A 115,343-nucleotide genomic window follows, 5' to 3' on the forward strand; every position below is an offset into this window, starting at 1 on the left:
GGCCCGGCCCAATCCGCGTTCAAAGCCCTGCTGCACACGCTGACCACCATGGACGAAAAGCACGGGTTGGCCCGAGAACTCGACGATTTCGAAGAGCACTGGAACACCAACGACGTACCGGCCGCATTGACCGCGTTCCTGCAACGCCGATCGGCCTAGTGCATACCGAACCCGCTATCTCACTTTGGGAGTGCAATGAACCGCTACACCGATCAAGTGGTCCTCGTGACCGGCGGAGCCCAAGGGCTCGGCGCGGCCATGGCCGAACGATTCGCGGCCGAAGGCGCGATCGTGGCCATCGGCGATGTCAACGACGTCGCCGCCCACGACCTCGCCGACCGCCTGGAGAAAGAATTCGGGCGCGCCTGCCTGGCCCATCCGGTCGACGTCACCTCCTCCGAAGACGTCAACGCCTGGGTCGAAGCCGTCGCCGGCACGCACGGCCGCATCGACGTCCTGGTCAACAACGCCGGAATCATCCGTGACAACCGCATCGAGGATATCGACGACAAGGACTGGCACTCGGTCGTGGATGTCTCCCTGTCGGGAGCGTTCTTCTGCGCCCGTGCGGTATTGCCGCACATGCGATCACGCGGCTACGGCCGGATCGTCTCGTTCTCCTCGATGAGCTGGCGCGGCAACTTCGGCCAGGCCAACTACGTCGCCGCCAAGGCCGGCATCGTCGGCCTCACCCGCACCATCGCGCTGGAGACCGCCCGCCAAGGCATCACCGCCAACGCCATAGCGCCCGGCCTCATCGAAACACCCATGCTGGCCTCGATGAACGCCGCGGCCCGCGACAAGCTGATCGCCAAAGTGCCGCAACGCAAGACCGGCCAGCCGCAAGATATCGCCGAGGCCGCCGCGTACCTGTGTTCACCGGCCGCCGGATACGTCAGCGGCGTCGTCCTCGACGTGGATGGAGGCCTGGGTATCGGTTCATCGATCCGATAGCCGAGCCCGGCCCCAGTCTGCCTGGTCCGGATCGTGGCGGGGAGCCGTCGCCTGTCGTGGGTTCAGACGAGCGAGTGGTGAAGAAGCGCTCGATCGTTGGGAATCGGATCAGGCGTTCGGATCAGCACGTCGGTCGCGCGGCGTGGCTCGATGAACCCTGGGATTGCCTTGCCAGCCGCACGGCAGTCCGCAACTCGCCTGGACCACTGTCTCGACCCGGCCGCTGACCATTTCCCGATCGATCGCCGAGGCATGCGCGGGATAGCCACACTTCGGGCACTTCTCGAAGAAGTCGAGTACGTCGCGGATCCGCATGTGCAGGACGCGGTCCGGGGTCGATCGCGGCGGTGTCTGGGTACGCATTATCGGGCGCGTCTCGCTGCTGCGTGGGGCGCCGCGCCGATCCGAGCCGGTCTGGGTTCCGGCGGAGTCGCCGCACAGTAACTTCGCTATCGACCGAGCGGCGTCGCGGCGGGCACCGCCGGTCGCACGCCGACCTGCTTGGAGCGTGCGGGAATCGCGGCGTGCAGCACTGTCATCTGCCACTGGAGCGCGAATCGCGGCGGCGAGCGGGGTGGTCGGCTGTTCGCGCGGATCGAGGCAGGCGACCAGGTCGTTCGACGGGTCTGGCATACGCCGATTATACAGACAAATGATTGATATATTTTACTACTTGGAACCCTGTGGTGGCCCGCGCCGGTCGAGCTCGGATTGTGCTGCGGCGGCCCGGCGAAGCGCTGAGGTCAGGGCTTGTTCGCCGTGTCCGCTGGTGTGTAGCCCGCGCCGAAGAGGACGAACCGGGTCAGCGCCGCCTTGATGTCCCGGTCGCTGCCCGCGGTGGGGAAGAGGGTATCGCCGCCGAGGGCGGCGCCGAGGACTAGTGCCAAGGAGAGTCGGACAGCGTCTCGGATGTCGCTGGTCGCCGCGGTGCCGCTGGCGGCCATATAGCGGTGGACTCCGTCCATCAGCGCGTGTATGCACGGCGCGAGCGGCGAATGATCCGCAATCAGCTCGTTTTCGCCGGCTCCCGCGGCCAGCGAGGCGAGTATCTGGCGGTTGGTCGCGCAAAGGTCGTACAGCCCGGATACGAAGCGAAACGTGACGTCGGTGGGAGTCTGGCGGGTATCGGCGCCCAGCGTCGTCGCGAAATCGTTCATGAACTCCACCAGGGGAGCGGCTGCTGTCGCGCGGAACAGTTCGGCTTTGGACGTGAAGTGGCGGTACACCATCGACTCCGTGACACCTGCCCGCTGTGCGATCAATCTGATGCTGGTCCGCTCGAATCCACAGCCCATGAACTCGGCGGAAGCCGCGCCGGTGATGAGTTTCCTGACTTCGGCCGACGATCGACGTCTGCGGTCGGTGCTGGTTGCCACCCCGTCATGATCCCACGGGCACTTAGGGAGGCGGACTCCCTTGACGTGACTCGGATCATATCGTTAAATCATTCATGAGATGCCAATCACACGCCGCGGTGGTGAAGGCCCCGAGGTCTGATGGGCATCGCGACCACTGCCAATCACTATCCGTCCGGGTGCGGCGTTCGGCGGCCCCGACGGTTCATCGGATGAGTCGACCGGTCTCGCGGCGATCCATGTCGTGCCTGCGCTCATCCATTCCGTAACACCGTGAGGAGATCCACTACATGGCTGCGATCGAGGGTCGGCTGTTCATCGACGGCGAGTTTCGAGAAGCGCGGTCGGGACGCCGATACGACGTGATCAATCCAGCCGACGAATCCGTCGTCGCGACGGCGGCGGACGCGGGAGTCGAGGATGTCGACGACGCGATCACGGCGGCGCGCCGGTTCGCCGACACGTCGGATTGGGCCACCGATCACGAGTTCCGCAGGCACTGCCTCGTGCAGCTGCAAGGTGCGCTCCGAGAACGACTGGACGACATCAGGGCGCTGGTGACCGCGGAGGCGGGAATCTGCGCATCGGTGCTGCCGACGCATGTCGACCTGATGGTCGACGGGATGGACTTTTTCAACGACCTCATCACCTCCTTCCAGTGGGAGGAACAGTTGCCGGCGTACGAAGTCCTCGGCATGCGGAGCTTGCGCCGCATCCGGTATGAGCCCTACGGCGTCGTCGGTGCGATCACGCCGTGGAACGCGCCGTTCATGACCGCCATCTGGAAAATGCATCACGGCCTTGCCACGGGTAACGCGGTAGTGCTCAAGAGCGCTCCGGACACCCCGCTGACGGGCGCACTGCTCGCTCAGATCGTGAGTGAATCCACCGATATCCCCGCGGGTGCGTTCAACGCGATCAGTTCCGAGGACAAGTCCATTGCCGGCGATGCCATGACCGCTGACCAGCGAATCGATCTTTTTCATTTCACCGGTTCCCCCGGAGTCGGACAGCGGATCGCCGAACGCGCAGCCACTGGAATCCGGCACACGGTTCTCGAGTTGGGTGGAAAATCGGCGAATATTCTCCTGCCGGATGCCGATCTGGACCTAGCGTGTGGGCTCGGTGTGGCCATGTGCATGTCCAGCAGTGGGCAAGGATGCGCGCTGGCGACTCGTATGGTCGTGCACGCGGACATCTACGATGAGGTGCTCGCGAGGCTGGAGGCCATCGTCGGCAACCTGCCCTGGGGTGATCCGCGGGACCCTCGGAACGTCGTGGGGCCGATCATCCGTGAGGAGCAGTTGAAGCGCGTCGAGGGCTTGGTCGATCGGGCGCGTGCCGAGGGCGCCCGGGTGCTGTGCGGAGGGGCGCGTGGCGATCGGGGCGGTCGCGGATTCTGGTACCAGCCCACTGTTCTCGCCGATGTGGATGAGAACGCCGAGATTGCGCAGACCGAGGTGTTCGGCCCGGTGCTGTCGGTCATCCGTTACGACGGCGACGACGATGAGGCCGTCCGCGTCGCCAACAATTCCCGCTACGGGTTGTCCGGGTACGTGCTATCCGCGGACGAGGAACGTGCCTGGGCTGTCGCCCGCCGCCTCAAGGCCGGAACGGTGAATATCGGCGCCTCCTTCTACCTTTCACCCGATGCGCCGTTCGGCGGATACGGCATCAGCGGCGACGGCGTCGAACACGGCATCGAGGGCTTTCGGGAGTACCTGCGCATCAAGTCCATCGCCAGCCCCGAGCGCTGATCCGAGGAGTGACCATGAGGATGCAAGACAAGGTCGTGGCCATCACCGGCGCCGGTTCGGGGCTCGGCCGGGAGGGCGCGCTCCTGTTCGCCGACGAAGGGGCGAGTGTGGTGGTCAGCGATGTCGTACCCGGACGCGCGCAGAAGGTCGCGAAGGAAATCGAGCTGCGAGGCGGACACGCCACGGCGTTGGACGCGGATGTCCGGATCGAAGCCGACATGAAACGCTTGGTGGACGCGACGACCACCAGCTATGGCCGCATCGACGTCATGTGGGCGAATGCGGGCATTCCGGAACCGGGATTCGGCATGCAACCGCTGGCCGAATCGTCGCTGGAGGACTGGAACAACATCTTCGCGGTGAATACGACCGGCATCTACCTGGCGTGGAAATGCGCCGCGCAGTGGATGATCGGGAACAACGCCGGTGGTGCGCTGCTGGCGACATCGTCGGCCGCCTCGTTCACCGCGTACCCGGGGTTTCCCATGTACACAGCATCGAAGGCCGCTGTGAACGGCTTGGTGCGGGCGGCGGCACTCGAGTTCGGCAAGTACGGGATTCGCGCCAACGCGTTGTGCCCGACCCACGGGATGTCGGTGAATTTCGCGCTGCCGCCGAACGCCGAGGTTCTCGGTAAGTCGTACGAGGAGATGCAGCCATGGGACCCGGACAAGCGGGCGATGCCGCTGCGCCTCGATCGGCCGCCGACTCTTCGCGACAATGCCGATCTCGCGTTGTTCTTGGCATCCGACGAGTCGAGATACATGTCCGGGCAGACGATCCAATCGGCGGATGGCGGGCAGTTCGCTCGCACGTCGATCATCTTCCCGACCGATCTGGGCGTGACGGATGACATCACGTCGGGTTCGATCCCGGACGAGTTCCGCGATCAGATGGATCGGTGATCGCGGATGCAGTCGACCACCAGATTCGATCCCCGCATCTCGGGACTGTCACAGCAGGTGAAGACACTGGCCAGTCCGCAGGAGGTGTACTTCGAGAAGGCGCGGGACATCCGCGCGGAACATCTCGACGGAGCCCTGCATCTCTACCGCCACGACGATATTCTCGCCCTCAACAAACACCCCGACGTGCTGGGCAACGGTGGCAGAGGCGGGAGCTTCGGCCACGATGGAAGGCTGATCCCCCTCGAAATCGACGGACCCGACCACAAGAAGTGGCGGCGGCTGCTGGACCCGATGTTCGCCCCGAAACGGGTGCAGCGGCTCGAAAATCAGATACGCCGGCTGGCGGCCGACCTGATCGAAAACGTTCGAGCGGCCGGCGGAGCCGAGTTCAACAGTGGTTTTTGCACACCGCTGCCATGCCAGACGTTCCTCGGGCTCGTCGGCGCCCCCACTGCGGATCTCGATTTCTTCTTGGAGTTCAAGGAGGGAGTCATCCATCCGAAGGGCGATACCACCGAGGAGATCGAAGCGAATATGGCAGTGGCAGGGGGGAAGTTGCTGGAATATTTCGACGGGTTCCTGAAGGACAAACGCAAGCGCCTCGATGAGGATGATGATGTCATCGCGGAACTCTTGCGATCCGAGGTGGCCGGCGAGCCGCTGGCCGAGTTCGACCTGATCAACATCCTGTTCCTGTTGATGTTCGCGGGACTGGACACCGTAACGGCCTCGCTGTCGTGTTCGATCGCGTGGCTCGGAAGGAATCCGGAGCACCGACGGAGCCTGGTCGACTCTCCGGAGTTGCTGATGCCTGCCATCGAGGAACTGCTCCGGTACGAGTCGCCGGTGCCCTCGGGCATGCGGTATCCGGTTCGGGACATCGATCTCGGCGACGGACTGATCATCCAGGAAGGCGAACAGATCAACGCGTTCTGGGCTGCGGCGAACGTGGATCCGACCTATCACGAGGATCCGCTGCGTGTTGACTTCGGCCGGCCCCGGGTCGGTCACATGACGTTCGCGAGCGGAGTGCACCGGTGTCTCGGATCTCACCTCGCGCGCATGGAACTTCGGATCGCTCTGGAGCAAGTGCTCGCGGAAATTCCTCGATACGAAGTCGATATCGATGCCTTGGTATACGACAACGTGGCGGTTCGGACGGTCACTCATCTGCCGGTGGTGATCCCGTGATCGCGGCACGCCGGAGTGTGGTGCGATCTGTGGCGCGCTGGTCGACCGGAAAGGCGGTGTCGCGCCGATGAGACTGCGTCTGGAGACGGATAAATGTGTCGGACATGCGCTGTGTCATGCGATGGATGCCGATTTGTTTCCGCTCGACGACAACGGCTACTCCACGGTGCAATCCACGGAACTCTCGCCGGGGGACGTCGGGCGCGCACAAGACGGGGTGAACGCGTGTCCGGAGCGCGCCCTCCGGATTGATGAGTAAGTCGTCGGCGGCCTGACCATTCGAGTGAATTCGCCGGTGTCCTCAGCGGCGCCGGCGAACTCGAAGTGTCTCGAGGAGTTCGGCACGGGGTGGCGCCGATGGCCGCGGCAGGGACGGTAGCTGTCCTACGGCAGGACATCCACCAACGTCACGTCGGAGTTGCCGACCATGTATTTCGCGACGCCCTCGAGGTGCCGCCGCCAGTGCGCCTGCGCTCCGCCGACGTCGCCGTCGCGCAGCGATTTGACCAGCTTGGTCCACGCCCGCTGTGCAGCGCGTTGCGCCGGTCCCTCGTGGCCTTCTTCGTGGGCGGCGATGAATACGACGTTGTGCACTTCGATGATCTTGAACAGTATCTCGGCGAGGACACCCAGGGTGATGTTGCCCGCGAGGCCGACGAGCGCCTGGTGCAGCCGGACGTCGTGTTGCGCGAAAGCCTCGGCGTCATCGATCAGTTCAGCGCCCTTGTGCACCATCTGGTCGAGTTGGTCGAGGCCGGCCGCGGAAGCCCTGTTTCTGCCCCTGCTGTTGCCCAGCATTCCGACCGCGGCCACCTCGAGTTCCGTGCGAGCCCGATAGACGTCGACCAGGGGAGTTCCCTTGTACTGCAGGAGCAGACCGGTGTACCTAGCCGCTACGGCGTCGTCGAGTTTGAGCACGCGTGCGCCACCGTGCGCGCCCCGCAGCACCGTGATGATCGACTCCGACTCCAGGATGCGAAAGGCCTCGCGCAGCGTGGGTCGGGAAACCCCGAAGTGCTCCATGAGTTCCGCCTCGTTCGGCAGGGGGTCGCCCACGGACAACTCTCCGGTGATGACGCGTCGGCGAAGATCGGCCGCTACCAGTTCACCGGCCTTGGGTACCTTCACCACACTCGACCTGACCAACTTGGCCACCGACCCCTCGCTTTTCCTTGTTGCTGCCATGTCGAACCCACATCATGCCAGGTGTGTGCGGCGATGCGTTGCACCTTACGTATAATTAGTTAGACTGTTGTGCTCATAATACAGCCTTCAACTCATCCTCGCCGCAGATGAGCCCCAGCGTGCGACGCACCATTTTCGATTCCGAGCACGACCACTTTGGTGCCGCTGTCAGATCTCTCTTCGAAAAAGAGTGCGCACCCCGCGTCGGGAGTAGGAGGCGCGCGGTTATGTGGACCGGGGCGTGTGACTCGAGGTCGGCTGGGGTTGGTGTGGTCGTGACTTCGGCCTCGGCGCACCGCCGGAGGCGAAGTCGTCACTTCCTACGTGCGTTGAGCTTCCACCATCTCCTGCACCCGTGCGATGTGCTCCGGCGATGTGAGACTTTGCCGCTCGGCCGCGATCGCCTGCTCGAGCAGTGCTCCGAGAACTCGGGCGGAGCCTGCGTTCATCAAGCGTTTGGTGTCCTGTAGCGCCCGTCGTGGAATCGCGGCGAGGCGGTGCGCGAGGTCCAGCGCGGTCGACTGCACGTCTTCCGCCGGAACGACGCGGTTGACCAGGCCGTACTCGAGCGCTTTGCGGGCTGGGATCCGCTCGCCGAGTAGAACGAATTCCTTGGCCCGCATCAGTCCGGCCATCAGTGGCCAGAGCATGGCGGTGCCGTCCGCCGGCACCAAGCCGACCGCGAGGTGTGGATCGGCCAGAAAAGAAGTCTCGGATGCCACGGCGAGGTCGGACAACGCGACCAGGCTGGCCCCCAAGCCGACCGCGGGACCATTGATCGCCGCCACGATCGGCTGGGGAAGTCCGGCCATGCCGTGTGCGATCCGGCGCGCTTCATCGAACACCTCGTCCTGCACGTCGGCGTCTCGTTGCGTCTCCACCATCCGGGGAAGGTCGCCGCCGGCACTGAAGGCGCGACCCGCGCCGGTCAGGACAACGGCGCGCACCTCGCGATTCGCCGCCAGATCGGGCCAGACGTCGGCGAGTTCCCGGTGCATGACCGCATCGGCGGCGTTCCTCGCCTCCGGCCGGTTCATGGTCACCACGGCCACGTGGCCGGTGTACTCGATGGTCAGCGTGCGGTATCGGGTCACGTCACTCCCTCTCATAAATAGTTAACCAATTATACTTATTGGGCGTTATTGTGACCGTGCCCGTACCAGGTGGGGCTGCGGCGTGCCGGAAGCTCCTTCTCAGAACAGCGGCGGCCGTGACGGTCGCGGTGATCGAGGGCCCGCGGCCAGGCGACGGTGACCATGCGCGACACTCCCGCTCGGCTGTTGGGCGAGCCCGGCGCCGGATCGCCCGCCACCGCTACTTACCGATGCGGCGACCAGGGCTGCCGACGAATCGCCGAGGAGACCATGGCGGCGTAGCGGTCGGCGAGGGCCGCTACCTCTCGGCACAACACACGTACCCGCTCATCGGCGCCTCCGTGCTGCCGCAGCGATCGATGGAACTCGACCGAAGCCTGGGCGACCTGGTCCACGGTGCGGCAGATCTGGTCCCGGTCTTCGCTCGGCAGGTGGAGCAGAGCCGTGTTCAGCAGTGTCTCGATACCGAGCAGTAGTTGGGCACGCGCTGGTTTCGGGCCGCTGTCTTGCGACCCAGTCGGCTCGGCCGCATAGCAATCCGCGAGGTCCCGGGCGAGTCCGGTGATCACGCGGGCGAGGGGTCCCCCTTGCGCGTCGACGGAGTGTCCCCGCACAGCTCGCAAGAGCTCCAACGAGGTGGGCAGGACGGCGTCCACCTCGATATGGGCGTGCGAGCTGTCGTGTCGCGACGGCCGCGCCAGTTGGCTGTTGCTCGGGCGTGCCGACAATCGGATGCTCATGTCAGTCCGGTCACCAGATTCCACAATCCCGCACCCGACGCGCGTAGAGCCGCCTCGCCGAGCACGTGCTCCCAGTGCTGCGGTCCTCCGAATTCCGAACGCCATGCCAATGCCCGCAGAGTGAAGTGACGTAACCGATGATCGAGCGTGAACCCGATCGCTCCGTGCGCTTGATGAGCGTTGCGCGCCACGATCGGCGCTGACCGAGACGTCTGAGCCTTGGCCACCGCGATCGCCAATTCACTACGCTCGTCTTCGAAACCCGCTTCGGTGACGCGGGACACGGCGAATTCGGTTGCGGCGCGAGCCATGGCGACCGCGCCGGCCGACTCCGCGACCAGCGACTGGACAGCCTGGAACTTGCCCAGCGGTCTGCCGAACTGCTGGCGGGTGCCGACGTGTTCGATGGTGAGCTGGAGCGCCTGTTCTATCGCCCCGCAGATCTGGATCGAACGGGCGAGCGCACCACGCAGCATGAATTCACGCCCGATCCGGTGCGGTGCCGGGCCGATGGCGCTGGAGGGTAGTTCGACGTCGACAACGATTCGATCACGGGGGTCCCGCGCCAGACCGGTGCCGGGCTCGAGGCTCAGGTCGGCGGCGGACACCAGTGCGACCGAGTGGTCGTTGGCGAGCACGACCGCGTCCGCGGCACGCGCCCATGGCACGCGATCCAAAGATGCGGTCACACGGCGGTCGTCGATGACGAGCGACGGGTCGTACGCGGCGGTGAGCGGCGCGTCGGGTACCGGCAGCCCCGCCGCGCGCAGCAGCCAGGACGCCAGAAGATCGGTTTCGGCGAGCGGGACCGGCGCGGCGTGCGCGGCGGCACTCGCGATCACCACAGCGAGGTCGGCTTGCGTCGCGCCGCTGCCGCCGTCGGATTCGGGCGTCGTCAGAAGGGTGAGTCCGGACTCGGCGAGTGTCTTCCACAGCGTGGGGCTGAACGCGATCTCGGTGTCCGGTACGTCCAGGACGGCGCGTGCGGTGGCGGAGAAGATGTCGTCCGCCAGGCCCCTCAGTTCGGCCAGTTCCTCAGCGCGGCCGGGTGCATCGAATGTCATCGCAGTCCTAATCCTCGTGCCACCACGCCGCGCAGAATTTCGCTGGTTCCGCCGCGCAGGGTGAATCCGGGTGTGTGCAGCAGCCCTTCACCGAGCAGCCGGGTGAACTCGTCAGCGGAGCCGGGATCCGCGTCGGTAGCGACGGCGGTCGCGGCGACTTCGACCACGTCGCCTTCGTAGCGGGTGCCGAGGTCTTTCACGAGCGCTGCGGAGAGGTCCGCGGACTTCCCGTCCGAAAGGGCATTCGCCACTGCCGAGGACAGCTGCCGCAGCGTCGTCAGCCGCGCCACGAGCGCGCCGAGCGACGTGACCGATGCCGTGTCGGAATCGTCGCTGTCCGCCAATCTGGTGAGGAACGCCTCCAGCAGCGGTTGGGTCGACAGGATGCGTTCGGGGCCACTGCGCTCGAATCCGAGTTCGGAGGTCACCTGGCGCCATCCCTCGCCGGGAGTGCCGAGCACCATGTGGTCCGGGACGAAGACGTGATCCAGCACCACCTCGTTGAAGTGATGCTGTCCGGTGAGAAGCCGGATGGGGCGTATCTCGATGCCCGGCGCATCGAGCGTCACGATGAACTGGCTCAAGCCGTCGTGACGCCGTGCGGCATCGAGCGGGGCACTGCGAGCGAGAACGAAGAAGGCGTGTGCGTGGTGCGCGCCCGATGTCCAGACCTTGGTCCCGGTCAGCTCCCAGCCTCCGTCGACGCGCGTGGCCTTCGTCCGCACGCTGGCCAGGTCCGACCCGGACTCGGGCTCGCTCATGCCGATCGCAAAGAAGCACTTCCCTTCGGCGATCGCGGGAAGGTACTCGCGCCGCTGGCCGTCGGTGCCGTAGCTGAGCAACGCGGGGACGACCTGCCGGTCGGCGACCCAGTGCGCCGCCACCGGCGCGCCCGCGGCGAGCAGTTCCTCGGTGACGACGAACCGGTCGAGATGGGTGCGACCGTGGCCGCCGTACTCGGTCGGGACGGTCATTCCCAACCATCCGCGTCCGGCCAGACGCTCGCTGAATCCCGGATCCCACGACGAGATCCACGAGTCGACGTGTGGCTGCCAGCCGTGCGTCGCGCGATCCTGGATCAGGAACGCGCGCACTTCGGCGCGAAGCGCGTCCGCCTCCGGCGGGAAGGCGCGCAAAGGGGGGATCAGCGAAGTGTTCAATGTCGTCTTTCCAGTCGTCGGGTGTGGGTATGCGCGGTCACACGACCCCGCCCGCGGTGAGCTTCTCGATCTCCTCTTCCGACTTGTCCAGCACCTGACTGAGCACCTCATGGGTGTGCTGTCCCAGCTTCGGCGGCGCTTCGTAGCGGGCGAGCGGCGCGCCGGACATGCGGATCGGGTTGCGCAGGATATCGAGCGCGCCCGAATCCGGGTGTTCGACGGTCAGTTTGAGCTGCCGGTGACGCACCTGCGGGTTGGCGAAGACGCCGTCCATATCGTTGACCGGACTCACCGGAACGTCGGCGGCCTCGAGTTCACGGACCCACTCCTGCGCCGGGCGAAGGCGAAAGATCTCGCCGAGAGTGGAAAGGACCAAGTCGCGATTGGCGATGCGCGCCGACACCGTGGCGAAACGAGGGTCTGTGGCGAGATCGGGCATTCCCAGAACCTGTACCAGTCCAGACCATTGTTTGGGTGTGGATGCCACGACGAAGATCTCGTCGTCGGCGCATCGGAACGTCTGGGAGGGGATCCCGCCGAAACCTCCGTTCCCGCGCCGTGGCGCCGGAGTCCCGGAGACGAGGTAGTTCTGTGCGTAGTGGGAGAGCGCCGCTACCCCGCAGTCCAGCAGGGCCATGTCGATGTACTGTCCTGTCCCGGTCGCCGCCCGATGGTGCAGGGCGGCCAGAATCGCGTTACAGGCGTACAGCCCGGTGAGTATGTCGACCATCGAGACGCCGACCTTCATCGGGCCTGCGCCGGGTTCCCCGTCGGGATGGCCGGACACGCTCATCATTCCCGACATCGCCTGGAAGACGCCGTCGTAGCCGGGCCGGTCCGAATACGGACCCTCCTGCCCGAATCCAGTGATCGAGCAATAGATCAATCGGGGGTTGATCTTTTGGAGCGAGGCGTAGTCGAGTCCGTACTTGGCGAGCACGCCGACCCGGAAATTCTCCACGAGGATGTCCGAGCGTGCGGCGAGCTCGCGAATGAGCTGCGCGCCCTCCGGCTTGGAATGGTCCACGGTGATCGACCGTTTGTTGCGGTTGCAGCTGAGGTAGAACCCTGCCTCGGGTGTGACCTGGCCGTTCCGGTCGTGCAGGTACGGGGGCCCGTAGGTGCGCGCGTCGTCGCCGACGCGTGGGCGTTCCACCTTGACGACATCGGCACCGAGGTCACCCAGCAATTGGGTGGTGAACGGCCCCGCGAGAATGCGGCTCAGGTCCAACACCCGGATGCCGGACAAGGCAGCTGTGCTCATCTGTCAATCCTTCGGCTCGCGAGGCAGTCCGAGGACGCGCTCGGCGATGATGTTCTTCTGGATTTCGCTGGAACCGGCGTAGATCGTCTCCGCGCGGGCCCGGATGAAGGAGCGGCGCAGTGCCTCGGAGGGCCGGTCCGGACCGGAACCCCATTCCGTCGACAGCCACCCATCGGCGCCGAGTATGTCCATCGCGACCTCGGTGAACTCCTGATGCCAGCGTGACCAGTAGTACTTGCCGATCGACGACTCCGGTCCGAACTGTCCTTCGCGCAAGGCGGTCGACAGTGTGCGTAAGTTGTTGTAGCCCATGATGTCCAGCTGGATCATGCTGTCGATGAGCCGGTCGCGCAGCACCGGGTCGGCGGTGGCTCCTCGCTTCTTCGCCAGTTCACGGACCTCCGCCATTTCCCGGCGGAACGAGAACTGATAGCCGAGAACAGAGGTCGCGCGTTCGTGCCCGAGGGTGGTCATCGCGCACTGCCAACCCTGCCCCGGACGGCCCAGGACGTTGTCGATGCTCGTGCGGGCCTCGTCGAAGAAGACTTCGTTGAAGCCGCTGTCGCCGAGCATGGTGCGGATCGGGATCACTCGCACGCCGGGTTGGTCGAGCGGAATCAGCATGTAGGACAGTCCCGCGTGCCGACGCGAGTCCGGATCGGTGCGCACGATGGCGAAGATCCAATCGGCGTGCTGGGCGAAGGTCGTCCAGATCTTCTGTCCCGTGACGACCCACTCGTCGCCGTCGAGCCGCGCCCGGGTGGCGATACCGGCGAGGTCGGAGCCCGCGTTAGGTTCGGAATAACCTTGGCACCAGACGACTTCCGCACGGGCCATCGGTGGAAGCAGCCGTTGCCGCTGCTCCGGGGTCCCGTAGGTCAATGCGGTCGGCGCCATCAAAGTCTCGCCGTGGAATGCCGCGCGCGGCGGCGCACCAGCCTGTGCGAGTTCGGTGGCCAGAACGATCTCTTGGGACAGCGTGGCGTTCCGTCCGCCGTATTCGGACGGCCAGGAGATCCCGAGCCATCGCCCGTCGGCGAGTTCTCGCTCCCAGGTGCGCCGTAGCTCCCAGTTGTCGTCGTCGTCCGGTCCGCCGCGGTCGTGCTGATTCACGAAACGGTCGGTGAGGTGCTCGCGGAGCCACGTGCGCAGCTCGTCGCGGAACAGGATGTCCTCGGGTGTCAGAGGCAGGTCGCTGGTCGTGTCTCGCATGCCGTCGCCTCTAGGCCGGGGGCAGGTGGCCGCACATCGGCCATGTCGAGGTGACCAGATTCTGAATGGGATCTACGCAGTCGAATTCCATCCCTGTCCTTTCGATATCCGGCGGAAGCGGCTCGGCCGCCCGTGATGGTCAGCCGGCTTGGGTGTTCGGGGGCCGGTAGAAGACAGCGAGTTGCAGGGCCGCTGCGAGCAGGCCGCCGATCAGCGAGATCGCCAGGCCCGGCCAGCCGTCGATGCTCGGGGCGAGTCCGGCGAGGTGATCGAGTGACCATTCGCCCGGCCCAGCGGTCGCCACGAACACGCCGATCGTGGCGAGGACCAGGTTGTACTCCCAGCCGTTGGCATTGACGAAGAAACCCGACCCGCGATGCACGGTATAGGCCGCAACCGCCATCAAGGCCACGAACCCCGCTCCCGCGAAAGGGGTGAGCAAGCCCACGGCGAGCAGCACGCCCGCGGCCGTCTCGGTGCCGGCGGCCAGCAGTGCGTGCACCCGCCCGGGACGCATCCCGATACTGTCGAACCAGCGGCCGGTGCCCGGTATCCGCCCGCCGCCGAAGAACTTGTTGAGGCCGTGCGCGGCCATCGTCAGCCCGGCGATGACGCGCAGTGCGGCCACGGCGAAATCGACTTCGGTCCCGGTCATCGCGCACCCGCCGGAAGCGGTCGGCTCGATTCGCCCGCCTTGCTGCTCGCGCGGTCGCGCGGCGATTCGGCCATGTCCGGCTCGGGCACGTCACTCTCCTTCGGCTGTGCACTGGACTCTGCTGTAGCTTGGACTTCCAAGCGCTTTATAGTACAAATAATACACTAATTAAACCAGAGGAGGAGACGTGCCCGACCTGGAATGGCGCCTCGAACAGGGCGTCGGCACGATCACGCTCAACCGGCCACAGGCGCGCAACGCGTTCACCTTCGAGATGATTCGGGAGTGGGCGCGGCTGCTCGAGGCCGCGAAGCGTGATGACGAGGTCAAGGTCGTCGTGCTGACCGGTGCCGGTGAGCAGGCATTCTGTTCGGGCGTCGACCTCGGGAGCATCTCCAACGCGAACAAGGACCTGACGCCGCTGCAGCGCAAGTCGCAGTTGCACGACGAGATCCATCAGGTCGCCCTCGCGGTCGAGGCGCTGGACAAGCCGCTCATCGCCTCCATCAACGGCGTCGCCGTCGGCGCCGGGCTCGACATGGCGCTCATGTGCGACATGCGGGTGATGTCGCGCTCGGCGAAGGTGTCGGAGGGGTACGTGCGCGTCGGCCTCACTCCCGGAGACGGAGGCGCGTACTACCTGCCCCGGATCGTCGGCACCTCGAAGGCATTGGAACTGTTGCTGACCGGCGATTTCATCGACGCCGACGAGGCGCTGCGGATCGGCCTGGTCAACAGGCTCGCCGAGCCGGAGCGGCTGGCCGAGGTCACCGGGGCGCTGGCCGCGCAACTCGCCGCCGCGCCGCCGGTCACGGTGCGCATGATCAAACGCGTGACCTATCAGTCCGCGGGCACCGACCTGCGCACCGCGCTGGATCTCATCTCCTCGCACTTCGCGGTCGTGGCAGCCACCGAGGACGCCGCGGAGGCGCTCGCGGCGATGCGCGAGAAACGCGCACCGAACTACGTCGGCCGCTGAGAACAACACCGGAGAGAAGTGACGTGAGTACCGAACACAGCACCGCCCACCGAGCCGCCGAGGCGGCAACGCAAGAACCCCGCGTATTCGACGCGTGGATCAACCTGCCCTACGCACCGGGGGAGGTGACTCCCGATCCGTCCGTGGTGGCGCGGTTCAAGCGCGGCAACAGCGCGTACGAGGGCGGCCAGACGATGACGGATGTGGTCGCCGAGATGGACCGGCTCGGTATCTCCGGTGGCGTGCTGACCAAGGTTCCTCGCGATATCACCCCGCCCTACGTGCACGGCACCAAAACGGGTGAGGCCGTGCTGCGCGAGACGTGCGAGCGGCTGGCGAAGTTCCAGGCGGAGTACCCCGGCAGGTTCGTGACATCCGTGGGCATCGACCCGCGCCTGGGTTACGAGGCGGCCAAGCACGTGCGAATCGCGGTGCGCGAGTACGGCATCAAGTGCATCCGCGTGGTCCCGATGTTCACCGGCATCGCGATCGACGACAAGCTGGCCTTCCCGATGTACACCGCCGCCTGCGACGAAGGGGCGGTCGTCTCGATCAACGTCGGTGTGCCCGGCCCCATGAAACCGGCCAAGCTGCAGCGCACCATCCTGATCGACGAGGTGGCGCTCACCTTCCCGGAACTGAAGATCGTGATGTCGCACCTGGGCGACCCCTGGATCAGCGAGACCGTGTCGATGCTCGTAAAGCATCCGAACGTGTTCGCGATGACCGCCGGGTGGGCGCCGAAGTACGTGCCCGAGGACATCCTCGCTGTCGCGCGCAAACGCAACAAGACCAAGCTCATGTGGGCCTCTGACTACCCCATTCTTCCCTTCGATCGAACGATCACCGAGGGCAGGGCACTCGAGTTGCCCGACGATTCGCGCCGCAACTATCTCGGCGCCAACGCATTGGCCGTCTTCGGCGAACCCCCTGCGGGTACTGGAGCCGACACCGGAACAGGAGACTGAATATGGGACTGCACGATGGGCGCGTCGTGATCGTCACCGGCGCCGCGGGCGGCATCGGTCGCGAACACGCGCTGGAATTCGCACGGCAGGGCGCGCAGGTCGTCGTCAACGATCTCGGGCCGGCGGAGGATGTCGTCGCCGAGATCAAGGAGATGGGCGGGCTCGCGGTCGCCAACCACGACGACGTCTCCGACTGGGACGGTGCCGGATCGCTGGTGGAAACGGCGCTGCGCGAGTTCGGCGACCTGCATGTCCTGGTGAACAACGCCGGAATCCTGCGCGACAAGATGTTCGTCAACATGGACGTCGACATGTGGGACGCGGTGATGAAGGTCCATCTTCGCGGAACCTTCTGCCCGACGAAGCACGCGGTCGCGCACTGGCGGGCCAAGTCGAAGGCGGGCGAACCGGTGCATCATCCGCGGGTGATCAACACCTCGTCGCCGTCGGGCCTCTACGGCAACGTGGGGCAGTCGAACTACGGCGCCGCCAAGGCCGCCATCGCGGGATTCACCGTCATCCTCGCCGACGAACTCGCGCGGTTGGGCGTCACGGTCAACGCCATCGCGCCCAGCGCGCTGACGAATATGACCGCGGGTCTGCACGACTATGTGGCCAAGATGAACGAGATCAAGGAGACCACCGGGTTCGACGCGGGCTCGCCCGCCAATATCGCCCCGCTCGTGGTGTGGCTGGCCTCGGAAGAAGCCGCCGGGGTCACCGGCAGGGTGTTCAATGTCAAAGGCGGCGCGATCAGCGTCGCGGAGACCTGGGTCGCCGGGCCCGGCGTCGAGAAGGTGGGCCGCTGGGATCCGGCCGAGCTCGGGGAAGTCGTGCCGAAGCTGGTCGCCGAGGCACGCCCGAACTCCGACGGTGCGGGCAAACCCCGCGCCGCCGCAGAAGGTCGCTGACCCGATGACCGCTGTCGACGGCATCTCGGTCGAACGCGAGGGGCACGTGGCGACGATCTGGCTCGATCGGCCCGACCGAGGCAATGGCTTCATCTCGGCGATGCAGATCGAACTGCATCGGCAGCTCGCCGAACTCGACCAGGACGAGGATATCCGCGCGATCGTGGTCACGGGCCGAGGCCGGCACTTCTCGACCGGCGCCGATCTGGAACCCGGGGGCGCGAACTTCGCGTTCGGCGATGAGCAGACCCGTGCGGCGCGCGCCATGATGGGAACCCGGCCGCGGCCGTGGGAGATGCGCACGCCGATCATCGGCGCGCTCAACGGCTCGGCTGTCGGTCTCGGCCTCACTTTCGCGCTGCAGTGGGACATCCGGATCGTCAATGAGAGCGCCAAGTACGGCTTCGTGTTCGCCCGCCGTGGCCTGATCCCGGAGCAGAACTCGCTGTGGTTGCTTCCCCGGCTCGTCGGCGCCGCCACCGCGCTCGAGCTGTTGCTCACCGGGCGACTGTTCCGGGGAGCCGAGGCGAAAGAGCTGGGGTTGGCGACTCATGCTTTGCCGGCCGAGCAGGTTCTGCCCACCGCGCTGGAGATGGCCACGGAGATCGCCACCCAGTGCGCGCCTACGGCGGTCGGAGTGACGAAGCAACTCGTCTACCAGATGCTTCGCGAAACCGATCGTGAGGCGGCTTTCCACCGCGAGTGGGAAATCTTCCGCTGGATGGGCCGCCAAGCCGATTCGGGAGAAGGGGTAGCGGCGTTCCTGGAGAAGCGGGCACCGGACTTCTCGCTGGAGAAGCATGTGGAGGTGCCGATGGCCGACGGTTCCGATGAGACTCGGCGGGCCGCGACCTGGACGGTGCAGCGATGAGCGACGAGCAGGACGTGGTCCGGTACGAGGTCGGCGACGGGGTTGCCGTGATCACCCTCAACCGTCCGGAACGACGCAACATGTGGACCGCCCTCATGGAGCACGAGTTCTATGCGGCACTCGACCGGGCGACCGGCGACGCCGAGGTCCGGGCGATCGTGGTAACCGGTGCCGGGACCTCGTTCGTGCCCGGCCTCGACCCGGCTGTGCTCGATGAGGTGCGTGACGGGAAGCGTTATGCCACCAACCGGCGACCGCAGACCTACGCCACTACCGTGCCCAAGCCGATCATCGGTGCGATCAACGGTGCCTGCGCCGGTATCGGACTGGCACAGGCGCTCAACTTCGATCTGCGTTTCGCGGTACGAGGAGCGAAGTTCTCCACCGCGTTCGCCAAACGCGGATTGCCCGCCGAGGACGCCACGGCGTGGGTTCTTTCTCGTCTCGTCGGCCCTGCTCGGGCTTTCGACCTGCTCGTCTCGGGCCGAGTCTTTCTCGCAGAGGAGGCTTTCGAGATGGGCCTGGTGCAGAAGTTGTCCGAGCCAGGTGAGGTGGTGGCCGATGCGGTGGCCTACGCCCGAGAGCTGGCCTGCCACGTGTCCCCGGTGGCGATGGCGATGATGAAGAGCCAGGTATGGCGGGACAGCGAGGCGACTCTGGAACAGGCCCGGGTTCGTGCGCAGTACCTGCTGACCATCGCCAAAGCGCAGCCCGATTTCCAGGAAGGCGTGCGCAGCCTGGTGGAGAAGCGGCCGCCGCGATTCGCCCCGTACTCGCGGCTCGAGTTCTGAACTCGGGTCGACGGCAGAAGGAGACCACAGTGGTCGCAGAGATCGACATCGCGCCTGCGGATGCGGAGTTCAGGGACGAGGTGCGTACCTGGCTCGATGAGCATCTCGTCGGGGAATTCGCCCGGCACAAGGGCGTGGGCAGCCCCACCGACGACACAGCATGGGATGTTCGCGTCGCTTGGGAGAAAGAGCTTTCCGCGGGCGGCTGGCTCGGGCTGACGTGGCCGGTCGAGTACGGCGGACGCGGCGCGACCACCGCACAGGAGATCGTCTTCGAATACGAGTACGCCAAGGCGGCGGCGCCCGCGCGTGTCGGTACTCAGGCTCTCGAGCTGCTCGGGCCGAGCCTGCTGGCATACGGCACGGAAAAGCAGAAGGCCCGGTTCCTGCCGCCGATCCTGGCGGTGGATGAGATGTGGGGCCAAGGGTTCAGCGAGCCGGGAGCCGGCTCCGACCTCGCCGCGGTGAGCACGCGCGCGTCGCTGGAGGGTGACGAGTGGGTCATTCACGGTCAGAAGGTGTGGACCACGTTCGGCCACCACGCCGACTGGTTGTATGTGCTGTGCCGCACCGATCCCGATCGCAGCCTGCGGCACCGCGGGCTCACGTTGCTCCTGGTTCCCGTAGACCAGCCAGGGGTGCGGATCAGTCCTATCGAGAATATCGCGGGCTCAGCGGAATTCAGTGAATGCTTCTTCGACGGAGCTCGTACCGCCGCGGAGATGGTCGTCGGAGACGTCAACGGTGGCTGGTCGGTCGTCATGGGCACGCTGGCGATGGAGCGGGGTTCGGCTCTCATGCCGATGCAACTCGCCATGCAGCGTGAAGTCGCGGCGGTGCTGGAGAACGCCAAGCGCTCCGGCGCCTCCGGCGATCTTCGGGTGCGGCAGCGTCTGGCGGATGCCTACATCGCCACGCACGTGATGGGCGCGACGACCCTGCGAGTGGTGTCGTCGATCATCGAGGACAAGCAGCAGACGACTTCGAGCGCGGCCACGATCAGCAAGTTGTACGCGGCCACGGAGCACCAGCGGCTAGCCGAACTGGCGATCGATCTGCGGGGGGACGACGCGATGGTAACCGGAGGCCTCGGGCCTGATGGGCTGGATCCGGATCAGAAGTCTTTTCTGCTCTCCCGCGCGGAAACCATCTACGGCGGAACCGCCGAGATTCAGCGCAACATCATCGCGGAGCGGGTGCTCGGACTTCCGCGCTGACCGCGAACCCTGGCTCGGGCATGGCCGAACCTGTACTATAAAGCATAATTATCTAACTAAACTGGTTGCTGGTCGTGAGTCCGCGGTTTCGTGCGCGGGGTTGTCGGCGAGCACAGGCGAGAGGACATCAGATGCGTGACGCCGTGATCGTCGAGGCTCTGCGCACACCCGTGGGCAAGCGCGGCGGCGGACTTGCCGATGTGCACGCGGTCGAGTTGTCGGCCCTGGTACTGACCGCGATCGCCGAGCGAACCGGCATCGACCCCGCGGTCATCGATGACGTGCACTGGGGCAACGTGCTGAGCGTGGGCCAGCAGTCCGGGAACATCGGCCGCATGGCGGTGCTCGGTGCTGGATGGCCGGAGCATGTTCCCGGCTTCACCATCGACCGGCAGTGCGGCTCGTCGCAGCAGGCCATCTCCACCGCGGCCGCCGCGGTGGTCTCCGGTCAGGCCGATGTGGTGGTGGCCGGCGGCGTCGAGATGATGTCGGCCGTGCCGATGGGCGCGGCCCGCGTGCCGGGCACGGGTGAGATGGGCGGTCCCGCGGTCGACAGGTACGCGAGCGAATTGGACGAACCCGGCTTCAACGGCACCTTCAACCAGGGTTACGGGGCCGAGAAGATCGCGGCCGAATGGAACCTCTCGCGCACCAGGTTGGACGAGTACTCGATTCGCTCGCACGAGCTGGCGGCAGCGGCGCAGGACAGTGGCGCCTTCGACGCCGAAATCATCCCCGTTGTGACCGAGGGCGGGACGGTGGTCGCGGACGAAGGGATCCGGCGTGGATCGACGGTCGAGAAACTGGCCACTCTCAAGACGCCCTTCATGGAAGGCGGACGGATCAGCGCGGGCAACGCGTCGCAGATCTCCGACGGTGCGGCCGGAGTGCTCATCACCACCTCGGAGAACGCCGCGCGCCTCGGCCTCACTCCGCTCGCCCGCATCCACACGGCGGTCGTGACCGGTGACGACCCGGTCAAGATGCTCACCGGTCCGATCCCGGCAACAGCGCTGGCGCTGAAGAGGTCGGGACTGACGATCGATGACATCGACGCCTTCGAGGTGAACGAAGCGTTCGCGTCGGTGCCGCTGGCGTGGCTGCTGGAAACCGGTGCTGACGAAGCGAAGCTCAATCCGCTGGGCGGGGCGATCGCCCTGGGCCACCCACTCGGATGCTCCGGTGCGCGGCTTGCCACCACCCTCATCCACCACCTCGTGCGGACGGGTAAGCGCTACGGGCTCCAGACGATGTGCGAGGGCGGTGGCACCGCCAACGCGACCATCTACGAACGTCTCTGACCACGAGCACACCCTCACTGTTGCAGGAGTCCGAAATGCAAGTTCCCATCGCGACCGGCCTGTTCACATGGCCCGACGAGCGGCCGCGACTGATCGCCTCGCGGCGTGGCGCCGACGTGCCGCCGGAATTCCCGGCGGTGCCCGGCGACGATCAGGTGCTGCTGTCCAGGTCGGGAACGTTGTACACCTGGACGACTCAGCAGTTTCCACCGCCGTCACCGCCGTACCGGGGACCAGAAGAATTCGAGCCGTTCGCCGTCGGCTATGTCGAGTTCCCGGAGGGCGTCCTCGTGGAGGGCAGGATCACGACCACCGACATCGAACAGCTGTGGATCGGCCGGACGATGCACGTGGTCACCGTGCCGTTCCGTACCGACGAGGACGGCAACACCGTTGTGACGTTCGCGTTCGCGCCCGGACCGAGCGCGACCGAGAGCGAGGACGCCGCATGAGCAACGTATCGATCGTGGGTGTCGGGTTGCACCCGTTCGGTCGCTTCGGCGACAAGCAGGCGCTGGACATGGGTGCCGAGGCGGTGCGGGCGGCGCTCGCCGACGCGGGCATCGGCTGGGAAGACGTGCAGCGCGGGTTCGCGGGCAGCCTCGAAGTGTCCAATCCCGATGCCATCGTCGGCAAGCTCGGGTTGACCGGAATCCCGTTCTTCGGCGTGTTCAACGGCTGCGCGACGGCGAACACCTCGCTGCGTATGGCCGCTGAAGCGATCGAGCACGGCGAAGCGGACATCGCGATCGCGGTGGGTTTCGACAAGCACCCGAAGGGGGCTTTCGCGGCGGATCCGTCGGTCCTCGGACTGCCGTCCTGGTACGGCGAGACCGGCTTGTTCATGACCACGCACTTCTTCGGCATGAAGATCAACCGGTACATGTCGATGTACGGCATCACCACGCAGACCCTCGCCAAGGTGGCGGCGAAGAACTTCGCCAACGGCGCGCGCAATCCGAAAGCGTGGCGGCGGACAGCGATGACCGAAGAACAGATTCTCGCGGCCCAGTATGTCAACTACCCACTCACGCAGTACATGTACTGCGCCCCGGATGAGGGGGCCGCCGCCGTGGTGCTCGCGCGCCGCGACCTGGCGCGTCGATTCACCTCGACACCGATCCACCTGGCCGCTACGTCGCTGCGTACCCGCCGCTTCGGCGCGTTCGAGATGCAAAGCCCTTCGCTGCCCGCGAATTCGGTGCCGAGTCCGACGGTCGACGCGTCGCGCGAGGCGTTCGAGAAGGCCGGAATCGGCCCGGGCGACGTCCACGTGGCCCAGTTGCAGGACACCGACGCGGGCTCGGAGATCATCCACCTGGCCGAGAACGGCTTCTGCGCAGACGGTGAGCAAGAAAAACTCATCGCGGACGGCTACACGGAGATCACCGGCAAGCTTCCGGTCAACACCGACGGCGGCCTCATGGCCAACGGTGAGCCGATCGGCGCATCGGGCCTGCGCCAGATCCATGAACTCGTCCTGCAATTGCGCGGAACGGCGGGCGACCGGCAGATCGCGGGTCCGCACCAGGTCGGCTATGCCCACCTGTACGGCTCGCCCGGCACCGGTGCCGTGACCATTCTGACGACGTAGACCCCAGGCAGGAGCATCGGTGACGATCGATCTGGCGTATTCCGGCCAGGTGCAAGAGCTTGTCGAACGCACCCGCGCATTCGTGCGTGAGGTGGTTCTCCCCGTCGAGGACGAATACCGAGGCGACATCACCGCGGCGGGCGGCGACGCGATGCGGGTCCGGCTCCAAACCGCGGCGAAGGAAGCCGGCGTGTTCGCCCCGCACGCGCCGGTCGAATACGGCGGGCACGGACTCGGCATGTCGGACCGGGCCCCGGTGTTCGAAGAGGCCGGGTATTCGTTGTTCGGTCCGATCGCGTTGAACATCGCGGCCCCCGACGAGGGAAATGTGCACATGCTCACGCACATCGCCGACCCGGATCAGAAGTCCCGGTTCCTGGAGCCGCTCGCTCGGGGTGCGGTCCGTTCCGCGTTCGCGATGACCGAGCCCGCCCCCGGCGCGGGGTCCGATCCGTCGGCACTGCGCACTCGTGCGCACCGAGTCGACGGAGGCTGGCGTATCACCGGCCACAAGCACTTCATCACCGGCGCGGACGGCGCGGACTTCTTCATCGTGATGGCTCGGACGTCCGGGGAGCCGGGCCTGCGGGGTGGCGCAACGATGTTCCTGGCGTCTGCCGACAGCCCTGGCTTGCGGGTCGGCCGGCACATCGGCACGCTGGATCGGTCGATGGTCGGTGGTCATTGTGAAGTGTTCTTCGACGACATGTTCGTGCCCGACGACTCCGTTCTCGGCGCGGTCGACCGCGGATTCGAGTACGCACAGGTCCGTCTCGGGCCCGCCAGGATGACCCACGTGATGCGATGGCTCGGCGCCGCACGGCGCGGTCATGACATCGCCGTGGAACGAGTCGTACGACGCGAGGCGTTCGGAGCGCGTCTCGGCGATCTGGGTATGGCACAGAAGATGATCGCCGACAACGAGATCGATATCGCGGCGACCCGTGCGTTGCTGGTGCGGGCCTGCTGGGAACTGGACCGTGGCGAAACGGCGGCGAATGCCACATCGATCGCCAAAACCTTTGCCGCCGAAGCCATTTTCCGCATCGTCGACCGGAGCATCCAACTGTGCGGCGGGCTCGGCGTGTCCGACGACCTCCCGTTGGCGCGTCTGTCGCGCGAGGTCCGGCCGTTCCGCGTCTACGACGGCCCCTCCGAAGTACATCGGTGGGCGATCGCCAAACGCGCCGTCGGCGCCGCGAAGCGGGCCGCCGCTCGCCGGCCTGCGGTGGTCGGCGAATGACCGCCGACGTCGACATCGCGACTTTGCACAGGTATCTGACCGGTGCCGGGGTGCCGGTCGAAGGTGAGCTGCGCCTCGAGCTGATCAGCGGGGGACGCTCGAATCTGACCTACAAAGTCTCCGATGACACCAGTACGTGGGTGCTCAGGCGGCCACCGGTGAGCGGGGCGACACCGTCCGCGCATGATATGTCCCGTGAGTACACCGTCTGCCGTGCGTTGCAGGACACGGCAGTACCGGTGGCGCGCACAGTCGTGCTCGAGTCCACGGGCGCGGTTCTCGGCGCACCGTTCGGTGTCGTCGAGTACGTCGAAGGACAGGTGATCCGCGACCGAGATGACCTGGCGGTGATCTCGAAGGACACCGATGCTGTCTGTGCCGCGCTCGTCGGCGTGCTCGCCGAGTTGCACGCGATAGCACCCGAGGCGGTCGGTCTCGGCGAATTCGGTCGCCCCGACGGATTCCTCGCGCGGCAAGTCGCGCTGTGGGCGCGTCAGTGGGAGCGAGTGAAAACCAGAGAGCTGCCCGACGTGCGGACGCTGCACAGCGCCCTGGTCGACGGCATTCCCGCACTGTCGGGCAGCTCGATCCTGCACGGTGATTTCCGCATCGACAACACCATTCTCGATGCCGCTGATCCGACCATCGTCCGCGCGGTGGTGGACTGGGAGATGTCCACATTGGGTGATCCGCTGACCGATGTCGCGCTGATGTGCGTGTACCGGATGCAAGCTTTCGACACCGTGCTCGGTACCGGAGCCGCGTGGACGAGTGCCGCGCTGCCCGCACCGGAAACTTTGGCGCACGAGTATTCACGAATTTCCGGTCGAGACTTGGCGCACTGGAATTTCTATCTCGCCCTGGCGGCGTTCAAAGTGGCCGTGATCGCGGAGGGAATCACCTTCCGGGCGCAGCGGGGCTCCGACGCGGGCAACGATGCGGCGCACGCCGCGGAGGCCACGCCGGAGTTCCTGGCCGCCGGCCTGCGCGCTTTGCGGTCCGGGCAACTGTGAACCCCGGTGCCGCCCCTCATGTCGCCCGGCTCGTCCCCGTGCCGGCCCATTCATGGAGATTCCGATGACCACTTCGCTACCCGCGCTGCTCGAACTGTTCGACCTGACCGAAGTCGGCCCGGATCATTTCGTCGGTCGTTCTCCGCATACCTCGTTGATCCGTGTCTTCGGTGGTCAAGTTGCCGGGCAAGCGTTGGCCGCGGCGGCGCGCACGGTGGGGGAGGGGCGGCTGCCGCATTCGTTGCACGCCTACTTCCTGCGACCTGGGATCGTCGGGCGACCGATCGAGTTCCGGGTGGACCGGCTCCGCGCGGGCCGCGCGTTCGATACGCGCCGAGTCAGCGCGACACAGGACGGGCGGACCATCTTCGAGATGTCCGCGTCGTTCCATGTCCCGGAGGACGGCCCGCAACATCAATGGCCGTCACCTGTGGCACCGCCGCCGGACACGCTGCCGACTATCGAGGAGACGATCGCGTCGGATCCGGAACTCTGGCCGGAGTTCTACCTCGAATGGGGCTCGGTGGATATCCGGCATGTGCAAGCGGCCGAAAGCGGCGCTGCCGAGTCGGCCGACGACACAACCGGCAGTAGGCAGGTCTGGTTCAAGACCTCCGAGCCGCTGCCCGACGACCCGATCCTGCATTCATGCCTGCTCGCCTGCTTCACGGATCTGACTTTGTTGTCGGTGGCGCTCGTGCCGCACGGCGTCCCGCCTCGACACGACGGCTACCAAATGGCGTCGCTCGATCACTGTGTCTGGTTCCATCGGACGCCGCGGGTGGATGACTGGATGCTCTACGACCAGGTCTCGCCTTCGGCAGGGAGGGGTCGGGGCCTGGCCCAGGGAAACGTGTTCGCCGCAGACGGCACGCTGATCGCCACGGTCGTGCAAGAGGGCCTGCTTCGTCCGGTCCCGGCCGACCACTGACACCGGCCCTCGGCCGCGATGCGACCGACTCCGGCTGGTCGGGGTCCGGCCGCTGCGAGGGACCGGCTCGATGGAAGTGCGGATCTGTCCGTGGGCGTGCTGACCGGCATGGGTGTGGGTTAGTCGGGGAATTGATGGTCGGATAACACCGATCGACGCGGCCGGGTGCTTCGCGGTGCCGGTCCGATTACCGGCTCATTGCTGTCGCCGCAGCCAGGATCAGCGATGCACCTTTTCGGCGATAAGCTGGACCTCGGCGAAAGGTTAGACGCATGTGGCGTGATGACCGGAGAAAAATAATCGGTTCGGCCGACCGCGACCGATGACCGATGACGATCTACTGCGAACCCGCCGTGAGGTAACGACGCCCGTCACGGCGCAACTGGACGCGGCGGGTTTCGAGGACGCGCTAGAGGTCGGGCGCGGCGGTTTCAGCGTGGTGTACCGGTGCCGCCAGCCGGCACTGGACCGGACTGTCGCGGTGAAGGTTCTGACAACCGAGTTGGATGCGGACAATCAGGCTCGATTCCTGCGGGAGCAGCAGGCGATGGGCCGCTTGACCGGGCATCCGAACATCGTCACCGTCTTGGAAGCGGGCACCACCGCAACGGGGCGGCCTTACTTGGTGATGCCCTATTACCCACTGGACTCTCTGGACGCCTGGATCCGTCGTGACGGCCCGCTCTCGGTGGAGAACGCGGTGGCGATTGGGGTGAAAATCGCCGGGGCACTCGAAATCGCCCACAGTCTCGGTATCCTCCACCGCGACGTGAAGCCGGGGAACATTCTGCTCACCGACTACGGTGAGCCCGCCTTGACCGATTTCGGCATCGCGCACGTCACCGGCGGGTTCCGGACCGGCCCTGGCGTCCTGACCGGGTCGCCGGCGTTCACCGCACCGGAGGTTCTCGAAGGGGACGATCCGACTCCGGCCGCTGACGTCTACGGCTTGGGCGCCACCCTGTTCAGCGCGCTGACCGGACATGCTGCGTTCGAACGCCGCAGCGGAGAAAACCTGGTGGCGCAGTTCGTGCGGGTCACCACCGAGCCGGTCCCCGACCTGCGCGAGGGCGGAATCCCAGATGACGTGACGGCGGTGGTGGAATCCGCGATGAACCGGGACCCGCACCAGCGGCCCTCGGCGACAGCGTTCGGGGAGGCCCTCCGGCGTCTCCAGCAGCGTCGCGGACTCTCGATGGCCAAAACCGCACTGGCCAGCGGACCGCGCCTCGAAGACGAAGGTCGGAAGCCGCAGCTGCCGGGGCGTCGCCACCCGCTGACATCAGCTGGTCGGGGTACCGACGGCAATCTGCCGCTCGAACTGACCAGCTTCATCGGACGGCGTACCGAGCTGGCGGAGGTGAAGAGTCTGCTGTCGACTTCCCGGCTGCTGACGCTGACGGGAATCGGGGGCGTCGGTAAAACACGGCTGGCCTTGCGCGCGGCTTCAGGCGCGCGGTCGAACTTCAGCGATGGCGTGTGGCTGGTCGAACTGGCGGACATCACGGACTCCGCGCTGCTGGTCGATGTGGTTGCCATGACGCTCGGTGTGCGCGACGAGGTGACCAGGCCACTGCTCGATGTTCTCCTCGACTACCTGAGCGCACGGGAAGTGCTGCTCGTGTTCGACAACTGCGAGCAGGTGGTCGATGCCGTGGCGGAGCTGAGTGAAGCATTGCTGCACAGCTGCCCCGAGCTGCGTATCCTCGCTACCAGTCGGGAACCGATGAACATCCCGGGCGAGACAGTGCTGCGGGTGTCCCCGTTGTCCGCCCCGGATCCAGCGCAGCAGCCGACCCTCCTGGGGATGCCCCGTTTCGACGCGGTCACCTTGTTCGCCGACCGCGCCAACGTGGCGGAACCCGGCTTCGAGCTCGACGAGGAAAACAAGACCGACATCGCACAGATCTGTGCTCGGCTGGACGGGTTGCCGCTTGCGATCGAACTCGCCGCAGCCCGTATACGCGCCATGTCACCGCGCCAGATCCTGCAACGACTCGATGACCGCTACGCGCTGCTCAGTCGCGGCAGCCGAACTGCCCCCACACGGCAGCAAACCCTGCGATGGTCTATCGATTGGAGCTACGACCTGTGCACCCCGTCGGAACAGCGACTCTGGGCTCGTCTGGCGATCTTCACCGGCGGTTTCGAACTCGACGCCGCCGAACAGATATGCAGCGCCGACCTCGCCCCTGGCCACGCGATCGATGTCTTGGCCTCTTTGGTGGACAAGTCCATCTTGATTCGCGAGGAAACCGACACCGTGGTCTGGTTCCGACTGCTCGAGACGCTCCGAGACTACGGCAGAGAGAAACTTCGGGCGTCCGGCGAATATGAGGACATACGGCGACGCCACCGCGACTGGTACCGGCAGTTGGTTTCGAACGCTGAGGCCGATTGGATCAGTGACCGGCAACCGGAGTGGATCGCCCGATTCAAACGCGAACAACCGAACTTGCGCGACGCGCTCGAATTCTGCTTGTCCGAAGGCGCACCGGACAGTGCCGAGGCCGGGTTGTCTCTTGCCGCCGCATTGTTCAACTTCTGGAACTTCTATGGAATGTTCGGCGAAGGCCGTGCCTGGCTCGACCGCGTTCTCGCGCTGCCCAGCGAACGAGCGAAACCGGTTGTCCGCGCCAAGGCGCTGCGAGTCGGCACTCTGATGGCTTCCGCTCAAGGCGATTTTCCCTCGGCGGCAGCCTTCGTGCAGGCAGGGCAAGCGCTTGCCGCAGAGGATCCCACGCCGGCTACCCGGGCGCAGATCGCTTACGCCGACGGCATTCTCGCGCTTACCCGCGGCGATCCCGCCCAGGCCTTATCGTCTTTCGAAAATGCCGTCGAGCTACTCGGTTCGGGTGACTCCGAGGAATTTCGCGTGCATACGCGACTCCTGTTGGGCTGGGCGAACGAGGTAGGCGGACGCGATGCGGAGGCAGCTGAGCAGTATCGCCAGGTATTGTCGATCACCGATGCCCGCGGCGAACTGGTCAATCACTCGACAGCGCTGCGGGGTATGGGGGTTGCCGCATTGCGGCAAGGCGCCCGGAGTCAGGCGCGGCAGTTGATCGAGGAATCGCTCCGCTTGGATCGTCGCCTGACATCTCCGATCGCCGCCGCGTTCGGTCTCGAGGCTTTGGCCTGGACCATCGACGCTCCTGCCGATGCCGAGCGCGTCGCGGTGCTCATGGGCGCAGCAGGGGGGCTGTGGCCACTGGGAGGCGGTGTGGGAACGGTCTTTTCGAATTTATCCGCATTGCACGAGGACTGTGCGGAGAAGACGCGTCGCACTCTCGGCGCACGCCGCTTCGACACTGCTCTTCGGCGCGGACGCACGATGGGCGTGGACGCGGCCGTGGCATTCGCACTCGGGGAAGAACGCCGCGGCACTGCGCGGACGCAGGGCAATGGCCCCAGGTTGACCAAGCGCGAGCGGCAGGTCGCCGACCTCGTTTCACAGGGGCTCAGCAACAAGCAGATCGCTGCCAAACTCTTCATCTCCCAGCGGACGGCTCAGGGCCACATCGAGCACATTCTGTCCAAGCTCGGATTCTCCTCCCGTGCCCAGATCGCGGCGTGGGTGGTGACGGAAGCCGAACGAGGGAACGCGTGACCAGTGCAGTGTCTGGAGGCGCCATGCTGAACGTGGCCGAACCCGTTTTGAGCAGCTACGAAGGCATTTGTGCACTCTGGATAGGTGACGCGGCGGATCCGCTGGACGCAGTCAGGTAACTGCGGGCGATGAGGGCCGAGCGCAGGCGCCACAGGCCGTCCGACGCGGCAGTGTCGAGGCCGGTCAGGTGAGCGATGCGTTTCAGGCGTGAGTCGATGGTATTGGGGTGTAGATGCAGCATGCGGGCGGTGAGTCGCCTGTTCGAACCGTTGGCGACATGGCACGTCAGGGTGAGAAGCAGTTCTGGGTATTCGTCGATCGGATCGAGCAGCGATGACAAAACCGTGCGTCCCGGGCCCGGGCGCGTCAACTGGTATTCCAGTGCCAGATCCGGGAAGCGGTGCACTGTGCCGGTAACGCCCAGCCGGCGCACCATGTCGAGAAGATCTCTGGCATGCTCCGCGCAGGCGGGTATCTCGGACACCGGCGAGCGCATCACCGTTGTAGTGATTCGTACTCCGGCCGCCTGTGCCATGGCGTGGAACAACGAGTCCAGACGGTCGTCGGCAAAATTCGTCGGCAAGAGGGCGAGCCCACCCTCGATCGACAGCATCGGTAGCGCTCGATCGTCGGTGCGTCCCACGAGTTCGGCCTCGAGCCGCAGCAGTGCGCGGTGGGCGAGGGTGCGGCGGTCGGTGCCGCGGTGCATCTCGCTGGACAGCCGCGAGGTGGTCGATTCGATCCTCAGCGCGAGAACCCAATACTCCGCGGACAGTTCGAAGCCGCAGCGGCTCGCCAACTCCGGCGTGGCTTGTCCGTTGAGTAGTGCCGAGGTCAACGCACGCGCCGCCGTGCGGCGGGACGGGGGGTGTTCACCGAGTTCGCGGAGGTAGCCGCGGGAAATGGTGGAGGTGAGCAACTCGAGGAGATCGAGCATCGCGGTGGTGCCTCGGCGCAGGTCGGCTCGGTCCTGCCCGAATGGCTCGGAGGGGCCGTAACGGTGCGAACGCTCACGCTCGCCGGCCGATTCGATCCCGCCCCGCAGTGCTCGATGGATGATACGCAGCGCCGTGTCCAGCGGAATCCCTTTTCGGGCCCACCCCGCGGCCTGTTCCTCGAGTTGGTCTGCCTTGCCGTCCGTGAAGGGCCCATGTTCGCGACAACGCCGGGCCTTCCCATCGGCATCCGCGCGACCGTTGGGCAGCGCTACCTCAGCGGTGAAGCGGGCAACGAATTCGTGCGCGACGAGATCGATCTCGGCGATCACGCCCTCTGGATCCGTCGGCCACCGGACCGGGCCGTTACCCGACGCGTCGGCCTCGATCACGCTGCCGCGCAGAGCTTGCCTTTTCGACAACTATCGCTCCTCGGAATACAGCTGTAAAGCTGGAACTTTCGCTACAAAACCCTCTCGCCTGGATGCATGTCGCACTTGGCGATGGACTGTGAAATCGAACGGTCCCGCGGTGCACTTCTCGCGACGACTCCAGATGATTCCGAATTTGTATTTCGAAATAATCTGATATCGAATATGTCGATCCGCTCCAGGTGTTCGAGGCGATCGCTCGCCCTGAGTGGTCTGCTGGTCGAATCATATTGCGGGAGATATCGCGAGGTATCGCTGGCGAAATCACTGGGGCGGGCGCCCAGATCCGGGACTCCTCGGAGGAGCTTGGAACTGCTGTTCGCAACCCGGGTGAGATCCCGTGAACTCACGGCTGGGGGACCGCCTCGGAAGGCTCGCCATTCACCACTGCAACGAAAATCTGCCTTCGCTGTGACACCGATAATAGTCCAGTTGAAATGGCATGAGTCAAACCTCCGAAGGGCACCGATGGCCAGCGCAGAGCTGGGTTGCCGCTATGGCCAACGCTACCCACACCAGCGCGTTAACGCAATAATTTAACTGTATAGAGGTGTCCGCAGGCCAGGTCTGGTAGGCGGTGTGGCTCGCGGTCGGTGCCGGAGGACGGTGTGGAGGCTGTCGCCGTCGGGGCGGGTGAGCACCCATTCCCGAAGATCGGAGCGGAATCGCTCGCTGAGGTTCTGGCTCGAATGCGTCGGCGCCGACGCTGGGCCCCGTCAGCCTGCGCTGCGGGGATGGACGACCTCGCAACCACGGCGACTCGCCGTGCCGAAGGCGCCGGCGTCGTGCGCCGTATGTTCGGAGACGACTTCCTGGAGCGCGCCATGGGCGCGGCGTACCGTGGCGAAGGACCAGTCGCCACCGCGGCCGGATCGGCTCTCGCGCATTTTCGTCGGACTGACCGAGGGCTGGAACGTGCCGGGAACGCACGCGCCGACCGTGGAGGACGTCGCGAACATCTCGCGCAGATCGATGACCGTACACGGTTTCACGTCCCGCTCAGCGGTCGGGCGGAGATGGATACGGTCGTCAGGGTGGTCCGGAACGCTACTGAGCGCCCGGCTTGAACGGCCAACTGGCGTTCGTGGTCTCTTCGGGATTACTGTGCCCGCCCGCTACGGTCATGGGCGACACGTGTCGCATTGGTTTCCGCATTCGAGGAGGATCGTTGGCTGAAGCGTCGGAGCCTGTGGCCGAACGGGTGGACACCCGGATCCTGCGTACCCGGGAGAGTTTGCGTGCCGCGGTCCTGGAGCTCGCGGCGGACCGGGACTGGTCGGAGATCTCGATCACCGATCTGACACGCCACGCGCGGGTCAGTCGGCCCACGTTCTATCTGCATTACGCCTCGCTGGACGAACTCGCCGCGGACGCGCTGATCGAACGCATGCGGGAGTTGACAGGTAGTGAGCACGATGTCACGGCCGGCGCGGCAGGGGTGCCGGACTGGCTGGTGAATTTCCTGACCGAGCTCAATGCCGACCGCGCGGTGTACCGTCGGCTGCTCGGCGCGCGAAGTGTCGCGGGTATCGCTCGTGAGATGGTGGCCGAACGGCTGGTCGAACGAGTCTTACGGTCACGCGGCGAGGCGGTGACCGGCGCGGAGGAATTCGCTCAGTTCCTGGCGGGCGGGATCCTCGGCTTTCTCGCCTATTGGTTGAGGCCGGTTGAGGTCGAGTCGGCGGAAATGGTGCGCGAGGCGGCGGAGCGACTGTGGGAGCTGATCCGGCGCCTTTCCGCTTGATCCGAGAGCGGGTGCGGTGCGCAGTGGTGACCGATCCTGATGCACCGCAGCTCGATGAGGTCGGGATCGCGGTGATCGCCGACGGCGTGCTCGACTTCCTCTCGCGTCCGGTATCCATCGCTCACCGCGAGATTCCGGTATCGGCGAGATGGGGATGGTGGCCGATATATTGGGGGCCCGGTCGGAGACCCTGCTCGACGCCGCGGACCGCGAACCTGTACCGGGCGAAGAAGGCAGGTAAGGATCGGTGGGCGCTGTGCGTTCTCGATGCCCGAGCACTTGCCGGCGCCGACTATCTGGCGGACGCGGAATCATGATGTCAGGGAGGGCATGCGATGGTCGTTCGCGATCACGTTCTTCGCCCCGCGCCTGGCCGGGTCGGCGTCAGGACAGGACGTCGACGAGCGTGGCCGCGGAATCGCCCACCATGTACTTGGCGATACCTTCCAGATGCCGGCGCCAGTACTTCTGGACTGCTGGGACATCGTTGTCGCGAAGCAGCTTGGCCAGTCGCGTCCAAGCGCGCTGCGCCTGACGTGCTGCGGCCGCGCCTTCGTGACCGTCTTCATGCTCGGCGATGAAGACTGCGTTGTGAACTGCGATGATCTTGTACAGGATTTCGGCCATGACACTGAGTGTGGTGTTTTCGGCCAGGTCCACCAACGCCTGATGGAGCTCTACATCGTGCTGGGCGAAAGCTTCGTCGTCGTCCATGAGTTCGGCGCCTGCTCGAATCATCTTGTCGAGTCGATCGAGTCCTGCCGAGAGTGCTTTGGCCCGCTTGGTGGCCAGCATCCCGACCGCGGCGACTTCGAGCTCTGTGCGAGCGGAATACACGTCGGTCAGCGGTGTTCCCTTGTACTGCAACAGGAGTCCGGTGTAGCGGGCGGCGACGGCGTCGTCGAGCTCGAGGACTCGTGCTCCGCCGCGGGCTCCGCGCAGCACGGTGATCAGGGATTCCGATTCCAGGATGCGGAATCCTTCGCGCAGCGTGGGCCGCGAGACGCCGAAATGTTCCATAAGGGCGGTCTCGCTGGGCAGTGGTTCCCCCTTGGACAGCTCCCCGGTGATGATGCGGCGGCGAAGGTCGGCGGCGACCAATTCCCCCGCCTTCGGAACCTTCACTACATTCGACTTGGCCAGTTTCGCCACGTGGTCTCGCTCATCCTGTCGGTGCTGTGTAACGGGATCGCGTCCGCGGGGTGGCCGAAGCCATGAGACCTTTGGACTCAATCAGCCTAAGTGTTTCAATGATCGTACAGTAATGGCGTGCCGTCACTGCTGCGGCAGACCTGATCGTGCGCTGCGGGCCGATTGTTAGGGCCGCAGTCGAGGTGAAGAGCGTCGAGGCGAAGGAAGTTTCTGGGCGGACCGTCCTACTCGGATTCCGGGCCGGCGGGCGTGGCGAGTACGACGTCTGCGCTACGTGCGAACATTCGCCGGACCAGGGCGCTGAGCCCACTCGGGGACTTCGACTTGTCCCAGAACCGCAGAGCTGTGCTGAGGCAGGTGACGGCGAGGGAAGCGACGAGCACATCGTCGGAGGATGGTTCGCCGCGCCCCTGCTCGGCCGCGAGCACGCGCGCGATGTCGCGTTCCCAGCGCAGGCGCATTCGCAGGCTGCGCGGTTCGAGTTGCCGGTTCGTCATGACCAGATGGGTGAGGCGGAAGATCCGTTCATCCTCGAGATCGCCGGCGAAAGCCGCCACCGGCTCGGCGAGGGCCGCCACAGACACCGAGCGATCGGCTCGTTCGCGAACCCTGTCGACCATGGCGGCCGCGGATTGGTCCTCGTCCGCGAACAGCACGTCTTCCTTGCTCGGGAAGTGCCGGAAATAGGTCGCGATCGAGACGCCGGCCGCTTTCGCGATCTGCTCGGTTGTCGTGGTGTCGTAGCCCTGCTGTTCGAACAGCGTCATCGCGGCCGTGGCAATGTCCTCGCGGGTGCGCAGACGGTTTCGCTCTCGTAGGGTGCTCACGGCTGCTCCTCGTACTCGCGATAGTGACTCTCGAAATGAGAATCTTAGTCGAATTCGCGAGAGGGTGGGTTTTGTGATCGGGACAGCACGTCGACCACCGTCGCCGCCGAGTTGCCCACCATGTACGTCGCGACGCCATCCAGGTGGCGTCGCCAGTGGGCCTGCGCATCGGCGACGGCGGCATCCCTGAGTAGCTCCGCCAGCTTGGTCCAGGCCAGCTGTGCCATCCGGTTCGCGGGGACCTCGTGACCGGAGTCGCGCTCGGCGATGAAGACGACGTTGTGCACCGAGATGATCTTGAACAGCATCTCGGCGAGGACGTGGAGGGTCGTGTTGCCGGTGAGCTCGACCAGCGTTCGGTGCAGTCGGACGTCGTGTCGTGCGAAAACCTGGGCGTCATCGATGAGGTCCATGCCTTCGTGTACCAGGCGGTCGAGGCGATCGAGACCTGCCGTGAACGCGCGGCCTTTGCCGCTGCCGAGCAAGCCGACCGAGGCCACCTCCAGCTCGGTGCGGGCGCGATAGACATCGGCGAGAAGAGTTCCCCTGTACTGCAGAAGAAGCCCGGTGTAGCGCGCCGCGACCGCGTCGTCGGGCGCCAGCACCCTGGCGCCGCCGTGCGCGCCCCGCAATACCGTGATCAGCGACTCCGATTCGAGGATGCGAAAAGCCTCGCGAAGCGTCGGGCGTGAGACGCCGAAGTGCTCCATCAACGCCGCTTCGTTGGGCAACGGGTCTCCTGCGGACAACTGGCCGGTGATTATCCGGGAGCGCAGATCCGCCGCGACCAGTTCTCCGGCCTTCGGGACCTTGACAGTGTTCGGCTTGGCCATTCTGGTCACGAAGCCCTCGCTCGTCTCGTAGGTGTCATGCCGCCGACCGTCGTTGCTCGAGCTTAATGAGTTAGACTGTTGAACTAATATAACTGTTGAGTCTCACTCTTGCCCCATAGGAGTTGCAGCATGCGCCGGACCATCTTCGAACCTGAGCACGACCAGTTCCGCGCCACCGCCAGGTCGTTCTTCGAGAAGGAATGCGCGCCCCATACCGAGGAGTGGGAAGCGCGAGGTTACGTCGATCGCGACGTGTGGCTGAAGGCCGGCGAGCTCGGGCTGCTGGGTTGGGAGATGCCCGAGGAGTACGGCGGAGCGGATACCAAGGACTTCCGTTTCAACGCCATCCTGAACGAGGAATACCATGCCACCGGCACGGTGGGGGTCGGGCTCGGCGTCCAGAACGACATCTTGGCCGGATACTTCCGGGATCTGACCACTGAAGAGCAGAAGAAGCGCTGGCTGCCTCGATACGTTTCGGGCGAGTACATCACCGCGATCGCCATGTCCGAACCGGGCGCGGGCTCGGATCTGGCAAACATCAAGACCGCCGCGCGTAAGGACGGTGACTCCTACATTCTCAACGGCTCGAAGACCTTCATCTCCAATGGTCTGCTGGCCGACCTCGTCGTTGTGGTGTGCCGGACCGACTTCGACGCGGAAAAGCCGCACAAGGGGCTCAGCCTGCTGGTCGTCGAAACCGGAATGGAGGGGTTCAGCCGAGGCCGGAAGCTGGACAAGATCGGCCAGCGCGCCGCCGACACCGCCGAGCTGATCTTCGAGGACGTCAGGGTGCCCGCCGAGAATCTCATGGGCGAGGAGAACCGAGGCTTCTACCACCTCATGAACAATCTCCCCGCGGAACGACTCGGCATCGCCATCCACGCCGTGGCGCAGGCCCGACGTGCATTGGAACTGACCACCGGATACGCCCACGAGCGGGTGGCCTTCGGTACCCCGATCGGAAAATTCCAGGTCAACAAGCACGCCATCGCGCAGATGAAGACCGAGGTCGATGTCATGCAGACCTATATCGATCAGTGCATCCTCGCGGTCAACAGTGGCGAGTTGAGCGCTGACGAGGCGGCGGGCGCCAAATGGTGGGCGACCGAGACGCAGTGGAAGATCGTCGACCGGTGCCTGCAGTTGCACGGCGGATACGGTTACATGAACGAATACGAGATCGCCCGGCTGTGGCGAGATGCGCGGGTGCAGCGCATCTACGGCGGTACCAACGAGATCATGCTCGATATCGTGGGTAAGGGCTTGGGCTTCTGAGCGGACATCCGGGCGCGTCGACTCCGCCGTCGCGCCCGGATGGTGTTGGGTTCCGTCAGCCTGCCGGGCGTCCGTCGTCTTCCCGGGCGCATTCTTTGCTCCAGTCAAGTGGCGCTCCGACGCTCGGCTGCGATCGCTTGCTCGAGTGTGCGGTGGCGCCCGCACGCTGGACGCGTTCGGTGTCTTCCAGGGCCCGTCGGCGGCATCGTGAGTGGCCGGTCGATTCATGGTCTCCTCGGCGACCGAGTCGTCGCGGGCCACGTCCAGGGCGCTACCTCAGGTGCCGACGCATCTCTCGATCAATCAGTTAATCTATTATACTTATTTGCGGTATCAAGGTGGTGCTCCCACGCCCGAGGAGGCTCGATGGTTCTGTCGTTCACTGATGAGCAACTGGAGTTGCGCACGGTCGTACGAAAATTTCTGACGTCTCGGTCATCCGAGGCGCAGGTCCGGGCGCAGATGGAGACAGCAGAGGGCTTCGATCGTCAGGTGTGGCGCGAACTCGCCGAGCAGATCGGGGTTCAAGCGCTGGCGATCCCGGAGGAGTACGGAGGCGCCGGTTTCGGCTTCGGCGAACTCGCCGTGGTGCTCGAGGAGGCGGGTCGCTCGCTGCTGTGCGCTCCGCTGTTCTCCACGGTCGTCCTCGCCGCGAACACTCTGTTGCTGTCCGGCGACAAGGAGGCATGCTCGCGATACCTACCTGGCATCGCGGCCGGGGAGACGATCGCCACCGTCGCGGTCATCGAGGACAGCGGAGCATGGGACGAGGAGCGGATCTCGACCTCGGCCGTCGCGGCCGCCGAGGGCTGGCGCCTCGACGGCGTCAAACGCTACGTGCTCGACGGCGCCGCCGCCGATCTGGTGATCGTGGTGGCGCGCGGCCCCGAGGGAACGTCGCTGTTCCTGGTCGAGCCCGGTGCGCCGGGGCTGGACATCCAGGAGGTTGCCACGCTCGATCGCACGCGCAGGCAGGCGACGATCACCCTGCGCGATACCCCGGCCACGCTGCTCGGCGAGGCGGGTTCGGGATGGACTGTCGTGTCCGGCGTACTCGATATCGGCGCAGCCGCGCTGGCATGTGAACAGGTCGGCGGTGCCGGACAGGTGCTCGAGGCCACTGTCGACTACCTCAAGGTGCGTGAACAGTTCGGCAAGCCCATCGGGTCGTTCCAGGCCATCAAGCACCGTTGTGCCGACATGCTGGTGGAACTGGAATCCGCGCGCTCGGCCGCCTACTACGCCAGTTACGCGGCCGCGACCGGCGCGTCCGATCTGCCTGTCGCGGCCTCCACCGCGAAGGTCTACTGCTCGAAGGCGTTCTATCACATCGCCGCCGAGGGTATTCAGCTCCACGGCGGCATCGGTTTCACCTGGGAGCATCCGGCGCATCTGTACTTCAAGCGAGCGAAGGGTTCGGAGATTCTGCTCGGCACCCCGTCCCACCATCGCGAAGTCCTCGCGCGGCGCATCGGTTTGTGAACACGGAAAGGGAACGCAGATGACTCGTGCGGCAGTACTGGTGACGGGGGCCTCCCGCGGCATCGGACTAGGAATCGCCGAACGCCTGGCGGCGCAGGGAACGAGCCTGACCATCGCGGCCCGCCGCGCCGACGCACTGGAGGCGGTGGCCGTACGGTTACGCGAACTCGGCGCGCCGAGGGTGGTCGCGGTTGCCGCGGACATCGCCGAAGCGGAACAAGTGGAGAGTGTGGTCGCCGCTCACGAGCAGGCCTACGAGACCATGGGCGCGCTGATCCTCAACGCGGGAGTCGGCAGCGCGGGCCCGGTCGCGCAGTATCCGCTGCGGCGCTTCGACAAGACCGTCGCGATCAACCTGCGCGCGCCGCTGCAACTGCTGCAACTGGCTCTTCCCGCACTGCGCAAGGCCGCCGCACAGGATCCGGTGCGTGGGGCCAGGATCGTCGCGCTGGCCTCGCTCACCGGTGTTTTCGCCGAACCCGGTCTCGCGGTCTACGGCGCGACCAAGGCCGCCTTGATCTCGATGATTCGCACGCTCAACACCGAGGAGTCCGGAAACGGTATCGCCGCTACCACCATTTCCCCCGGCTACGTGGATACCGACATGAGCGCGTGGATCCGGGATCGGATCGCACCGGAAGAGATGATCTCGGTCGCCGATGTCGTCGAGTTGGTGGACGCGCTGCTGCGCATGTCCGCGCGCGCCGTAGTGCCCGACATCGTGGTCTCACGCGCGGGCACCTCGGGCTATACAGCCTGACCGGTGCAGTGCACGCTGCCGCACCGGCACTACGGGAGCGGCAGCGTGGCGGCCACAGACGGCTGCCTTACCCCGCACGCCTTCCGAGCAGGGCGAGTAGACGTTGTTGCGCTTCAGCGAATTCCGGCACGGAAACTGGTGGCGCGAACTTTCCGCTTGCAGCCATGGCGGGATGGAAACGCTCGACCATCGGCAGCAGATCGGCCACTACGTCGGGATCCAGTACCTCATCCGCACCCACTGCTCGCGCCAAATCCCATGTGTGCGTGATCAAATCGACTGTGAGGATCCGCGCTACATCGGCGACCGCCGCTTGGCCGCCGAAGGGAGACCGCCCCATTCGGTCCAGCGCTCCGGGTATCGACAGCCCCGAGCGCACAGCCGCATACGCCACCGACCACCTCTGGGCGGGATCGCTGCCACCACGGTCGTCGACCGCTTGGCCGTGCAGAAGCCAGGCCATCCGTTCGTGGTTGCCGGTCACATGCTCCACCAGCGCACGCACGTCCCATTCCGCACATGGTGCCGACAGCATCGCCGGCGTCGTCGACCCGGCAACTGCCTTCGCTGCGATCGCGGCCCAATCGAACCGATAGCCGGTCCCGCGTCGCCGCTGCCGAGATTCGACAGGCGCGTGGGTCGTAGCTTCACCAGCAATCGCCTGGTGGTGGAGGGATTCTGGATCGGCTGCGGCGTGTCGGGCTCTGCGGGAGATCTCGGACCATGGCAGACGCTGTGGGAGCACCGCCGCTATGCCGCCGACGGCGCCTGCGTCCGGGTGCTCACCGCATTGGTCGGCGCAACAACGCCGTTGTTCAGCTCGGTTCGTCGCTGATGAGGTGCTTTCGCAGTTTGCCGGTCGGGGTTCGGGGAAGCTGCTCGGTGAACCGAATCTCGCGTGGCATTTTGTACCGCGCCAATCGGGTACGACAGTGCTCGAGTAGCTCGTCGACTTCGACCGCCCCGCTCGCGGTCGGCTGGATCACCGCCACCACCCGGCGGCCGAGGTCCGGATCGGGCAATCCGATCACCGCCACATCCAGTACGGCGGGATGCAGGATCAGTACGTCCTCGATCTCCCGAGGATAGATGTTCACTCCGCCGCTGATGATCAGATCGGTTCTGCGGTCGGAAAGGAAGAGATAGCCGTCCTCGTCCAGATAACCCAGGTCGCCCACGGTGGCACGACCGCTGCTGTCCACCACCGCCGCGGACCGGCCGGGATCACCGCGATAGCGGAAGCTCGTTCCGCCGTCGAACCACACGGTGCCGATCTCGCCCGTGGGCAGTTCACGTCCGTCGTCGTCCAGGATCAGCGGGCGTCCGAGCAGGGGCCGTCCGACGGACCCCGGTTTGCGCAACCATTCCTCGGAGAAGATGGCCGTGGCGCCCATACCTTCTGTACTGGAATAGAACTCGAAAAGGATCGGACCCCACCAGTCGATCATCGCGCGTTTGACCTCGACCGGACACGGAGCGGCGGAGTGTATCGCCATCCGCAGCGAGGACATGTCATAACGATCGCGAATTTCCGGCGCCAATTTCAGCATCCGCACGAACATCGTCGGGACCCACTGCGCATGCGTGACGCGATGGCGCTGGATGACGTCCAGCGCGCGTTCGGCGTCGAACCGTTCCAGCACCACGACGGTGCCGCCGCTGCGATGCACGCCCATACTCCAGCCCAGGGGTGCGGCGTGATAAAGCGGCGCCGGACACAGGTACACGTCGCCGGCCTGGAAGCCGAGAAGTTCCCGTAGCCAGCGGCCAGGAGGGTCCGGATAGGACCCCAAGGGTCCCCCCGCTAATGGGCGCTGTATTCCTTTGGGACGACCTGTCGTTCCGGAGGAGTAGAGCAGGAAATCCCCCTCGCGCTGATCCGGTATCGGGTTCGTGGGGAACTCGCCGAGCACGGCATCGAGTTCCTCCCAGCCGCTACGCTCGCCGAAGGCGTCGACCACGAAGCGGTGTGGCACCTCGGGCGCGGCGGCGTCCGCGATATCGAGCAGGGCCGCGGAGGTGAACAGCGCCGACGCGCCGCTGTCGCGCAGGATGTATTCGGTTTCGGGTGCGGTGAGATGGGAATTGACGCCGACGTAGTAGAGGCCGGCGCGTTGTGCCGCCCAAGAGATGACCAGGAATTCCGCCCGGTTCTCCATCACCAGCGCGATCGTCGAGCCCGACATCAGGCCACGGGCGCGAAACAGGTGAGCGATCGCGTTCGACCTCGACTCGAGCTCACCGAAAGTCACTCGCACACCCGAGGGTTCGATGATCAGGGCGTCCCGATCCGCCCAATCCGGTGGGAACAGCGCGTCGTCGGTCACGGCTGATCCTTCCGGCTCGGCCTCGGCTTTCCCGCGGTTCGCCAGTCCTCCACGTCCTCACCGGGTTTGGCGGCCGGGAACTTGTCGTCATGCAGTGCCGACCAATGCGCGTGGTTGAGTTGGTGCAAGGTGAAGCCGTGCCGCAGCGAGTTGGTGAATCCCATGTGATCGGTCGCGTCGTTGACGAGATCCTTGACGACCAGATTCGACATGGTGGGCCTGGCGGCGATCCGCCGGGCGAAGGCGAGCGTCCGCTCGGCGAGTTCGGAGCGAGGGAACACCTTGTTCACCATGCCGAGCCGATAGCCTTCCTCGACATCGATCGAGTCGCCGGTCAGAAGCAGCTCTTTGGCTTTTCGCGGCCCGAACTCCCAGGGATGTGCCACATACTCCACACTGCCCATGCCCAGGCGAGTGCCGACGACGTCGGCGAAGATCGTGTCGTCGGCGGCCGCGACGAGGTCGCACGCCCACATCAACATCAAACCCGCGGAGATGACGTTGCCCTGTACCTGGGCGATGGTGATCTTACGTAGATTGCGCCAGCGCAAGGTGTTGTCGAAGTAGTAGTGCCATTCCTGGCGCATCCGCTGTTCGACCACGCCCGGCCGGGTGCCGCCGTGGATCCGCATGCTCGGATGCTGCTTCGGGCCCGGTTCGATCTCCTCCCCGGCGATCGCCGATCCCATGTCGTGGCCCGCGGAGAAACTACGTCCCGCCGCCGCGAGGATGATCACCCGGACGGTGTCGTCCGCCTCGGCCTCGAGGAACGCCGCGTCGAGTTCGATCAACATGCCGCGGTTCTGCGCGTTGTGGACCTCTGGTCGGTTCAACGTGATGCGCGCGATCGTTCCGTTGTCGAGCTTTTCGTAGTCGACGTAGTCGGCCATAGTTCCTCATCCGCGTCGTCGGGGTAAGTCGTGGTCGGTAGCGGCCGTCGGAGACGGCTGATAGGTTAAATAGCTATATAGTTATACTATACGGTCTAGTGGTGATCGTCTCACCGGTTCCCAACCAGGAAGGTCGTGTCGTGTCGGAGCAGTCCCCGCAGCCCGCTGTCATCGTTGAGCAGCGTGATCGTGTCCTCGTGGTCACGATCAACCGGCCCTCGGCCCGCAATGCGATCAACACGGAGGTCAGCCAGGGCTTGGCGGCAGCCATGGACCGGCTCGACAGTGATGCCGGCCTTTCGGTGGGGGTTCTCACCGGCGCCGGGGAGAACTTCTGCGCGGGTATGGACCTGAAGGCGTTCCTGGCGGGTGAGACCATCGCCGTCGAAGGACGCGGACTCGGCTTCACCGAGGCCCCGCCCCGGAAACCGGTCATCGCGGCAGTCGAGGGTTTCGCTCTGGCCGGCGGTACCGAGTTGGCGCTGGCGACCGATCTGATCGTCGCCTCGCGCACCGCGTCGTTCGGGCTGCCCGAGGTCAAGCGCGGCCTGGTGGCCGGTGGCGGCGGCCTGCTCAGACTGCCCCGGCGCATGCCGTACCAGATCGCCCTGGAGTTGGCGCTGACCGGCGAGAACTTCTCCGCCGAGCTCGGCTATCGGTATGGGCTGGTCAACCGCTTGGTGGAGCCGGGCGAAGCGCTCGACAGCGCGCTCGAACTGGCGGCGCTCATCTGCCGCAACGGACCACTCGCGGTCGCGGCGACCAAGCGGATCGTCGTGGAATCGAGCGGTTGGTCCGATGAAGAGGCCTTCGACCGGCAGCGAGAAGTGTTCGCGCCGGTCTTCGAATCCGCAGATGCCCGCGAAGGAGCCGAAGCTTTCGCGCAGAAGCGCGATCCGGTGTGGGCGGGCAAGTGAACCGCACTGGTTCATCGCGATGAATACGACAGTGAACGGAGAAGATATGACAATCCCGGCGAGCGATGTCGCGCTGGTGACCGGTGGGGCAGGAGGTCTCGGCGAGGCCGTGGTGCGCCGTCTGCACAAGGCAGGGGTCAAGGTGGTCGTCGCCGACCTCGCGGACGAACGCGCGCAGGCGCTGGTCGATGCTCTCGGTGAAGGCGCCGTGTACCAGCGCACCGATGTGACCTCCGAGGAGTCCGTGCTGGCGGCGCTAGAGGCTGCCGCTGCGCTCGGCACCCTGCGCCATGTCGCCATCGCCCACGGTGGCTGGGGCGTGGCCGAGCGAGTGGTCAACCGCGACGGCAGCCCGGCCACGCTGGCAGGCTTCACCAAGACCCTCGACCTCTATCTGGTCGGCACCTACAACGTGCTTCGGCTGGCCGCGGCGCGCATGGCGACGAACGAACCCACCGCGGCGGGTGAACGAGGATCTGTGGTGTTCACCGCGTCGATCGCGGCCTACGAGGGCCAGATCGGGCAGACCGCCTACGCGGCCGCCAAGGCGGGTGTGGTCGGCCTTACCCTGGCCGCCGCTCGTGACCTGAGCAGCGTCGGAATCCGGGTGAACACGATCGCGCCCGGCACCATGCGCACCGCGATCATGGAATCGGTCGGCGATGACGCGCTGGCCAAGTTCACGAGCAACGTCCCGTTCCCGAAACGGCTCGGCGAACCCGAGGAGTTCGCCGCTCTGGCCGAGCACCTGCTGACCAACGGCTACGTCAACGGTGAAGTGGTCCGGCTCGACGGCGCTCAGCGTTTCGGTCCGCGCTGATCATCCTGTGAGCGGCTGCTGCCCGGCGACAACACGTCGAGCAGCAGCCGTTTCGCTTGTCCGGGGTAGGGTGCCGCGAGATTCCGGTCCAGCGGCGTCGTCCCCGTCTCCTCGGCGCGCCTGTCGGCGTGCAGTGCGTCTGTGATCCGCGTGCCCGTGTCATCCCCATCCAGAGGGTGTCGACCTGGATGCCGCATGGGCCGCCTTCGTGTGCACAGCTTCGGGTGAGCACATTCAGATCATCTTTGGGCACACAGTGGATCCACCCGCCGGCGCACATCGTCTCTAGCCCGAATTGTTTGTCGCGAGCGACTACAGATTGCCGCACTTCGCACCTCTACTCGACCGCTCGCATCCGCGACCTTCGGTCCAATGTCTAGATGATCTCACTACATCGAAGCGATAGTGGTGGACGGGGCGAGAACACTGTTCCCTGGGTCGCACCGCGCGAGCCGCTTACGGTGGGATCTGGATCTGCTGTCGATCCACCTCACCGCGAAGGGGCAGACGTGGACACGACCTGGCTCGAAGCGTTGAAAGTCTTGGCTGCGGCCGACGTGGACCCGGCTTTCCACGCGAATCCACTGCGACTCGATTTTCGCCCGGAAGTCCACGGCGCATACGACTTTCGCCGACGGTGCGCACCGGCGCCTTCGCTCACGCCTGGCCCTATTGGAGCCGCGCATTCCCATCGGGGCGGCGCTTGTGTGAGTTCCTCTGTGCAACAGCAATATCGATGCGCTGACCTATGACCACGTGGCGGTGTGTGCAGTGACCGTTGTCCCGGTGGCGCTGCGATGAGGCTTCGCCTCGAAAACGGCATTGCGTGGAACACGCGCTGTGTCACGTGACCGGCTCCGAGCCTCCCGATTGCGGGGATGGCGGCTATTCGAGCCTGGGGTCGCGTCATTCGCCGAACAATTGCCACATGTGTTCGTAAGTAGTCGAACCTCTTGTGCGTGTGGTCTGCATCACGTACATTCATTTAAATCAACTATCTGATTGCGTAGGCGTTTTAGACGCGCAATCGAGGGATCGGAGTGGGATGGAGCATCTGACCTTTCTGCTCTTGGGCTTGGGAAGTGGTGCGGTCTTCGGAGCGCTGGCGCTCGCGGTCGTGCTGACCTATCGAAGCTCGGGAGTCGTCAACTTCGGGGCGGGTGCGATCGCGCTGCTCACGGCGTACTTCTACGCCTTTCTGCGGCAGGGGCAGCTGATGATTCCGCTACCGGGATTCCCCCAGACCATGGATATCGGCGCACCCTTGGGGCAGTGGCCCGCGATGGCGATCGCCACCGTGATCGCCGCCGCGATCGGCGCGCTGCTCTATTTCGCGGTGTTCCGTGCGCTGCGCACCGCGCCCGCGGTCGCGAAGGCGGTGGCCGCACTCGGGATCGCGCTGCTGGTCCCGGCGCTACTCGCGCAACGGCTGGGCACGGCGACGGTCGCGGTCGATCCGATCTTTCCCGACGACGTATGGGAGTTCGACGACTTCGTGCTCCCGCACGATCGAATCTATCTGGCGGTCACCCTCGTCGTACTCGCCGCGGCACTGGTGACCTGGTTGCGGTTGAGCCGGTTCGGTCTCATCACCAAGGCGGTCGCATCGTCCGAGCGTGGCGCGTATCTGAGTGGGATGTCCCCGGATCGGATAGCGGCCTACAACTGGATGCTGAGTTCGGCGGTGGCCGGTGTCGCGGGCATTCTCATCGCACCTATCGCGTCCCTGGCGCCGGTCTCCTACACGCTGTTCATCGTTCCCGCGCTGGCTGCGGCGGTGATCGCCCGGTTCGAGATGATGGTGGTCGCCGTGCTGGCCGGGATCGTCATCGGGATGGTTCAGTCGTGGCTGCAGTACCTGACAACGCTGTTCTCGGCGCTGCCCGCCACGGGACTGTCGGAGCTCGTACCGCTGACGCTGATCATCGTCGTCCTCGTGCTTCGGGCGCGACCACTACCCAACCGGGGCTCGGTAATCGTGCAAACTCTCGGGTCCGCACCGCGGCCGAGTCGGCCATTGGTCAGCACCGCGGTGGTCACAGTCGTTGCTCTGGGATTGCTGATTGTGTTGGACGACCGCTGGCGCAGCGGCCTCATCGTCTCCCTCATCATGACTGTGATCGGCTTGTCGATCGTCGTCGTGACCGGATACGCCGGTCAGATCTCGTTGGCGCAGTTGACGATAGCGGGCGTGGCGGCGTTTCTCGTCGGACCGCTGACGCGAGCGTGGAATCTTCCGTTCCCGATTTCACCGCTGCTGGCGGCCGTCATCGCGGCGATCGTCGGCGTGTTGGTCGGATTGCCGGCGTTGCGAATTCGTGGACTCGCGGTCGCGGTGGTCACGCTCGCGATGGCCTACGCGGTGGAGGCCGTGTGGTTCCGGAATACCGATTTCGTCAGTTCATCGGGTGTTACCACCGAGCCGCCGACATTGTTCGGCTTCGATATGGGCATCGGCGGTGGCGAGGACTATCCTCGCGTCGCATTCGGCGTACTGTGCCTCGTGGTGGCCGCCGCGGTCGGCGTGGCGGTGGCGATGCTGCGGCGCAGTCGGTTCGGGTCACAGATGCTGGCCGTGCGCGCCAACGAGAAGTCCGCGGCGGCGGCCGGTGTCAACGTGGTACTGGTAAAGGTGACCGCGTTCGCGATCGGTTCGTTCATCGCGGGACTCGGCGGGGCGTTGCTGGCATACCAGCAGCAGTCGGTGATCTACGAGCCGTTCTCGGCGATGAATTCGGTTGCCTTCTTCGCGGTCGTGTATCTGGCGGGCGCCACCTCACTGTCCGGCGGTGTGCTCGCGGGACTGATCGCCGCGGGCGGTCTGCTGTACATCGCCATCGACGAGGTCGTCGGCGCGGGCGCCTGGTATCCGAGCATCGCCGCACTCATGCTCATCGTCACGGTGATCGTGAATCCGGAGGGAATCGTCGGTCCCGCGCACAGTCTGATCGCTCGACGTCGGGCGAGTGGAACCGTCGCCTCGTTGACTCTGGACGACGACTTCGAACCCGAAGGCGTGGAGTCGGCTTCCGCCGCAGGTGGCGGCACCGCTCTGCGCGCCGACGGAATCTCGGTGCATTACGGCGGCGTCGTCGCGCTCGACGATGTGGTGCTGGAGATTCCGCAGGGCAAGCTGGTGGGCCTCATCGGCCCGAACGGCGCGGGCAAGACCACCTTCATCGACGCGCTGTGCGGATTCTCCGAATACACCGGCACGGTGGAATTGCAGGGTACGCGAATCGACACCCGATCCCCGTTTCAGCGCGTTCGTGACGGCCTCGGTCGGACCTTCCAAGCCTTGGAGCTGTACGACGACCTCTCGGTGCGGGAGAACGTCAAGGTCGCCGTGTGGACGGGGGACGGAGGCCGGAAGACCGGAGAGTCCGCTTCAGTGGATCGAGTGCTCGACCTCGTCGGTCTCGCCGGGGCCGGCGGTCGGCCGGTCAGCGAGTTGTCCCACGGGCAGCGTCAGTTGGTCTCCATCGCCCGTGCGCTCGCGGGTAAGCCGTCGGTGCTGCTGCTGGACGAACCCGCCGGCGGACTGGACAGCGAGGAAAGCCTTTGGCTGGGTAGACGTTTGAAGCGGATCGCCGCCTCGGGTATCGCGGTGCTGATGGTCGACCACGATATGGATCTGATCTTCGGGGCCTGCGATCTGGTCTATGTTCTCGACTTCGGAAAGGTCATCGCGGTGGGGGAGCCCGATGAGATTCGGACGAATGAGCGGGTAGCGGCCGCGTATCTGGGAAGTGAGGTCGCGGTCGATGCCTGAGCAACACAACACCGGGACGGGAATGCCCATCCTGTTCGAATGCGGCGGACTTGCTGTCGGCTACCACAACACCATCGTGGCGCGCGACATCGATATCGCTCTTCCGGCTGCCACGGTACTCGCGGTGCTCGGCCCCAACGGTGCGGGCAAGACCACATTGCTCAATACGATGGCGGGTTTCCTGAAGCGGCAGAGCGGGACGGTTTCGGTCGGGCGGACGACGCTGCGCAACGGTGACCCCCGGCATGCCAACCAGAACGGACTCGTGTTGGTTCCGGATGACCGGGCTCTGTTCACCGATCTGACGGTGTTGGAGAACCTCAAGGTCGCCCGCAACGACGGCAAAGCACACGAGGCGACGCTCGAACTGTTCCCCTCACTGCGTAAACGCTTGAAAGTGCGGGCGGGTGACCTGTCCGGCGGCGAACAGCAGATGCTGGCCGTGGCCCGTGCGATGGTGCAGCGGCCGACGGTCCTGCTCATCGATGAGATGAGCATGGGTTTGGCTCCCGTGATCGTCGAGGAGTTGTTGCCCGTCGTGCGGCGCATCGCCGATGACACCGGCGCGGTCGTCGTCCTGGTCGAACAGCACGTGCGGCTGGCATTGGAGATCGCCGACGAGGCCCTAATTCTCGTGCACGGCGAGGTCCGGTTGCGTGGCTCTGCCCAGGACCTGCGCTCGGATCCGCAGCGCCTACGCGATGTGTATCTGGGGATGGGCGCTGCGGCGCGAGCGGGCTGAGTTCCCGGTCCCCGAAGCCCCGAACGTAACCCCGCTGACCGTTCCCCGGTCCGCGTCACCACAAGGAGAGAAATGAAGGGTGAACTTCACCGTACCCGGCGCGCCGTCATAGGCGTCGCCGTTGCAGCACTCGCGATCGGGACCGCCGCCGCGTGCGGCAGCGACAGCGACACATCGGCGGGCGCGGGCACGGCCGACTCGGCGGTGCTCGGTCCGCCCAACGCCGCGACCGGAGATGTCGTCACCATTGGATTCATCAGCGAAGGCAAGTCGGCCGCCGTGGATGCCAGCGCCGAGTTGACCGCGGCGCAAGCCGCGGTGGCCTACATCAACGAACACCTCGGCGGCCTGCGCGGACACCGCGTACAGCTGAAGACCTGCGAAACGAAGAGCAATCCGGCCGCGGCCACCGACTGTGCCAACCAGATGATCGGCGCGGGCGCCGTCGCGGTCGTCGAAGGCGCACTCGGAAATGTCGACCAAACCATAGATGTGCTCGCGCCCGCGGGAGTCCCGCTCGTGTTGAACTATGCGACCTCGCAGAAATCTCTGTCTTCCCCGAACGTCTTGACCTTGATGAACGGTGTGTCGGCGATCTTCGGCACACCGGCGGCACTGGCCAAGGAGAAGAACGCCACCAAGTCCGCACTGGTGACCATCGACGTGCCCGCCGCTACCGGCGCCGCCAATCAGATGGGCAAACTGGCTTTCGGCAACGCCGGTTCCGCGTTGGAAGTGGTGACCATCCCGCCGGGAACTCCCGATGTGACCTCGCAGATCACCGCCGCCAACCGCAATGATCCCGGCCTGTGGACGGTGCTGGGAAGCACCAACTTCTGTGGCGGTGTTCTGAAAGCCATCAAGACCGTCGACCGTGGCGCGACCATCGTCGTGAACGATCGCTGTGTCGACACCACCATCAGTTCTTCCATCCCCGGCGGGTTCGACGGGGTCCAAGTGGGCACCACGGCGAACCTCGACCCGGCCACCGATGACATGAAATTGTTCCGAGCGGCGATCGATAAGTATCAACCCGGCCTGCGGATCGAGTTCAACGCCGCGGGTGGCTGGCAGCCGATCGTCGGGTTGGCGCGGGCGCTGAACGCGACACCGGGCCAGGAAATCACCCGGCAGACGGTGGCGGAAGGGCTTCGCTCGGCGCCCGCCCAACCGTACCCGTTGACCAACGGCATCCAATTCCAATGCAACGGGCAGGCATTCCCGCTCTCGCCGAACGTGTGCTCCTCCGACATCATCGTCGCCACCGCCGACAAGGGCGGCGTACTGCGCGACTACCGGGTCCTGCACACCGACGCCTCACTGTTCACTCCACCATCACGCTGACGGTATGTCATCGGCGTGTGGAGGCGGTCACCACCATCGGTTTGTGGCCGCCTCCACACGCGTGTCCAGGTTGTCGGATTGCGCGGGTGACGTCCTGCCGCAAGCGGGTCCGGGCTGGAACGAGAACGGCATTGCTTTCCGTGCGTCGGCGAATTACGGTAATGAGCGTGACCGAAACAGCCGGCGATCGGTTCGCGATCCGAGGTCCGCGTCCGCGCGGCGTCTAGCGGCGCGGGGCGTTCGGTTGTGTGCTGGAAGCTTCGATGATCGGTCGGCTGGGCGCGCCGCGATCCGCCCGTGCGCAACGCGTCGCGGTTCGTCGTCGGCGTTCCCGCGATGACCACACCCTCCGCGCATATGTCCGCTGACAATTCAGATAAGGAACGAACGTGACCACTACCCTGACCGATCTCGCTCCGACCGGATCGTTCAACCACGCGGCTCTCTGCTCGGCGCGCCGGTTCGAGCCCGCGGAGGTCCTCGCTGAGAACACCACCATTCACGGGTTGATTCCGGAAGCCGGGTACATCTGGGGCACCTTGCGCGACGACGAGGGCGGCCTGCATTCGATCATGCGTCGTGTTCCGGCGGTGCGGGACAACAAGAAGGCCGGTAGCGACATCCGCTCTCTGGGCGGCAAGCTGATCCTGCTGTCCAGCGCAGGGGGCGACGAGCAGTTGCGCCTACGCCGGGAACCGAAATACGCGCCCGAGAGCAATGATCTCTCGCGCCGAGTCCTCGACTCCGGCGCGCTGGAGTTGGCGGCCGCCGCGAACGAGCACGGCCCCTCCGTGGCGCTGACACTGTCCACCGACTCCATGCATTACCAGGAGACCGACGTCATCGAGGTGACCGGCACCCGGATCGCTCCGCCGTTGCAGTGGTTCCTCCCCGGCCAGGACTCGTCGCTGCTCTACCTCACTCAGACCTGGCTGGTCGAGGGGGACCTGGCAGGTAAGCACGTGCGCGGATTCCTGTTCTGGGAGGAGGCATGGATGCGCGAGGGTGGTCGCCTGTACGTGGAGAAGGATCCGCTGCACGACGCCGAGTACACGACCTGGTACTCCTGGGCCAACCACTACGACGACGGCAGCGCCGAGGTCGGGCACTTCCTCTTCGGTAACGGCGACTTCCATGTCGGTGTCATCGGCCGCAGCGACGGTACGGTGACCACGGCGCACGCCATGGAGGCGGTCATCCGGCGCGACGCCGACGGCTACTGGCACGACGGCATCGACTACACGATCAACGGCGAGGCCTGGATCTGCGAGCCGGATCCCAACGGCCGGATGGAAGGTCTCGGCGTTATCCCGAATCCGCAGCAGGAGGGCCGGATACACCGCGTCTCCGACACCAGGGTGCCGGACGTGTGGATGGCCTGGGGTGAGACGGTTCCGGGGAATGGTGACCGCCGCCGCTGGTGACACGGTCAGCAAAGCCCACATGGGGTATGAGGAGAAACGAGACGTGAGCGGGGCGGTCGAGTACGCGTCGTTGCCTGCCGCGGCCGCCCGCCGCAGTCCGGGCAGGGTCGCGCTGCGGTTCGAGGGGCAGGAGTGGACCTTTCGCGAGTTCGACCGAGCGGTTCGACGGGTGGCGGATCGACTCGCCCGCGCCGGGATCCGGCCGGGCACCCGCACACTGCTGCTCGTCGAGAATCGACCGGAGTACATCTTCGCGCAGTTCGCCCTCGCAAGCCTCGGCGCGGCCTTCGTGCTCCCGAACCCGTACTGGACCGACCACGAGGTCGGCCGGGTGATCTCGACAGCGGGCGCGCGTGCGGCGATCTACTCGGCGCGGCACCGCGTGAACGCCGGTAGGCTGCCGATCGCGGTGCCGATCGAGGATGTCGCCGACGCGGCGGCGGGTGGCGCGACGGTGCCGCGGCCCGCCGCGGCGGCACATCCCGGAGCCGAACTGTGTATCCCTTTCTCGTCGGGGACCACGGGCTTCCCGAAAGGGGTCGTGCACACCGTCGCGAGCCTGTCGGGCGGTATCGATCAACTGGTCACGCATCTGGGCTTGACCGATGCCGATCGGCTGCAGATCTCCCTGCCGTTGTGCCATATCTTCGGCACCTCGATGATGGGTGCGGCGCTCTCGGCGGGAGCCGAGGTGACGTTGTTCGAGCGGTTCGATTTCGACCGTTGCCTGGGCCAGATCAAACGGGATTCGGTCACGGTCTGGCCGTTGGCGGGGGCGGTGGCGCATCGACTGGCCACGCTGCCGGAGCTGAGCCGCGCCGACTTTCCCGGCCTTCGGTACTTCATGTGGGGCGGAAGCGCGGTTCCGGCGCATCTGGCGCAGACGATCACCTCCCGCACGGGCGTGGAATTCCTGTGCTCCTACGGCATGACCGAGGCGTTCGCGGTGGCCTTCAACCCGGTCGATCAGCCGCGGCGGTGGCGTCTGGATTCCCCGGGATTCGCCTGCGCCGGAAACGAGCTCCGAATAGGTGACGACGGCGAGATCGAGGTGCGTGGGCCGTGCGTGGCCGTGGGCTACACCGATCCGGCAGCGGACGACCCGTTCCTGGAAGACGGATGGTTTCGCACCGGTGATGCGGGACGCATCGACGAAGACGGACGTCTGTGGATTTCGGACCGGCTCAAGGACATGATCAAGGTATCCGGCTTCCAGGTCGCGCCCGCCGAAGTCGAGGCGGCATTGATGCGGCATCCAGGAGTGAGCGACGCGGCGGTCGTCGGCCGGCCCGACGAGCGCCGCGGTGAGCGCGTGGTCGCCTATGTCGTATGTTCGAAGCCCATGTCGGAGAACGAGTTACGGGCGATGGTCGGAGAACGGCTGGCCACTTACAAGGTGCCGGCCGAGATCGTGATCGTCGACGAGCTGCCACGGACCGCGGCGGGAAAACTCCAGCGGTCGCGCCTGCGGGAAGGGGGCGGTGACTGATATGCGTTCATTTCGGGCAGGCGATGTCCGGTCGTCCCGCCACCGCGCCGGTGATTCGTAGCCGAGTGCCCCTTACAGTCGAGAAATGAAGCACACGCAGTACTCGCCGCCGGATGCGGCGGACCGCAGGCGTACCGGGCGTCCGCTCGACGCTACAGTGGAGCAACGGGTGCTGCAGGAAGCCAGGGCCGAGCTGGCCTCGGCGGGGGTCGACGCATTCAGTCTCACGGCGGTCCTGCGACGGGCGAAGGTCGGCAACAGCGGCTTCTATCGCCGGTGGTCGAGCGCGCGGGAACTCATCATCGACGCGTTCGCCTCGATCGCCACCTGGCCGGAAGTGCCCGACCTGGGTGATCTGCGTAGTGAGCTACGCGTCCTCGTCGACGCCTTCGACCGGCCGGGAGCCTGGACCGGTCTCCAGATACTGTTCACCTTCACCGGTCAGGCGGCCCGGCATCCCGAGCTGTACGCACACGTCCAGCGCACCGTCATCCACCCCGGCAGTCGGCGAGTGGCCGCGGTGTTCGAACGCGCGCGCTCGCGGGGGGAATTCACGGCGGAGACCGATCCGAAAGCACTCGCCGCGGCCTTCATCGGCGCCTTGACCGTCGTCGAACAGTGGTCGGTCAGTACGAGCGACAGTTTCGGCACCGATCTCGAATCCGTGCTGGACACTTTCTGTGCCCTGGCCGCGCGACGCCGGCCGGAGTGATCGCCGTGACACGGCGGTTCAATCGCTCACGTCCCCAACGCGCTGATGCTCCGCGACACGGACGCGCAAACCGTCGATAAGGGTGTCGATGCCGAATTTGTAATAGTCGGCGCCGTGCAGTCCGTCCAGGTGCGGCAGCACTGTCGCGAGGGCGGGCGGCAGATCGGTTTCGTCCTGCGGCGTATCGGCCATCGGCACCTGGTATCGACCGAACAGATACGTGTGAATCAACGAGTAGGACAGCAGGACCTGGCGTTCCGGCAGGCCGGCGCAGAGGAGGATCGCCATGAAGGCGTCGACCAAGCGGCGATCGGCGTGCAGCATCCGTTGCAGTAGGAGTCCGGCGATGCTCGGCTGTCTGCGCAGTTGGGCGTCGATGCGATCGATGAGCAGCCGGAGCCGGATATCCCACGTACCGTCCTCGTCAGTGGGGATCGTCACGTCGGCGAGTGTGCGCCGCGCGACCAGGTCGAGCAATTCCCGTTTGTCCGCCACGTAGGAGTACGCGGCCATCTGGGAGCGACCGAGTCGTTGAGACAACCGCCGCATCGACAGTGCGTCGAGCCCATCGCCGCGGATGATCTCCAACGCGGCGTCGACGATCTGGTCTTCGGTCAGCGATGGCGGACGCCCCCTGGTCCGCCGGGACGCCTTCACGGAATCTTCGACGTCTGTCAGGCGGTCGTGCGGTCTCACGGGGGGAGTGTACTCACCCGCTCCCGTGGAGCGGGTGAGTGCGACCCTCGGCCTGCTGTCGCGCACGAGATCAGATTCCGAGGCGTTCCAGCAGCCGTTCGTGCGCCAGGGCCGGGCCGCCGAGCAGCAGATCGGTCTCGCGTGCGCGGGTCGAGATGGCGTCGACGTCCGAGGTGTCGAGGTCGTCGGCCACCGAAGTGAGCCGCGACGACACCTGTCGCACCGCCTGCGAGCATCCGATATGCGCCATCGCCGCGGCCGTGGCGCTCGCCTCGAGATCGTCCTGACTCTGGAGTTTGACCGCCCGGTACCACAGCGCGGTCGCGCCTGCCCGCAGCAATTCGAGTTCCGCGAGTTTCCTGGTGTATCCCCGCCAAGCCTCGCTGTCGGTAGCCGAGGGCAACACCTCGACCAGGCACTTGAGTGCCCGATCCACGATGCCCATCTGCTCGGCTGCGAGCACGGTGGTGGCCCGGTCGAGAGTGCGATTCATGATGCGGCCGCCCGCGCCCTCGCGTCCGATCAGAGCCGCGGGAGTGTTGTCGAAGCCTATGCGCGCGAGTGGACGCGATTCATCGAGCGAAGGCAAGGTCTCGACGGTCAGGCCCGGCGCGTCGTGGCGCACGAGGTAGAGCGAAGGACCGCCGATGTTGCGGGCGATGACGAAGATGTTGCCGGCCGCCGTGGCTCCCGGTACATACCACTTCTCGCCGGTGAGCTGCCAACCGTCGTCCGTCGCGGTCGCCCGTGTCCGCACCAGCGCCGGATCCCAGGATCCGGTCTTCTCGGCGGCCGCCAGTGTCGAGTGGCGGACGTCGACGCTGTCGTCGTTCGGTGCGGCCGCGACAGCGAACGCTTGTGCGCCGAGTCCGGCGGCGGGAAAGTAGTCGGTGCGAGAGAGCGTGTAGCCGGCCGAGTAGGCGACTCTGGCGAGGCCGGTCGACTGCGGCCCGAACGCCTTCTCCTCCCACGCGTCCTCGGGCAGGAGTGAGGTCAGCGCCTCATTGCGCTCGATCACATGGCCGGTGACGTCCACGGCGAGAGTGTCCAGCGCGCGGGCGGCCTCGGCTGTGAGCTCACCGGTTGCCCGGACCAGGGGCAGCAGCGGCTCACGGAAGGCGTTGCCCGCGTCGGCGAGCAGTCGCGGCCCGAGCACCTCGGCGATGAATTCGCCGGCCGCGGCCAGTACGCGGGCCTCGGCGGCGTCGATGACGGCCGCCGGAGACTCGACCTCGCCGACTCCGAGTTCGCGGACCGCGACCAGCCCGGTGAGCAGCTCGCTGAGTCTGCGTCGCAAGGCGCGGTCGTCCCAGGTCCAGGTCGAGCGCATCAAGGCGGACAGGGTCTCCTCGTTCAAGGTCGCGAGGTAGTGATCGCGTTGCTCGCGACTGAGTGTCGTGCTGCCCGTCGTCGGTTCCATGGCGCCTCCCGTGGTTTCGGTTGAAGTGTTCGGTTCACACGATTGCTTCTTTTCGTTACAGTGTAAAGTATTGGCGGGTGGTTCCGCGGACGCGGTACGGGCCCGCATGACGTTCGAACGAGGAGATACCTATGACAGAGGCGTTGCACGCGGTCGAGGAACAGCGTGAGGAGGACAAGATCTTGGCGCATTCGGGTGATTCCCACCTGATGGAGCCGGAGGATCTGTGGACCTCGCGCCTGCCGAAGCGGTTGGCGGATCGTGCGCCGCGTTCGGAGCGTGGTGAGAAGTACGAGATCGTCTATATCGACGGCACGCAGATCGATCGCCAGCTCAACGATTTCATGGACGCGATGCGCCCGCCGGGTTTCAAGGATCTCACCATCCGGCTGCAGGATCTGGACCAGGAGGGTGTGCGCAACCAGTTCGCTTTCCCGTCGATGGGTTTCTGGACCTGCAACATCCGTGATCCGGAGCTGGAGAACGCGGTGGCGCGTGCTTGGAACGACTGGGCGATGGAAGAGGTGATGGGCAAGCAGGATCGCATCTTCGCGCCCGCCATCGTTCCTCTGATGGATGTGAAGAACGCGGTGGCCGAGGCCGAGCGTGCCGCCGAGATGGGCTTCCAAGCGTTGTTCTTCCCGTGTGGCATCGATGACGATCGGGCCTGGGGTTTGGACTTGTGGGAACCGCTGTGGACGGCTGCCGAGGAATTGAAGCTTCCACTGACCTGGCATATCGGCACCGGTGCTTCCAATGTGGTCTATCGCGGCCCTGGCGGCGCGGTAGTGAACTACATGGAGACCGGCTATCCCGCCATGCGGGTGATCACCCACCTGGTCGCGGGTGGTGCGCTGGATCGGCACCCGGATCTGAAGGTGCTGGTGGCCGAATGCGGAGCGGGATGGGTGCCTGCTGTGGGTGACCGGATGGATGAGGCCTATCGGCAGCACGGCATGTTCGTGCGTCCCCGTCTGTCGCGCCTGCCGAGCGAGATCATTCGCCAGCAGGTGTACGCCTCGTTCCAGCACGACATCAGTTCGGTGCAGATCATCGAGGACACCGCGTACGACAACGTGCTGTGGGGCGACGACTACCCGCACCTGGAGGGCACGTACGGTCACACCCAGCAGACGCTGCACTCCATCTTCGACGGCGTCGACGATCGGATCCGTGATCGTGTGTTGCGTGGCGCCTTCGAGGAATTGTTCCCACGGGCTGCCGCCTGAGTGGCCATGCCGAACGCGGGCGCGCTCTCAGCGCGCCCGCTCTGCGTTGTAAGGCCGCTGCCGGCCGACTCAGTCCGCGCCCGGCGCTCTCGGCAACCCGAGTGTCGAAGTTCGTCGACGTCGAAAGGTACTTCCATGACCCAATCCGGAACGAACGACACGACGTCCTCCGCGGGTAGCGCCGCCGCCGCGGTCGCGGGCGACGATCCGTCATCCCCGTTGCATTCCCCCTGCTCACCCACGGGAGTGCGACTGTGTTACGGGTGCGCCCCGCTCAACGAGTGTCGCCTCGGGGTCGAGCGTGAACAACTGCACGACGACGGCGTCGTGATCAGCAACGTGGTGTGCTCGTCATCGCACGAGGGCGGTCCGGGGGTCGCACACGGCGGTTGGACCGCGGGTGTCATGGACGAACTCGTAGGGCACACGATGATGTTGAAGCACGAGTTCGCGGTCACCGGGACGCTCACCGTCAAGTTCGTGCGGCCGGTGCCGGTCGGCTGGCCGCTGATCGGGCGTGCGTGGACTGTGCGCACGGAGAACCGGAAGGTTTTCGTCCGAGCCACATTGCAGTTGGAGAGTTCGGGCGCGGTTCTGGCCGAAGCCGACGCGATCATGATCAAGCGGCCCGACACCCACTTCCAGCAGCACGAACGATGGCTTCAGTCGCAGCGCGGCGACCGTTGACGAAGATCCAACCCTCCTTCTATACAGGTATATATTTAAACTGTTAGGCTGTGTGCCGTATCACGCTTAGGGGAGTGGCCGAGTCGCTAGGGCCCCCGGCGCACGCGAGCGTGACGATGCCCCGGCAATGGAGGAGATTGTGACTATCAGTGGGCTGGAAGAGCCACGCAAGACTCTCGACGGCGAGGTCTACGAGTTCCTGGAACCGGAAATCGAGACCGCCTCGCGAGAGGAGATCAGGGCAGCCCAGGAGGCCGCGGTGCTCGAACTGGTTCGGTACGCGTGGGAGAACTCGCCCCTGTATCGAGAGCATTGGAGCGCCGCCGGTGTGTCACCGGACGACATCCGCAGCCTCGAAGACTTCACCACCAAGATCCCGACGATAACGAAAGACGAGATCAAATCCTTCCGGGCGCGTACCGGTGACCCCTACGGAGGGCTGCTGTGCGTGAACCCGAAGGACCTGACGTCGGTGACGACGACCTCGGGCACGACCTCGGCGCCCGAACTGCTTCCGGAGATCTGGTCCGAAGCGCCTCCATTGCCGGCCAGTTCGACCCGCGACCTCTACGTGCACGGCCTGCGAGCCGGTGACCGCGTTATCGTCCCCGTCGGGACGTTCCGCAACTATTGGGATGATTTCTACTCCGCGCTCGGCTTGGTGCCGGTGTTCGCGAACAGTTGGCTCGGCGAGGGCGAAGCGTTGCTCCGCGCCATCCGGAAGCATCAGGTGGCCTACATGCAGGTGCACCTGCCCGCCATCATGGAGTTCGAGAAGCTCGAGTCGAAGTACGACCTGCGCGAGGCATTGGCATCGGTGAAATTCTTCGCCTTCGCCGGTCAGCCTATGGGCGCCGCGCTCAAGCGGAAGGTCACCCAGGACTGGGGTGTCAAGATCGTTCAGTACACCAGTGCGGGCGATACCGGAACAGCATGGGAAGGGCCGGATTTCGACGGCTTCCAATTGTGGGAGGACACCATGCTCCCCGAGGTCCTCAACACGGTGACCGGCGAGCCGGTGCAGGACGCGGAGATCGGTGAACTGGTCGCCACCGACCTCGACAATCGGGTCGCGCCCTACATCAGATTCCGCTCCGGCGACCTCGTGCGCGTCACCCGTAAGCCATCTCCGACCGGACGGACACATGCGCGCATGTGGTTGTCGGGCCGCCGCGGCGACGAAACCGTCGTCGACGGCAAGGCGATCGTTGTCGGCGACGTCTGGCGGTTGGTGGAGTCGCTGCCCGAGTTGTCCGACGGCATGTTCCAGATCATCCGATCGAACGACGCCATGACCAGATTGCGGCTGCGGGTCGGTTACGCGCCCGAGCGGACCTCCGATGTCGCCGATGTCGAGCGCCGGTTGACCGAGGTCCTCGAATCCGAACTCGGCGTCGGCGTCGACCTCGTCATGTTCACGGTCGAGGAAATCCTGCAGTACAGCTCGAGCGTTGCCAAGTTCCCGAGGACGGTCAAGGAATGACACGGAAGACGATGCTGGAAGCCGCCGCGCGCGCGCCCAAGGCTCCGATCTACGGGATCGGTGTGTGCCCTTCGGGGGACGGCTTCATCGACTACGAGATCGGCTGGGACGATTTCGAGCGCGATGTCGCCTGGGCGCACGAGCAACTGCTCGCCGCGGGGGTGAACGGGGACGATCATGTGCTGATCACCATGACCAATCACGAAGGTCCCTGGTTGAGCCCCGTCGTGCGGGCGCTGCGGAAGATCGGTGCGACGTACACACCCGCCGAAACCTACAACTGGGATTCCGCGCGGTTCCTCTCGGTGCTGGACCGACTGCCGATCACGGTGGTCATCGGACTCGGCGGTGAGACGCTCGGTTCGCTCCAGGCACAGAACCCGGATCTCGGGGCGTTGTTCGAGAAGGTCCGCGTCATCTGGGCGCGGCCGGACGCGCACCGTGAGCTGGTCGCCGCGGGGGTGAACGCCACGCTGATGGCCCTGCTCGGGCCCGCGTTCGGGCTCGCCCAGCCCGGCGATCCGGGTGTACTGCGAGTCAATGGCGCCGAATGGGCGATCCGCGATTCGGGGGGCGAATTGGTGGTCTCCACCGCAGATGCCAGGACAGCCCGAATCGCCGACGCATTGACCGGCGTGCACGGCCGGGTGACCACCGACGGCGACACGCTCCTGATCGAGCTGTGAGCCCTGGGCGCTCGCCCTCCGGCGAGGGCGAGCGCCCGAACAATACTGGTGCCGACGAAAGGCTGCGGTGTGGAGTTCGGTGAGCGGAACGAAGACGAAGGCACGCCAGGGTTGCTGCGGGACGGTCGCTCGGTACTCGTTCGCCGATTGACAGCGGATGATCTCGAACTCATCGTCGATTTCAGCAAGCGGCTGTCGCGCCGTACGATCTCGATGCGCATGCTGGGGCCGGTGGTGACGCTGGACCGAGCGGGGTTGGCCCGGTTCATGCGTTTCGATCCCGCCGGACAGGTCGCACTGGTCGCCATCCACGAGAACCGCGCTGTGGGAGTCGCGGATTTCGCACGGGTCGAGGGCCATCCCGATCGCGCCGAGGTCACCTTCACCATCGTCGACGAGTTCCAGTCCGTCGGCCTTGGCGGGTTGCTGATGGAGCATATCGCCGCGGCGGCGCGGGACCACGGGATAGCGGTGCTGGAAGCGGATGTCCTCGCGGAGAATCTCGCGATGATCCGCACCCTCGAGAGCTCCGGATACGCGGTCGAGTTGGGGCCGCCGGGGGCCGTTCTGCACGCGGATATCGCGATCGCGCCCAGGGCGCAGGTACTGGCACGCTCGGATCGCAGGGAGCACCAGTCCGTTCGTTCGTCCATGCAACGGATCTTCGATTCCCGCACCGTGGCCGTTGTCGGCGCGGGCCGCGGCGAGGACAACCTGGGTCGCGCAGTCGTCAAAAACCTTCTCGTGCACGGGTTTCCGGGACGGGTCTATGCGGTGAACCCGAACAGTCCTGCCGTGATGGGATTGCCTACCCATCCCACTGTCAGCGCCATCGGAGAACCCATCGACCTGGTCGTGGTAGCGGTCGCGGCCGACCTGGTACCCGAAGTCATGCGGGGCTGCGCCGCTGCCTCGGTGGGGGCCGTGGTGGTGATGTCGGTCGGATTCGGCGAGCTGGGCGAGCGTGGTCGCAGCGCGGAGTTGGACATGGTCCGGTACGCACGCGGTCGGGGAATGCGGGTGATCGGCCCCGCGAGCATGGGAATCCTGGCCCAGGAAGGCGTGCGCCGACTGGCGGCGACCTTCTCGGTGTCACTGCCCGAGCCCGGCGTGGTGGCGATGGCCAGTCAGTCCGGAACGTTGGGGCTGTCGGTGCTGGAGCACGCCCGCCGCATCGGGCTCGGTATCTCCAGCTTCGCCTCGCTGGGACGCTCGGCCGACGTTTCCCCCAACGACCTGTTGCAGTGGTGGGAAGAGGATCCGACGACCTCGGTGATCCTGCTCGATCTCGAACGTTTCGGCAACGCGCGCAAATTCGCGCGTCTGGCCCGGCGCGTCAGCGCGCGCAAGCCGATCGTCGCCGTCACCAGCGCGGTACAGGCATCGCCGAGCGGCGCGGTCGGTCTCGATCTCGTCGACAGCGGTACGGCGACCGACACCCTCCTTTCCCAGACCGGCGTCGTCGCCACTCGCACACTTGCGGAGATGTTCGACGTAGCGAGGCTTTTCGCCCATCAACCGATACCACGCGGTGACCGGGTCGCGGTGGTCACCAACGCGAGCCAGCCCGGCGCGTTGACCGCTGCCGCGTGCCGGGCTGCGGGTCTGCGCACCGCGGTCGTCGAGGAATCGACCCTGGCCGCCCTGCGCGATCTCGGCGTGAGCGGCGTATCGGCCGACTTCTTCGACCTCACGCCCCGCGCGCAAGCACCACTTTACGAGGCGGCACTACGCGCGGTTCTCGCCGATGACGGCGTCGACTCGGTCGTCGCGCTCTTCACTCCACCGGTGGTGCAGAGCCCGGACGCGATCGCCGCGGCCATGGTGCGCGCCGCGGGATCGGCTCCGAACAAGCCCGTGGTGGCAAGTTTCGACGGCACCGAGGGAGTGCTGTCCTCTGCCGAGGAAAGCCGTACGCTACCCAGCTACACCTTCCCCGAGGCGGCCGCTGCCGCACTCGGCCGGGCGACCGCTTACGGCATATGGCGCCGACAGCCCGCCGGCGTGGTGCGAGAGCCCGCAGGAATCGCCACCGATCGGCTGCATGCCCTCATCGATCGCGCCGGGATCGGCGCCGTGGGGGCCGACGCGACCGCCGAAGTGCTGGCGGCTGTCGGTCTCACCGTGGCGCCGGAGTCAGAGCTTTCCGGGCCGCAGGTGTCGGTCTCGGTGGTGGCGGACCGGACTTTCGGACCGTTGCTCGCGTTCGGGGTCCTCGGCGATCCGATCACGTTGTATGCCGACATCGCATTGCGCATCACTCCCGTCAGCGACCTCGACGCCGCCCGCATGGTTCGTTCGGTGCGCGCGTTCCCGCTGCTGGCCGAAAGCGACGTGGACGGACTGGTCGATGCGATCCTGCGGGTAGCGTGGCTGGTCGAGGAGTTGCCGGAACTGGCCGAGTTGCGTCTGTCGCCGCTCGCCGTCGGCGCCCCCGGCCAAGGCGTGGCGGTGCGGGCGGCCCAGTTGATCCTGGAGCAGCCCACCCAGGAGCGTAGGCACCCCGAGGCGACGCTTCAGCGGCCGTGATCGGCTCCAGGATGAGTATCAGCACGCCGTCCGCCCTCGGCCGGCGTTCGACACGACATATGGCGGGCGCCGCCGGTCGGAACGGAATACACAGATGACATCTGACGAACAGACGAATCCTGCCGAATTCCTGGCTGCTTCGGTCGAGGTGTCGCACGACTCTGTCGGGACCGCGTTCGTCCGGACCGTGCGATCCGTGCCGGAGGCGCCCGCATTGCAGCATCTCACCCCCTCCGGTGTCGCCTCGCTCAGCTGGGCAGAGCTGTACCGGCGAGCGAGCGGGGCGGCGCTGCGGTTGCGGGAACTCGATCCCGAGCGTGGCAGGGTGGCGCTGATCGCCTACAACAGCGTCGACTGGATCGTCGCGATGTACGGGTGCGCGCTGGCCGGCCGACCCGTTGTGCCGATCAGCCCGGCGGTGACCGACGCCGAGGCCACCCACATGCTGACCTTGGCGCGGGTGACCACAGTCCTGGTCGTGGAGCGGGTCGGTCAGGACCACACCGTCGCCAGACTGGAAGGCGTGGCGCGGCGGCTGGCGCATCCACCCGAAGTGCACGATATTGCCGAATTCAACACTGCCTCCGATGTTCTCGTGGAACCCGCGCACGTCGAAGCGACAGACGAATTCCTGCTCCAATTCACCTCGGGCACCACCGGAGTGCCGAAGGCAGCTGTGCTGTCGCATCGCGCCGCGATCAACAGCGCGCGGTTCCACGCTCGCGGCTGCACCGCGCGCACGGGCGAAGTGTGGCTGAATCCGTTGCCGCTGTTCCACGTCGGCGGCTCGGTGGCGGGGCTGCTGGTGGCCATGGCGCACGGCGGGGCCTACATCGTGCTCGACCGGTTCTCCGAGGAAGTCGCGTTGCGGGCGTTGCGGGAAATCCGTCCGGCGCTCGTGGGCCTGGTGCCGACCATGATCATCGACCTACTCGCCATACCCGGTGTGTCGGCGTCGGACTTCGCGAGCGTGCGACTGGTGATCGCTGGAGCCACCTCGGTCGATCCGGGATTGATCGCGGAGATGGAGAACCGGCTCGGCATCACGTTCATGGTCGCCTACGGCCAGAGCGAGGCACCGATGATGGCGGTCAGTGCGCCCGACGATTCGGCACGGATCCGTACTCGGTCGCTGGGGCGCTGCCTACCCGGTCGGGACTACCGGATCCGCGACAACAACGGCAATACGGTCCCTTTCGGTGTGCTCGGCGAGTTGTGCGTGCGGGGACCGCTGACGATGAACGGGTATCTGCGGCCCGACGGCGGTGTGGACCGTGCTGCCGACGAGCAGGGCTGGCGGCGCAGCGGGGATCTGTGCTCGATGGACGGCGATGGGGTGCTGACCTTCTACGGGCGCATCCGCGAGATGATCATCCGCGGTGGGCTGAATATCTTCCCCGCGGAGGTCGAGCGCGCGCTGTCGGCGCACGAATCCGTCGCCGAAGCAGCTGTTTTCGGTGTCCCCGACATCAGGCTCGGCGAGCGCGTGGTCGCCGCCGTGCTGGCCGCCGGGGAAGACGAGGTCGACCTCGAGGGGGTGACGGCACTGCTGGAGGACCGGTTGAGCCGCTACAAGCGGCCCGCCGAATTGATCGTCGTGCGCTCGCTACCCCGGACCAGCACTGGCAAAGTCCGCAAACATCAGCTGCGGGAGTGGTACGAGGAGGGCACGCTCATCGATAGGTGCGGATAAGCGGCGGTGCCGCCGGCTGATCCGCGGGGAGATGATCTGCGGCGTGCTGGCCTGATACTTCGTGTGGTGTGACGTTCTCCACCTTAGCCGAGCACAGTTATTTTACAGATGTAGTGTAGTTTACATATGTAAAATAACGCTAGCTCGAGAAGGGAGATCGATGGCCGAGTCGCCAAGCGGCGGCACCCCCGCGAGTACTGGATCAACGGTGAAGATTCTGGCCGTAGCCATGCTTTTCCCGTTGTTCATGGCACTCGCGTTGCCCGGTGCCTATGTCTACGCGTTTCATGAACCCAAGCCCCGCGAGATGCCTGTCGAGATCATCGGCGTCGACCAGGATTCAGCACGCCTGGCGTCCGGCCTGGCGACGAAGATGGCGCCGTCGTTCCGGGTCACCGCCGTGGCCGACGCGGACACGGCCCGGCGGCATCTGGACGACCTGAGCAGTCGTGGCGCCTTCGAACCCACGACCGGCACACTCTACGTCGCGAGTGCGGGCAGTCCGCTCGCCAAGGCGACAGTGGAGACCGCCTTCGGCTCCGTCGCACAGCAGCTCGGGACCGAACTCACGGTCCGAGATGTGGCGCCACTGCCAGAATCCGACCGTCTCGGCATCAGCCTGCTGTTCATCGGCCTGGCGGCGATTCTCGCGGGCTTCGTCACCGCGACCGTGCTGAACGTCGCGGTGAAGGACTTGTCCATCAGGACGGAGATGATGATCCTCGGCTTGGTCGCGCTAATCGCCGCGGTGATCACCACCTTCATCGCCTATTCCGCGTACGGCGCGTTGTCCGGGCACCTACTCGGGGTCTCGGCGCTGGTGGCGTCGGGCACGGTCTGCGCGGGCCTGGTGCAATCCGGCGGCGTCAAGCTGATCGGACCCGGCATGACAGTCATCGGTGTGGCCGTGCTCGTGATACTCGGCATCCCCGCCTCGGGAATCGCGGTACCGGTGGAGATGGTCCCGTCCCTGTTCGCCCACCTGCATTCCTGGTTGCCGACGTCAGGGGTGCTGGACGGACTGCGGCGGACGCTGTATTTCGACGGTGGCGGCATCGAGTCGGACCTGCCGATCATCGGACTCTGGAGCGCCGTCGGCGCGGGCGCGATCTGGCTGTCCACCCTGCGGTCGAAGAACGAACCTGCGGCAGTCGCCGAACAGGAAGGTGCACGATGACACACGATCGCGTTGCCCGGCGCCGAACCGTTACGGGTGTGTTGGTGCTGCCGCTGTTCTTCCTGATCGCACTGCCCGGACTCTTTCTCGGCGCACTGCACTCACCCGCACCGCACGAGGTGAAGGTGGCCGTCATCGGTGACACCGCGCAGGCGCACGCCGTGGCCGAGCAACTTTCGGTGCACGCGGCGGGTTTCGAGATCCAGTCGGCTACGGACGCGGAATCCGGCCGAACCGCCGTGCGAGACCGTGAGATTCGCGCGGCCTACGATCCCGCGACCGGCGATCTGTTCGTAGCGTCGGCCGGCGGGGTACAGGCCACGGAGGCCGCCCGTGCGCTGTTCGCTGCCGTGGCGCAGTCCGGGGGTGCGCCGCTGCATGTGCGAGATGTGGTCGCGTTGCCGGACGCCGATCGTCTCGGCACGGGCACGCTCTATCTCGGGGTCGGCGCCATCGTCGGTGGATTCCTGTCCGGCTTGATCGTCGCGATGGTCGCGCCCGGTCTGCGGGCGCGCGCCCAGGTCTTCACCGTGGCAGTCATGTCCATTGTCGTCGCCGGTATCGAAACATGTTACGGCTGGGTTATTTTCGACATGTTCCCCGGCAACGCGGCGGCAGGCGCGGCGATCTTGGCCGGTATCGCGCTGGTCGCGGGATCGGTGACCTTGGCCGGGGTGCGACTGATCGGACCCGCCATGGTGATGGTGTCGGTGCTGGTGCTGGTGTTGGCCGGTGTCTCGGCGTCCGGACTGCCGGTGCAGCTGGATATGGCGCCCGCGTTCTACGGTTGGATGCACGAAGTACTGCCCACCGCGCGGGGGCTCTCGGCGCTGCGCAGCGTCTGTTACTTCGAGGGCGCAGGCATTATGGGCGACGTGATCGTCATGGCGGTATGGGGCGTGGCGAGCGTGATCGTGCTGGCGGCTACCCGCAGGAAAGCCACCATCCCCGGTCTTGCCGCGCTCGCGGACGTCGAGGCCGACGAGGCCGTGGTCGCGGGTGCCGCCGCCTCGGCAGCGGTCTGACCCTGGCGGGAGCCGGGAGGCGACCGCGCCCTGTGGGTGGACTCGAATCCTCCGTCCCGCGGTGCGGGTTTCGCGGTACGAACCGCCGAGCCCGCACCACGGACGGAAGGTTGTGGGAGGCGTCTCCGCCTTGTGCCGGGCAATCGGCACGGACTCCGGACCGGTCAATCAGTATATTAGTTGCACTATAATGTGCGACGGGGCACTACGGTGCTCGGCAGGGCATGTACGCGGCCCGATCGTCATTTCACCGCCCGGAAAGTCGTCGGCAGGCACTGTGGCGGTGGGGTTCGCGTTCCGGCGCAATCGACTGCCCGCGGTCGACGAACATTCTTGGTTCCGAATGCCTTGTCCTACGGCTCGACACAATGGAAGTGGCGCCGGGTGCCGGCACCGAGAACAGTGAAGGAACCTACTCGCAATGGGTAAACTCGATGGCAGGGTCGCGATCATCACGGGTGGCGCCTCCGGGATGGGACGAATCGCCGGGCAGTTGTTCGCCCGTGAGGGGGCCAAGGTAGTACTGGCCGATATCAACGCCGAGGCGGGCAAGGTCGCCGCGGAGGAGATCGCGGCAGCGGGCGGCGAAGTGCGATTCGTCGAAGCCGATCTCACGTCCGAGAGTGACATCGAGGCGTTGGTCGCGGCGGTGGTGGACAGTTACGGTCGAATCGATGTCCTGTTCAGCAACGCCGGTGTGAAGAACCCGCTGGGACCCGCGCACACCATCAGCGAGAAGGACTGGGATTGGGTAGTGGACACCAATCTCCGAGGCACTTTCTTCTGCGTGAAACACGTCGCCCCGCACATGGTCGAACAGCGGTCCGGCAGCATTGTCATCAACGCGTCGGTGGCCGGATTCTTCGCCCTTCCCAACCAGCCCGCCTACAACGCCTCCAAGGCGGCCGAAATCCATTTCGGTAGAAGCGTGGCGGCCGAATACGGCCGGTACAACATCCGGTGCAATGTGATCTGCCCCGGTCCGATCGGCGGTGATTTCGCCACCAAGTACATCTATCGCGATGAGGAAGAAGCACAGCGCGGCAAGCGAGGTGTGGGCGAACTGGTGCCGCTCGGGCGTCTCGGCTCCAGCGAAGAGGTCGCCAACGTGGCGCTGTTTCTCGCGTCGGAGGATTCGTCATACGTGACGGGAGCGTCCATCCCTGTGGACGGCGGGCTCACGCTCGGACTGGACGTGATCAACATTGCCACGAGATTCGGCCAACAGTCGCAGTAGTACCAGCGCGGCGACACGTCGAGCAGCGCCGGTAGAGCCGTCATGACCGATGGATGGTTGTGAGTGCCGTCCGGTGCTGTACCCGTATCGGGGGAGTGGTTCATCCCGATCGGGCGTATCCGAAATCGTCGTTCGCCGAACTCACCCCAGTCGGGCGCGGATGAGTTCGACGAACGATCGCGACACCAACGCTCAGTCGGCTCGCAGCACGATGCCTTGAGCGTTGAAGAACAGCCCACCGGGAGACAGCAGGGCCGATCGTGCGTCGCTCACCTGTCGGTCGCCCGCGTCGTGGCGAAGCTGGAGGACCGCCTCGTGGACGTGGCCCGCCCCCTGGGAGCCGCCTTCGGACAGGCTTCCGCCGTGCGGATTGATCGGCACACGGCCGTCGATGAGCACACGATTCTCGCGCTCGTCCCAGTGTTCACGCAGGAAATCGCCCCCTTCGCCCGGCTTGCAGAACCCGTACTGTTCCAGACAGTGGAGGGTGATGATCGAGAAGCCGTCATAGGGGAACAGGATGTCGAAGTCATTGATCGACAGCTCGCTGCGCGCCAACAGTGCCTGTGACGCCACCGTTTGACCGGTGTGATCCAGACCCGCGACCAGATGCTCTTCGGGATGCGACGTCAAGCCCATCGAGAGAGCGTGCACCAGGACAGGCCTGTCGGCCAGGTCTGCCGCTCGTTCGGCCGTGGTCACCACGAACGCGTCGGCCCCGTCCACGGGCACATCCATGTCGAACAGGCACAGCGGTTCTCGGATCATCCGCCCCGCGAGATAGTCGTCCATCCCGAGCGGGTCGCGCATCACGGCGTTGGGATTGCGGGCCGCGCCGGCGCGGCCGTTGAGAGCGACCAGTCCCAGATCCTGTCGACTGCGGTCGAAGGTCTCGAGGTATCGGGCGGCCCAACTGGCATATCCTGTGGGGCCGAACAAGCCGTACGGCTCGGACTCGGTGTGCCCGTCCCCGAGAATCGCCCGACCATCCGGCAGCCCCGCCGCCGCCCTGGCGCGGAATGGCTCGCGCCCGAGTCGGTACATCGAGTGGTAGACGAGCACGGTGTTGGCGGTACCCGACCAGACGGCGTTGACGGCCGCGGTGATGTGGTTGCCGATCGGCGGACGCGCGCCGGTCCAGAAGGTCACAGCGGGCAGGCCGAGAGCTGAGGCCACCACGGACGTGTCGATGCCGTTGGTGTGCAGCCCCCCGCCCACCACACCGTCGATATCGGCGGCGGTGAGACCCGCGTCGCGGATGGCCGCGGTCGCGGCTTGCAGCACCGTGGTGAGTTCGGAGGTGTTCCGGTTGCGGCTGTAGGCCGAGCGGCCGACGCCGACGATCGCGACTCGATCTTTGATCGGGTTGCGCTGGGGAAGGAGGTTCATCAGCCGTTGCCCTTTGCTGCCACCACTCGGAAAGCGGGCCACGGTGACTCCGCGCGTTCGATCCAGGTCAATTCGACCGGCTGCCCGATCCGCTGGAGCGCGTCCGGTGTGTCGACCAGCGGTGCGACGATACGCAGGCCGACCTGCTCGTCGAGTTCGATCGCGGCCAGGGGCCACGGCGTGGAGTAGTCGACGAGCGGCGGTCCTTGGTGCAGGCGGGTCAGCAGATGCACTGTCCCCGTGCCTTGGACCGGCCGGGCCGTCACCTCGGGCGACCAGCAGGACGGGCATATGGGGCGCAGTGGCGTATGCCAGCGCTCACATTCGGAGCACCAGCCTGCCGTCAACTCGTGCGTGAGCAGGCCGCGGTAGTAATCGATGTTGACCTGGTCGAGCCGGATATACGGATAGCGCGCGAAGACTTCCTCGTCGGGGGGCCGGTGCGCGCTGTCGTTCGGGTGAGGGACCGCGGCGGCGCCGGAATTCTCCGGCGCCGGTGACTCGCCGACCATTCTTACTCCCTTGTGTTGGCCTGGCCGACATCGTCGACCGATGACTCTGCCTACTCCACTGCCCCGCAGTCTCGGCGCAGCCGATTCCCGCCTCGGAATTACGTATATGATTGCACTATATGCAGACCGCTGGGACAGCCCGGATCGGGGTCGATCGCCCGGTCCCCGCGGATGCCCCATGGGCATCGGTCGACCGGCTTGACAAGTAAGCCCACGGCACCGGGGAAGCCGGACGTGTGGCCCCTCGGGGCCGCACGCGGTGGCCCTTTTCGTCGCGTCGTGGGTACCTGGACGTATAAGGTGCGGCGCCAGAACCGTCGCCAACCGTGAACTCGGATGCATGTGTTATGCGCATGGACAGCTGGTGGGCGGTGTCAGGGCGCGGGCAGCGGTGGTGATGGTGGGAAGGCGACCGGGAGCTCTGCCAGTGTGCGGTGCAGAGTCCCTGGACGCCACTGCAATTCGTCCGCCGCAACGGTGAGCCGGAGTTCGGGGAGAGCATCGAGCAGCTGATTCACGGCGCTCTGCGCGCTCGAATCGGCGATTGGCCTCCTGCGCGTCCACACCATCGAGCATGGCGAGGACACCCGCGGCGGCTTTCTCGCTGATCGATGGCGGGCAGCCGAGCAATTCGTTGACGACTTCGAACACGATCGGAAAGGCGTATGCGGCGACGAGATCTGCCGAACCGGTGGTGCAGAAAGTGTTGATCAACGGTATCGCGGTACGTTCGACGATATCGTGCACCGCATGGAGATCGACCTCGTCGAGGACGGTGGTGAAGACTTCGCGTAGCCGCGTAGCCGCGTATGAGCGTAGCCGGTGGTGCGGGTGGCATTGGGGCGCCAACGCAGAATGGGCAGAACCGGGCAGTCCGCGGGGACGCTCGCCTCCCAAGTCCGCGGGTCGGAACTGTCGCATACCGCGCGTGCCCGCTTCCAGTTGCGTCGCCCGTCGTTGCCGTTCTGCCTGATTTGCGTGCCGAGGTGAGTTTGTGATCATCTTTGATAGATAGATAATCTAACTGTTAACGTAGCGCAGTCCGGAGTAGTCGATGGCCAAACGTGCGAAAACATCTGGGAGACGGCCGAATCGACTGGTGACCATCGTCCTGTGCCTGTCAGGAGTCCTCGTCGCTCTACAGCACACGCTCGTGGTCCCGCTGCTCGGAGAGTTCCCGGCGATCCTCGGGGTCGACTACGCGAGCGTGTCCTGGCTGGTCACTGTGACATTGCTGACGGCTTCGGTCGCGACTCCGATCCTGTCCAGGCTTGCCGACATGTTCGGCAAGCGCCGCATGATGTTGTTCTCGCTCGCGACGATCGTTGCCGGATCGACCTTCGCCGCGGTGGGAGGGACATTCCTTTCCGTGCTGGTCGGGCGCGGGTTGCAGGGCTTGGCCTCCGCGCTGATACCGATCGCCATCGGGATCATGCGTGACGAACTCTCCGAGTCCGAGGTCACTGGTGCGACCGCCCTGATGAGCGCCACGCTGGGTATCGGATCCGCGCTGGGGCTACCGCTTCCGGGAATTCTCTTCGAGCACCTCGGCTGGGAGGCGATCTTCTGGATGTCTGCCGTAGCGGGCGGCGCGCTGTTCATAGCAGTGCTGGTGGTCATTCCCGAATCGCAGGTTCGGACGCCGGGTCGGTTCGACGTCGGCGGCGCGGTTCTGCTCTCGGTGGCGCTCATCGCGTTACTGCTGGCCATCTCGAAAGGCGGCGCTTGGGGGTGGACCAGTGCGGCTACTCTGGTCGCGTCGGCAGTGGCCGTGTTGTTCTTCGCGGCGTGGTTACCGTTCGAATTGCGAGTCGGTCATCCGATGGTGGATCTGCGGACCTCGGCGCGACGGCGTGTTCTGTTGACCAACATCGCGGGACTGCTCGTCGGGATTTCGATGTACGCCAACATGCTCGCCACCACGCAGCAGCTCACGGCCAGCCCGGAGACCGGCTACGGGTTCGGTCTCTCGGTCCTGACGGCAGGCTTGTGTCTTGTTCCCGCTGGTCTGATGATGGTGGTCTTCGCGCCTGTGTCCGCGCGGATGATCCGACGTGTGGGCGCTCCACGCACTCTGGTGATCGGAGCGTCAGTCCTGGTCGTCGCCTACGGCATGCGAGTGCTGTTGAACGGATCGATACCGGCCATCGTGCTGGGCGCGATGTTCGTCATGATAGGCACCGCGGTGTCCTATGCCACGATGCCGATGTTGATCATGGGGTCGGTGCCCGTCACCGAGACGGCTTCGGCCAATGGGCTGAACGCCTTGCTGCGATCGGTGGGTACGGCGATCTCCAGCGCCCTCATCGCCGCGCTGCTGACCGCGATCACGGTGAACGTGGCGGGGCGAGAACTCCCGTCACTCGGTGCTTTTCAGCTCGTCTACGGGATCGCGTCGATCGCGGCCTTCGCCACCGCTGCGGTGGCGATGTTCATCCCTCGAAGGGAGGCTCCGGCTATTGCCTCGAGGGGGGAAACCGTGACGTGCTCGTCCGAGCGAGTACTCCAGGAAGCGCTCGCAACGGACACCCTCGGTGCTGGGGATCCGGTGGTGAAGGCCGCGCGGTGAACTGTCTCTCGGCTCCCGATACCGTCGCTCTCATCGCGGCATGTGGCCGCGAGAATTCGCCACACTGAATCGAGCGCGTCATTCGCGCGGGTCCTCGGGTTGCGCGCGCGTGCCCGCTGTCGCATCATAGAGTTAAATAATTTATTGATTTAGGTCGGCGCGGTGCGCTCCGATCCGTGCTCCGAGGCGCTGCGACGACCTGTGGATTCCCCGTGGTGGTCGACCAAGACGCGCTGGCGGCTACGGAGGCGAAATCGTGTGCTGACGGCTGGGAGCGCAGGTGTCGACGGAGGGTTCGCGTGCAGACGGTCGAGGCTGGTGACGAATGACGAGGTTGCCACGCTGGATGCGTCGGGTCGAGTGGTTCGTTCGGTCCCGAATGGGGTTGCGGAAACTGTTCTGTCGGTTCTGTGGACGCGCACTTTTCGATGTCGCGGCATCTCCGGCGCATCGATATTGCTCGTTGTCCTGTGCGGAGCGTGATGTCGCGCGGTCACTCCCCTACGCCTGGCTGCGCTTCTGACCTCCATGGTTCGACGATCCCAGCCTTCGCGCTCGTCCCATGTGATGGGGCGGCCGTATGGGGTGTGGCGGTTCGGGTCCAGCTGAGCACGCGAGCGACTGCTGCGCCGGGATTCTTTTGAGCAGCAGCCGTTCGCCATGCGTAGTCAGTACCGCATGTGCCTGCCCGCGGCCACGTTCAGGATCTCACCGGTGGTGGCGGCGGAACGATCGGAAATCAGGAATGCGGCGGCCTCGACGATGTCGGTGACATGAGCCAGGCGACCCAGGGGCGCCTGTGCCATCTCCTCGGCGCGCATATCCGCGTGCAGGGTGTCGGTGAAACGGGTTCCGGTCACCATCCCCATGGACAGTGTGTTCACCCGGATGCCGTATCGCCCGCCTTCGTGCGCGCAGCTCCGGGTCAGTACGTTCAGCCCGCCTTTGGATACCGCGTACGGTGCCTCGATACCGAGCCCGCCCAGATCGGGAGCGTAGGTCGAGACGTTCAGGATCACGCCGCCGGTGCCCGCGTCGCGCATCTGTCGCATAGCCTGGCGGGAGAGCATCCACGGACCGCTGAGGTTGACCGCGAGCACGCGGTCCCAATCGGCGGGGTCGTAGTCGAAGATCGGCGCGAGGATGTTCAGCGCGGCATTGTTCACCAGGATGGACAGCGGACCGACCTGGTCGCGCACCCAGTCGGTGACCTCGATGATGCGGTCCCGGTCGCCGACGTCGAGTACTTGCGGTATCACGCGCGCGCCGGTGGCCTCGCCGATCTCGGCGGCGGCCTGCTCCAGTCGTTGCTGGTGGATGTCGGTGAGCACGACGGTCGCTCCGTCCGCGGCCAAGCGGTGTGCGATGGCGCGGCCGATACCGGCGCCCGCCGCCGCGGTCACCAGTGCGATGCGGCCATTGAGTTCCTCGGACAACACTGCCTCTTTTCCCGTCATAGTTTCTCTACAGTATCCCTCATTGCGATAGAGTCTCTCATGTTGCTAGTCTTGCCGCATTAGAACATGAACTTTCACGTTGCTCGCGACCATCCCGCCGCCGGCGTGAGAAGGAGACTCCGAGATGGCCTTGATCGAAAACACCGTCGGCACCCTGCCGTACCTGATGACCGACTTCGACCAGCACTCCTACGAGGCGCCCGACGCCTTCACCCGCTTCATGCCCAAGGACAAACTGCACACCGCCGTTCGCCCGATCGAAGCCCCGGGCTACGGCCGCAAGGTTCTGCTGGCCAACGACCGCATCGTCACCGCACTGGAAGCCGACCTGGAACAGGCCTATGTTCCCGGCTCGCTGGTCGAGATGCTCAAGCAGCGCGCATCGGGCAACGCCACCGACGCCGACCGGTTCTACGAGCCGATTCAAGCCGAGTACCTGGACAAGGACAAGCGGCTGATCCAGCTGCGCGAGCAACAGATCGAGAAGGCGATCATGTACCCGGGCGGCTGGGGCCTGTTGGCCGAGGCGTACCTGGACGGCATCGATCCGCTCTACGACAACATCGAGTCGTTCAACCGCTGGATCGATGAGGACTGGGGCTTCGCCTACAAGGACACCATCTATGCCCCCGCGATGCTCTCCATGCGCGACCTGGATCGTGCCTGCGCCGAACTCGATCGGGTACTGGACGCGGGTGCGCGGTTCATCCTGTTGCCCGCGGGTCCGGCCTACGGCCGCTCGCCGGGCGATCCGTACTTCGATCCGTTCTGGGCGCGGATCAACGAGGCCAAAGCCGTGGTCTCCTACCATATTTCCGAATTCCACTACCAGGCCAACGTGGCGACGCACTGGGGCTGGGGTCTGAACCCGCCGTTCCAGTTCTCCGCCTGGCAGTGGCAGAACACCTACGGTGAGCGCCCGATCACGGACACGCTCTCGGCGTTGATTTTCGACAATCTCTTCGGCCGGTTCCCGAACATCAAGGTGCTGGTCAGTGAGTTCGGCGCGGAGTGGGTCCCGCATTTCATCCGGCATATGGACAAGAGCCGCGGTATGGCCCGCAACGGCCGGTGGCTGGGCGGTCAGCTCAGCGAGCGGCCCAGCACCATCTTCAAGAAGCACGTGCGCGTCGTGCCGTATCCGGAGGACGACACCATCGCTCTCGCCGACAAGCTCGGCGGGGTCGACGCACTGGTCATGGGCTCGGACTGGCCGCATGCGGAGGGCCTGCGCGAACCGGCCGACTTCTACGCGCGCGTGGAGGGGCTGGGGGACGAGAACCGCAAGCGGTTCATCCGCGACAACGGGATGAATCTGGTCCTGGGTACGTAGGCCACCGAACTCGGAAAGAGGAGAGATGCAGATCTTTGCCGACAAGGCACAGGTGCTGGCGGCGGTCGGGCAGACCCTGGGCACCAGCGAGTGGATCCGTGTGACCCAGGAAATGGTCGACCTGTTCGCCGAGGCGACCGGTGACAAGCAGTGGATCCACGTCGATGTCGAGCGGGCTCGCCGGGAGAGCCCTTATGGCGGTCCGATCGGGCACGGCTATCTGACCCTGTCCCTGTTGCCGGTGCTCGGGAACCAGATCTATCGCGTGGAGAACACCAAACTGGGTCTGAATTACGGCTCCAACAAGGTGCGATTCCCGAGCGCCGTGCCGGTGGGCGCGCGCGTGCGCTCCACCGCCGAACTGGTGGAGGCGACCGAGGTGAGCGGCGGGGCGCTGCAACTGGTGGTCCGGCACACGGTGGAGATCGAGGACGCGGCCAAGCCGGCGATGATTGCCGAGGCGGTCAGCCGGGTCGTGTTCTGAAGCCGGCTCGACGAGGAGCCGAATGCCTGTGGCCGGTCCCAGTAGGGGACCGGCCACAGGTCTTTCAGCTCAGCATTGGTGGATCCCTTCGCCACCCACTCGGTCGCGCAGGCCATCGAGAGCGTCCAGTCCGGGGTGCTGGAGTGCACCGGGATGACTGCGCCCGAGCCGAGCGAATGGCAGGCGAGGATGCCGCCGTGGACGGATTGCCGCCCCGGATGGGCGACACCTGACAGAGATTATTGCGAGACGCGGCGATTGATGATGGGCAGAACGATGCGACTCGGGTGGTCGGATCCGTGGTGAATGTGATTGACGGCGGAGATCATCTGGTGCTCGGACTCCTGAGCGATAACGCCGCCGGTGTTGGTGTTGCGGTCGTAACGCGGGAAGTTGCTGCTGGAGATGTCCAGCCTGATGCGGTGCCCCGGCAGGAATACGTTGGCCGTCGCGGCCATGTCGACGGTGATCTCATAGATCGTCCCAGGCTCCATCAATTCCTCCCGATCGAGGCCGTTGCGGTAGCGAGCGCGCAGGATTCCGTCGCACAGGTTGATCGCCTTGCCGTCGGGAAAGACGTCGACGAGTTTGGCGGTGAAGTCGGTGTCCACCGCGGAGGAGGAGACGAACAACGTCACACTGATCGGGCCGGTGACTTCGACGGGTTCTTCGAGGACGGGCGTGGCGTAACACAGGACATCGTCTCGACCGGCCACGCCTCGTTGGTCGACCGGGCCACAGAACCCATTAGTCGTCGGTAGGCAGGCGCCGCCCGTTGTGGGCACCGGCCGGCGCGGATCGTAGAGGTAGGTGTCGCGTTCCACCTTCGATGCGGGTTCGGTGGTCAGCGTGCCGTCGCCGTGGGAGGTGTTGGCGCGGCCACTGCTGGTCAAGTGATAGTCGGTCCATTGGGTGTCGGGCAGTGGCCAGTCCTGTTCGTCGCGCCACTGGTCGATGCCCATGACGAAGATCTTCACCGGCGCGACGTCGTCCAGGGCGGTGGTGTCACCGCGGAGCCAGCGGTCGAAGAACTTCAACTGCAGTCTGCCGAGACGCAGTGCTCTCGCCGGGGCCATTGGACCGAATGACCGATCCGGGTAGACGCCGCTTTGGGAAATGTGATCCCACGGACCGATGATGAGGCGCTGCTCGGCACGAGCCAGCTCGGTTCCCGCCTGCCGGCGCGCGGCGACGAAGTCGCGGACAGTCGCTGGGATGAAGTGGTCGTACCAGCCGCCGATGTGCAACGCGGGAACTTCGACCTCAGGAACGGCGGGTCGAAGGTCGAATGCCTTCCAGAACTCGTCGTGAGCTGGGTGAGCCATGAATTCGCTCCACCACTTGCCGTACTTCGCGAGGACCGGCACCTCGCCGGTCGGCAGCACCTCGTTGAGAGAGTTGAGATCGAGCATGGCCCGACCGAGTTCGGGCAACACATCGGCCGTTCCCGCGCCTCGGCTCAGGGATCGCTGCGCGTCGAAGGTGTACGTCATGGTGCACCACCACGTCACCGTGCTGAGAGAGAGGGCACCACCGTGCGAATACCAGGGCGTCCGGTACTTGTCGAGGGATGCGAAGCACGGTGAGATCGCCTTCAGGGCGGGCGGATTCGTCACCGCGGCCTCCCACTGCACTATGCCCAGGTAGGAGGTTCCGCACATGCCCACGATGCCGTCGGACCACGGCTGCTCCGCGATCCAGGCGATGGTGTCCTCGCCGTCTGTCCTATCGGCTGCGTGAGGAGCGAACTCCCCGTCCGAGCGGAAAGTGCCTCGGCAGTCTTGGATCACGATCGCGTACCCGGCCTCGAGCACCGTCGCCAGATTGGGGATCGTGTCCCCGAATGGTGACTCCATGTCCTTGCCATAGGGAATGCGGATCAGCAGCGTGGGAGCCGTCCCCTCGGCCGGCCGCCACACATTGGCGGACAGCGACACGCCGTCGCGAACGGGGATCTTCACATCGATCTCATACAGATGACTCACGAGGCTCCTCGGTGAACTTCGACGAACATTTTCAGTGGGTACGTTAGAGGTGCTAAAAGTACCCTGTTTGTAACCATAGCCATGGGTTGATCGAGGCGCGACGCTTTCGTGAATATCGCACAATTATCTTGATCATTAGGCCGCATAGGGCTGTGGGTGTGGATCCCTCGGGGCATCCGTGGAGGTCGCCACGGCCGTTCCCGCCTGTGTTCACTTCGGTACCCGCACTTACGACCTGGAGGAAAAGCAACCTCCGGGTTGCGGCACCCGGATGGTGAGTCGTCAGGCGCGTGCCGTTGGCGTTCCGAGAGTTGTCGGCACTCCGACGTGGCGCACGCGCCGGGCAATCGTTACCTCACCTGAAATAGGCGCGGCCCCCGTCGGCGAACAGGGTGCGACCGGTCATGTAATCGGAAAGGCTGCTGGCGAGAAACACGACCACTCCACCGACGTCGTGGACCGGATCTCCCATCCGCTTGAGTGGGGAAGGTTTGAGCGCCGCCGCCACGCCCTTGGGGCCGACGGACGCCGCCCACTGCTCGTAAGCGGGAGTGATCCCCATGGGGCAGACGACATTCACGTTGATGTTGTGCACGCCCCACTCGACGGCAACCGCCTTCGACAAACCGCGCACGGCTTCTTTGGCGGCAGCGTAGGTCGCCATCCGAGGTTCGCCGCCGGTACCCGCCGCCGACCCGAAATTGATGACTTTGCCTGCGCTTTCCTTCAGATGGGGAAAGGATGCGGCCATGAAATTGTACGTGCCGAGCACACTCGATCGATAGGCGTCGTCGAGGTCTTGCTCCGTGGACATCTCGAACGGTACGAGCCGCTGCGTCATAGCGGCATTGACGAGGATGTCGAGACGACCGAACTTTTCGACAGTGGCGGCGACGGCGGCATCCACTTGTCCTCGGTCCGAAACGTCACATGGCAGAGCGATAGCGTCAGCGCCATCAGTCGCTAGTTCAGCGGCTACCTTCTCAACTCCTTCCGCGTTCACATCGACGCAGGCGACGCGGGCGCCCTGCTGCGTGAACGCGGTCGCGCATCCGGCGCCCAGGCCCTGCGCGCTGCCCGTGATGAGGGCGACCTTGCCCTTCAGAAGTCCCACTGATGAATTCCTTTCAGAGCGAGGAAGCATCGTCTCGGTCGCTCCCGCCTCGGTTGTCGGTGTTCGGGTTCTCGCTGAGTACGCCGCCCATGGCAGTGGGCGCCCAGGTCAGTCAGGTGGATTGCGGGTCGAAAGCGTCGAGCATGTCGGCTACTCACTGACACGCTCGTCCGTCCGTGCCTCTCGCGTCATCAGGGCAGTTCGCCACGGGTGGGCGTCGTCATGAGGATCGGATCTCTGACCGAACCGGCGGTGCAACCGCGGGGTTCACTGCGCCTGCTCGCCCGGCACCGGGGAGTCCTCCACCGAATCTCGGTCGTTCCCGCGGTTGGTCGATTGGCTGCAACGCTGCAACTCTGCACCTTCGTTCGACGGATCATGGTACGGCGCCCTCGACGATTCGATAGATAATTCTACTGTTTACACGAAGCGCTCAACCTACGGGCGGGAACAGCGTTCCCTAGGTCACAGGAGATCCGGCGTCCTAGCGTGTGGTCCAGATCTCAAATGTTGTGCGTCACCGATGGAGGAAGTCACGACGTGGAAGCGATCCAGGCCAGAACGTTCGAGCGTAACGGGGACGACTCGAGCCGACGGTTCTTCCAACCCGACATCGAAACGATGCCCCGCGAGCGGTTGCGTGCGCTGCAGGAGGAGCGCGTGCTCTCGCTCGTTCCCGTCGCTTTCGAGAAATCGCCGTTCTACAGGGAACTTTGGTCCGCGGCCGGCGTGGATCCGAGCCAGGTGCGCTCGCTCGATGACTTCATCGAGAAGATTCCGACCTTCACCAAGGACGACCTGCGTGCTTTCCGGGACCGGACCGGCGATCCTTTCGCCGGATTGCTGCAGGTACCCGTTGAGGGTTTGACATCGATCATGTCCACCTCGGGGACCACCGGCACCCCGGAACTGCTCCCGGAGATCTGGGACGTCGCGCCCCCTCTACCGGCGTGCTCGGCCCGCGACCTGTGGGAACTCGGACTGCGGCCTGGTGACCGAGTGATTGTTCCCGCCGGCACGTTCCGAGGGTTCTTCGACACCTTCTACCAAGAGATGGGGCTCATTCCGGTCTATGTCGACAGCTGGATCGGCCACGGCGCCGAAGTGTTGGAGGCGATACAGCGGTATCGGCCCGCCTACATGCAGTTGATGATGCCGACCGTCCTGGAACTGGAACGTTTCGAGAAGACTCATGACATCCGCGAGGTGTTCTCTTCGCTCAAGGGCGCAGCGTTCGCCGGACAGCCGCTCGGCGCCGCGCTGGCCAGGAAGGTCCGTGAGGACTGGGGCCTCGAGCTGTTCACCTACGCCAGTGCGGGTGATACCGGGACGGCCTGGGAGTGCCGCCAGCACAACGGATATCACCTCTGGGAAGACCTTGTCCTGGCGGAATTCCTGCAGCCGGACAGTGGTCGCGCGGTGGCCGACGGGGAGGTAGGCGAGCTCGTCGCAACCGACCTGGACAACCAGGCGGCACCACTGATCAGGTATCGAAGCGGAGATCTGGTTCGGTTCGATCGCGATCTGTGCGGATGCGGTCGCAGCCATGTTCGGCAATGGGTGATCGGACGACTGGGCGACGAGACCGTGGTGCAGGGCGTGCAGGTCGTCCTCGGCGAGGTCTGGCAGGCCATCGAGTCCCAGGAAGAAACCCACGACGGCATGTTCCAGATCATCCGGGAATCGAGAGTCACCGATCGGCTGCGACTGCGGATCGGCTACGTCGGTCAACCGGATCTGAACGATCTGCGCGACCGACTGCGCATCACGGTCAGCGCTCAGGTCGGAGTGGAGCCGGAGATCGAATTGGTGCCGGTCGACAGCCTGCTCGAGCGCAGTTCGAGTGTCGCGAAGTTCCCGAGAGTGGTGAAGCAATGAGTCGGAACACAATGACGGTTGCGATGGCGGGGCGCCATCCTTCCCTGGCCGGAATCGGGCAGTTCACCCGTGAAGGTGGAAAGGTCGGCTTCGAGATCGGGTGGGCGGAGGTCGAACGGGACACCGCGTGGGCGCACCGGCTTCTCGAACTCTGGGAGCTGGGCCGGGCGGACAATGTGTTGGTGAGCGCGCGCAATGCGGAGGGGCCGTGGTTCGGTCCCGTGGTTCGCGCACTCCGAATGGCCGGAGCGGTGTACAGCAATGCCGAGCCGTACGGCTGGGATGTCAAACGCAGTAAGGCGCTGATGGGATTCCTGCCTATGAAGGCGATGATCGGCGTCGAGGGTGAACATGCCGAAGGGCTACTCGCCGACGAGCGCGCCACCGAACTGTTGCGTGACGTACCGGTGATCTGGGCGCGTACCGACGCCATAGGACCTCTGCGCGCGGCCGGACTGAGTCCGGCGGAGATTGCGATGCTCGGACCCGCCCTCGCTGTCGAATGTCCGCAGCGGGCGGGATTGCATCTCGACCCCGCGGAGTGGGAGATCGCCTCGGGCTCATCGGGATTGCGTTTGTCGGTAGTGGGCGAACGGGAGTATCGGGGACGGGACCTGGCGGTGGGGTTCACCGGATCGGTCGATGAAGTGCCCTGTGCCTGCGGGCTGCCGGGCCCCCGCGTTCATATCAATCGGTAACACCCGGTGGGCGAGCTTGCTGCTCGCCCACCACGGCCGCAGTGTGTAGCGAGCGCCACAGTGGCCGCAGGAATCGTGTGGCACTATCGTCGGGCCGTCGTTCCACAGCCGAGCGAGGCACAGGGTCTGCCTCCATTCTTCGCGATGCGTCGTTGTGCGAGTTCACTTCTCGCCCTCTGGCACGTCGATCCGAGTTGGCCTTGCGAGCGCCTTCAGGTCGCGGCGGGTCCAAATCACTGAGATTCATATGAATCAACTAGCCAATTGGTCGGGTGTTGCGTGGCACTCGAGGTGGCCGCCGAGGCACTGGTGTCGGTGCACGGCGAGGTCCGCTGCGGGGGTTCGCGCAGCTGTTGCGATCGGAACCTCATCGGCTTCGCGAGGTCTATCTGGGGGTGGATGCCCATCAGGAAGGAGAAGGCCTCCCCGTCGGAGGGCGCACGACTTGATCAGGGCCGTTCCTCGGTCTGTTCATAACAAGGAGAGATATGAAGTCCAGACTTCACCACACGCGGCGCGTTGTACTCGGTGCCGCCGTGGCCGTGCTGGCGGTCGCGAGCGCTGCTTGCGGATCCGACGACGCCGCGTCGCCCGGTGCGAGCAGTGTCGACCCCGCCGTGCTCGGGCCGCAGAACCCCGCCACCGGGCCCGCCGTGACCATCGGTTACATCAGCGAAGGCAAGGGCACAGTCGTGGATACCAGTGCCGAGCTCGTCGGAGCCCAGGTCGCGGTGGACTACATCAACGAGCACCTCGGTGGTTTGCGCGGTCACCGCTTGAAACTGAAAACGTGTGAATCCAAGGCCAATCCTGCCGCCGCCACGGACTGCGCCAACCAGATGGTGGGCGCGGGCGTGGTGGCCGTCGCGGAGGGGGCACTCGTCACGGTTGATCAGACCGTCGATGTGCTCTCACCCGCAGGGGTACCTCTCATCCTGAACTACTCGACCTCGCAGAAGGCGCTGGCTTCCGCGAATGTCTTCAATATGATGAACGGCGTTTCCGCCATCTTCGGTACGCCGGCGGCGCTGGCGAAAGAAGGTGGGATCGACAAGGCCGCGATGGTCACGGTGGATCTGCCGGGTCTCACCGCGATCGCGAACCAGTTGGGCAAAGTGGCTTTCACCAACGTCGGTGCCCAGCTCGAGGTCGTCCCGATCCCGGCAGGTACCCCGGATGTGACCTCGCAGATATCGGCGGCCAACCGGAACCACCCCGGCCTGTGGTCGGTGTTGGGCAACACGAACTTCTGCGGCGGTGTGCTCCGGGCCATCAAGACAGCAGACCGCGGTTCGAAGGTCGTGGTGAACGACCGCTGCGTCGACCCGACCATCAGCTCGTCCATCCCCGGCGGATTCGAGGGTGTGCAGGTGGGCACCACGGCAAACCTGGATCCGGCTACCGATGACGTGAAGCTGTTCCACGCAGCGATCGACAAGTACAAGCCCGGGCTGCGCATCGAGCCGAATTCCGCGGGTGGTTGGCAGCCGGTGCTCGGGCTGGCACGTGCCCTGAACGCGGGCCAGGGCGAGGTGAACCGGGAGTCGGTGGCAGAAGGGCTGCGCTCGGCGCCGCCGCTGCCGTTCCCACTGACCGGTGGTATCCAGTTCCAGTGCAACGGCCGAGCTTTCCCGCTCTCGCCGAACGTGTGTGCCTCCGACATCGTCGTGGCCACGGCAGACAAGGGCGGAACGCTCGGCGGATATCGGACGCTGCATCCGGACACCGCGCTGTTCGTCCCGCCGTCGCGCTGACGGTCCGCGGTCGCGGAGACTGCAGACCATCTCCGCGACCCACTCGGATCGCCACTGTTGTGGGGTATTCGGCTGCCAGGCGAAAGTCCTTCGTCGCAAGGGAAGCGGCTCACCGACGCGATCGGTGAGCCGCCGTTGAGGGGAGTCCCGTGAGATCCGTCTGCTCGATCAGCGACCTCGACGCCCACGAGGGTACGGACAGGGTGCGGTATGTCCACGGCTATCCATGGTTCACCGGCCATGGAATTCGGGTTTGCGGTGTTCGAGAAAAGCTGTCATGGCCTCGCGTGAATCCGTGGTGTTGACCGCGAGGATCTGGCTTCGATTCTCGCGGTCGACCGCCTCGCGGAACCCGTCGGATTGATTCGCCCAGAAGACCTCCTTGGTGGTGGTCAGTCCGAACGGCGAGAACTCGGCGATTCTGCCTGCCAGCTCGATCACCCGATCGAGGAGTTGATCATCCGCGTATACCGCGGACACCATGCCTCGTCGCTCGGCTTCCTCGGCAGGCACCAGGCGATTGGTGAGCATCAGTTCCAGCGCGTTCGATGTTCCGATCAACCTCGGCAGATGCCAGCTGATCCCGCTTTCGCAGCCGCTCAAACCCATTCGGATCGCACCGTCGCGGAAGGAGGCCGAGGTGCCGGCGACGCGGATGTCCGCAGCAAGGGCCAGCCCGAGCCCGGCACCCACCGCGGGACCGTTCACGGCCGCGATTACCGGATGCCGGAGTTCGCGAATCGCGATCGCCAGGCCGCTCGTGCGTTGTTGCGCCTCGTATCGGGTCGGAATATCGATCGAACTGCGCTCACGCGCCCCAGCCACATCGGATCCTGCGCAGAAGGCGCGACCCGCGCCGGTGATGACAACGACCCGCAGGTCGCGACGTTCGTGCAGCGCCGCCAGCACGCGGAGCAACTCATCGATCAGTGGCCAGGTGAGCGCGTTGAGTTGATCAGGGCGATTCAACGTCACCAGCGCTACTCCTGGGCGGGGTATCGAGACCAAGAGCAAGGACTCGTCGACATCCATGGTGAACCTCTCCTCACCGCCCGCGCTGCGGCGGGAGCTGATCATTGCTTTTCCGGGACCATCCTATTACGGTAACGCTCGTGACCGAAAGTAATGGCAGCTCGGCACGGTCAGCGGGGGAAGCCCCCGCGCACCGCGACATATTCGACATGACCGGACGGGTCGCCCTAGTGACCGGATCGACGCGAGGAATGGGTCTGGCCGCCGCGGAGGAACTCGCCCGGCACGGCGCCGAGGTAGTGATCGTCGGGCGCGATGCCGACGAGGCGCGCGCCGCCGCCGCGACCGTCGACGCAGCGGTCGGTACCGGGCGCGCCCACGCCATCGCAGCCAACATCGGGCATCGGGACGCGGTGAAAAGCTTGGTGGCACAGGCTCAGCGCGATCTCGGCAGGATCGATGTGTTGTTGCTGCACGCGGGGATGAATATCTGGATCGGCGAGACGACCGACCTCGAAGATCGCACACTCGCCAAGTTCCTCGAGAGCAGCGTGATGTCGGCGCACTGGATCTGCCGGGACGTCTTACCCGGAATGGTCGAACAAGGCTGGGGCCGAATAATATTCACCTCATCGGTAATCGGGTCGACCTTCGGCAGCTCGGACAACGGCCCGTACGGCATCACCAAAGCCGCCCTGATACAGATGGCCCGGAATCTGGCGTGCGAGTACGGACGGCACGGGATTCGAGCCAATGCCATCGCTCCGGCGCTCTTCGACACCCGGCAAGCCGAATCCTTGATGTCCGACGAGAATCGACTTCGGCGGTACCTCGATCGCTGCCCAGCGGGCCGAGTCGGCGACGTCCGCGAGTTCGCGGGCCTGGCCCTGCTGCTGGCTTCGGATGCCGGTGGCTACATCAACGGTCAAACCATCAATGTCGATGGCGGCTACTCGGTGCTGTGGGACTCGTATCGATGAACGAACTGTCGATCACGGCTGTCCCCGGCGGTGTCGAGATCTGGACACTGAACCGCCCGCAGGCTCGTAATGCGTTGACCAGCGATATGGCTCGCCGGATCGTCGCCGAGTGCGAACGCGCCGACCGCTCGGAAGAGGTCGCGGCCATCGTGCTCACCGGTGCCGGTCCCGGTTTCTGCGCCGGACTCGACCTCACCGAGTTCAGCAAGCCGGACGCTCCGCGCGACGTGGTCGGAAAGGCGATCCGGCGCCTGCGCCAGTTCGGCAAACCCGTCGTCGGCGCCGTCAACGGCGCTGCGGTGACAGGGGGGCTGGAACTCGCGCTGGCCTGCGACATGTTGATCGCTTCCCCGGAAGCGGTCTTCCGTGACACGCATCTGAAGATCGGGGCGATGAGTGGCAGCGGGATGACCGTTCACCTGCCACGCGCCGTCGGGCGTGGCTGGGCGCGACGGATGATCCTCGCGGGTGAGCCGATGTCCGTTGAGACGGCACTGCGCGTCGGTCTGGTCACCGAGATCGTCCCGGCGGTAGAACTCCTCGATAGCGCCACGGCCCTCGCAGGCCGGATCGCGGACATGGACTCCGCGCTTTCCTCCACGACAAAACGACTCTGCGACGCGATCGAGAGCACCACCCCGGAAGAAGGGCTCCGACTGGAGGCCGCAGCACTCCGTGAGCATCGGAAGAAAGGGCGAGCATGGAACACAGGAATATGAAGACCGACAGTGACGACGGAACGCCGATCAGCGTCGAGGACTTCAATCCGCTGTCCGCGGAGATCGCCGAAGACCCTTTCGCGGCGTTCGAGCGTGCGAGGGAATCATGCCCGGTCCACCATACGACCCAATTCTCTCCCAACTTCTACAGCTTGACCCGATTCGCCGACATCACCGCGGCTTTGAGCGATGCCGAGGCCAAGACGTGGTCGGCTCGAGCCGGTAGCGGCCCGCAGTTCAATCGACCTATCGGCTTCAACGCGGACGGCTCGGACAGCAAAGAGTTCCGAAAGCTGTTCCGCAAATGGCTCTCACCCACTGCCGGAGCCGTCAATGCCGAGTTGATCGACTCCACGATCAACGATCTGATCGACGATATGACCGCAGGCGGGCGGATGCGCGGTGACTTCGCGACCGAGTTCGCCGTACTCCTACCGATCCGTGTCATCGCGCATCTCATCGGAATCCCGCCCGAAGACGCGCGCGAACTCAAGGAGATGAGCGATGAGTTCTTCGCCGCGTTCGAAATCGAGGATCCACGCAGCGCGGCTCCTGCGATCAGGAGGCTGAACGCCTATTTCGAGCCGCATCTCGAGCACCGGCGAGCGCTGCTGCGCGACGCGGGAATCACCGAACCGGAAGAATCCGATCTCGGCGACACGTTACCGGACGACCTGCTCAGCTACATGCTCGCCCTGCGACACGGCGATCGTCGGCTGACCCCGGCCGAGATCGGCTACGTGCTTTCGACTGCCCTCACCGGCGGCAATGACACCACCACCTCGATGCTCACCAACGTCATTTACCGACTACTCGAGAAGCCCGATCTATGGCAACAGGTGGTCGACAACGGAAAACTGGTCCAGACCGCGATCGAGGAAAGCCTTCGGCTGGATCCGCCGGTGCTCGGTCTTTTCCGGACCACTACCGAGGACACCATGGTGGAAGACTGCCCGATCCCAGCGAATTCCAAGGTGATGCTGCTGTTCGGATCCGGCAATCGTGACCCGCGCCAATGGGAAAGCCCCGACGAATTCTTGCTCGAACGGGCACAGAAGGATTTGCGTCGCCACCTCGCCTTCGGCCTGGGGGCACACTTCTGCCTCGGTGCGCAGCTGGCGCGGGCGGAGGGGATTCGGGCCTTGGAATTGCTGAGGACCAGGCTGCCGCACCTACGCCTGGACGGTTCGTCCGAGCGTGTGGCGCAGCACCATTTGTGGGGACGTCGTTATCTACCGGTTCGTTGGGACGATCCGCAAACCGCGGAGAGAAGGGACTGAGATATGGCTGACCATGACGAACCGGAAATCCTGGTCGAGGCTCATGGCCCGGTGCGACTGGTCACATTCAACCGGCCCGAGAGCCGCAACGCCACCAGCGTGACGATGCACCACTCTTTCCTGTCGCTGTGGCCGCAGTTGGCCGCCGATCCCGACGCCCGCTGTGTCGTGGTGACGGGCGCGGGCAAGGCATTCAGCGCCGGAGGTGACTACGAGATGATGCGGTTGTCGCTCGAACCAGAAGGGCGCTGGCGCAACGTCGATGAAGCGCGTCGTCTGCTCGTCGAACTGGTGCACTTCCCGCTACCGATCGTCGCCGCGGTCAACGGGCCCGCTGTCGGCTTGGGCGCCAGCTTTCTGGCGTTCAGTGATTTCGTGGTGATGGCCGATTCCGCATTCATCGCCGATCCGCACATCTCGGTCGGACTTGTCTGCGGTGACGGCGGTGTCGCCTGGCCATTGCATGTCGGTCTGCTCCGGGCAAAAGAGATGCTGCTGCTCGGCGGGCGAATCAGTGCGGATGAAGCCAAGGCGATGGGCTTGGCCAACCGGATCGTCCCGCGCACTGACGTCGTCGACGAAGCCATGGCCATCGCGCAGCGGCTCGCCGCTCAGCCCGCGGGGGCACTGCAGGACACCAAACGCGCGCTCAACATGTACCTCGAGTCGAGCCTCGCGGGACCGGTCGGGCATTCCCTGATGACCGAGCGATACAGCATGGCTTCCCACGAGCACCACGAATTCGTCAATCGACAGGTGGCCCCATGACGAGCAACGGCTCGTACCGACGCGAACGGGCTCGCCCTTGATCACCACCAGGCTCACCGACTTGCTCGGAATCCGGCACCCGATCGTTCAAGGCGGAATGCAGTGGGTCGCGACGGCGCCGCTCGTCGCCGCGGTCGCCAACGCCGGCGCGCTCGGGTTCCTGTCCGCGCTCACCCAGCCCGACCCGACGGAACTGGGCAAAGAAATCGAACGGTGCCGTGCCCTGACCTCCGAACCGTTCGGAGTGAATCTCACCATCCTGCCGTCGATTTCCCCACCCCCGTACGCCGAATACCGTCAGGTGATCATCGATTCCGGGATCAGTGTCGTGGAGACCGCGGGCTCGAATCCGGGCGAGCACGTCGAGGCATTCAAAGCAGCGGGTATCACAGTCGTGCACAAGTGCACGAGCGTTCGCCATGCGTTGTCCGCGCAACGTCTCGGTGTCGACGCTGTCAGTATCGACGGCTTCGAGTGCGCCGGTCACGCGGGCGAGGACGACACCCCGGGGTTGGTGTTGATCCCGGCCGCGGTGGATCGACTGGAGATTCCGGTCATCGCCTCGGGAGGTTTCGCCGACGGCCGAGGCCTCGTCGCTGCGTTGGCACTGGGTGCCGAGGGAATCAACATGGGTACCAGGTTCATGTGCACCGTCGAAGCCCAGATCCACGACAACGTCAAACAGCGCATCCGCGACGCCGATATCCGCGACACCGACCTCATCTTCCGCGAGCTTCGGAACACATCCCGTGTCGCGAGCAACGAAATCAGCAGGCAGGTAGTCGATCTGCTGCGAACCGGTGCGACCTTCCAGGATGTGCGCGACCTCGTCGCCGGAGCTCGGGGCAGGAAGGTCTACGAGACCGGAGACCTGGACTACGGGATTTGGACAGTCGGAATGGCCCAGGGCCTGGTTCACGACATCTCCACCGTGGACGAGGTCGTCACCGGAATCGTCCAAGAGGCCGAGACATTGATCAATTCCCGTCTCGTCGCGGCCACATCGAGTATCGAACCGGCTGCTCGATGACCGCGGCGGTACGCCGTTTCGGAGTGTCCACCACAGCCGGTCACCACGTCGATCAGGAGGAATGATGGAAGAGTCCGGAGCCGTACTCGTCACGGGTGCCACCGGGGCTCAGGGTGGAGCCGTTGTCGAAGCGTTGCTCGGCGCGGGTCGACCGGTGCATGCGCTTGTCCGCAACTCCGAGTCCGAGGCCGCACTCGCGCTGGCGCGGCGAGGTGTCCGACTCCACCGAGGAAGTTTCGATGACAAGGACGCGCTGCGCGCCGCGGTTTCCGGCGTCGAGGCAGTGTTCTCCATGCAGATGCCGCCGCATCCCAAGGACCCCGACCGGGAGGTGCGCGCCGCTGAGCACTTGGTATCCGCGGCGGTCGAAGCGGGGGTACGGACCCTCGTGCACACCTCGGTGGCCCGCGCCGACGAGCACGAGCAGTTCGTCGGATGGGACGAGCAGCGGTGGTGGCCGCTGTACTGGACCAGCAAGGCAGCGGCCAACGAACTGGTTCGCTCGAGTTCCATTCCGCACTGGGTCATCCTCAAACCCGCGTTCATGATGGACAACTTCATGCCGCCCAAGGTCGCCACGATGTTTCCCAGGCTCGCGGAAGGACAGATCACCACGGCGATGGATTCAGAAACTCGCTTGGACCTGATCGCGGCTTCCGACATCGGCAAGATCGCTGCGGCGGCATTCGCCGACCCCGCGCGCTTCGATCGTTGCGAGATACCTCTGGCGGGCGAAGCGCTGACCATGTCGCAAGTCGCCTCGGTGCTGTCCGAGATCACGGGAGCCGCCGTAGAAGCGGTGCATTTGAGTCCAGCCGACGCGAAAGCCGCAGGCACCCCGGGTGGAGTCATCCAGAACCAGCAATGGCTGACGGTCGAAGGTTACCGTGTCGACCCTTCCATCTCCACACGCTGGGGCTTCGAACTGCAGAAATTCGCAGACTGGGCGGCGGAACACCAGTCACAATTCGTGGTGGGCAAACGCTGATGCCGGTCTGCTCGTCATCCGCCGCCGGACATTGATCGAAAAGACTGATCCACCCGGCACCGAGGCCGATTTCTCAGGCGGTCCCGCTGCGCCGGCGGCTGCGGGACTTCTGCGCTGGCTGTGACGCGCCAATACTCGTGCCGCACTCTTACCAGCACGCGATCCGCGGGCTTTCTGCAGGCTGCCGCTAGAGTGTTCCGCGCATCAAACCTCCTGCTCGGGTTCAGGATTCGGCGATGGCAAGGACTAGACGCCAGAGATCGGGTCTGGATTCGGTGGTGACCGATGCTTGGTCGGGAGTGGTGCCCGGGCAGCGAACTCGACGCAGGCGAGCATTGGGGCGAGGCACGCGTCTTGGCCCAGGTTTGCGCCGAAGGGCGGTACGCCGCCGCACGGATCTGGTTCTGTTCAGTCGGTGGTATGTAAGGGAATTTGAGCGAGTCCACCCCAACAGAGGTTGATGACAGCCGCGGCGGCGTCGGCTTTGGGTTGGCTTCGTCCCCTGGTGAGCCAGTAGCGGGCCGCGAATTGGCTGGCTCCGACCAAGGATGCGGCGAATAGCCGGGCCCGATGGAAATCGAGTTCGGTATCGTGGGCTATAACGTCGGCGATCGCGTCGACGCAGGTGTCGACGGCCCGCGCGACTCGCCACTGCACCGATGGCTCCGCACTGCCATCGGCATCGAATACCAGTCGGTAGCCCTGGGTTTCGTCATCGACGAAGTCGAAATACGCGTACACTGCGGCGCTGACTCGGTTTCGGTTGCCGGTCGCGCGCAAAGCCTGTTGCACACTGTTCACCAGCGTATCGATGTAGTTCTGCAGCACGGCCAGGTACAGCTCGAGTTTTCCCGAGAACTGGTTATAGAGAACCGGTTTGCTATATCCGGCGCATTGGGCGATCTCGTCCATGGTGGCCGCGTGATAACCGCGTGTTACGAAGATCGTGGTGGCAGCGGTGAGCGCTTGATGACGGGTTTGCCGCCGATGAAGGTCGCGGAGCGCGCGCCGATCGGCCGGTGAAGTGCTCGGCGTCGATTCGGTGTAGTTGACGGTCGCAGAGGTCACTTTGCCCTACCTGGAGATTGTAGTATAACTATTTAACTCAATCTACCTAATGGGTGCCCAGGTGCGTCAAGAAGGCCTACAGTTCGAAACTGTCGGGAAGCGCTCTCTGTGCCGGTTCCGGCTGGTTGTGTCGCTCTGTCGTTGGCTGCGCGCTGGCGCCCGCAGTGCGGACCGCAACCAGTTCGCGGTAGGCCTCGGCATCATCGAGGACAGCCCGCGTACGCCGCCCCGCTGGATGCGGACCATCGTCGTCGCGCAGAGATCGGCGGTGAACGCGGCGTCGACACAGCGAAATCCACGGCTCCACGCTCTCGTCGATCAGTTCCTGTACGCGGTGGGCGGCGATGCGGGTGTTTCTTTTACTCGGGGAACGATCCTGTCGCAGTTCGCTGCCATGGAGTGCGGGCGGCTGGCTATGTCGCCGTTGGAACCGAGCGGGCATGAGCGGGGTACTCCGCTGTCGCTCCACCATGTGGCCGGGTTGATGTGCGAGTCGGTCGCCCAAGTCGATCGTGCGGCGATACCCGGGCGTTGTGCCACTGCGGAGACGGGGCCCGTCCGACGGCGACTCACTCTAAGGAATCGCTGATGCCGGCGGCGTCGAGTAGTGCGGTGGCGGTCACGACAGCGAGGCCGTTCAGCCGTTGCGCCTGTACGACAGAACGGGCGCTGGCTCCGTCGAAGACGAGGGTGAGCTGCTGGGCGAGGTGTGCGGGGTCGTGTGCGCCGCCGCGTTCGGCTTCTTGCTCGAAAAACGCGGTGAGTTTGTCCTTTTGCCGGCGAGCGACAACGCTGGCCGGATGCTCGGGTGACTTGACTTCGACCGCGGCCGCGACGAAAGGGCAGCCGTGATAGTCGTGTTTCTGTTCGAGGGCTTCCAGCTGTTCGAAGACATGCAGAATCCGGGCGCGGGGCGGACGGTCGTCATGGTCGGCCGGTAACAGCGATGCTTGGTAATCGGGTGCTGTCCGCTCCAGCAGGCTGGCGGCCATCAGTTCTTCTTTGCTGTCGAACAGCTGATACGTCGGCTGATCAGCTGCGGAGCCGGATGTCGCGGTCTCCGCGGCAGCGCCGATCTGCCGGACCCGATTGTCGCGCAGAATCATCACAGCTATGGCTTCACAGGAGGTGACGTGCCATGACGGCAGGGAAGTGCCATGCGAGCGAAGGTGATGTGCACGTGCGGATATGGCTGGCCGGAGAGGTCTTCGACTTCGCGGCGACGGCGTCGGCGGCTCGCGGCCTGTTCGATGACAGGAGGCGGAAAGACTGGTGTGCGATGGAGTTGATCCACACGACCGTCGAAGACCTCCGACTGTTGCCGCGTCTACCCTGTGAACGACTGTTCGCCCGGGTTTGAGCCTTGAAGCGGGGTGGCGATCTCGAATCGGTTCGACTATCGACCGACCCCGTCAGGATCGAGTAACGGCAGAAGCGAAGTCCGATTCGCCAAGCACCACGCCGCGTTCCTCCCATACCGACACGCGGAACTCCGCTGTCGTGTCAGGGACCGAGTTCCGGGCCCATGCGATGTCGCCGATATGGAAGCGACGCTCGGGTGACCAGATGCGCTGCGCCAGCGATTTCAGGCAACGAAGGGCTGCGAGATCGCCGCAAACTCGTCGAGTTGCCATGGGCTCTCCCTTCCGTTCGTACCGACGGTTGTCCGGTGAGATGAGCGCCGCGGAGGCCGCGTGACGGCGCGGGGTAAGTACGGCATCGGTAGGTAAGTGGAAGCAAGTGGTCCTGGAGGCCAAGATTCAGGCGTTGGATGAAGTTCCCAGCGGCCCGGCCGGGGCGCAGGGCCCGCCAGAGCAGCGGCGGTTGCGCATGGGGACGAACAAATAAAGCTGGCGCTGGCCGACCCCTTCTTCACCATGGATGTTGTCAGCGTACCGGCGCTGGCGTCGCACGAACACCCCTCGCTCACCGACTGGCGGGAGGTCGGTCAGCCGAGTCGGGGGACCACGCTGTGGATGCGGGCGATAAAGGTGGCGAAATCCGCCATGAACCGGGTGAGGAACTGCTTCGTCGAGTCGTCGAGGACATCGCCGTCAGGGGTGAAGACGTCCGGGTGGAACTGGATGTAGGCCTCCGGGGAGTTCATCTGCGGGGAATTGCAGTAGCCCAGGACGCTGCGCAGACTCGCCTGGGCGATCGCGGTGCCGAGCTTGCCCGGCGAGGCGCCGATGACTGCGGAGGGCTTGAGTGTGAACGAGTTGTCGCCCCACGGGCGGCTGGCCCAGTCGATGGCGTTCTTCAGTGCGCCCGGGATCGAGCGGTTGTATTCCGGCGTCACGAACAGTACGGCGTCGACGGCGGTGATGGCCGCTTTGAGTGCGCGACCCTCCGGTGGGTAGTCGACGTCGTAGTCGTGGTTGTACAGCGGCAGATCCTTGATCGGAATCTCGGTGAATGTCAGCTGTGGGGGTGCCAGCCGGATCAGGGCCTTGGACAGGATCCGGTTGATGGATTCCGTGGACAGACTGCCGATGATGTAGCCGACCGTGTAGGTACTCACGCGTTGCCTCCTGACCAGAGGTGCCGTGCGGAGCGCCGGGCGTCGTCGACGCGCGGCGGTTTCGCCGAGAGTGCACAGCCAACGTAACACTTCACAACGCTCGCGCCGCCCGAGTAGCGGACGCCGCCGGTCGGCAGCAGTCGCGGTAGTGGATCGACCACCTGTGGCTGAACCATTTGGCGAGTAGGCGCGGTCCAGCCTGACGGACACGACGACGAGTGTCCCATTCACAGGCGGCGCTGCCTGGGCATGCGCGTGCGAAACCCCTACCGGAGGATTTGGGAGGACTTCCGAGTGCGAGGTCGCTCAGCCGAAGTCTGGTTGGCGCGCCGACCACCGAGGCAGGTTCTCGACATCGGGGACCAGAGCGCGGGTGCGGTCGAAGTCGGCCCGATCGCCCGTCACCTCGTCTCCGGCGATCTCGACCGGCGCCGTGCCCGGCTCCGGTCGCGTAAGTAGGGCGGCGGCCGCTTTGCCGATGTCTCGCACCGAAAACATCTGCAGCGGAACATCTCCCGGCATCGGCAGCCGGACGATCAGCTCGGCGCCATCGCGGGCGATCATCCCGGGCAGGTTCTCCATGAAGCCGCTCATGGACGCAGCAAACTTTCCGTGGGTATGGCGCAGTTCGAGCTCCCGGTACGCGTCCCGCACATCGTCGAGGGCGAAGACTCCGGCGATCGGCACTTCCAGCTCACCCCGTGCGACGAGGTCGGCCAGCTCCGCGACCACCGCTGCGGTCGCGGCATCCGCGCCGCCTGCGGACAAGACCCCGAACCGTTCCACCGCAGCGAAATCGGTGGTGGTGTCGACCCTGTCGCGCGGTACTTCGAGGTCCTCGACCGCCATGGCGACATATCCACCACCGAAGAAATCCAGCAGGGCGTCGATATGTCCGGATGGTGCTGCGGCGCGCAGCCGGGCTGTCAGGTCGTCGCCATAGTTGACCGGGACCGCGCCATGGTCGGCGAGCCAGGCGTCGTTGGACGGCCCTGCGATGCCGAGGACCGTGGCTCCGGCGCGTCGGGGCGAGTTGAACCGCGATCGAACCGCCACCGCCGGCCGCACCCGCGATCGCTACCGTTTCCCCCGGTACGGGGCGCACCGCCAGCACCGCGGCGTAGGCGGTGGCGCCCGCGACAAACAGTGAGCCGGCCACCTCCCAGGAAACCTCCGACGGCTTGGCGGTCAACTGGTTTGTCGGCACTGTCCCGTATTCGGCGTGGCTGGACCGGCGGTTGGAGAACCCGATCCCCTCGTCGCCGACAGCGAAGGCGCTGACGCCGGAGCCGAGTTCAGTCACCACCCCTGCCAGGTCGCTGCCCTGACCGGACGGAAAAGTCGCAGGGAACATCTCCCGCACGGCACCCGTGCGGATCGCGGCCTCACTGATATTGATGCCGGCTGCTCTGACCTCGACCAGAACCTCACCGACGCCCGGAACAGAGCGGGGGACGTCGCGCACCTCGAGGACGTCGATACCGCCGTACGAATCGAACTGCACTGTTCTGGCCATCGGCGCACGGTAGTAGATTTATGTGACATATCTATCAGTCGAGGATATGACCCTCCCGGGCAGCGCACGGTGGCTGGGCTCGAGGCCACTGATGCCGCGCATCCGACATCGCCGGCGTCACCGCAATCGCCACCACCCGAGCCGCAGAATTCGACGTCGTCGGCACCTAAGTGCGAGGAACGGGGAGAATCCGGTGGCTGACCGATGGATGATTCGCGGCACGGAGTTCGCGAATTGCACCTGCGACTGGGGTTGTCCGTGCCAGTTCGGTGCGAAGTCGACCCATGGGTACTGCGCGGAGATGATGTGCGGGCACATCGAGGAGGGGTACTTCAACCACACGAAGCTCGACGGCCTGGACTGGGCGGTACTGCTGTCCTGGCCGGGCGAGGTAGCCGACGGCAACGGCACCGAGCAGGTCATCATCGACGAACGGGCCGAACCGGCGCAGCGCGAAGGACTGGGCAAGATCCTGCTGGGCGAGTCGACGGCACCCGGAACGACACATTTCTACGCGTACAACAGCACGGTCTCGACCGTGCTGGAGACGCTGTACGCGCCCATCGAACTGTCGATCGACATCGAGCAGCGACAGGCCGGCCTCACCATCGACGGGCTCGTCGAGGCCCGCGGGACGCCGATCGTCCTTCCCTACACCGGGGAGCCGGCCAGGATCCGCATCAACATGCCGGAGGGGGGCCGCTACACCTATGCCGAGATGGGCAACGGCAACACCACGGCCCGGGCGGGAATCGAACTCGATTTCAAGGACAGCTACGGCCAGTTCAACATCCTGCACATGAACCAGGACGGAGTCATCCGCTGACCACACACTGGGTGCGGCGCCACCGAGACGATCTGGCTGTGCTGGCCGGTCTGGGCGGCATCACAGTCGCGGCCTGGGTCTACATGGTGGTAGCGGCGCGCCGAATGTCGATGCGGGACGCCATGTTCGGGGTACGACCGTGGACCGCGACCGAGTTCGGCCTGACACTGGCGACGTGGGCCGTGATGATGGTCGCGATGATGGTTCCGACCGCGGCGCCGATGACCCTGTTGTACGCCGCGGTCGCCCGGAAGGCCGCCGCCGAGCGCAATCCGGTGGCCCGGACGTTCGTCTTCGTCACCGGCTACATCGCGATGTGGACGATCTTCAGCCTCGTGGCCACCATCGCTCAGCATGCTCTTGATCAGGCCGCGTTGCTCTCCCCGATGCTGGTGTCCAGAAGCGCCCTGTTCGGAGCCGCGCTGCTGATCGCGGCTGGCCTCTACCAGCTCACTCCGTTGAAGAATGCCTGTCTGAGGAACTGCAGGGCCCCAGCGCACTTCCTGTCCCGCTACTGGCGCACCGGCAACTTCGGCGCCTTCCGCATGGGACTGAGGCTCGGCGCCTACTGTGTGGGCTGCTGCTGGATCCTGATGGGATTGCTGTTCGTCGGCGGCGTGATGAACCTCCTGTGGACCGCGGTGATCGCAATATTCGTCCTGCTGGAGAAGACGATCCCATTCGGTGACGTGAGTGGAAGGTTCGCAGGCGCCGCGATGATCCTGGTCGGCGCGTTGAGTCTGGCCTTGTGAGCTCGGGGCACTCACCGTGTCGCTTGGGTAACGCAAGCCCGTTGGCGCGGCCTAGTCCAATTGCCAAAACATTGGCGACAGCTGCCATGCTGGATGCGCCGCTCGGGTATCCGGCCGGGCGCGACAACGAGGAAGGCGTTGGCCATGGCGATGGCCCGCTCCTCCCAGTTCCCGATGACCTTCTTCGCAGCGGGATCCCGGACCACCCATTCGAGCAGATTCGGGCGCACCTCGGCGTCGGGTGCGAGGGCAACAAGGCCGGGGAAGCGAGCCAGCAGTGGTTGGTCGGCGGCGTACAGGTCGAAGGCGTCGTCGTGGTAGCAGGCGGATCGAGGTTCCAAGCCGAGGGGCATCTCGTCGTCTGCAATTGATCATCCTGTTGGCACGCAGTACGCGTCGTCTCGGTCAATCCTCGGTGAAGTAGCTGATCAGTCGGCATGTAGTCACTGCCACGACGCTCTAGCTAGTATGTCTATACAATGACGGCCATGAAATTTACGCTATACGATGGGGATGCGGTCGGTGTCTCCGTTCCTGCGGAGATGCGATACGCCGGGCCCGGTATCGGGTCGCGGCGTGGACAGCTGTCGATGCAGCACCGTCGTCGAGTGATGGTGCGGAGAAGGGAACCCGCTGATGGCTGAGATCGAGACGTCGTCGCGGCTGTTCACCGAAGCTGTTGGGTTGCAGTCGACCGAAGCGCGGTTCTTCGATGTCGCGTTTGTGGGGCGGACGCAGCCTTGTCCGTGGCCGAAGGCGTACGGCGGGGACCTGGTGGCGCAAGCAGCGGTGGCCGCGATCCGGTCGGTGTCCGACGGAAAGACGCTGCATTCGATGCACAGCTACTTCCTGCGTCCAGCCGAGATCGGCGCCGAGATCCGCTACGAGGTGGAGCTGTTGCGCGACGGTCGAGGCTACAGCAGTCGGCAGGTGCGCGGGTATCAGAACGAGAAGGTCGTCTATGTGTGCCTGGCGGGGTTCGCCGCGGGCGAGCAGGGAGCGACTGTATCCCTGGACCACCGGCTCGAGATCACAGTGCCGGAGGAACTGCCGAGTTCTGCGCAGTATCTGGAGGATCGCTTCGGCGGGACGATGACATCGCGATCCAAGGAGTACTGGTCGTTCGGCCGGAGCTTCGACATGCGTCATGTGCCGGGGCCGGTCTATCTGTCGGTCGACGGGGGTCGCTCACCGCACCAGGCGGTATGGGTCAAGCCGTTCGACGCGCTGCGAGCGGTGGCCGGTCTGTCGGATTCCGAGCGTGACGCGGTGGCCTTGGCGTACGTCTGCGATTACACCATCCTCGAGCCGGTGCTGCGCGCTCTCGGTTTCGCATGGGCCGACCCCGCCCTGAGCACCGCCAGTCTCGATCACGCGATGTGGTTGCATCGTGCAGCGAGGGTGGATGACTGGTTGCTCTACGCGCAGGAGGCCCTGGCTGCCGAGTCCGGGCGTGGGACGGCGCTGGGGCGGTTCTACACCCGGGACGGCCACCATGTCGCGACGGTGGTCCAGGAGGGATTGATCCGGCAGCGGTGAACGCCTGCGGCCGGGGTGCGCTTCAGAGACCTCCGGCCACGAGCGTGAATCGGCGTTCGGCGGCTTCCTCGAGGGCGTCGTAGACGGTGTCGAACAACGACACCGCGCGGGCGCGTAGCTGGTAGACCTGCGGTGCCAGGGCTTCGGGTAGTTCCGGATCAATGGTGGGAAACGAACGGAACCGGTGCACCATCTGGGTGCGTGCGACGAACGCGCCGGTGTCGTCGAGGACAGCCCGCTGCGCCGGATCGGCAAGGTTGCCGAAGTCTCGCAGGAACAGTTCGTAGTGCTCGGCGACGCGCGGCAGATTCCAGGCGGTCGCGATCATGCTCGTCGGGTCGATGCGTCGGGACAGGCGCCCGACGAACATGGCGACGTATCGTTCGATCTCCCATGCCTGGATCGTGCGCAGCACCTCGGGTTCGCGGTCGCCGACGGCGATCCAGGTGGCGTCCTGGATCGGGCCGAACCCGTAGAATCGCAGTCGAGTCGCCAGACGGCTGCGTTCCTGGCGCGAAGATTCGGGCAGGGAATTCCAGACGATCGTCCAGGCGTCGGCGCGTTGCTGCGTCTTGCCGAAGGTGAAGAATCGACGGTCGCCTTCGGCCAGATATTCTTGGCCTTCGGCCGACACGAAATAGTAGATCTGGCGTCCTTCGCGATGCCTGTCGATCATTCCCCGTGCGACCAGCCGGTTGAGGGCGGTGCGCGCCGCTTCGACGGAGAATCCGAAATCGCCCATCAGCGTGACGAGCCCGCCGGACCATGCCTTTTGGCCGGGTTTTCGTACATGCGCACCGAAGATGGACAGAGCCAGATCTTGGGGTGCGTTCATGCCTGGAATCCTAATCGTCGGCAAATGATGAACGGTGGGTGTGTCCGGAGCAAGTCTCGACACGGCTCGCCCCGGACACCTGCCGAACAGTTGTCTCGGGCTAGGACTGTGCGGGTGTGGGGAATTCGATGACGTATTCCCCGGTGTCGGTGTGGGTCTGCTCGGTATTGCTCACGCCGGGATCGCCGGTGGTGACGAATCGGGCGACGGCTCGGCTGAATTCGTCGGCGGTCCGTCGAGCGTCTCGCGGGGGCAAGTCCGCGAGCATCGGTGCGTCTTTCCAGGTGTCGAGGTTGTCGAACAGGAACGGCAGATCGATGCAATGGCAGGGGCCGATCGCCTCGTTGCCGAAACCGAATTCGTAGACGTGTGTGGCTCCCGTCGCGAACGGTCGACGGCGAGTGGCGATGTCTCGTGTCGGCGTCCGGAACACCGCGTCCGTGGCGGCGGCCGCCAGAATTCGATGAGGTTCGGCGTCGAGGTCGCGTTCGCGGAAGAGCGTGTAGGTGTCCGCGGCTTCGGGGTCGCGCAGGACCACGGTGAGGATATGGGCGCACTGCGCGTCGGTGAGTTGCGCGAGGTCGAACACGCCGTGCAGGAACGCGCTGGTTTCTCGGCTGGTGTATCCCATGAGTACATCGACGGTGTCGTCCACTCCGGACAGGGTGGTGTCGAAGGCGTTCTCCCACGGTGTTTCCGGGGTGAGGATCACTCCGAGCGTCGGAGCGCCGGACAGTCCTGCGACCGCGTGCTGTTGCGCCAACCGGGTACCGGTCTCGAGCAGTTGGTCGACCGGCGTCTCGCGCAGCTGCTCGGCCGGGCCGGGCACTCCTGAGAGTTCGAGGAACTCGGTGGCCATGTCGGTGGCTTGTGCGACCGTCTGGTGGGGCACCTTCCAGGGAACGCTCTGGAGGAACAGGCGCTTGACGAGGGGTTTGGTGCCGGGATGGGCGCCGAGCTGGATGGCGGCGTGGGCGCCTGCCGACTGGCCTGCGACCGTGATCATGTCGGGGTCTCCACCGAAGGCGGCGATGTTCTGGTGTACCCATCGCAGGGCCAGGGACTGGTCGCGGAGCCCGTAGTTTCCCTGCGCGTCGTCCACGCCGTGGCCTGCGAGGTAGAGGTATCCCAGGGGGCCGAGGCGGTAGTTGGCGGTGACGACGACGATTCGGCCCTCGGTGGCCAGTCGTTGTCCGTTGTACCAGTCCCATCCGGCGCTCCCGGTGGTCCAGGCGCCGCCGTGCAGCCACAACAGCACCGGCAACCGGCCGTCGGTGTCGGGGGTCCAGACGTTGAGGGTGAGGCTGCCGGATTCGGAGTAGGTAGCGTTCGGGCGGCCCATGATCGGTTCGAGCCGGGAGGGGGGTTGGGGAACGGCTGGTCCCGGGCTCGTCGCGAGGAGGGGAGTGCTCCAGCCGGGGTGGGGCGTCGGCGGGGCGAAGCGCAATGCTCCGACGGGATCGCTCGCGTAGGGGATTCCCAGGAAGCTGCTCGCGCCGTCGGCCTCGTGGCCGAGGACATCGCCGGAGGCGGTGGTGACGGTTGTCCGGAAGCTCATCGTGACGCGCTCCTATGCGGTGGGGATGATCGTCGTGGGTGCGCCGAGCGCGCTGGCTCCGTGGGCTTCGAACCCGACCTGGGCGTTGAGCATCGCGTGGCGCGAGGCGGTGTTGATGTCGCGCCAGATCCGTTGCAGCGGGTTGGCTTCGGCGAAGCTCGAGGTGCCGTGGGCGTCGACGAGCAACCCGACCGCCTCGCGCAGTTGCGTGCACGCCCAAGACAGGCCCGCCCGCAGCATGAGTCGTCGGTGCAAGGGCAGTTGGCGACCTTGACGACCCGCGTCGTCGATCCGCTCGGCGATGTCGAGCAGATAACGCGTGGCGCTGTCGATCATCACCTCCGCCTGACCGAGTTGGATCTGGAACCCGACCGATTGAGCCTGACTCCCGTAGGTGGTGTAGCTGATCGGGCGCGTCGGCGCCTTGGCGCGAACGAGCTCGGCGGCGGCCCGGGCCAAGCCGATCTGCGTTCCGGCGAGGATGATCGCGAGGGTGAGACTGAACTGGGTGCCTCGGTAGAGGACCTCGTCCTGGAACTCGGTGGGTGACAGACCTGCCAGCAGACCCAGAACGTTCATGGTGCGGTGATCGGGGACGTGGACCTGCTCGAGGTGCAGGGTGTTGGTGCAGGTGCCGCGCATGCCCGTCACCTGCCAGGTGTCCTCGATCCTGGCGGGCTCCACAGGCACCAGGCCCATGACCACGCCTGGCGGGTGCTGCTCGTACTCGGGGGTCGCGAAGCCGACCATCGCCCAGTCGGCGTAGTCGACGCCCGAGAGCCAGCCGACCTTGCCCGAGACACGGAACCCGCCCTCGACGCGGGTGACCTCGGTCAACGGGCCCATGGCCGCGACCACGCGAGCATCGGGGGAATCGGCCCAGACCTCGTTTTGGGCCTTTTCGGGCAGCATGCCTGCGAACACCGCCGAACCGTTCATGTTCTGGACGATCCACGCGGTGGATCCGCACCCCTGTCCCAGGGCCGCGCTGACCTCCACCTGGGTCCGAAGCGGGCTCTGGTATCCGCCGAATCGGCGAGGCGTTCCCAGCTTCAACAGTCCGGCCTCGGTGATCGCCGCCAACGCCTCCGTGGCGGGACGGCGAGTCGTGTCGGTGCGGGCGGCGTGCGCGGCCAGCAGCGGCTGCAACTTCTCGGCGCGCTGCACCAGTTCGGACACGTCATCGGATCGTTGGGTCATCGGATGCTCCTTCCAGGCGTCGCGAGCGGGGCGTCGCGAGCCGGATCGCTGCCGGCGCACCGTCCGCGCCGGCGATTCGTGTCACCACCCACCCCCGTGCCAGACAATTGACATATCAGCGTGGTGATGAGCAAACTATAGATCTATCGCTGAATGAAGACAACCGGCAGGTGGAAGCGCTGCCGGGGGCGCGCGAACGGCCCTTTCGGGCGCCGTACGCGCGGAGTGCGGCATTCGGCGAATCACATCGAATCCGTCGACTCGCCCGGTTGGGGTCGATCCGCGGTCCCCTCCGCGCGGGCGTCGAAGACCTTGGGAGGTCGACCGTGGCAGACATGAACGAGAGAGACGGCGCGGGGAATTCGTTTCGCGAGCTGATGGGCCATTTTCCGAGCGGGCTGACGATCGTCACCGGCCTCGACAAGGGAGCGCCGACCGGGTTCACCTGCCAGTCCTTCTTCAGCGTCTCGCTCACGCCGGAGCTGGTCGCCTTCTCGGTACGCAAGGAGTCGGCCACATTCCCCGCTCTGCGCGCCGGTGGGCGATGGGCGGTCAACGTCCTCAGTGCGGCCCAGGTCCGGATCGGCCATGCCTTCGGGCGTCCGGGCGATCGGTTCGCCGGGGTGGCCTGGCGACCCGGCCTGCGCACCGACTGTCCGATCCTCGACGGATCGCTGGCGTGGATGGAATGTGTGGCCCACACCGAAGTCGCTGCGGGGGACCACGACATCGTGATCAGTCGCGTGGTCAACCACGGAGTGGGCGAGGGGTTCCCGCTGCTGTATTTCAAGGGGCGATACGCCCACCTCGATCCGGTGTCGTAGACGCAACGGGGCGAGCGAACATCCAAAAACATTGCTTATCAGCGAGCTGGGGTGTTAACTATTTTGCATGACTCCTTTCATCGACATCGAAGTACCCGCTCAGCAACTGGCTCGGCGCAAGGTCGTCACGGCCGAGGATCGGTTGCTGCTCTGGTTCGGAAACAGCCTGATCGAATCCGTCGTGGGCAGTGCGGAGACCGAAGGGAGGTTCACCCTCGGGATCATGCACGGCCCCGGCGGTGACGACGTCCCGCTGCACCTGCACAAGAACGAGGACGAGGCGTTCTTCGTCCTCGAAGGCGAGATCACGATCTGGCAGGGCGACCAGACCGCGGTCATCGGCCCCGAGGAGTTCGTACTGCTGCCCAAAGAAGTGCCGCACTGCTACAAGGTGACCTCCCCGGAGGGAGCTCGCTGGCTGGCGATCACTGCGCCCACCGGTTTCGAGGACTTCGTCGCGAAGGTGGTGACCCCCGCAACCGAGCGGCGGCTGCCTCGGCCGGAGGAAGCGCCCTTCCCGGATCTGATGAAGATGGTCGAATACGGCAACGAAGCCGGCGTCATCTTCCTCGGCCCGCCCGGGGTGCGCCCGGCCGACGTCGGTCTGGGCTGATCGGTGCGCCGCCGGCTCGCTCGCGGTTGGCGGCGCACGACGGGCAACGAGGCTCGCCTTTGCGATCGCGTCGGTGTCGCCCCGCTCTCGGGGCCGAACAAAAGGGGCGGCGACCACGGGTCGCCGCCCCTTTGCGGCTGCTCGGGCTAGCGGCGCCGATATCCCCGCAGCAGTGCGTCGGCGACATCCTCGAGGTTGACCACGATGTTGTCCGGAGTTCGGGTGGTGAGCCACACCAGATCCTCGGTCGTGCTCATGTTGGCCTCCACATGCGGCATGAACGGCGGAACGAACACGAAGTCTCCTTCGGTCATGTCGAGGTAGTGCTGATAATTCTCGCCGAAATAGATTCGCGCGCTGCCCCGCAACACGTATCCGCCGGTCTCCGCTTCGCCGTGATGGTGGGGCAGCGACCGGTAGCCGGGGCGATTGGTGACCTTGCCGAACCAGATGCGGGTCGCGGGTGTGTGTTGCGAACCGACCCCGGAGACGCGCACGCAGTCTCCGGACTGGGCTGTTCGGGTGTCCTCGTGCCCGGCCCTGGTCAGGACGGGAACGGCGGTGTGATCGACGGTGCTCTCGGTCATCGGGTCTCCTTTCGGCCCCCGCGGGGGCGGCTGTGTGCTCATGCGACGATCCGGTTGCGCAGCAACCCGATACCCTCGATCTCGGTCTCGACGACGTCGCCGACTTCGAGATAGCGGGCGGGGATCCGGGCTGCCCCTACGCCCCCGGGAGTGCCGGTGAGCACGACGTCTCCGGGACGCAGCGGAGTGAAGTCCGAGATGTAGGACAGCAGCTCGGCGGGGGAGAACACGAGATCGCCGGTGCAGCCGTCCTGGACCTCAACACCGTTGACGCGACACGAGATCCGCAACCCGTCCGCGGGATCGATCTCGTCGGCGGTGACGAGATCAGGCCCCAGGGGAGTGGTCGCCTCGAACGCCTTGCCCTGCAACCACTGTGACGTCCGACGCTGCCGACTGCGCACCGAGAAGTCGTTGGCGACGGCGTAGCCGGCGATCGCGGCGCGTGCTGAACGCGGCTCGGCGCGGCGCAAGTGCGAACCCACCACCACCGCCAACTCCGCCTCCCAGTCCAACTGCCATACCGCGGCGGGTTCGCGCAACACGATGTCGGCGTCCCACGCGGTCAGGGTGTCGGTGAACTTCGCGAACAATGTCGGGTGCCGCGGCTCGGGATGGCCCATTTCGCTGATGTGCGCACGGTAGTTGTGACCGCAGCAGATCACCTTGGCCGCCGTACGCACCAACGGCGCGGAACGCAGCTGCGTCGACTCCGGCGCCGCGCGCCAGCTCTCACGCCAACGCGGCAACGCCAACAACTCGGCGACATCGGCGCTGGCGGTGGAATGCCAGCCCCCGTCGACGCCTATCTGGGCGCAGCTACGCCCATCCACTCTCAGGACAGTGCGCAACCGCATCCCGCACCGCTCTCCGCAGATCCCACCACAGCCTCACTTGTATATCTAAAAATTGACGAACGAAATCCAAGCGCTATATTAAGAGAATTCGACGCCCGGTGTCACCCGGGTGCCCCCTTCAGGGAGAAGCATCATGACCATCGAGCGAATCAACCCCGAATCGCTGGTGAAGCCGTCGGGCTTCGCCCACGCGGTGCGGCATCGGGACATCGTCCACCTCGCGGGCCAGACCGCCATGGACGAGAACGGCTGCATCGTCGAAGGCGGAATCGTGGCCCAGTTCCAGCAAGCCCTGACCAACGTGCTCGTGGCCCTGCGAGCGGCGGGCGGACAGCCGCAGCATCTGCTCAGCGTCACGATCTATCTGCTCGACATCGCCGACTACCAGGCCCACGGAGCGCGGATAGGGCAGATCTGGCGCGAACTGGCCGGCACGGACTATCCCGCGATGGCCGGTATCGGGGTGAGCTCGCTGTGGCAAACCGAGGCGCTGATCGAGATCCAGGCCGTCGCCGCACTCGTCGACACCGCCGACTGATGCGCCGGTCGCGGACACCCGTCCGCGCCATCGCGACAACCCTCCACAGTTCCACGATGACGGCCGTTACGTGAGCGATATATTCGTCGGCCGATCGTGCTGACGGCCTCCTACGAAAGGGTGCGCCATGCTGACACCGTCGGCCCACCAGGACACCTTCTGCCGCGACAACCTCCCACCGCCGCAATCGTGGCCGGAACTGGTTTTCGACCTGCCCGAACTGGACTACCCCGATCGGCTCAACTGCGCGACCGCGTTGCTGGACGCCACGGTGGCCGCGTTCGGGCGCGAACGGCCCTGCCTCGTCGGCGCCGACCGGACCTGGACCTACGGCGAACTCCTCGATCGCGCGAACCAGATCGCCCACGTCCTGGTCGAGGAGTTCGGACTCGTCCCCGGAAACCGTGTGCTGCTGCGCGCCCCCAACACCCCCGTCCTGGTGGCCTGCTGGTTCGCGACAGTGAAGGCGGGCATGGTGGCCGTGGCGACCATGCCGCTGCTGCGAGCCAACGAGCTGTCGAGCCTGATCGGAATCACACGACCGGCGCTGGCCCTGTGCGACGACGGACTGGTCGACGACCTCGCCGCCGCGGACCCGACCCTGCGTATCGTCGCGCTGCACGCCGAACTCGCGCACCTCGCGCAGACCAAGAGCACTCAGCACGACGACGTGCAGACCGCGGCCGACGACGTGGTCCTGCTGGCTCCGACCTCCGGGACCACCGGTGTGCCGAAGGCGACGATGCACTTCCACCGCGACGTGCTCGCGATCGCCGACACCTTCGGCGCGCACCTGTTGGCTCTACGACCCGACGACGTGGTCATCGGAACGCCACCACTGGCGTTCACCTTCGGCCTGGGCGGACTGGTCATCTTCCCGATGCGCGCCGGCGCTTCGGTCGTCTTGACCGAGAGGTTCGGCCCCGATCCCCTGCTCACCGCGATCGAGACCTTCGCCGTGACCGTCCTGGTGACCGCGCCGACCGCCTACCGCGCGCTGCTCGCGCGCGACGACCTCGACCGACTGACCACCCTGCGACGTTGCGTCTCGGCCGGAGAACACCTGCCGGAGTACGTGTTCGACGAGTTCTCGCGGCGCACCGGACTGAGGATCATCAACGGCATCGGCTCCACCGAACTGCTGCACGTGTTCATCTCCGCCTGCGACAGCGACATCCGCCCCGGCTCCACCGGGCGCGCCGTCCCCGGCTACCGAGCCGAGATCCACGACCAGCACGGTCGCCCGGTGCCCGACGGAACCCCCGGGCAGTTGGCGATCAAAGGACCGACCGGATGCCGCTACCTCGCGGATCTGCGACAGAACGACTACGTGCGTGGCGGGTGGAACATGACCGGCGACACCTACACCCGCGACTCCGATGGCTACTTCTGGTACCAGGCGCGCAGCGACGACATGATCGTCTCCTCTGGCTACAACATCGCAGCCCCCGAGGTGGAGATCGTTCTGGACCAGCACCCGGACGTACTCGAGAGCGCCGTGGTCGGCCTGCCGGACCGACAACGCGGCATGATCGTGCACGCCGCGGTCGTCCTGCGCGAGGGAGTACTCGGCGACGACGCCAAGATCGCGGAGCTGAAGCAATTCGTCAAACAGGCAGCAGCGCCCTACAAGTACCCCCGCAGCATCGAGTTCGTCGCCGGTCTGCCCAGAAACCCGAGCGGAAAATTGCAGCGTTTCCGGGTGCGTGAGGCACGAGAGGCACAGCGATGACGCCGACGGTGGTGCGGCGGCTGGTCGACTGGCAGGACACCGACGCCGCAGGGCACTACCACCACAGCACGGTCATCCGTTGGGTCGAAGCCGCCGAAGCCGAACTGCTCAACCGTGCGGGCCTGGCCTGGCTGACCGGTCGTCTGCCCCGGGTGCGCTACGAAGTCGACTATCGACAACGGCTGTGGTTCGGCGACACAGCCCACCTCGAACTCGTCCTCAGCCGGCTCGGCACGACCTCGCTGCGTTACGACTTCGAGCTCACCCGAATACCCCGCCCCGGCCGCGATCGCGCGCCGGAGACCGCATCGGCGGCCGCGGGCCTGGTGATCGCCCCATTCGCGCCCAGCCCGGACCACCCCGCCCAGCCGTGGCCCGACGACATCGCCGCGCTCCTGCGCGCCGAACTCGTCGAGCAGGCGCAATCCCCGAATCCATCCCCCACGGCCCACCCTGGTCTGGGCGAGAACCGAAAGAGGTGAAACAGACCATGCGAATCGCCGTCGTGGGCGGAGGACCCGCCGGACTGTACTTCTCCGCCCTGATGAAACAACTCGACCCCAGCCACGAGATCAGGGTCTGGGAACGCAACGCCGCCGAGGACACCTTCGGTTTCGGCGTCGTGTTCTCCGACGAGACCCTCGGCGGAATCGAGCACGCCGACGCCCGGATCTACGAGGCCATGAGCGCCCGATTCGCCCGGTGGAGCGACATCGACATCCACTACCGTGGCCAGACCCGCACCACGGGCGGTCAGGGTTTCGCGGCGATGAGCCGCAAGTCACTGCTGGGAATCCTGCATCGACGATGCCTCGAACAGGGCGTCACCATCGACTTCGCCACCGCAGCACCCGATGTCGAAGATCTCGCGAACACCTACGATCTCGTGCTGGCCGCCGACGGACTGAACTCCACGATCCGCGACTGCTACGCCGAGTCCTTCGGTCCGTCGCTGGACCGCCGCGCCAACAGATACATCTGGCTGGGCACCGACCGAGTCCTCGAAGCGTTCGAATTCATCGTCCGACATACCGACCACGGCGTCATGCAGGTCCACGGCTATCCCTACAGCGACCAGGCCAGCACCTTCATCGTCGAGATGCACGAAGACGTCTGGCGCAGCGCGGGCTTCGACGGCTTCGCCCGACATCCGCTCGCGCCCGGGGAAAGCGACGAGAAGTCCATCGCGCGCCTGGCCGAGATCTTCGCCGAGGACCTGCACGGTCACACCCTGCTCGCCAACAACTCGCGCTGGATACAGTTCACCACGGTCCGCAACCGATCATGGCGCCACGACAACATCGTCCTGATCGGCGACGCCGCCCACACCGCGCACTTCTCGATCGGCTCGGGCACCAAACTCGCGATGGAAGACGCCCTGGCGCTGGCCGCGTGCCTCCACGAGAACGATTCGGTTTCCGAGGCGCTGCGCGCCTACGAAACCGAACGCCGACCCGTCGTCGAGTCGTTGCAACGTGCCGCGCAGGCGAGCCTGGAATGGTTCGAATCCATCCACCGCTACGCCGACCAGCCCGCCGACCAATTCGCCTTCAACCTGCTCACCCGCAGTCGCCGCATCACCTACGACAACCTGCGCCTGCGCGACCGCGACTTCGTCGACGCCGTCGAGGGCTGGTACCTGTCCGCTCAATCGGGCGTCGACACCTCGCCTCGCCCGCCGATGTTCTACCCCCTGCGCGTCCGGAACCTCGAACTGCCCAACCGAATCGTTGTGTCGCCGATGGACACCTACTCCGCCGTCGCGGGCGTGCCCACGGATTTCCATCTGGTACACCTCGGCGGCAAGGCCCTCGGCGGAGCCGGGCTGGTGATGACCGAAATGGTGTGCGTGTCACCACAAGGCCGCATCACCCCCGGATGCACCGGCCTCTACACCGACGAACAAGAACGCGCCTGGCGTCGCATCGTCGAGTTCGTCCACGACAACACCGGGGCCGCGATCGGAGTCCAGATCGGTCACTCCGGCCGCAAAGGCGCCACCAAGGTCATGTGGGAAGGCATCGACGCTCCCCTCGAAAAGGGGCACTGGGTGACCGTCGCCCCCTCCGCCTCGGCCTACGGCCCGCTGAGCCGCGTGCCTCGCGAAATCACCCGGTCGGAGATGAACGACATCCTCGAGGAATTCACCGATGCGGCCCACGCGGCCGCCCGCGCCGGATTCGACCTGCTCGAACTGCATTGCGCGCACGGATATCTGCTCTCGTCGTTCCTGTCGCCGCTGGCCAACCACCGCGCCGACGAATACGGCGGATCGGTGGAGAACCGGCTGCGCTACCCGCTCGCGGTCTTCGACGCCGTGCGGGAGGTCTGGCCCGCCGACCGCCCGATGTCGGTGCGCATCTCGGCCGAGGACTGGGCCCCGGGAGGCAACACCGTCGAGGACGCGGTTCAAGTCGCACGAGCGTTCGCCGAACACGGCGTCGACATCGTCCATGTCTCTTCCGGACAAGTGGTCAGCCACGAGAAACCCCGCTACGGCAGGAGCTATCAGACACCCTTCGCCGACCGCATCCGTCAGGACGTCGGCATCCCCCACGACGTGGTCGTGGTGGCGGTCGGAGCGATATCCTCGTCCGACGACGTCAACTCCATCCTGCTCGCCGGGCGCGCCGACCTGGTCGCCATCGGACGTGCCCACCTGTGGGATCCGCACTGGACCCTGCATGCGGCGGCCGAGCAGAACTATCGGGGCCCCGGCGCGCAATGGCCATTGCCGTTCCGTGCCGGCAGCCGCAAACCACCCACCGGCCGCATCGACGGACCCGCTCCCCGGCTCGAACTGATCCGCCGACCCGAACTCGGCAAGCCGCCGCGCCGCTGGCTACCTCGCTGATCCCGCGGCCCGCCAGAGCCCGTCGGGTGTGCGGTACAGCTCCACACACCCGACGGGTCATCGTGTTCGCGACGCGGCCTCGTGGATGACCTCGAGCGTATGTCGTTGCGCCGGTGCGCGAAGCGCGTCCTCGAGCTGACCGAACAACATCGCCGCGGCCTCGCCCTTCCAGGCCGGGGGCAGCAGCGTGAGCGGGATCCCGGGATCCCGGTAGGGCAGTCGCCGCCACTGGGTCAGCATCGGAACATAGATCCGAAACGCCTGCTGCGGACTCAGCTCGCCGGTTGTGGCGCTGTAGAGCGCTGGACGGTAGGCCAACAGGAATTCCGAATACAACTCGGTCAGCTCATCGAGGTCCCACCACGTACTCACCTTGGCGCGTAGATCGCCGAACGCCACATGCTGCCCGGTGAAGATGTCGAGGTAGTCCGACAGCCCGAGTCGCCGCATCGTTCGACTCGCTTCACCCGCCACGATGCCCGGCGCGATCCACACCCCCGGCGCGGCGGTGCCGAAACCGAGTCGCGTCAGAGCAGACCGCAGCGCATGGCGCTTGTCGCGCTCGGACTCCGGGACCGAGAAGATCACCACGACCCATCCATCGCCCTCGGTCGCGCGTGCCCGGCCGAATATCCGCACATCGCCCTCGGCGAGCACTTCGAGCACATCCTCGGCAAGGCGATACCCCGCCGCGCCGCCACGGCGCTCACTACACAACACACCGCGGCGCTTGAGCCGCGAGATCGAGGACCGCACAGCCTGCGCGTCGGCGCCCAGATCCGCCATCATCGCCACCACAGCCGCGATCGAGAGCCAGTTGCCCTCCGCGCGGGCGCACATGCCGAAGATCGTGGTGATCAACTGAACCAGACGCGTGTCACGTCCCGACGCAGACCCAGTAGTCGCCTCAGGCCCTTCCGTCATGCCTGCACCATACGGGACGGTGCCTCCGGGGCTCGGAAGCGCCGTCGGGAAGCAACGCGGTGAGCGCTCCGCCGATCACGACCGGCGCTCCCGCCGAATTCTGGGCGTCCACACCCAACAGCGCCGCAATCTCGGTCACGTCGGCACGCCAACCCGCTGCGGCGGGAACCGGTCCGCCGAAATGCTGGATCATCGACCATCGACGAGAACCATTCGATGAAGCGTCGACGGGAAGCGGCACCGCGGCTCGCTCCGGCGTCGACCGGACCGGCGTGCCGGTGACCGTGTCGGATCGACCCACGGTTCCGGTGGCCAGGTAGTGCGAATCGGTGGCCGAACTGTGGAATCCGACCAACACGGGTCCGAGTTCGCCGTCGACGAAGCCGAAAGTGCGATGAACGAACGACCCGGCGCCGCGGCAGGCGCTCACCACATCATCGATGGACAACCGCGCCAGCCCGTGGAGATCGGCGAACTCCGCACTCTCCACGACACCGGCAAGCGACGACGGATCGGTCGGCGAAACCACAGCAGCGAACGCGCCGGCCGAACCCAAACCAGCTGTATGCACCAGCGAAACCACAGCTTCGGCGATCGCGGCCCGTCCGATGACCTTGCGCCGATGAACCCGCACCGGCAACACGTGTCCCGGCCGCGTCAACGAGGATGCAGTGGCACCGGCAGAGCCCAGTGTCCGAATCGTCACCGCGCGATCGTGAGCGGAAATCCCGGTGCTCACATCATGAGCCGCGTCGACGCTGACGGTGAAATCCACGCCGCCGTGATCACCGCCGACACCGGACATCCCCACCAGACCCAGCCGGTCGCAGTCCTCGGCAGCGAGACCCACGCAGATGATCCCCGAGGAATGACGCACGAGGAAAGCTGTCGATCCTGTTGTCGCCGCGCTCGCATTCATGACCAGGTAGCCGACACCGCGGTCGTCATCGGTGACCACGACCGAGCCGCCCTCGGCCAGGCACTGCCATGCGCGCTGGACCCTCACGAGCGCCTCGTCACCCTCACGGTTGTCGTTCACGATGGTCTCCTTCGATCTCCCTCGCCTGACGCGACCTCTCCAGCAAATATAACGCAAAATTGCCGATCGTAAATATTCGTTTATATTGGTCGTTCGGTCGGCAAAGGGGTCGGCTTTCGGGCGCGGGGCGGTAGCCGCAGCGGGTAGCATCGAGCGCGGGAAAATCGGCAGGCGGGCCCGACGTTTTTCAGGAGGCCGGCCATGTCCTCGCGTCGCCCACCGCGGTCCCCGCGTACCGCTCGATCCCCGGAAGTCGTTGCGCGACTGGAACGCTCACGCGCCCGCAGCAAACAACGACGGGAACTGGCGTGCCAGCGCGAGCGCGCCATCCATGAGGCGGTCAAGCGCTACCTCGCCGGCTGGGCAGCGATCACCGCGTGTGAAACCACCCGCGACCACGAGATCGCCGCGCTGCGCCAGCAGATCAGCGATTGGGGTGAGGGTGTCGAAGGTTCAAGTGAGATCGGCCCGTCAGGACTGTATTGTGCCGACAGGGGTGTTGCGTAGCAGCGTGCCGGATGGAACGTCGGCGGCCACCGTTCTCGGCAACGTCGGAGGTGAGGTCAGGTGCGATACAACCCGGGTTTGTTCGGTCGCGGCCCCGGTGTGGCATCGGCACGGGAGGCGGGTTCCACAGGGCCCGGCGCGTCGGCTACGCGACGCCGACTGTCGGCCTCGGCGGCGGCTCTGGTATCGACCTCGCGTCGCGCGAAGGCGATATCGCGTGCGCTGCGCACGGACAATCGGCCGAGTGAGGTCGCGGCGAAGAACAGGATCAGCGCTCCGAGACCATAGAAGTAGGCCAGTTGTAGCAGGGCCCGTTTCAGATCGGACGTGGCGACGGGTTCGCCCACATCCCCGATTTTCAGGGTGTCCGCCAGTATCGGCCCGATCACGAACCACAAGCCCGCCGCCGCTGCCAGCCACGCCCCGAAGCTCGCCACGAGCCGGTTGCGGCTGGCCAGCATGAGCAATCCGCCGATGATCGCGGCGACGCCGGGCAACACCTGGAGCCACCCGCGCGCCACCGTCCACACCCACGGGTCGTCCGGAGTGAACGCGAAGCCGAAATAGGGTCCGATGAACGGGATCAGCGCACCCCACAAGCCCAGCAGTAGCACCGCGAGCCCGCCGAGGGCTCCTCGGCTACGGGGAATTCGAAGGCGACGGCCGGGGTCTGCGTGAACGGTGTCGTCGACGTCTCTCATGACGCCTCCATTCGTCGAAGTAGGTGCATATGCGGCCTACCCTTTGCGCACCGACATACGCACGCAAACGCGTGCGGGTCCGCTGCCTGCGGTGATCGGCGGATTCCAAGGTCAACGGCGGCCGCGCGGACTACTTTGCCGACCGACCCGATCCCTTTCATCCCGGAGGATCGCCGTGGCCGGCCGCGCTCAGGACGGCGCGTTCCGGCAGCGTCACATTCGGCGTCGGACCGCTCGCGCCAGCCGTCGACGAGCGGGCCGCCTGTCGCCGCGACCGCGCCGCGGGTTGCCGCCTCGACCCTGGTCTTCCTGGCCACGCGCAACCCGGTGCGCCGTATCGCACTGGGGGTCAGCAATATATTCGGCCGATTCGGATCGCTCGACGACGTCTACCGCTACAACGGCATCGACACTTCGCGCGCGCTGCCCTCGACCTCACCGACTGACGGCAGCCGCTCTCGCGCCGGGGGGTCGCGCATCAGTCGTAGCGGTTCGGCGCGCATGAGTTCGCCGTTCAGGAGCATCCGGTCGACCATGCCGGCGGACGGGATTCCGGCTTGGAAGCAGGCACGTGCGCCTGAGAGCTCGCCGTGGGCGAGGGCCACCTGGAGCAGGTCTCTGGAGTGATGGGCGAAGTGCCGCGCCTTGCTGCCTCCGACCTCGGCGACTTCTTCGGCTCGGGCCAGCCAGCTCTCGAAACTCGGATACGGGTAGTGCAGGATCATCGGCGCAGTCACGGTGCCGTGCACGCCGTCGAATCCGGTGAAACCGTACTCGTCCACCGGCGCGACAGCGGGGCCGAGACGGACCGCGCTGCGGTTGGCCGGGGTGTCGAGAAAGGGGGATCGACCGCTGATCCGGAACACGGTGCACTCGTGGATGGGATCGGTCACCGGCACGGGGGAAGGGACGGCTTCGTGTCCGATGAATGTCACCTGCCCGGCGCCGGGAATCTGCCAGCGGCGGCGACCGTCGTCATAGAAGACCTCGTCTGGGCCGAGTGGTAGCAGCCATTGCATGCCCGCCGCCTCGGCCGTTGCGGCGGCGTCGGCGATGTTGGCTACCTCGCGAGCAACCGTGTCATCGTTGGGTGTCGCGTGGTCGCGAAGGATGACGGGCCGCTGACCGCGCACTGCGCACAGCGCGGCCCGGACATCGGGGTCATCCGTATAGATGATGGTCAATTCCGCTTGCGCGGAGTGGAAGTCGATCCAGTCGGCCAGCTCGGGGCGCCACCGGTCGATGGTCACACAGATCGCGGTGGGTTCGAGGGTTTCCGCGGGCCGGTTGGGTGCTCCGACGCCGCGGTGCACGCGTGGCGTCAAGTCGCTGATTTCGTGCGTGACCAGGTATTCGCAATACTCCGCCCACGTGTCGATCCCACTCGCCCGGGCCGCGGCGTAATTCGGCCCGCCGACCGGTCGGGTGTGCCGGACCGTTACGGCGTCGACGATGGCGATCGATGTGGAGTCGGTGATGAATCGCGGCCAGTGGAAGTCCAGACCCCAGCCGGTCTGGGTGGCGCCGAAGGTCGGCAGGCAACGGCGCAGGAACTCCCGGCTGAAACAGGGTGCCATGATTTCGACGAAGTTCGTGTGCCGGAGGTTGAATCGTCGATCGACGAGCGTGATCTCGTGGGAGTAGTAGCTGTCCTCGGTGAGCGCGGGTTGGGTCAGGGCGAGCCGGTGCTGCGCCGCGTAGCGGAACAGCTCGTTGATGCTGGAGGTGTCGGCGGCCAGGTCGTCGTCGGGGAGCCAGACGTAATCGTATCGATCGAGCACCGCAGCCAAATCGGTCGTCAGGACATGATGCAGGGCAGGCCATTTCGGGCCTTTACGGTCGATTCTGGCCACGTCCGCCACCCGGTAGCGGTCCGGGTCGTCACCGAAATAGCTCACCACCAGATCCCAGCTGCGTGGATGCGGCCCGGCCAGCCACTGCTCGTGCAGTGATTCGTCGCCCGCCCTCAGTACGACCAGGTTCCGGCGCCCCGATTCCGTCAGCACGGTAGGCCTCGTGTGCGCCCGCACCAGTGTCCCGTCACACTGACCTCCTATGTCGCGTACCAGCCATCGCCCCACAGCGTGAGTAGGCGTTCGAAGTACGCCTCGTACTGTGGGGCGACGACGTCGGTGGAAAATTTCGAGATCGCGTAGTCACGGATGCCGCGATAGTCGAGTTTGTGGACGGCGTCAGCGGCATCGCAGAACTCGCGCAGCGTCCGGCAGCGAAAACCCTGCACGCCGTGCTGCACGGTTTCGGTGAACACACCCCAATCGGTGGTGATCACCGGGGTCCCGCACAGCATCGCCTCGGCGTGGACGCCACCGAAAGGTTCGAGATAGAGCGTCGGCACGAAAACCGCACGGGCCCGGCTCATCAACTCGCCGCGGCGCGTCGAGTCGACTACACCGACGTATTCGACGCAGTCGGCCTCGGGGACTTCCCCCGCGCCGGCGACGATCAGATTCACGCCGAGCCGCGTGCAGGTGTCGATCGCGATCTGAATGCCTTTGGCCTCGACCATCCTGCCGATGAACAGGAAGTAGCCGTCCTTGTCCTCGGAGAACGGGAAATCCGCCACGTCATAGTAGTTCGGGATCACGGCGTCGTAGAACTGGCCGCGGGCGCTCATGACGCCGGGAACACTCGCATACGAGCCGTAGACAGCATGCATCCACGCGTAGCTCTCGAACACCCGGTAGTTGGCGAACACCCCGCTGTAGCCGATGC

At 65.6% G+C, this 115,343-nt stretch carries 105 protein-coding genes and 1 pseudogene (2 of these 106 cut by a window edge); 65 read left to right on the plus strand and 41 right to left on the minus strand.

What is annotated here, in order from left to right:
- On the plus strand, positions 1-159 hold the end of the coding sequence (locus ABZ824_RS07475; RefSeq protein ID WP_356962239.1) for an enoyl-CoA hydratase/isomerase family protein. The gene continues 615 nt to the left of window position 1, outside the view; the window shows 159 of its 774 coding nt (coding positions 616-774); its start codon lies beyond the left edge, outside the window; the stop codon is at positions 157-159.
- 36 nt (positions 160-195) lie between these two features.
- On the plus strand, positions 196-954 hold the full coding sequence (locus ABZ824_RS07480) for an SDR family NAD(P)-dependent oxidoreductase (RefSeq protein WP_356962241.1): 759 nt from the start codon (positions 196-198) through the stop codon (positions 952-954).
- Between the two features lie 743 nt (positions 955-1,697).
- On the opposite strand, the gene ABZ824_RS07485 is transcribed toward ABZ824_RS07480, so the two are convergent.
- Positions 1,698-2,249: a TetR/AcrR family transcriptional regulator gene (locus ABZ824_RS07485; protein ID WP_356962492.1), complete on the minus strand. Its 552-nt coding sequence runs from the start codon at positions 2,247-2,249 to the stop codon at positions 1,698-1,700.
- On the opposite strand from ABZ824_RS07485, the gene ABZ824_RS07490 reads away from it, so the two are divergent.
- The 5 genes from ABZ824_RS07490 (at position 2,191) to ABZ824_RS07510 (ending at position 6,424) form a co-directional block, all read left to right on the plus strand.
- On the plus strand, positions 2,191-2,340 hold the full coding sequence (locus ABZ824_RS07490; RefSeq protein ID WP_356962503.1) for a hypothetical protein: 150 nt from the start codon (positions 2,191-2,193) through the stop codon (positions 2,338-2,340). The genes ABZ824_RS07485 and ABZ824_RS07490 overlap by 59 nt on opposite strands.
- A gap of 259 nt (positions 2,341-2,599) precedes the next feature.
- Complete coding sequence (locus ABZ824_RS07495; protein WP_356962243.1) at positions 2,600-4,066, plus strand: aldehyde dehydrogenase family protein; 1,467 nt, start codon at positions 2,600-2,602, stop codon at positions 4,064-4,066.
- Positions 4,067-4,080: 14 nt separating this feature from the next.
- Positions 4,081-4,971: an SDR family NAD(P)-dependent oxidoreductase gene (locus tag ABZ824_RS07500; protein ID WP_356962245.1), complete on the plus strand. Its 891-nt coding sequence runs from the start codon at positions 4,081-4,083 to the stop codon at positions 4,969-4,971.
- Positions 4,972-4,977: 6 nt separating this feature from the next.
- Positions 4,978-6,165: a cytochrome P450 gene (locus ABZ824_RS07505; protein WP_356962247.1), complete on the plus strand. Its 1,188-nt coding sequence runs from the start codon at positions 4,978-4,980 to the stop codon at positions 6,163-6,165.
- Positions 6,166-6,232: 67 nt separating this feature from the next.
- The gene (locus tag ABZ824_RS07510; RefSeq protein WP_356962249.1) at positions 6,233-6,424 is read left to right on the plus strand and encodes a ferredoxin; all 192 of its coding nucleotides are present in this window, start codon (positions 6,233-6,235) and stop codon (positions 6,422-6,424) included.
- Between the two features lie 125 nt (positions 6,425-6,549).
- Here ABZ824_RS07510 and ABZ824_RS07515 read toward each other — a convergent pair whose 3' ends face one another.
- From ABZ824_RS07515 to ABZ824_RS07550, 8 genes are all read right to left on the minus strand, one after another.
- Entirely contained in the window at positions 6,550-7,350 is an 801-nt protein-coding gene (locus ABZ824_RS07515; RefSeq protein ID WP_356962251.1) for a GntR family transcriptional regulator, read from the minus strand.
- A gap of 320 nt (positions 7,351-7,670) precedes the next feature.
- Complete coding sequence (locus tag ABZ824_RS07520) at positions 7,671-8,459, minus strand: enoyl-CoA hydratase/isomerase family protein (RefSeq protein WP_356962253.1); 789 nt, start codon at positions 8,457-8,459, stop codon at positions 7,671-7,673.
- A 209-nt stretch (positions 8,460-8,668) separates the two neighbouring features.
- Positions 8,669-9,184 carry a hypothetical protein gene (locus ABZ824_RS07525; protein WP_356962255.1) on the minus strand — a complete coding sequence of 172 codons (516 nt, stop codon included), beginning with the start codon at positions 9,182-9,184 and terminating at the stop codon, positions 8,669-8,671.
- The gene (locus ABZ824_RS07530) at positions 9,181-10,248 is read right to left on the minus strand and encodes an acyl-CoA dehydrogenase (protein WP_356962257.1); all 1,068 of its coding nucleotides are present in this window, start codon (positions 10,246-10,248) and stop codon (positions 9,181-9,183) included. Before ABZ824_RS07530 ends, ABZ824_RS07525 begins: the two co-directional genes overlap by 4 nt.
- Positions 10,245-11,408 carry an acyl-CoA dehydrogenase family protein gene (locus ABZ824_RS07535; protein WP_356962258.1) on the minus strand — a complete coding sequence of 388 codons (1,164 nt, stop codon included), beginning with the start codon at positions 11,406-11,408 and terminating at the stop codon, positions 10,245-10,247. Before ABZ824_RS07535 ends, ABZ824_RS07530 begins: the two co-directional genes overlap by 4 nt.
- A gap of 37 nt (positions 11,409-11,445) precedes the next feature.
- Entirely contained in the window at positions 11,446-12,672 is a 1,227-nt protein-coding gene (locus ABZ824_RS07540; protein ID WP_356962259.1) for a CaiB/BaiF CoA-transferase family protein, read from the minus strand.
- A 3-nt stretch (positions 12,673-12,675) separates the two neighbouring features.
- The gene (locus ABZ824_RS07545) at positions 12,676-13,884 is read right to left on the minus strand and encodes an acyl-CoA dehydrogenase family protein (protein WP_356962260.1); all 1,209 of its coding nucleotides are present in this window, start codon (positions 13,882-13,884) and stop codon (positions 12,676-12,678) included.
- A gap of 139 nt (positions 13,885-14,023) precedes the next feature.
- Positions 14,024-14,539: a DoxX family protein gene (locus ABZ824_RS07550; protein ID WP_356962262.1), complete on the minus strand. Its 516-nt coding sequence runs from the start codon at positions 14,537-14,539 to the stop codon at positions 14,024-14,026.
- A 187-nt stretch (positions 14,540-14,726) separates the two neighbouring features.
- On the opposite strand from ABZ824_RS07550, the gene ABZ824_RS07555 reads away from it, so the two are divergent.
- The 13 genes from ABZ824_RS07555 (at position 14,727) to ABZ824_RS07615 (ending at position 29,968) form a co-directional block, all read left to right on the plus strand.
- Positions 14,727-15,518 (plus strand): enoyl-CoA hydratase-related protein, encoded by a 792-nt coding sequence (locus ABZ824_RS07555; protein ID WP_356962264.1) that lies wholly within the window; start codon positions 14,727-14,729, stop codon positions 15,516-15,518.
- Between the two features lie 23 nt (positions 15,519-15,541).
- Positions 15,542-16,486: an amidohydrolase family protein gene (locus ABZ824_RS07560; protein WP_356962266.1), complete on the plus strand. Its 945-nt coding sequence runs from the start codon at positions 15,542-15,544 to the stop codon at positions 16,484-16,486.
- Positions 16,487-16,488: 2 nt separating this feature from the next.
- Positions 16,489-17,397 carry an SDR family oxidoreductase gene (locus ABZ824_RS07565; RefSeq protein ID WP_356962267.1) on the plus strand — a complete coding sequence of 303 codons (909 nt, stop codon included), beginning with the start codon at positions 16,489-16,491 and terminating at the stop codon, positions 17,395-17,397.
- Positions 17,398-17,401: 4 nt separating this feature from the next.
- On the plus strand, positions 17,402-18,268 hold the full coding sequence (locus ABZ824_RS07570) for an enoyl-CoA hydratase-related protein (protein WP_356962268.1): 867 nt from the start codon (positions 17,402-17,404) through the stop codon (positions 18,266-18,268).
- The gene (locus ABZ824_RS07575) at positions 18,265-19,059 is read left to right on the plus strand and encodes an enoyl-CoA hydratase-related protein (RefSeq protein ID WP_356962269.1); all 795 of its coding nucleotides are present in this window, start codon (positions 18,265-18,267) and stop codon (positions 19,057-19,059) included. Before ABZ824_RS07570 ends, ABZ824_RS07575 begins: the two co-directional genes overlap by 4 nt.
- 29 nt (positions 19,060-19,088) lie before the next feature.
- Positions 19,089-20,276 carry an acyl-CoA dehydrogenase family protein gene (locus ABZ824_RS07580; RefSeq protein ID WP_356962270.1) on the plus strand — a complete coding sequence of 396 codons (1,188 nt, stop codon included), beginning with the start codon at positions 19,089-19,091 and terminating at the stop codon, positions 20,274-20,276.
- Positions 20,277-20,407: 131 nt separating this feature from the next.
- Positions 20,408-21,577 (plus strand): thiolase family protein, encoded by a 1,170-nt coding sequence (locus tag ABZ824_RS07585; RefSeq protein WP_356962271.1) that lies wholly within the window; start codon positions 20,408-20,410, stop codon positions 21,575-21,577.
- Positions 21,578-21,612: 35 nt separating this feature from the next.
- A complete protein-coding gene (locus tag ABZ824_RS07590) occupies positions 21,613-22,029 on the plus strand; it encodes an OB-fold domain-containing protein (RefSeq protein WP_356962272.1) in 417 nt (138 codons plus the stop codon).
- Positions 22,026-23,171 carry a thiolase family protein gene (locus tag ABZ824_RS07595; protein WP_356962274.1) on the plus strand — a complete coding sequence of 382 codons (1,146 nt, stop codon included), beginning with the start codon at positions 22,026-22,028 and terminating at the stop codon, positions 23,169-23,171. The genes ABZ824_RS07590 and ABZ824_RS07595 overlap by 4 nt, the downstream gene beginning before the upstream one ends.
- 19 nt (positions 23,172-23,190) lie before the next feature.
- Positions 23,191-24,414: an acyl-CoA dehydrogenase family protein gene (locus ABZ824_RS07600; protein WP_356962276.1), complete on the plus strand. Its 1,224-nt coding sequence runs from the start codon at positions 23,191-23,193 to the stop codon at positions 24,412-24,414.
- Positions 24,411-25,427: a phosphotransferase family protein gene (locus ABZ824_RS07605; protein WP_356962277.1), complete on the plus strand. Its 1,017-nt coding sequence runs from the start codon at positions 24,411-24,413 to the stop codon at positions 25,425-25,427. Before ABZ824_RS07600 ends, ABZ824_RS07605 begins: the two co-directional genes overlap by 4 nt.
- 64 nt (positions 25,428-25,491) lie before the next feature.
- Positions 25,492-26,358 carry an acyl-CoA thioesterase II gene (locus tag ABZ824_RS07610; RefSeq protein WP_356962278.1) on the plus strand — a complete coding sequence of 289 codons (867 nt, stop codon included), beginning with the start codon at positions 25,492-25,494 and terminating at the stop codon, positions 26,356-26,358.
- Between the two features lie 322 nt (positions 26,359-26,680).
- The gene (locus tag ABZ824_RS07615) at positions 26,681-29,968 is read left to right on the plus strand and encodes a protein kinase (protein ID WP_356962280.1); all 3,288 of its coding nucleotides are present in this window, start codon (positions 26,681-26,683) and stop codon (positions 29,966-29,968) included.
- Between the two features lie 55 nt (positions 29,969-30,023).
- Here ABZ824_RS07615 and ABZ824_RS07620 read toward each other — a convergent pair whose 3' ends face one another.
- Complete coding sequence (locus ABZ824_RS07620) at positions 30,024-31,325, minus strand: helix-turn-helix domain-containing protein (RefSeq protein WP_356962281.1); 1,302 nt, start codon at positions 31,323-31,325, stop codon at positions 30,024-30,026.
- A gap of 725 nt (positions 31,326-32,050) precedes the next feature.
- Positions 32,051-32,326, minus strand: a complete 276-nt coding sequence (locus ABZ824_RS07625; protein WP_356962282.1) for a hypothetical protein — start codon at positions 32,324-32,326, stop codon at positions 32,051-32,053.
- A gap of 176 nt (positions 32,327-32,502) precedes the next feature.
- Here ABZ824_RS07625 and ABZ824_RS07630 point away from each other — a divergent pair, with 176 nt between their 5' ends.
- Both ABZ824_RS07630 and ABZ824_RS07635 read left to right on the plus strand, forming a co-directional pair.
- Positions 32,503-33,078 carry a TetR family transcriptional regulator gene (locus ABZ824_RS07630; protein WP_356962284.1) on the plus strand — a complete coding sequence of 192 codons (576 nt, stop codon included), beginning with the start codon at positions 32,503-32,505 and terminating at the stop codon, positions 33,076-33,078.
- 26 nt (positions 33,079-33,104) lie between these two features.
- Positions 33,105-33,395 carry a hypothetical protein gene (locus tag ABZ824_RS07635; protein ID WP_356962285.1) on the plus strand — a complete coding sequence of 97 codons (291 nt, stop codon included), beginning with the start codon at positions 33,105-33,107 and terminating at the stop codon, positions 33,393-33,395.
- 67 nt (positions 33,396-33,462) lie between these two features.
- Here ABZ824_RS07635 and ABZ824_RS07640 read toward each other — a convergent pair whose 3' ends face one another.
- From ABZ824_RS07640 to ABZ824_RS07650, 3 genes are all read right to left on the minus strand, one after another.
- Entirely contained in the window at positions 33,463-34,230 is a 768-nt protein-coding gene (locus ABZ824_RS07640) for a GntR family transcriptional regulator (protein ID WP_356962286.1), read from the minus strand.
- A 224-nt stretch (positions 34,231-34,454) separates the two neighbouring features.
- The gene (locus ABZ824_RS07645; RefSeq protein WP_356962288.1) at positions 34,455-35,057 is read right to left on the minus strand and encodes a helix-turn-helix domain-containing protein; all 603 of its coding nucleotides are present in this window, start codon (positions 35,055-35,057) and stop codon (positions 34,455-34,457) included.
- Between the two features lie 44 nt (positions 35,058-35,101).
- A complete protein-coding gene (locus ABZ824_RS07650; protein ID WP_356962493.1) occupies positions 35,102-35,890 on the minus strand; it encodes a GntR family transcriptional regulator in 789 nt (262 codons plus the stop codon).
- 129 nt (positions 35,891-36,019) lie between these two features.
- Between ABZ824_RS07650 and ABZ824_RS07655 the strand changes: the two genes are divergently transcribed.
- The 3 genes from ABZ824_RS07655 to ABZ824_RS07665 all read left to right on the plus strand — a co-directional run bounded on the left by ABZ824_RS07655 (position 36,020) and on the right by ABZ824_RS07665 (position 39,410).
- Positions 36,020-37,168 carry an acyl-CoA dehydrogenase family protein gene (locus ABZ824_RS07655; protein ID WP_356962290.1) on the plus strand — a complete coding sequence of 383 codons (1,149 nt, stop codon included), beginning with the start codon at positions 36,020-36,022 and terminating at the stop codon, positions 37,166-37,168.
- Positions 37,169-37,534: 366 nt separating this feature from the next.
- Positions 37,535-38,650, plus strand: coding sequence for an acyl-CoA dehydrogenase family protein (locus ABZ824_RS07660; RefSeq protein WP_356962292.1), 1,116 nt, complete (start codon positions 37,535-37,537; stop codon positions 38,648-38,650).
- Positions 38,651-38,669: 19 nt separating this feature from the next.
- The gene (locus ABZ824_RS07665) at positions 38,670-39,410 is read left to right on the plus strand and encodes an SDR family oxidoreductase (protein ID WP_356962294.1); all 741 of its coding nucleotides are present in this window, start codon (positions 38,670-38,672) and stop codon (positions 39,408-39,410) included.
- 67 nt (positions 39,411-39,477) lie between these two features.
- Here the strand turns inward: ABZ824_RS07665 and ABZ824_RS07670 are convergent, their stop codons facing one another.
- The gene (locus ABZ824_RS07670; protein ID WP_356962495.1) at positions 39,478-40,140 is read right to left on the minus strand and encodes a TIGR03086 family metal-binding protein; all 663 of its coding nucleotides are present in this window, start codon (positions 40,138-40,140) and stop codon (positions 39,478-39,480) included.
- On the opposite strand from ABZ824_RS07670, the gene ABZ824_RS07675 reads away from it, so the two are divergent.
- Positions 40,045-40,245, plus strand: a complete 201-nt coding sequence (locus tag ABZ824_RS07675) for a hypothetical protein (protein WP_356962505.1) — start codon at positions 40,045-40,047, stop codon at positions 40,243-40,245. The two genes, ABZ824_RS07670 and ABZ824_RS07675, sit on opposite strands and share 96 nt — an antisense overlap.
- Here the strand turns inward: ABZ824_RS07675 and ABZ824_RS07680 are convergent.
- Together ABZ824_RS07680 and ABZ824_RS07685 are read right to left on the minus strand one after the other, a co-directional pair.
- On the minus strand, positions 40,226-41,737 hold the full coding sequence (locus ABZ824_RS07680; RefSeq protein WP_356962295.1) for an acyl-CoA synthetase: 1,512 nt from the start codon (positions 41,735-41,737) through the stop codon (positions 40,226-40,228). The genes ABZ824_RS07675 and ABZ824_RS07680 overlap by 20 nt on opposite strands.
- A complete protein-coding gene (locus ABZ824_RS07685) occupies positions 41,734-42,627 on the minus strand; it encodes an enoyl-CoA hydratase (protein ID WP_356962297.1) in 894 nt (297 codons plus the stop codon). Before ABZ824_RS07685 ends, ABZ824_RS07680 begins: the two co-directional genes overlap by 4 nt.
- Before the next feature lie 140 nt (positions 42,628-42,767).
- Between ABZ824_RS07685 and ABZ824_RS07690 the strand changes: the two genes are divergently transcribed.
- The 8 genes from ABZ824_RS07690 (at position 42,768) to ABZ824_RS07725 (ending at position 53,847) form a co-directional block, all read left to right on the plus strand.
- Positions 42,768-43,544 carry a crotonase/enoyl-CoA hydratase family protein gene (locus ABZ824_RS07690; RefSeq protein ID WP_356962497.1) on the plus strand — a complete coding sequence of 259 codons (777 nt, stop codon included), beginning with the start codon at positions 42,768-42,770 and terminating at the stop codon, positions 43,542-43,544.
- Positions 43,545-43,590: 46 nt separating this feature from the next.
- Positions 43,591-44,364 carry an SDR family NAD(P)-dependent oxidoreductase gene (locus ABZ824_RS07695; RefSeq protein WP_356962299.1) on the plus strand — a complete coding sequence of 258 codons (774 nt, stop codon included), beginning with the start codon at positions 43,591-43,593 and terminating at the stop codon, positions 44,362-44,364.
- Positions 44,365-45,325: 961 nt separating this feature from the next.
- The gene (locus ABZ824_RS07700; protein WP_356962301.1) at positions 45,326-48,136 is read left to right on the plus strand and encodes a branched-chain amino acid ABC transporter permease/ATP-binding protein; all 2,811 of its coding nucleotides are present in this window, start codon (positions 45,326-45,328) and stop codon (positions 48,134-48,136) included.
- Positions 48,129-48,878, plus strand: coding sequence for an ATP-binding cassette domain-containing protein (locus tag ABZ824_RS07705; protein WP_356962303.1), 750 nt, complete (start codon positions 48,129-48,131; stop codon positions 48,876-48,878). Before ABZ824_RS07700 ends, ABZ824_RS07705 begins: the two co-directional genes overlap by 8 nt.
- A 72-nt stretch (positions 48,879-48,950) precedes the next feature.
- On the plus strand, positions 48,951-50,222 hold the full coding sequence (locus ABZ824_RS07710; protein WP_356962304.1) for an ABC transporter substrate-binding protein: 1,272 nt from the start codon (positions 48,951-48,953) through the stop codon (positions 50,220-50,222).
- Positions 50,223-50,611: 389 nt separating this feature from the next.
- A complete protein-coding gene (locus tag ABZ824_RS07715) occupies positions 50,612-51,646 on the plus strand; it encodes a hypothetical protein (protein ID WP_356962306.1) in 1,035 nt (344 codons plus the stop codon).
- Positions 51,647-51,689: 43 nt separating this feature from the next.
- Complete coding sequence (locus ABZ824_RS07720; protein ID WP_356962308.1) at positions 51,690-53,135, plus strand: class I adenylate-forming enzyme family protein; 1,446 nt, start codon at positions 51,690-51,692, stop codon at positions 53,133-53,135.
- 85 nt (positions 53,136-53,220) lie between these two features.
- Entirely contained in the window at positions 53,221-53,847 is a 627-nt protein-coding gene (locus ABZ824_RS07725; RefSeq protein ID WP_356962310.1) for a TetR-like C-terminal domain-containing protein, read from the plus strand.
- A gap of 18 nt (positions 53,848-53,865) precedes the next feature.
- Here ABZ824_RS07725 and ABZ824_RS07730 read toward each other — a convergent pair whose 3' ends face one another.
- Together ABZ824_RS07730 and ABZ824_RS07735 are read right to left on the minus strand one after the other, a co-directional pair.
- Positions 53,866-54,543 (minus strand): TetR family transcriptional regulator, encoded by a 678-nt coding sequence (locus ABZ824_RS07730; protein WP_356962312.1) that lies wholly within the window; start codon positions 54,541-54,543, stop codon positions 53,866-53,868.
- Between the two features lie 70 nt (positions 54,544-54,613).
- The gene (locus ABZ824_RS07735) at positions 54,614-55,963 is read right to left on the minus strand and encodes an acyl-CoA dehydrogenase family protein (protein WP_356962313.1); all 1,350 of its coding nucleotides are present in this window, start codon (positions 55,961-55,963) and stop codon (positions 54,614-54,616) included.
- A gap of 131 nt (positions 55,964-56,094) precedes the next feature.
- Here ABZ824_RS07735 and ABZ824_RS07740 point away from each other — a divergent pair, with 131 nt between their 5' ends.
- The 9 genes from ABZ824_RS07740 to ABZ824_RS07780 all read left to right on the plus strand — a co-directional run bounded on the left by ABZ824_RS07740 (position 56,095) and on the right by ABZ824_RS07780 (position 67,709).
- Positions 56,095-57,192, plus strand: coding sequence for an amidohydrolase family protein (locus ABZ824_RS07740; protein WP_356962315.1), 1,098 nt, complete (start codon positions 56,095-56,097; stop codon positions 57,190-57,192).
- Between the two features lie 135 nt (positions 57,193-57,327).
- Positions 57,328-57,879: a PaaI family thioesterase gene (locus tag ABZ824_RS07745; protein ID WP_356962317.1), complete on the plus strand. Its 552-nt coding sequence runs from the start codon at positions 57,328-57,330 to the stop codon at positions 57,877-57,879.
- 139 nt (positions 57,880-58,018) lie between these two features.
- The gene (locus tag ABZ824_RS07750; protein WP_356962318.1) at positions 58,019-59,362 is read left to right on the plus strand and encodes a phenylacetate--CoA ligase family protein; all 1,344 of its coding nucleotides are present in this window, start codon (positions 58,019-58,021) and stop codon (positions 59,360-59,362) included.
- Positions 59,359-60,048, plus strand: coding sequence for a hypothetical protein (locus tag ABZ824_RS07755; protein WP_356962319.1), 690 nt, complete (start codon positions 59,359-59,361; stop codon positions 60,046-60,048). Before ABZ824_RS07750 ends, ABZ824_RS07755 begins: the two co-directional genes overlap by 4 nt.
- Before the next feature lie 69 nt (positions 60,049-60,117).
- Positions 60,118-62,577, plus strand: coding sequence for a GNAT family N-acetyltransferase (locus ABZ824_RS07760; protein ID WP_356962320.1), 2,460 nt, complete (start codon positions 60,118-60,120; stop codon positions 62,575-62,577).
- Positions 62,578-62,671: 94 nt separating this feature from the next.
- On the plus strand, positions 62,672-64,270 hold the full coding sequence (locus tag ABZ824_RS07765) for a class I adenylate-forming enzyme family protein (RefSeq protein WP_356962321.1): 1,599 nt from the start codon (positions 62,672-62,674) through the stop codon (positions 64,268-64,270).
- A gap of 208 nt (positions 64,271-64,478) precedes the next feature.
- Positions 64,479-65,447, plus strand: coding sequence for a hypothetical protein (locus tag ABZ824_RS07770; RefSeq protein ID WP_356962323.1), 969 nt, complete (start codon positions 64,479-64,481; stop codon positions 65,445-65,447).
- Entirely contained in the window at positions 65,444-66,472 is a 1,029-nt protein-coding gene (locus ABZ824_RS07775; RefSeq protein WP_356962325.1) for a hypothetical protein, read from the plus strand. Before ABZ824_RS07770 ends, ABZ824_RS07775 begins: the two co-directional genes overlap by 4 nt.
- Positions 66,473-66,893: 421 nt before the next feature.
- Entirely contained in the window at positions 66,894-67,709 is an 816-nt protein-coding gene (locus ABZ824_RS07780) for an SDR family NAD(P)-dependent oxidoreductase (protein ID WP_356962327.1), read from the plus strand.
- Positions 67,710-67,901: 192 nt separating this feature from the next.
- Here the strand turns inward: ABZ824_RS07780 and ABZ824_RS07785 are convergent, their stop codons facing one another.
- Together ABZ824_RS07785 and ABZ824_RS07790 are read right to left on the minus strand one after the other, a co-directional pair.
- On the minus strand, positions 67,902-69,098 hold the full coding sequence (locus ABZ824_RS07785; RefSeq protein ID WP_356962328.1) for a thiolase family protein: 1,197 nt from the start codon (positions 69,096-69,098) through the stop codon (positions 67,902-67,904).
- Positions 69,098-69,610, minus strand: a complete 513-nt coding sequence (locus ABZ824_RS07790) for an OB-fold domain-containing protein (RefSeq protein WP_356962329.1) — start codon at positions 69,608-69,610, stop codon at positions 69,098-69,100. The genes ABZ824_RS07785 and ABZ824_RS07790 overlap by 1 nt, the downstream gene beginning before the upstream one ends.
- A gap of 1,099 nt (positions 69,611-70,709) precedes the next feature.
- On the opposite strand from ABZ824_RS07790, the gene ABZ824_RS07795 reads away from it, so the two are divergent.
- On the plus strand, positions 70,710-72,179 hold the full coding sequence (locus ABZ824_RS07795) for an MFS transporter (protein ID WP_356962331.1): 1,470 nt from the start codon (positions 70,710-70,712) through the stop codon (positions 72,177-72,179).
- 668 nt (positions 72,180-72,847) lie between these two features.
- Here ABZ824_RS07795 and ABZ824_RS07800 read toward each other — a convergent pair.
- Positions 72,848-73,636, minus strand: a complete 789-nt coding sequence (locus ABZ824_RS07800) for an SDR family oxidoreductase (protein WP_356962333.1) — start codon at positions 73,634-73,636, stop codon at positions 72,848-72,850.
- A 124-nt stretch (positions 73,637-73,760) separates the two neighbouring features.
- Here ABZ824_RS07800 and ABZ824_RS07805 point away from each other — a divergent pair, with 124 nt between their 5' ends.
- Both ABZ824_RS07805 and ABZ824_RS07810 read left to right on the plus strand, forming a co-directional pair.
- Positions 73,761-74,969 carry an amidohydrolase family protein gene (locus tag ABZ824_RS07805; RefSeq protein ID WP_356962335.1) on the plus strand — a complete coding sequence of 403 codons (1,209 nt, stop codon included), beginning with the start codon at positions 73,761-73,763 and terminating at the stop codon, positions 74,967-74,969.
- Between the two features lie 25 nt (positions 74,970-74,994).
- Positions 74,995-75,453, plus strand: a complete 459-nt coding sequence (locus ABZ824_RS07810) for a MaoC family dehydratase (protein WP_356962337.1) — start codon at positions 74,995-74,997, stop codon at positions 75,451-75,453.
- A gap of 239 nt (positions 75,454-75,692) precedes the next feature.
- Here the strand turns inward: ABZ824_RS07810 and ABZ824_RS07815 are convergent, their stop codons facing one another.
- Both ABZ824_RS07815 and ABZ824_RS07820 read right to left on the minus strand, forming a co-directional pair.
- On the minus strand, positions 75,693-77,561 hold the full coding sequence (locus tag ABZ824_RS07815) for a CocE/NonD family hydrolase (protein ID WP_356962338.1): 1,869 nt from the start codon (positions 77,559-77,561) through the stop codon (positions 75,693-75,695).
- Positions 77,562-77,793: 232 nt separating this feature from the next.
- Complete coding sequence (locus ABZ824_RS07820; RefSeq protein ID WP_356962339.1) at positions 77,794-78,552, minus strand: SDR family oxidoreductase; 759 nt, start codon at positions 78,550-78,552, stop codon at positions 77,794-77,796.
- Positions 78,553-79,092: 540 nt separating this feature from the next.
- Here ABZ824_RS07820 and ABZ824_RS07825 point away from each other — a divergent pair.
- The 3 genes from ABZ824_RS07825 to ABZ824_RS07835 all read left to right on the plus strand — a co-directional run bounded on the left by ABZ824_RS07825 (position 79,093) and on the right by ABZ824_RS07835 (position 82,882).
- Positions 79,093-80,430, plus strand: a complete 1,338-nt coding sequence (locus tag ABZ824_RS07825; protein WP_356962341.1) for a phenylacetate--CoA ligase family protein — start codon at positions 79,093-79,095, stop codon at positions 80,428-80,430.
- A gap of 11 nt (positions 80,431-80,441) precedes the next feature.
- Positions 80,442-81,128 carry a hypothetical protein gene (locus ABZ824_RS07830; protein ID WP_356962343.1) on the plus strand — a complete coding sequence of 229 codons (687 nt, stop codon included), beginning with the start codon at positions 80,442-80,444 and terminating at the stop codon, positions 81,126-81,128.
- A 488-nt stretch (positions 81,129-81,616) separates the two neighbouring features.
- Positions 81,617-82,882: an ABC transporter substrate-binding protein gene (locus tag ABZ824_RS07835; protein WP_356962345.1), complete on the plus strand. Its 1,266-nt coding sequence runs from the start codon at positions 81,617-81,619 to the stop codon at positions 82,880-82,882.
- A gap of 231 nt (positions 82,883-83,113) precedes the next feature.
- On the opposite strand, the gene ABZ824_RS07840 is transcribed toward ABZ824_RS07835, so the two are convergent.
- Entirely contained in the window at positions 83,114-83,959 is an 846-nt protein-coding gene (locus ABZ824_RS07840) for an enoyl-CoA hydratase-related protein (RefSeq protein WP_356962346.1), read from the minus strand.
- A 35-nt stretch (positions 83,960-83,994) separates the two neighbouring features.
- Between ABZ824_RS07840 and ABZ824_RS07845 the strand changes: the two genes are divergently transcribed.
- From ABZ824_RS07845 to ABZ824_RS07870, 6 genes are all read left to right on the plus strand, one after another.
- A complete protein-coding gene (locus tag ABZ824_RS07845) occupies positions 83,995-84,834 on the plus strand; it encodes an SDR family oxidoreductase (protein WP_356962347.1) in 840 nt (279 codons plus the stop codon).
- A complete protein-coding gene (locus ABZ824_RS07850; RefSeq protein WP_356962349.1) occupies positions 84,831-85,553 on the plus strand; it encodes an enoyl-CoA hydratase-related protein in 723 nt (240 codons plus the stop codon). Before ABZ824_RS07845 ends, ABZ824_RS07850 begins: the two co-directional genes overlap by 4 nt.
- Positions 85,550-86,833, plus strand: a complete 1,284-nt coding sequence (locus ABZ824_RS07855; protein WP_356962351.1) for a cytochrome P450 — start codon at positions 85,550-85,552, stop codon at positions 86,831-86,833. The genes ABZ824_RS07850 and ABZ824_RS07855 overlap by 4 nt, the downstream gene beginning before the upstream one ends.
- A 3-nt stretch (positions 86,834-86,836) precedes the next feature.
- Entirely contained in the window at positions 86,837-87,601 is a 765-nt protein-coding gene (locus ABZ824_RS07860) for an enoyl-CoA hydratase/isomerase family protein (RefSeq protein ID WP_356962353.1), read from the plus strand.
- A gap of 37 nt (positions 87,602-87,638) precedes the next feature.
- Positions 87,639-88,631 carry a nitronate monooxygenase gene (locus tag ABZ824_RS07865; RefSeq protein WP_356962354.1) on the plus strand — a complete coding sequence of 331 codons (993 nt, stop codon included), beginning with the start codon at positions 87,639-87,641 and terminating at the stop codon, positions 88,629-88,631.
- Positions 88,632-88,695: 64 nt separating this feature from the next.
- Positions 88,696-89,619, plus strand: a complete 924-nt coding sequence (locus ABZ824_RS07870) for an NmrA family NAD(P)-binding protein (protein ID WP_356962355.1) — start codon at positions 88,696-88,698, stop codon at positions 89,617-89,619.
- A gap of 408 nt (positions 89,620-90,027) precedes the next feature.
- Here ABZ824_RS07870 and ABZ824_RS07875 read toward each other — a convergent pair whose 3' ends face one another.
- The 5 genes and pseudogenes from ABZ824_RS07875 to ABZ824_RS07895 all read right to left on the minus strand — a co-directional run.
- Complete coding sequence (locus ABZ824_RS07875) at positions 90,028-90,687, minus strand: TetR/AcrR family transcriptional regulator (protein WP_356962357.1); 660 nt, start codon at positions 90,685-90,687, stop codon at positions 90,028-90,030.
- Between the two features lie 569 nt (positions 90,688-91,256).
- Positions 91,257-91,679, minus strand: a complete 423-nt coding sequence (locus ABZ824_RS07880; RefSeq protein WP_356962359.1) for a TetR/AcrR family transcriptional regulator — start codon at positions 91,677-91,679, stop codon at positions 91,257-91,259.
- Between the two features lie 420 nt (positions 91,680-92,099).
- Positions 92,100-92,321, minus strand: coding sequence for a hypothetical protein (locus tag ABZ824_RS07885; RefSeq protein WP_356962361.1), 222 nt, complete (start codon positions 92,319-92,321; stop codon positions 92,100-92,102).
- Between the two features lie 314 nt (positions 92,322-92,635).
- On the minus strand, positions 92,636-93,208 hold the full coding sequence (locus ABZ824_RS07890; RefSeq protein ID WP_356962363.1) for an NADPH-dependent FMN reductase: 573 nt from the start codon (positions 93,206-93,208) through the stop codon (positions 92,636-92,638).
- Between the two features lie 606 nt (positions 93,209-93,814).
- Positions 93,815-94,724 (minus strand): annotated as a pseudogene (locus ABZ824_RS07895) (NADP-dependent oxidoreductase); the annotation flags it as partial.
- Positions 94,725-94,917: 193 nt separating this feature from the next.
- Here ABZ824_RS07895 and ABZ824_RS07900 point away from each other — a divergent pair.
- A complete protein-coding gene (locus tag ABZ824_RS07900; protein WP_356962364.1) occupies positions 94,918-95,550 on the plus strand; it encodes a DUF1326 domain-containing protein in 633 nt (210 codons plus the stop codon).
- 11 nt (positions 95,551-95,561) lie between these two features.
- On the plus strand, positions 95,562-96,302 hold the full coding sequence (locus tag ABZ824_RS07905; RefSeq protein WP_356962366.1) for a DUF2182 domain-containing protein: 741 nt from the start codon (positions 95,562-95,564) through the stop codon (positions 96,300-96,302).
- 11 nt (positions 96,303-96,313) lie between these two features.
- On the opposite strand, the gene ABZ824_RS07910 is transcribed toward ABZ824_RS07905, so the two are convergent.
- Positions 96,314-96,643: a hypothetical protein gene (locus ABZ824_RS07910; RefSeq protein ID WP_356962368.1), complete on the minus strand. Its 330-nt coding sequence runs from the start codon at positions 96,641-96,643 to the stop codon at positions 96,314-96,316.
- Positions 96,644-96,938: 295 nt separating this feature from the next.
- Here ABZ824_RS07910 and ABZ824_RS07915 point away from each other — a divergent pair, with 295 nt between their 5' ends.
- Positions 96,939-97,841, plus strand: a complete 903-nt coding sequence (locus ABZ824_RS07915; RefSeq protein ID WP_356962370.1) for an acyl-CoA thioesterase domain-containing protein — start codon at positions 96,939-96,941, stop codon at positions 97,839-97,841.
- A 22-nt stretch (positions 97,842-97,863) separates the two neighbouring features.
- On the opposite strand, the gene ABZ824_RS07920 is transcribed toward ABZ824_RS07915, so the two are convergent.
- From ABZ824_RS07920 to ABZ824_RS07930, 3 genes are read right to left on the minus strand one after another with little or no spacing between them, the layout of a single operon-like run.
- Positions 97,864-98,739, minus strand: coding sequence for a PaaX family transcriptional regulator C-terminal domain-containing protein (locus ABZ824_RS07920; protein ID WP_356962371.1), 876 nt, complete (start codon positions 98,737-98,739; stop codon positions 97,864-97,866).
- A 37-nt stretch (positions 98,740-98,776) separates the two neighbouring features.
- Positions 98,777-100,234 carry a carboxylesterase family protein gene (locus ABZ824_RS07925; protein ID WP_356962373.1) on the minus strand — a complete coding sequence of 486 codons (1,458 nt, stop codon included), beginning with the start codon at positions 100,232-100,234 and terminating at the stop codon, positions 98,777-98,779.
- Between the two features lie 12 nt (positions 100,235-100,246).
- Positions 100,247-101,434: an acyl-CoA dehydrogenase family protein gene (locus ABZ824_RS07930; protein WP_356962374.1), complete on the minus strand. Its 1,188-nt coding sequence runs from the start codon at positions 101,432-101,434 to the stop codon at positions 100,247-100,249.
- 335 nt (positions 101,435-101,769) lie between these two features.
- On the opposite strand from ABZ824_RS07930, the gene ABZ824_RS07935 reads away from it, so the two are divergent.
- Both ABZ824_RS07935 and ABZ824_RS07940 read left to right on the plus strand, forming a co-directional pair.
- Positions 101,770-102,258 (plus strand): flavin reductase family protein, encoded by a 489-nt coding sequence (locus tag ABZ824_RS07935; protein ID WP_356962376.1) that lies wholly within the window; start codon positions 101,770-101,772, stop codon positions 102,256-102,258.
- Positions 102,259-102,325: 67 nt separating this feature from the next.
- Entirely contained in the window at positions 102,326-102,871 is a 546-nt protein-coding gene (locus ABZ824_RS07940) for a cupin domain-containing protein (RefSeq protein WP_356962377.1), read from the plus strand.
- Between the two features lie 146 nt (positions 102,872-103,017).
- Here the strand turns inward: ABZ824_RS07940 and ABZ824_RS07945 are convergent, their stop codons facing one another.
- Together ABZ824_RS07945 and ABZ824_RS07950 are read right to left on the minus strand one after the other, a co-directional pair.
- Positions 103,018-103,458, minus strand: a complete 441-nt coding sequence (locus ABZ824_RS07945; RefSeq protein ID WP_356962378.1) for a cupin domain-containing protein — start codon at positions 103,456-103,458, stop codon at positions 103,018-103,020.
- Positions 103,459-103,496: 38 nt separating this feature from the next.
- Positions 103,497-104,291, minus strand: a complete 795-nt coding sequence (locus ABZ824_RS07950; RefSeq protein WP_356962380.1) for a fumarylacetoacetate hydrolase family protein — start codon at positions 104,289-104,291, stop codon at positions 103,497-103,499.
- Positions 104,292-104,448: 157 nt separating this feature from the next.
- Between ABZ824_RS07950 and ABZ824_RS07955 the strand changes: the two genes are divergently transcribed.
- From ABZ824_RS07955 to ABZ824_RS07970, 4 genes are all read left to right on the plus strand, one after another.
- Positions 104,449-104,853 (plus strand): RidA family protein, encoded by a 405-nt coding sequence (locus tag ABZ824_RS07955; protein ID WP_356962382.1) that lies wholly within the window; start codon positions 104,449-104,451, stop codon positions 104,851-104,853.
- Positions 104,854-104,980: 127 nt separating this feature from the next.
- Positions 104,981-106,585: an AMP-binding protein gene (locus ABZ824_RS07960; RefSeq protein WP_356962384.1), complete on the plus strand. Its 1,605-nt coding sequence runs from the start codon at positions 104,981-104,983 to the stop codon at positions 106,583-106,585.
- Positions 106,582-107,067 (plus strand): acyl-CoA thioesterase, encoded by a 486-nt coding sequence (locus tag ABZ824_RS07965; RefSeq protein ID WP_356962386.1) that lies wholly within the window; start codon positions 106,582-106,584, stop codon positions 107,065-107,067. Before ABZ824_RS07960 ends, ABZ824_RS07965 begins: the two co-directional genes overlap by 4 nt.
- A gap of 8 nt (positions 107,068-107,075) precedes the next feature.
- Positions 107,076-109,439 carry a bifunctional salicylyl-CoA 5-hydroxylase/oxidoreductase gene (locus ABZ824_RS07970; protein ID WP_356962387.1) on the plus strand — a complete coding sequence of 788 codons (2,364 nt, stop codon included), beginning with the start codon at positions 107,076-107,078 and terminating at the stop codon, positions 109,437-109,439.
- A 57-nt stretch (positions 109,440-109,496) separates the two neighbouring features.
- Here the strand turns inward: ABZ824_RS07970 and ABZ824_RS07975 are convergent, their stop codons facing one another.
- Both ABZ824_RS07975 and ABZ824_RS07980 read right to left on the minus strand, forming a co-directional pair.
- Positions 109,497-110,363 carry a PaaX family transcriptional regulator C-terminal domain-containing protein gene (locus ABZ824_RS07975; protein WP_356962388.1) on the minus strand — a complete coding sequence of 289 codons (867 nt, stop codon included), beginning with the start codon at positions 110,361-110,363 and terminating at the stop codon, positions 109,497-109,499.
- Positions 110,347-111,402 carry a 3,4-dihydroxy-2-butanone-4-phosphate synthase gene (locus tag ABZ824_RS07980; RefSeq protein ID WP_356962389.1) on the minus strand — a complete coding sequence of 352 codons (1,056 nt, stop codon included), beginning with the start codon at positions 111,400-111,402 and terminating at the stop codon, positions 110,347-110,349. Before ABZ824_RS07980 ends, ABZ824_RS07975 begins: the two co-directional genes overlap by 17 nt.
- A 201-nt stretch (positions 111,403-111,603) precedes the next feature.
- Between ABZ824_RS07980 and ABZ824_RS07985 the strand changes: the two genes are divergently transcribed.
- Positions 111,604-111,909, plus strand: a complete 306-nt coding sequence (locus tag ABZ824_RS07985; protein WP_356962391.1) for a hypothetical protein — start codon at positions 111,604-111,606, stop codon at positions 111,907-111,909.
- A gap of 56 nt (positions 111,910-111,965) precedes the next feature.
- Here ABZ824_RS07985 and ABZ824_RS07990 read toward each other — a convergent pair whose 3' ends face one another.
- The 3 genes from ABZ824_RS07990 to ABZ824_RS08000 all read right to left on the minus strand — a co-directional run.
- Positions 111,966-112,610: a hypothetical protein gene (locus tag ABZ824_RS07990; protein WP_356962392.1), complete on the minus strand. Its 645-nt coding sequence runs from the start codon at positions 112,608-112,610 to the stop codon at positions 111,966-111,968.
- Positions 112,611-113,005: 395 nt separating this feature from the next.
- Complete coding sequence (locus tag ABZ824_RS07995) at positions 113,006-114,616, minus strand: DUF707 domain-containing protein (protein WP_356962394.1); 1,611 nt, start codon at positions 114,614-114,616, stop codon at positions 113,006-113,008.
- A 47-nt stretch (positions 114,617-114,663) separates the two neighbouring features.
- On the minus strand, positions 114,664-115,343 hold the 3' portion of the coding sequence (locus ABZ824_RS08000; RefSeq protein ID WP_356962395.1) for a glycosyltransferase. 400 nt of this gene lie beyond the right edge of the window; 680 of the gene's 1,080 nt are visible here — the last part of the coding sequence; its start codon lies off the right edge, out of view — the gene reads right to left on this strand; the stop codon is at positions 114,664-114,666.

The sequence above is a fragment of the Nocardia sp. NPDC047038 genome (genome assembly GCF_040644075.1).
GTDB lineage: Bacteria > Actinomycetota > Actinomycetes > Mycobacteriales > Mycobacteriaceae > Nocardia > Nocardia sichangensis.

Coding starts and splice junctions, on each gene's coding strand:
- ABZ824_RS07480 (WP_356962241.1), top strand. CDS start 196: ATGAACCGCTACACCGATCAAGTGGTCCTCGTGACCGGCGGAGCCCAA.
- ABZ824_RS07485 (WP_356962492.1), bottom strand. CDS start 2,249: ATGGGCTGTGGATTCGAGCGGACCAGCATCAGATTGATCGCACAGCGG.
- ABZ824_RS07495 (WP_356962243.1), top strand. CDS start 2,600: ATGGCTGCGATCGAGGGTCGGCTGTTCATCGACGGCGAGTTTCGAGAA.
- ABZ824_RS07500 (WP_356962245.1), top strand. CDS start 4,081: ATGAGGATGCAAGACAAGGTCGTGGCCATCACCGGCGCCGGTTCGGGG.
- ABZ824_RS07505 (WP_356962247.1), top strand. CDS start 4,978: ATGCAGTCGACCACCAGATTCGATCCCCGCATCTCGGGACTGTCACAG.
- ABZ824_RS07510 (WP_356962249.1), top strand. CDS start 6,233: ATGAGACTGCGTCTGGAGACGGATAAATGTGTCGGACATGCGCTGTGT.
- ABZ824_RS07515 (WP_356962251.1), bottom strand. CDS start 7,350: ATGGCAGCAACAAGGAAAAGCGAGGGGTCGGTGGCCAAGTTGGTCAGG.
- ABZ824_RS07520 (WP_356962253.1), bottom strand. CDS start 8,459: ATGAGAGGGAGTGACGTGACCCGATACCGCACGCTGACCATCGAGTAC.
- ABZ824_RS07525 (WP_356962255.1), bottom strand. CDS start 9,184: ATGAGCATCCGATTGTCGGCACGCCCGAGCAACAGCCAACTGGCGCGG.
- ABZ824_RS07530 (WP_356962257.1), bottom strand. CDS start 10,248: ATGACATTCGATGCACCCGGCCGCGCTGAGGAACTGGCCGAACTGAGG.
- ABZ824_RS07540 (WP_356962259.1), bottom strand. CDS start 12,672: ATGAGCACAGCTGCCTTGTCCGGCATCCGGGTGTTGGACCTGAGCCGC.
- ABZ824_RS07545 (WP_356962260.1), bottom strand. CDS start 13,884: ATGCGAGACACGACCAGCGACCTGCCTCTGACACCCGAGGACATCCTG.
- ABZ824_RS07550 (WP_356962262.1), bottom strand. CDS start 14,539: ATGACCGGGACCGAAGTCGATTTCGCCGTGGCCGCACTGCGCGTCATC.
- ABZ824_RS07565 (WP_356962267.1), top strand. CDS start 16,489: ATGGGACTGCACGATGGGCGCGTCGTGATCGTCACCGGCGCCGCGGGC.
- ABZ824_RS07570 (WP_356962268.1), top strand. CDS start 17,402: ATGACCGCTGTCGACGGCATCTCGGTCGAACGCGAGGGGCACGTGGCG.
- ABZ824_RS07575 (WP_356962269.1), top strand. CDS start 18,265: ATGAGCGACGAGCAGGACGTGGTCCGGTACGAGGTCGGCGACGGGGTT.
- ABZ824_RS07585 (WP_356962271.1), top strand. CDS start 20,408: ATGCGTGACGCCGTGATCGTCGAGGCTCTGCGCACACCCGTGGGCAAG.
- ABZ824_RS07590 (WP_356962272.1), top strand. CDS start 21,613: ATGCAAGTTCCCATCGCGACCGGCCTGTTCACATGGCCCGACGAGCGG.
- ABZ824_RS07595 (WP_356962274.1), top strand. CDS start 22,026: ATGAGCAACGTATCGATCGTGGGTGTCGGGTTGCACCCGTTCGGTCGC.
- ABZ824_RS07605 (WP_356962277.1), top strand. CDS start 24,411: ATGACCGCCGACGTCGACATCGCGACTTTGCACAGGTATCTGACCGGT.
- ABZ824_RS07610 (WP_356962278.1), top strand. CDS start 25,492: ATGACCACTTCGCTACCCGCGCTGCTCGAACTGTTCGACCTGACCGAA.
- ABZ824_RS07615 (WP_356962280.1), top strand. CDS start 26,681: ATGACCGATGACGATCTACTGCGAACCCGCCGTGAGGTAACGACGCCC.
- ABZ824_RS07650 (WP_356962493.1), bottom strand. CDS start 35,890: ATGGCCAAGCCGAACACTGTCAAGGTCCCGAAGGCCGGAGAACTGGTC.
- ABZ824_RS07655 (WP_356962290.1), top strand. CDS start 36,020: ATGCGCCGGACCATCTTCGAACCTGAGCACGACCAGTTCCGCGCCACC.
- ABZ824_RS07660 (WP_356962292.1), top strand. CDS start 37,535: ATGGTTCTGTCGTTCACTGATGAGCAACTGGAGTTGCGCACGGTCGTA.
- ABZ824_RS07665 (WP_356962294.1), top strand. CDS start 38,670: ATGACTCGTGCGGCAGTACTGGTGACGGGGGCCTCCCGCGGCATCGGA.
- ABZ824_RS07685 (WP_356962297.1), bottom strand. CDS start 42,627: ATGGCCGACTACGTCGACTACGAAAAGCTCGACAACGGAACGATCGCG.
- ABZ824_RS07695 (WP_356962299.1), top strand. CDS start 43,591: ATGACAATCCCGGCGAGCGATGTCGCGCTGGTGACCGGTGGGGCAGGA.
- ABZ824_RS07705 (WP_356962303.1), top strand. CDS start 48,129: ATGCCTGAGCAACACAACACCGGGACGGGAATGCCCATCCTGTTCGAA.
- ABZ824_RS07710 (WP_356962304.1), top strand. CDS start 48,951: ATGAAGGGTGAACTTCACCGTACCCGGCGCGCCGTCATAGGCGTCGCC.
- ABZ824_RS07725 (WP_356962310.1), top strand. CDS start 53,221: ATGAAGCACACGCAGTACTCGCCGCCGGATGCGGCGGACCGCAGGCGT.
- ABZ824_RS07735 (WP_356962313.1), bottom strand. CDS start 55,963: ATGGAACCGACGACGGGCAGCACGACACTCAGTCGCGAGCAACGCGAT.
- ABZ824_RS07740 (WP_356962315.1), top strand. CDS start 56,095: ATGACAGAGGCGTTGCACGCGGTCGAGGAACAGCGTGAGGAGGACAAG.
- ABZ824_RS07745 (WP_356962317.1), top strand. CDS start 57,328: ATGACCCAATCCGGAACGAACGACACGACGTCCTCCGCGGGTAGCGCC.
- ABZ824_RS07755 (WP_356962319.1), top strand. CDS start 59,359: ATGACACGGAAGACGATGCTGGAAGCCGCCGCGCGCGCGCCCAAGGCT.
- ABZ824_RS07765 (WP_356962321.1), top strand. CDS start 62,672: ATGACATCTGACGAACAGACGAATCCTGCCGAATTCCTGGCTGCTTCG.
- ABZ824_RS07775 (WP_356962325.1), top strand. CDS start 65,444: ATGACACACGATCGCGTTGCCCGGCGCCGAACCGTTACGGGTGTGTTG.
- ABZ824_RS07780 (WP_356962327.1), top strand. CDS start 66,894: ATGGGTAAACTCGATGGCAGGGTCGCGATCATCACGGGTGGCGCCTCC.
- ABZ824_RS07785 (WP_356962328.1), bottom strand. CDS start 69,098: ATGAACCTCCTTCCCCAGCGCAACCCGATCAAAGATCGAGTCGCGATC.
- ABZ824_RS07790 (WP_356962329.1), bottom strand. CDS start 69,610: ATGGTCGGCGAGTCACCGGCGCCGGAGAATTCCGGCGCCGCCGCGGTC.
- ABZ824_RS07800 (WP_356962333.1), bottom strand. CDS start 73,636: ATGACGGGAAAAGAGGCAGTGTTGTCCGAGGAACTCAATGGCCGCATC.
- ABZ824_RS07805 (WP_356962335.1), top strand. CDS start 73,761: ATGGCCTTGATCGAAAACACCGTCGGCACCCTGCCGTACCTGATGACC.
- ABZ824_RS07810 (WP_356962337.1), top strand. CDS start 74,995: ATGCAGATCTTTGCCGACAAGGCACAGGTGCTGGCGGCGGTCGGGCAG.
- ABZ824_RS07830 (WP_356962343.1), top strand. CDS start 80,442: ATGACGGTTGCGATGGCGGGGCGCCATCCTTCCCTGGCCGGAATCGGG.
- ABZ824_RS07835 (WP_356962345.1), top strand. CDS start 81,617: ATGAAGTCCAGACTTCACCACACGCGGCGCGTTGTACTCGGTGCCGCC.
- ABZ824_RS07840 (WP_356962346.1), bottom strand. CDS start 83,959: ATGATCAGCTCCCGCCGCAGCGCGGGCGGTGAGGAGAGGTTCACCATG.
- ABZ824_RS07850 (WP_356962349.1), top strand. CDS start 84,831: ATGAACGAACTGTCGATCACGGCTGTCCCCGGCGGTGTCGAGATCTGG.
- ABZ824_RS07855 (WP_356962351.1), top strand. CDS start 85,550: ATGAAGACCGACAGTGACGACGGAACGCCGATCAGCGTCGAGGACTTC.
- ABZ824_RS07860 (WP_356962353.1), top strand. CDS start 86,837: ATGGCTGACCATGACGAACCGGAAATCCTGGTCGAGGCTCATGGCCCG.
- ABZ824_RS07870 (WP_356962355.1), top strand. CDS start 88,696: ATGGAAGAGTCCGGAGCCGTACTCGTCACGGGTGCCACCGGGGCTCAG.
- ABZ824_RS07880 (WP_356962359.1), bottom strand. CDS start 91,679: ATGGCCGCCAGCCTGCTGGAGCGGACAGCACCCGATTACCAAGCATCG.
- ABZ824_RS07885 (WP_356962361.1), bottom strand. CDS start 92,321: ATGGCAACTCGACGAGTTTGCGGCGATCTCGCAGCCCTTCGTTGCCTG.
- ABZ824_RS07915 (WP_356962370.1), top strand. CDS start 96,939: ATGGCTGAGATCGAGACGTCGTCGCGGCTGTTCACCGAAGCTGTTGGG.
- ABZ824_RS07925 (WP_356962373.1), bottom strand. CDS start 100,234: ATGAGCTTCCGGACAACCGTCACCACCGCCTCCGGCGATGTCCTCGGC.
- ABZ824_RS07930 (WP_356962374.1), bottom strand. CDS start 101,434: ATGACCCAACGATCCGATGACGTGTCCGAACTGGTGCAGCGCGCCGAG.
- ABZ824_RS07935 (WP_356962376.1), top strand. CDS start 101,770: ATGAACGAGAGAGACGGCGCGGGGAATTCGTTTCGCGAGCTGATGGGC.
- ABZ824_RS07940 (WP_356962377.1), top strand. CDS start 102,326: ATGACTCCTTTCATCGACATCGAAGTACCCGCTCAGCAACTGGCTCGG.
- ABZ824_RS07945 (WP_356962378.1), bottom strand. CDS start 103,458: ATGACCGAGAGCACCGTCGATCACACCGCCGTTCCCGTCCTGACCAGG.
- ABZ824_RS07955 (WP_356962382.1), top strand. CDS start 104,449: ATGACCATCGAGCGAATCAACCCCGAATCGCTGGTGAAGCCGTCGGGC.
- ABZ824_RS07960 (WP_356962384.1), top strand. CDS start 104,981: ATGCTGACACCGTCGGCCCACCAGGACACCTTCTGCCGCGACAACCTC.
- ABZ824_RS07965 (WP_356962386.1), top strand. CDS start 106,582: ATGACGCCGACGGTGGTGCGGCGGCTGGTCGACTGGCAGGACACCGAC.
- ABZ824_RS07970 (WP_356962387.1), top strand. CDS start 107,076: ATGCGAATCGCCGTCGTGGGCGGAGGACCCGCCGGACTGTACTTCTCC.
- ABZ824_RS07975 (WP_356962388.1), bottom strand. CDS start 110,363: ATGACGGAAGGGCCTGAGGCGACTACTGGGTCTGCGTCGGGACGTGAC.
- ABZ824_RS07985 (WP_356962391.1), top strand. CDS start 111,604: ATGTCCTCGCGTCGCCCACCGCGGTCCCCGCGTACCGCTCGATCCCCG.
- ABZ824_RS07990 (WP_356962392.1), bottom strand. CDS start 112,610: ATGAGAGACGTCGACGACACCGTTCACGCAGACCCCGGCCGTCGCCTT.